Origin of the sequence: Hydrogenophaga sp. (assembly GCF_030373245.1) — a bacterium.
GTDB lineage: Bacteria > Pseudomonadota > Gammaproteobacteria > Burkholderiales > Burkholderiaceae_C > Hydrogenophaga.
In genome coordinates this window covers 54,689-168,494 of the sequence record NZ_JAUCZF010000002.1, presented here as the reverse complement: position 1 = coordinate 168,494, position 113,806 = coordinate 54,689, and the positions used below count along the sequence as shown (strand labels likewise).

The window sequence follows — 113,806 nt, the reverse complement described above, 5'->3', positions numbered from 1 at the left end:
AGAATGTCGTTGCGCTGCTGGTAAATCACTTTGCGCTGGTCGTTGGACACGTCGTCGTATTCCAGCAGTTGCTTGCGGATATCGAAATTGCGAGCCTCCACTTTGCGCTGCGCGCTTTCGATGCTGCGCGTCACGATGCCCGCTTCGATCGCCTCGCCCTCGGGCATCTTCAGCCTGTCCATGATGGCTCGCACCTTGTCGCCCGCGAAGATGCGCATCAGCGAATCGTCCAGGCTCAGGTAGAAGCGGGAAGACCCCGGATCGCCCTGGCGTCCTGAGCGGCCACGCAGCTGGTTGTCGATGCGCCGGCTTTCGTGACGCTCGGTCGCAATGATGCGCAGACCACCCAAGGCCTTGACCTTGTCGTGGTCCTGCTGCCACTGCTGGCGCAGCGTTTCGATGCGCGCAGCTTTGGCGGACTCGTCCAGTGACTCGTCAGCTTCAATGGCCGCGGTCATCTTTTCCAGGTTGCCGCCCAGCACGATATCGGTGCCGCGGCCCGCCATGTTGGTGGCGATGGTGATAGCACCCGGTCGGCCGGCCTGCACGATGATGTCTGCCTCGCGCGCATGCTGCTTGGCATTGAGCACCTCATGCGGCAGCTTCTCGGCTGCCAGCAGCTCGGCGATGATTTCGGAGTTTTCGATCGACGAGGTGCCCACCAGCACGGGCTGACCGCGCTGCTGGCATTCCCGGATGTCTTCGATGGCCGCGACGTATTTTTCCTTGGTGGTCTTGTAAACACGATCGAGCTGGTCGGTGCGCTTGCTCGGTCGGTTGGGCGGAATCACCACCGTTTGCAGACCGTAGATTTCCTGGAACTCATAAGCCTCGGTATCGGCCGTGCCGGTCATGCCGGAGAGCTTCTTGTAGAGGCGGAAATAGTTCTGGAACGTGATCGAAGCCAAGGTCTGGTTCTCGGGCTGGATCGCCACACCTTCCTTGGCTTCAACGGCCTGATGCAAGCCATCGCTCCAGCGGCGACCCGTCATCAGGCGCCCGGTGAATTCGTCCACGATCACGATCTCGCCACCCTGATTCACATAGTGCTGGTCGCGGTGGTAGAGGTGATGCGCCTTGAGTGAGGTCACGAGATGGTGCATCAGCGCGATGTTGGCCGGGTCGTAGAGCGATGCACCCTCGGGCAACAGACCGGCTTGTGCCAGCAGCGCCTCGGCCTTTTCATGACCTTGTTCGGTCATGTGGATGGTGTGCGACTTTTCATCCACCGTGAAGTCGCCGGGCTTGATCACACCCTCACCGGTACGCGGATCGGCCTCACCTTCCTGGCGCACCAGGCTGGGAATCAAGGCCTTGATCGCCATGTAGACCTGAGTCTGGTCTTCGGCCTGCCCGCTGATGATGAGCGGCGTGCGAGCCTCGTCGATCAGAATCGAGTCGACCTCGTCGACGATGGCGAAGTTGAGCCCGCGCTGCACGCGGTCGCCCGACTCGTACACCATGTTGTCGCGCAGGTAATCAAATCCGTATTCGTTGTTGGTGCCGTAGGTGATATCGGCTTGGTAGGCGGCTTGCTTTTCCTCGCGGGGTGCTTGCGGCAGATTGATGCCGACAGTGAGACCCAGAAAGTTGTAGAGCCGGCCCATCCATTGCGCGTCTCGACTGGCCAGGTAGTCGTTGACGGTCACCACGTGCACACCCTGACCCGTCAGCGCGTTGAGGTAGACCGGCAGCGTCGCGGTGAGCGTCTTGCCCTCGCCAGTTCGCATTTCGGCCACCTTGCCATTGTGCAAGGCCAGGCCACCGACCAGCTGAACGTCGAAGTGGCGCATCTTCATCACGCGCTTGCTGCCCTCGCGCACCACCGCAAAAGCCTCGGGCAGCACCGCGTCCAGCGTTTCGCCGCCGGCGATGCGGCGCTTGAACGCCTCCGTCTGGCCTCTTAGTTCATCGTCGCTGAGCTTCTCAAACTTGGCCTCGAGCGAATTGATGCGCTCGACGGTCTTGCGGTAGGTTTTAAGCAATCGATCGTTGCTGCTACCGAAAATCTTGGTGAGGAGGTTTGTGGCCATGCGGTCGGGCCTGCGCCGGGCGCATCAAGCGTCGGACAGGCAGATAGGGTGGAGTGCTCCAGCGCACGAAACAAGCCCGCCAGCAGGCGGTCAGCCGACACATGCGGACGTTTGCTCGGCATTCAAGCGCAAAAGCGGCATTTTACCTGCCGGGAAAAGTCCCGGCTCTGTCCGCACCCGCTCAGCGCTTGGGAGAGACCGCGGCGGCAGTCAGCGCTTCGCCCGCAGCCAGGAAGGGGCGCGGATCCTGTGGCACGCCGGAGACCAACACCTCGAAGTGCAGGTGAGGACCGGTGGATCGGCCAGTGGAGCCGACCTTGGCGATCTTCTGCCCCCGCTTCACGATATCGCCCGTCTTGACCAGAACCTCCGAGGCGTGGGCGTACCGGGTGATCAGCTCGTTGCCATGGTCCACCTCCACCAGATTCCCGTAAGCATGGTGGTACTCCTGAATCACCACGACGCCCCCTGCAGCGGCCAGGATGGGGGTACCGGTGTCTGCCGGAAAGTCCAGCCCGGTGTGCAAGGCCGAGCGGCCAGTGATGGGGTCGATGCGAAAGCCAAACGGCGAGCCAACACGACCTCCCTGCACCGGTTCCTCGGTCGGCACCAGGCTGCTGCGGATTTTCTGATCAAACAGCCTTGACTCCACCGCGGTGAGCCAGTCCACGCGGGAGTGGGTGCTCATGTCCAGCGAATCCATTTCCCCCTGCAACTCGGCCAAACTGAGGGTGCGATCGCCCACCAGCACGCCTCCGGACCCGGGCAACTTGGGCGGGGTCATCTGCTCCGGCTTCAAACCAGCCAGGCCACCGACTCGTTCACCAAGCGAGTCGATCTGCAGCATGCGCGCCTGTATTTCACCCAGCTTGCGAGCCATGGCATCGAGGTTCTCGCGCATGTAGACCTCTTTGGAGTCCACATCACCCTGCGTCACAATGCGCGCCACCGAGGTGAAGCCGGGCCAGCCCTGGCGCACCCCTTCGAGAAACACCCAGTGGTACGTCGCCACCGAGCCGAGCATCAGCAACACCGAGCTCAGCAAGCCAGCTCCGATCAGCTTCCACCCGTTGAGGTGCAACGCCTGGCTTCGTGCGAGCCAGGCATCCGTGATAATGATGTGCACGATTCACCTTTCCTTTTGGCCTGGCTTGTTGGCCGAGCACCGCATTCATGAGCAACGCACCCCGCCCTCCAGCCATGCTCAGCCTGGAGCAGGCGGTGGATGCGGCGCCGTCGCTGGCTGCCTTGCAGCAGCGCATTCGAGACTCCCAGCGCTACCTGGAACTGGTCAAGCACCAGATCCCTGCCTCGCTGCGCCCACACGTTCAAGCGGGGCCGGTTCAAGACGGCGAGTGGTGCCTGCTGGTCACCAGCGCAGCAGCGTCAAGCAAGCTGAGACAGATGATTCCTGCCTTGCAGCAGGTTCTTACCCAAAATGGTGCGCAGGTTAGCGCAATTCGGATCAAAGTCCAAGCCAGAGGGCGATGAACGGGCTCCTCAGAAGATGCCCGGAACCCGGCCAAGGAGTCTTCAACATCCCTTGGTGCCGCTTATCTGACTCGAACAGATGACCTATCGCTTACAAGGCGATTGCTCTACCAACTGAGCTAAAGCGGCGCGCTTACACCGAAATTTTACTTGACCCGCCTCAGCTGAGGCCTGCGACCACCGCGCGGCGGCGCGCCTGGAGGCGGCGGCTCATCCGGGTTGTGCTCAGGCGCTTCGGCCTTGGAGTCGCTGGGTACGACGTGCAGGCCACCACGCTCGGAGGCCTCGGCGGATGAAGCTTCGGAAGGCCTGGGTGCGGCATTCCCGACAGGCGCGGTTGCGCCGGCCACAGCGGGCGCCGGGAACGCCATGCCTTGCCCATTTTCCCGTGCGTAGATCGCGATCACGTGGTCGATCGGCACCACGATGTCGCGTGCCACACCGCCAAAACGGGCCTTGAATTCGATGAAGTCGTTGCCCAATCGCAGCGAGGTGGTGGCATCAAAACTCACGTTGAGCACGATTTCGCCGTTCTTGACGAACTCCATCGGCACCTGCACAGAGCCGTCCACCTGCACGGCGATGTAGGGCGAGAAGCCGTTGTCCGAGCACCATTCGTGCAGCGCCCTCACCAGGTAGGGGCGGGTGGACGGAGCTTCTTGAGCCGCTGGGGTCATGGTCGTGTGAGTTCGGCACAAGGGGCCAGGCAAGCAAAACCGAGACAGAACCTCACTTACGCATCACCTTTTCCGATGGCGTCAGTGCCTCGATGTAAGCAGGGCGCGAGAAGATTCGCTCGGCGTACTTGAGCAAAGGGGCGGCGTTCTTGCTCAATTCGATGCCGTAGAAGTCCAGACGCCAGAGAAGTGGGGCGATCGCCACGTCCAGCATGGAGAAGTTGTCACCTAGCATGAACTTGTTTTTCAGGAACACCGGCGCAAGCTGGGTCAGCCGATCACGGATGTGCGAGCGGGCCTTCTCCAGCGCTTTCTCATTGCCCTTGGTACTGCGTGCCTCCAGCAGAGAGACGTGGGCAAACAGTTCTTTTTCGAAGTTGAGAAGAAACAGCCGTACGCGGGCCCGATCCACTGGATCGCCAGGCATCAGCTGGGGATGCGGGAAACGCTCATCGATGTACTCATTGATGATGTTGGACTCATAAAGGATCAAGTCGCGCTCGACCAAGATCGGTACTTGACCGTACGGATTCATCACGCTGATGTCTTCGGGCTTGTTGTAGAGGTCCACATCGCGGATTTCGAAGTCCATGCCTTTTTCAAACAGCACGAAGCGGCAACGATGCGAATAAGGGCAAGTGGTACCCGAATACAAAACCATCATGAAAGGGTCTCCTTGAATGCAAAAAACAGTGGATAGCTGTCGCACCGGCTCGGTGCTGCCATCCACTGTGGAATCGATGACGCCCGACCGGGGGATGTAATCCCCGGAAGGCGCCGATCAGGTTACTTGATGTCTTTCCAGAACACTGCGTTCAGGCGCCAGGCGACCACGGTAAACGCGGCAAGAAAGAGCAGGACCCAGACGCCAATGCGCACCCGGCTGTTCTGCGCCGGCTCGCTCATCCACTGCATGAAGGCAACCAGGTCACCCACATTCTGGTCAAACTCCGCAGGCGTCATGGTACCCGGCTTGACCTGCTCCCAGCCCCGCAACACCTCGATCTCCTCGCCGTGACTGGTCACCTTGTTGTAGAGCGGGCGCTGCTCGCCCTGCAATTCCCATAGGGGATTGGGCATGGCCGTCAGCGGGAAGGCCTTGTTATTCCAGCCCGTGGGGGTCACGGGGTCACGGTAGTAGGTTCGCAGGAAGGTGTAGAGGTAGTCAGGCCCTGAATGACCGCCGATCGCGGCGCGAGAACGCGCGACCAGAGTGAGATCGGGCGGGTTCTTGCCGAAGAAGGCCTTCGCATCGGTCGGGCTCATGGCCACCTTCATCGTGTCGCCGATCTTGTCGGTGGTAAAGGTGAGGTTCTCGGCGATCTGCTTGTCGGTCAGGCCGATGTCGCGCAACCGGTTGAAGCGCATGAACGATGCCGAATGGCAGTTCAGACAGTAGTTCACGAACAGCTTGGCGCCGTTTTGCAATGCCGACATGTCGTTGGTGCGTTTCGGCGCCTTGTCCATGGGAATGCTGCCACCCGCTGCCCAGACCGTGCTCGCGAGGCCCAAGGCCAGCGCGAGGCCCAAAATCAGTTTTTTCATGTTGGTAAATCTTTCCGGATTGGCTCTGGCGCGCTCAGTGCGGCTGGAAGGTGACTCGTGTCGGCACCGTCTTGAACTCGCCCAGACGACTCCACCACGGCATCAGCATGAAAAATCCGAAATAGAACAGGGTACCGACTTGCGACACCCGCTCACCCAGCGGGAACGGTGGCAAAACACCGAGGTAACCCAAGACCAAGAAGTTGATCACGAACAGCGTGTAAAGCCATTTGTTCCATGACGGACGGTAGCGGATCGACTTCACTGGACTGTGGTCCAGCCAGGGCAGGAAGAACAGGATGATGACACCACCACCCATGGCCACCACCCCCCAGAATTTGGCATCAGAGCCAACCAGGAGCGGGTTGCTGATCTCCATGCCAAACCAGGAGCCGACCACCGCCGGCACGCCGAACCAGAAGAACAGGAAGGCAACGATGGCCCAGAAGGATAACTTCAACAGGCTGGGCACCTTGCTTCGGTTGACGATCATCAAGCCAAAAACCACCACGAACAGCCAAAGAAATGGCATGAAGGCGGATGTGACCGCACGCAGGATGGAATAAAACGGCGTGAAGTACCAGACCGGAGCGATGTGCAGTGGCGTCACCAACGGATCGGCCGGAATGAAGTTGTTGTACTCCAGGAAAAAGCCGCCGAACTCGGGCGCAAAAAACACGATGGCCGAGAACACCATCAGGAACACCGACACACCCAGGATGTCGTGCACGCTGTAGTAGGGGTGAAACGGAATGCCGTCGAGCGGAATGCCTTTTTCGTCCTTGAGGGCCTTGATTTCGATACCGTCGGGGTTGTTGGAGCCCACTTCATGCAGCGCGATGATGTGCGCCACCACCAGGCCCAGCAGCACCAGTGGCACGGCAATCACGTGGAACGCAAAAAAGCGGTTCAGCGTCGCATCGCCCACCACGAAATCGCCGCGGATCAGCAGCGCGAGGTCGGGACCGACGAAGGGAATGGCAGCGAACAGGTTAACGATCACCTGAGCACCCCAATAAGACATCTGTCCCCAGGGCAGCAGGTAGCCCATGAAGGCCTCGGCCATCAGCACCAGGAAAATGGCACAACCAAAGACCCAGACCAGCTCACGCGGCTTGCGGTAGGAGCCGTAAATCAGGCCTCGGAACATGTGCAGGTATACCACCACAAAAAACGCCGAGGCGCCGGTGGAGTGCATGTAGCGGATCAGCCAGCCCCAGGGCACGTCTCGCATGATGTACTCGACCGACGCGAACGCCACCGGCACGCCAGCAGCGTTGAGATTGGCGTCGGGCTTGTAGTGCATCGTCAGGAAGATGCCGGTGACAATCTGGATGACCAGCACCAGCAAGGCCAGCGAGCCGAAGAAATACCAGAAGTTGAAGTTTTTGGGCGCGTAGTACTCAGCCAGGTGCTCGTTGTAGAGCTTGGAGAGCGGGAACCGGTTGTCGATCCAGTTCAGCGCTTTCTCGGCCACTGGCGCATCGGGTGAGACTTCTTTGAATTCAGCCATGGGAGGGATGCCTCGGGTCGGGATGATCAGGCCTTGTCTTCGCCCACCAGCAAGGTGGTGTCGGACAGGTAAACGTGCGGAGGCACCTCAAGGTTGTCGGGTGCCGGCTTGTTCTTGAACACGCGGCCCGCCAGGTCAAATGTGGAGCCGTGGCAGGCGCAAAGGAAACCACCCTTCCAGTCATCCGGCAACGAGGGCTGTGCGCCAGGCGTGAAGCGGCTCGAAGGTGAGCACCCCAGGTGGGTGCAGATACCCACTGCCACCAGCACGTCGGGCTTGATGGACCGATGGGTGTTTTGCGCGTATTCCGGAGTCGGGTAGGCCGTGCGGGTCGACTTGGGATCGGCCAGCTCAGGATCAAGGCCCTCCAGGGCAGCGAGTTGTTCGGGTGTGCGACGCAGAATCCACACGGGTTTGCCGCGCCACTCCACGACCCGCATTTCACCAGGCTGCAAGGTGGAAATGTCCACCTCCACTGCAGCCCCGGCGGCCCTGGCTTTTTCGGAGGGCTGGAAACTGCTCACGAACGGCACGGCCACCGCAGCGGCGCCAACGCCGCCCATGGCGGCAGAGGTGATCAGCCAGGTGCGACGGCTGCTGTCGACCTTGCTATCGACGGTTGCTTCACTCATGGGGGAACTTTCAGAAACGGGTCATAACTTGGGGCAACCTTGAATTCTACCGGAGGGTGCGAGGCCTCTAGGCGCTTGACGGAGCAATCGACTGGGCTTTTGGGAGGAGCATGGGCACTCACGACACCTTGCGGACAGGCCGTATTTTCACCACGCCGTGTCAGGCTCGTGTAATACTTTAGAATTGTGTGAAAATCCCTGCGAGCGCTGGGGGAGTCCACATCGGACCATCACCATCAGCGCCGACTTACCCATCTCAAAACAACCGGAGGTCCCCATGGGCATGATGCAAGAGTTCAAGGAATTTGCCGTCAAAGGCAATGTGATCGACCTGGCGGTCGGTGTCATCATCGGTGGCGCCTTTGGCAAGATTGTCGGCTCTCTGGTCGATGACGTGATCATGCCCATCGTCGGCGCCATCTTCGGCAACCTGGATTTTTCCAGCCTGTACGTGACCCTTGGTAAAGTGCCTGAGGGCACGGCACCCACGCTCGCCGCATTGAAAGAGGCGGGCGTACCCACCCTCGCCTACGGCAACTTCATCACCGTGGCCATCAACTTCATCATCCTGGCCTTCATCATCTTCATGATGGTCAAGCAGGTGAATCGGCTCAAGCGCGAAACTCCTCCCGCCGCCCCCGCCGCGCCACCGGAAGACGTGGTGTTGCTGAGAGAGATTCGCGACAGCCTGCGCAAGTAATCCACGCGCCCGTCGGGCCAGACAGCCGCTGCACCGTCGCCGGGCAGCGGCTTTTTTCATGGCTTAGGGCTGAATTTGCGGTCAACCATCTGCATCGCCGCATCGATCGCAGCGAGCAGGCTCGCTTCGCTGGCCCGCCCAGTCCCGGCGAGATCGAAAGCGGTGCCGTGATCGGGGCTGGTTCGGACCAGCGGCAGGCCCAGCGTGGTGTTCACGCCGTGCTCCAGGCCCAGCAGCTTGACCGGGATCAGACCCTGGTCGTGGTACATCGCCACCACCACGTCAAACGCGCCTTGCCGCGCCCGCATGAACACCGTGTCGGGCGCGTGCGGACCGCTGGCCTCAATGCCCTCGCTCCGGGCCAGCGCAACAGCCGGTGCAATCGTCTCGATTTCTTCGCGTCCAAACAGCCCCCCCTCTCCCGCATGGGGATTGAGACCGGCCACGGCGATGCGGGCCTGCAACAGACCGCAGCGTTCGAAATGGCGCGCGGTGATGCGGATGGTGTCCAGCACTCGTTCGATGGTGACCGCCTCGATCGCATCGCGCAGGGCCACGTGGATGCTCACCAGCACCGTATTCAGCCCCGGTGCGCTGAGCATCATGCGCACCGGCAGGTCAGCCACCCGCAGGCCCTGAAACTCAGCGGCCAGCGCTTGCAGCATTTCGGTGTGACCCGGATGAGACACACCGGCTGCGGCCAGGGATTCCTTGTGAATGGGCGCGGTCACCAGGGCGGCCGCCTGCCCGGACAGCACCGCGTGGGCACCCCAGGCGATGCACTCGGCCGCCGCCTGCCCGGACAGCGCACTCACCTGGCCCATGGGCGCCGGCGTGGGCATATTGCCGCACGGCACCACGGCCACCGCAAGAGGCAATGCGTTGGCCAGCGCCTGTGCCAGGCTGCCCTCAGCGATTGGGGAGAGGAACGCAGGATCCAGTCCGACCCAGCCTGCCGCCCGCCTCAGTGTTGCCAGATCGCCCACCACCACCAGGCGCTTTCTCAGTTCCGGACGGCGCTGCAGGGCCTGCAGCACGATCTCCGGGCCGATCCCTGCTGGGTCACCCATGGTCACGATCAGCGGAGGCTGCACTTGCTCTGGCGGTGCTGGAGGCATATCGGACACCGTGACCTCAGGCCGGGTTGGGGATATCGATGAACTGGTGCTTCAGGCCCAACTGGCCCGCCACCGCTGCGCCAACAGCCGGTGCGCCATACCGCTCCGAGGCATGGTGACCGCAGGCGATGTAAGCCACGCCGCATTCGCGCGCGTAGTGGGCCTGTGGCTCTGAGATTTCGCCGGTGATGAACACGTCGGCCCCGGCGGCGATGGCGGCCTCAAAGTAGCTTTGTGCGCCCCCGGTGCACAGAGCAACGCGCTGCACCGACCGGCCCGGCTCGGCCACCAGGATGACGTCACGCCCCAACGCCACCTGCACCTGCTCGGCCAGCGCCTGTGCGGTGCACGCGGGATGGTGCCCGAGAAAACCGAGCGACTGGTCGCCAAACCGCCCTTGCTCGGGTGGCATCAACTCGATACCAAGCACTCGGGCCAGTTGGGCGTTGTTGCCCAGTGTCGGATGTGCATCCAGCGGCAGGTGGTAGGCAAACAGGTTGATCTCGTGCGCGAGCAGGCGCGACAGACGTTGCTTCATCCAGCCGGTCACGCGCCCATCCTGACCGCGCCAGAACAGACCGTGGTGCACCAGGATGGCGTCAGCGCCAGCTTCGATCGCCGCATCGATCAGCGCCAGGCTGGCGGTGACCCCGGTTACGAGCTTGTGAACCTCGGGACGTCCCTCCACCTGCAGACCATTGGGACCATAGTCCTTGAAAGCTGCAGGCTGCAGCAGGTCGTCCAGCACCCCCAGCAGTGCTTCGCGCGAAGCCATGGGTGCAAGCGACAAGGGCAAGGATTCGGGAGACGTCATGGCGGTGGCTCGAACTGGACCGGCTCCGCACACTGCAAAGCTCAGCCACTTGCCATTCTGACAGCGCGCAACCAGCAGGTGCGCACCATCGAACCTCCGCGACCTGCTTGAAGAGACTCAGCCCTGATTGCGCTGGGACTCGTCCATCTTGCGGGTGAAGAAGCGGTAGAACCAAACCGCCATGCCCAGCATGAAGGCGATCACGCCGATGCTGAACAAACCGTAATCGGTCGAAAAGAGATCCACCACGGCTTTCATGGCCTGCTCCATTGTTGTCTGCTTGTGAGGCTTTCATTGAATCGGAACCAAGGCCGGTGTGCCTTGACATGCGTCAAGCGCCTTGAACAGCAGCCCGTCGAGACCATATGCAGGACAATCGGACTTTGACGGGGCGCCAGCCCCGCCCGACACGACTCCAAACGAACATGAAACGACTCTGGCTGGTATTCGCACAAACCGTGACCGTGCTGCTCGCGGCCTTCTTCGTGGTCGCTACGCTCAAGCCCGAATGGCTCAACCGCAAGCCGATGGTGGCTTCGGTGGTGCCCGTTCTGGAATCCAGCGGACCCGCCGTACCGATCACCGGCAATGGACTGCAAAGCTTCAGCGCAGCCGCCAAACTGGCCTCGCCCGCCGTGGTCAGCATCAACACCAGCAAGGCGGTGGCCAACAACCCGGCAGCGGCAGATCCTTGGTTTCGGTTCTTTTTCGGCGAGCAAGGGCCATCGCAGCCCCAGGCTGGCCTGGGCTCGGGCGTGATCGTGAGTCCAGCGGGCTACATCCTGACCAACAACCACGTGATCGAAGAAGCCGATGAGATTGAGGTGATCTTGAACGATGGCCGCAAAAGCGTGGCCAAGGTGATCGGCACCGATCCGGAAACCGACCTTGCCATCCTGAAGGTGGAGCTGGATGGCCTGCCGGTGATCACCCTGGGTGATTCGGACAGCCTGGCCATCGGTGACCTGGTACTGGCCATAGGAAACCCGTTTGGCGTGGGACAGACCGTTACCAGCGGCATCGTGAGCGCGCTGGGTCGCACCCAGCTGGGCATCAACACCTTTGAGAACTTCATCCAGACCGACGCCGCCATCAACCCCGGCAACTCTGGCGGTGCCCTGGTGGACATCCAGGGTCGGCTGATGGGCATCAACACCGCGATTTACTCGCGCTCGGGTGGCTCCATGGGCATCGGCTTTGCCATCCCCACCTCAACCGCCAAAAACGTGCTCGAAGCCATCGTGCGCGACGGACAGGTCACCCGCGGCTGGATCGGCGTGGAGCCGCAGGACCTCACACCAGAACTGGCTGAAAGCTTCGGTATTTCCAACAGTCAGGGGGTGATCATCACCGGGGTGCTGCAAAACGGCCCGGCGGCTCGAGCAGGGATCCGTCCCGGCGACGTGATCACCGAGGTCGCGGGGCGACAAGTGGCCAATGTGGCCCAGTTGCTCTCTGCAGTAGCAGCCCTGAAACCCGGCGAGTCGGCCACCCTGGCCATCACTCGCCGCGATGGCACCACGACGCTGGATGTGACACCGGGTCGCCGGACACTGCCGAACCAGACGCGCGCCCGCTGATCGCCGCGGCCTGTTACTTCGGCGATTCGTCGGATTCGACGGGTTTTGAGGCGGTGTTTTTCACGAACCAGTGAGAACCCCAGATGCCCAGCTCATAGAGCAGGCACATCGGCAACGCAAGTGCGAGCTGGGAGATGACGTCAGGTGGCGTGACGATGGCCGCGATGACAAAAGCCACCACGATGAAGTAGCCCCGGAACTCCTTGAGCTGCTTGATCGACACCATGTTCATCTTCACCAGCAGCACCACCACAATGGGCACCTGGAACGCCAGGCCAAAGGCCAGGTACAGGGAGAGGATGGCTTCCACGTAAGAGGCGATGTCGGGCGTCGCCGCCACACTGGCCGGCGTGAACTGCTGGATGAAGCCAAACATCTTGTCGAGCACAAAAAACTGCACAAACGCGATACCCACGTAAGCCAGCAAGCTGCCCAGCGTGATCAGCGGAATGGCAAATTTTTTCTCGTGACTGTAGAGCCCCGGCGCCACGAACGCCCAGACCTGGTACATCCACCAAGGCAGCGAGAGCAGCAGCGCGGCCATGGCCAGTACCTTGATAGGCACAAAAAAGGGCGAAAAGACGCCCACCGCGATCAGCTTGGCATCCGGCGGCATGTGAGCGCGGATCGGCACGGCGATGAGGTCGATCAAACCGCTGGGGCCAGGCCAGACCGCCAGGGCTGCCATGCAGATCGCCAGGCCAATCACGCCGTAAAGCAGCCGGTTTCGCAGCTCCATCAGGTGCTGCACAAAAGGCTGCTCGCTACCGGCGAGTTCGTCGGTCGAATCTTTGGGGTCGGACATCAGCGGGGGGCGGAGGAGGAACGGGGCCGAAAGCGCGCCACACGGGCTGCTCCCGACTGAGTGCGGGTGCGCACGCCAGCACGCGCCTTGAACCACTGGGGCATGGCCTTTTGCTTGATGCGCCAGTTTTTCTTGGGGTGCTTGTAGACCGGGTGAGCATCGGCTCCGATGCTGTTCATAGCGTCGGAGCCGTAATCGTTACCTTCCAGACCAGCAGTGGCTTCGGACCACGACTTCTCGAAATCGCTGGCACTGCTCTGCACCGAGCCCTGCACGTCGCGTGCGGCGGACTCCACCGAGTCCTTCATTTTCTTCAGCTCTTCGAGCTCCATCGACCGATTCACCTCGGCCTTGACGTCCGATACGTACCGTTGGGCCTTGCCCAGCAACGCACCCACGGTGCGCGCCACCCGCGGCAGCTTCTCAGGACCGATGACGATCAGCGCTACCGCCCCGATAAGGGCGAGCTTGGAGATGCCCAGATCAATCATGTGGAGGCCATTCGGAAATCAGAAAGTGCAGGGAGGTGCCGAAGGCCACGCCCGGAGTGCGGGCGGGGTCCGGAGACCGGCTCACTGCTCAGCTTTTCTGTTTGGCCTCAACGTCGATGGTGTTCTTGTCGCCGCTGTTTTCATGCGCGACCTTGGCGGAGGCGCTGGGTGCTGGCGCTTCAGCACCTGACTCAGCCGATTGCCCGCCTTCCTTGATGCCGTCTTTGAAGCCCTTGACCGCACCGCCGAGGTCCGAGCCGATGTTCTTGAGCTTTTTGGTGCCAAAGACCATGACGACGATCAGCAGCACGACGAGCCAGTGCCAAATTGAGAAAGAGCCCATGATTTACTCCAGAGGTAGGTAAGAAGCGCGAGGCGCTTTGCATGGGATTCTAAGCCCGGAGCGGAGTTCACCGCCCCGGCCAAGGTCGGCAAAACCCGCACCGATCAAAGGGCGAGTCCGCGCGAGGCTCAGCAATTGGGTTGCTGCGGTTTCAGCCGCGTTGCCAGGGCCTCGCCCCACCCATGACGTGCACATGCAAATGGTGCACCTCCTGTCCGCCTTCCGTGCCGGTGTTGCACACCATGCGAAAGCCGCCATCAGGATACGGATTGCAGCCCGCCTCAGCGGCCAGTTGAGGCGCCAGCACCATCATGCGCCCCATGAGACCCACATCCTGCGGAGTGAGTTGTGCCATGGACGGGATATGGCGCTTGGGCACCAGGAGAAAGTGCACCGGCGCCCAAGGGTGGATGTCGTGGAAAGCGAACAGCTCGTCGTCCTCGTAGACCTTTCTCGAGGGAATCTGACCCGAGATGATTTTGCAGAACAGGCAGTTGGGATCGTGATCGCTCATGGGTCGAGAACGGGGGAGGTCAGGTCGGCAGCGACTGGCTCGCATTCATGCGCACCATGCCTTTGACAATGCGGTAGAGGAACCAGATGGAGATGATGGCCCAGGCGATCGCGCCGGGCAGGTAGAGAAGCAGAAACAGCGGGAAGGTGACCACATAAAAGAAACCTGCCCACAACACAGTGCGGATGCGCCAGGAAAAATGACTGGCCTGCCAGGTGCCCTCAGCATCGGACTTTTTCACCAGATCGATGATCAGCGCCACCACAAGCAGGCCAGCGCCGACTTGCGCGCCCGGGATCACCGCTGCCACCGCAACGATCAGGTGCAGCAGGTAGCTGATCCAGCCCACGGTCTTCAGAGACTGCGCTTTTTCGCTGTCGATTGAGGACACGTCAATGATGTCGTTCATGGTCTGTTCCTGTTGTTTGCCGGGGATCATCCACCTGATTCGCGCGCCAAGACCTTGCGCAACGCCTTCTCTTCGAGGCCACTCAGACCTTCGCGACGCACCAGTTCTGCCACCACGTCGGCTGGCTGCTTGTCGTAATGGGCCAGCGCGATCATGCAATGAAACCAGAGATCGGCCACTTCGTTGACCAGCTTTTGCGCATCGCCATCGCGGTCACAATCTTTGGCGGCCATGACCACCTCGGTGGCCTCTTCTCCGATTTTTTTGAGAAACGCGTCCGGTCCCTTGTGAAGCAGGCGCGCCACGTAACTCTTGTCCGGATCTCCACCCCGCGCTGGCTTGCGGCTTTCAATCACCTCGGCGAGGCGGGCCAGATCATCTTGGGAAAGTTGCGGCGCCGTCATTTGTAAATCGATTCGGGGTCTTTGAGCACCGGCTCCACAGCACGCCACTGCCCGTTGTCATGTTGTTGGTAAAAGCAGCTGTGTCGACCGGTGTGACAGGCGATGCCAGGTTCGTGGCCCTGCTGGGTGACTTTGATCAGCACCACATCATGGTCGCAATCCAGACGGATGTCGTGCACCGTCTGCACGTGGCCAGATTCTTCACCCTTGTACCAAAGCTTGCCGCGCGAGCGGCTGAAGTACACCGCGCGCCCGAGCTCGGCGGTTTTGCTCAGCGCCTCGCGATTCATCCAGGCGAACATGAGCACGTCGCCAGTGGACGCCTCCTGTGCAATCACGGGCACCAAACCCTGCGAATCCCATTTCACCGCGTCTAGCCAATTCATGCCGGGAATCTAACATGGCCTTTGATCAAGCCGGGGGGCAGCCTGCAAACGCGGTTAGCATGCCATCAAGCCGGGCGGTTTGTCATGAACCCGCGCCGACTGCACCGAGGAAAAACCATGAGTCTGCGTACCCTGATGCTGGTAGCCCTGATCTTACTGATGGCGGGCTTTGTTGCACTCAACTTCGAGGCCATCGTGCAACCCAACACCCTCAACCTGGGTTTCTCGGAAATCCAGGCGCCACTGGGCCTGGTGATGCTGGGCATGATTGTGGCTTTGCTGGTGGTGTTCCTGCTGGCCCTGGTTTACTTCCAGACCAGCCACCTCATGGAAGTGCGACGCATCACCCGCGAAGCCAGCGAGCAACGTCAACTGGCCGACAGGGCTGAGGCTTCGCGCTTCACCGAGTTGCGCGAACTCCTGCGCACCGAGATGCAGGCCGTCGCCGCGCGCGACGCCGAGTTATCGAACCAGTTGATGCAGAAAATGGATGCGGTGCGCGCGGGCCTGGCCGAGACCATTGAGCTCACAGGCAACGGGCTCGGCGCCAGCCTGGGCGAACTGGAAGACCGTTTCGTGCGCCAGTTCCCCCCAACCGACCGGAGCTGAGGCGCCGAAGGCAACCCTGCGCCCCTCCTCGCTGATTTCAGCGCCGCACCGGAATGCCGCGTTCAGCCATGCGCTGCTTGGCCTGCGCAATGGTGTACTCGCCGTAGTGGAAGATGCTGGCAGCCAGCACGGCGTCGGCATGCCCATGTTGCACCCCATCGGCGAGGTGGTCGAGGTTGCCCACTCCCCCTGAAGCGATCACCGGCACGTTCACCGCATCGGCCACGGTGCGGGTGAGGTCCAGATCAAAGCCTGCCTTGGTTCCGTCGCGGTCCATGCTGGTGAGCAAGATTTCACCGGCACCATGTTCGGCCATCTTCCGGGCCCAGGCCACCACGTCCAGGCCGGTATTCTGGCGGCCGCCATGGCTGTAGACATCCCAACCTTCACCACGATCCAACATGTCGTTGCCAAAGCGACGCTTGGCGTCGATGGCGACCACGATGCACTGCGAACCGTACTTATCGGACACCTCACGGATGACCTGGGGATTGGCGATGGCCGCCGAGTTGAAGCTGGTCTTGTCGGCGCCCGCATTGAGCAGGCGGCGCACATCGTCCACGGTGCGCACCCCGCCGCCCACGGTGAGCGGGATGAACACCTGGGACGCCACCGCCTCAATGATGTGCAGGATGAGATCGCGCCCGTCGCTGGTGGCGGTGATGTCGAGAAAGGTCAGCTCATCAGCGCCCTGCTCGTTGTAGCGCGCAGCGATCTCCACCGGGTCGCCCGCATCGCGCAGCTCGACGAAGTTGACGCCCTTGACGACACGGCCGCCGGTCACGTCAAGGCAGGGAATGATGCGTTTGGCGAGCAAATCGAGGACCTCAATGAAGATGAAAGTTCGGCCGAGATCGGTACTGAGTCCATGTCGGCGCGGATCTGGCTGCGCCAGTCTGCAGCCAACGCCCCATTGAGGGGGTGACGCCGAAGGCGGCGCGCAGGCGGGTCAATCGCTATCCGTTGAGTTCGTCAGCGAGCTGTTGCGCCGCCTCAAAATCAAGATCGCCGCTGTAGATAGATCGGCCGCAGATGACACCCTCCACGCCTTCTTCTTCCACCTCGCAGAGCTTGCGGATGTCATCCAAATTCGAAAGCCCTCCCGAGGCGATGACGGGAATGGTCAGTGCCTGGGCCAGCTTCACCGTGGCCTCGATGTTGATGCCACTCAACATGCCGTCTCGGCCGATATCGGTGTAGATGATGCCCTCAACACCGTAGTCTTCAAACTTTTTGCCCAGGTCGATCACTTCGTGGCCGGTCAGCTTGCTCCAGCCATCGGTGGCGACCTTGCCTTCTTTGGCGTCCAGACCGACGATGATGTGGCCGCCAAAGGCGGTGCAGGCGTCTTGCAGAAAGCCGGGGTTTTTCACCGCCGCCGTGCCGATGATCACGTAGCGAAGGCCAGCGTCCAAGTAGCGCTCGATGGTGTCCATGTCGCGGATGCCGCCGCCCAGCTGCACATCCACCTCGGCACCGATTTCCTTCAGGATGGCGCGGATCGCTTGCTCGTTCTTGGGCTTGCCAGCAAACGCGCCATTCAGATCCACCAGATGCACGCGTCGCGCACCCTTGTCGACCCAGCCGCGCGCCACGGCGGCCGGGTCTTCACCGAACACGGTGGATTGGTCCATGTCGCCCTGCTTGAGGCGCACGCACTGGCCGTCTTTGAGATCGATGGCGGGGATCAGCAGCATGATGGTGTGGTGGTTGAACGGAAGGCGTACAAAACGAGCCTTGGGGGCTCAGGGGTTCCAGGTCAGGAAGTTGCGGTACAGCGCCAAACCCTGGTCAGCGCTTTTTTCGGGGTGAAACTGGGTGGCGAAAATGTTATCGCGTGCGACGGCAGCTGCAAAGCGCCCACCATAGTCTGCTTCGCCCACGCTGTGCTGGGCGCTGACCGGCTGCGCATAGTAGCTGTGCACAAAATAGAAGTAGGCGCCGTCCTCAATGCCGTTCCAGAGGGCATGCGCTGGGCCACGACCGAGGTCGTAGAACACCTGGTTCCAGCCCATCTGGGGCACCTTGAACCGGCTGCCATCGGCCTGCAACCGCCCTTGCAGGCGAAACTGCCGCACCTCGCCCGGGATCAGGCCCAGACCAGGAGTGTCGCCCTCCTCGCTGTGGTCGAGCAGCATCTGCATGCCCACACAGACGCCGAACAGGGGCTTGTTGGCGGTGGCGTGCAAAACGGCGCCCAGCAGGCCAGATGTGGCCAGGCCACGGGTGCAATCGGCCATATGGCCCTGGCCTGGCAGCACGACGCGCTCGGCATCCAGCACCACCTGGGGGTCGGACGTGATGATCACTTCCAGTCCGCTTCCCGCGGCGACATGGGTCACGGCCTGCGACACGGAGCGCAGATTGCCGCTGCCGTAATCCACCACGGCCACTGTCTTGCGTGTCATGAGACGGCAGGGGTTACAAAGAACCTTTGGTGGAAGGGATCATCTGGCCCATGCGAGGGTCCCGCTCCAGCGCCATCCGCAGCGCGCGGGCAAAGGCCTTGAACACCGTTTCAGCCTGATGGTGGGCGTTTTCGCCGTGCAGGTTGTCGATGTGAAGGGTGACGCTGGCGTGGTTCACGAAACCCTGGAAGAACTCGAACGCGAGCTGGGTATCGAAGCCGCCCACCATGCCGCTCTTGAACGGCACGCGCATGTGCAGACCCGGGCGGCCTGAAAAGTCGATCACCACGCGCGACAGCGCCTCGTCCAGCGGCACATAGGCGTGGCCGTAGCGGCGAATGCCCTTCTTGTCGCCCACCGCCTGGGCGAAGGCCTGGCCGAGCGTGATACCCACGTCTTCCACCGTGTGGTGGCCATCGATGTGAAGGTCTCCCTGGGCCTGGATGTCCAGGTCGATCAGCCCGTGGCGGGCGATCTGGTCAAGCATGTGGTCAAAAAAGCCGATGCCGGTGGACAGCTTGGCTGCGCCGGTGCCATCGAGATTGATGCGCACACGGATCTGCGTTTCGCTGGTATCGCGCTGAACGTCAGCGATGCGGTCGGTGGCGACGGAAGTGGGGGTGGTCATAAACAGTCGGGCAAGGCGCGGATGAGCATGGCGTTTTCGGTCGGGGTGCCGACCGTCAGACGCAGACACTGGCCCAGCAATGGGTGCATTTTAGAAACATTCTTCACCAGCAGGCCACGCGCCTTCAGGCCATCGAAGCAGCGTTGCGCATCGGTTACACGCGCCAGCACCATGTTGGCATCGCTGGGGAACGGCGTCACGCCAGGCATGGATGCCAGCGCATGGATCAGCACGTCACGCTGTTGGCAGATCTGTCGCGCCTGGGCTGCGAAGACCTCAGCATGCTCCAGCGCAAACAGGGCGCACTCGGCATTGAGCACGCTCACGTTGTAAGGAGGTCGCAGCTTGTCCACCTCGTCGACCAGCGCCTTGGGGCCGAGCAGGTAGCCCAGACGAACGCCAGCGAGGCCCAATTTGGACAGTGTGCGCATCAGCAGCACGTTGGCGTTCGCCTCGGGCTGGGAGCGCATCTCGGTCAGCCAGCTGCGACTGGAAAAGGGCTGATAAGCCTCGTCCATCACCACCAGACCGCCGAACCGCGCGGCCTCGGCGATCAGGCGGCGGATCACGGCGGCATCCCACAGGTTGGCAGTGGGGTTGTTCGGGTAGGCCAGGTAGGTGATGGCTGGCTGATGCTGCCGGAGTGCCTCCACCATGGCGGTCTCATCCAACTCGAAGTCGGCGGTGAGGGGCACGCCGTGAAAGACCAGGCCTTGCAGCTGCGCGCCCATGGCGTACATCACAAAGCCAGGCAGCGGCGCCAGGATGGAGGCGCCCGGGGTGTCGCAGGCCATGGCGAGCAGCGAGATCAGCTCGTCGGACCCGTTGCCCAGCATCAGCGCATGGCCTGATGGCAAATCCACATGGGCACACAGGGCGCGCTTCAGATCGTCGACGCGGGCACCCGGGTAGCGGTTGATGGCCACCGCCCCCAGCCGCTCACCCAGTTGCTTTTGCAGCTCGGGCGACAAGGAGAACGGGTTTTCCATCGCATCGAGCTTGACCATGCCCGCCGCATTCTGGATGGCGTAGGCGTGCATGGACTGGATGTCCTGCCGGATGAAGCGCATGGGGCTGGGCGTGGTCAGGTGACTCATTCGGGCGTCCTCATGGGCGGCACGTCGGTCAACCGCAACTCGGCTGCGCGAGCGTGCGCGTGCAGCCCCTCGCCATAGGCCAGTTCGGCGGCGATGGCACCCAGCGTCTGGGCACCTGCGGCGCTGACCTCGATCAGACTGCTGCGTTTCTGAAAGTCGTAAACACCCAGCGGCGAAGAAAACCGCGCTGTGCCGCTGGTGGGCAGCACGTGGTTGGGGCCTGCGCAGTAGTCACCCAGGCTTTCGCTGGTGTAGGCGCCGAGGAAGATGGCGCCAGCGTGTTTGAGTAGTGGCTCCCAGCGGTGGGGTTCGGTGCTGGACACCTCCAGGTGCTCGGGTGCGATGCGGTTGCTGATGGCACAGGCCTCTTCCATGCTGCGGGTGTGGATCAGCGCGCCGCGGTCGTTCAAGCTCTTGGCGATGATGGCCGCGCGGGGCATGGTCGGCAGCAGGCGATCAATCTCCGCCTGCACCAGGTCGATGTAGTCAGCATCGGGGCAAAGCAGAATGCTTTGCGCCAATTCATCATGCTCTGCCTGGCTGAAGAGGTCCATAGCGACCCACTCGGCGGGGGTGCTGCCATCGGCCAGCACCAGGATTTCGCTGGGACCGGCGATCATGTCGATACCTACGGTACCAAACACGTGCTTCTTGGCACTGGCCACATAGGCATTGCCAGGGCCGGTGATCTTGTCGACCCTCGGCACGGTGGCGGTGCCGTAGGCCAGCGCGGCCACGGCCTGAGCGCCGCCGATGGTGAAGGCCCGCGTGACACCCGCCACGTAGGCCGCAGCCAGCACCAGTTCGTTTCGCTCACCCTGAGTGGCCGTGGCGCCACCTGAGCCGCCCGTGGCCAGGCTGCCACGCACCGGTGTGGGCACCATCATGATGATTTCCTGCACCCCGGCCACGTGGGCTGGAATGGCGTTCATCAGCACGCTAGAGGGGTAGGCTGCCTTGCCACCGGGCACGTAGATACCCACCCGGTCCAGCGGTGTGACCTTCTGACCCAACAAGCTGCCGTCTTCGTCTCGGTAGCTCCAGCTCTCGCCGCTGGCCTTCTTCTGGGCCACGTGGTATTGACGCACGCGGTGCGCGGCGGCTTCCAGCGCGGCTCGCTGGGCCTTGGGCAGGCGTTCGAAGGCGATCTTGAGCTCGGCCTGAGTCAGCTCCAGGTTCTGCACGCTGGAGCGTTCCAGACCGTCAAAGCGAGCGGTGTACTCCAGCACCGCCGCATCGCCACGCTGTTTCACATCGACCAGGATGTCGGCCACTCGCTGTTCAATGGCAACGTCGGTCTCGGCAGACCAGTGCAACCGCGCCGCAAACTCGGCTTCGAAGCCGGCGGCGGCAGTGGACAGGCGAAGTGGCTGGGCAGTGGATCTCATGTGGTCTGAGAAGCGGTTTTGGCGATGGCCTGCGAGAAGGCGTCAATGATGGGGCGGATGGTGGCCTGCTTGAGCTTGAGCGCGGCCTGGTTCACCACCAGCCGCGAGCTGATGTCCATGATGTGCTCCACCTCAACCAGCTGGTTGGCCTGCAAGGTTTTGCCGGTGGACACCAGGTCGACGATGGCGTCGGCCAGACCGGTGAGTGGCGCGAGTTCCATGCTGCCGTAGAGCTTGATCAGGTCCACGTGCACACCCTTGCCGGCGAAAAACTCACGCGCAATGGTCGTGTACTTGGTGGCCACGCGCAGGCGCGACCCCTGGCGCACCGCCGAGGCGTAGTCGAAATGCGCCGACACGGCCACGCTCATTCGGCATTGGGCGATCTTCAGGTCCAGCGGCTGGTAAAGACCCTGGCCACCGTGCTCGATCAGTGTGTCCTTGCCGGTGACCCCCAGGTCGGCGCCGCCGTACTCCACATAGGTCGGCACGTCGGACGCGCGCACCAGCACCACGCGCACATCGGCATGGCTGGTCGCCAGGATGAGTTTGCGAGAGGTATCAGGGTCTTCGAGCACCTGGATGCCGGCGGCCGCCAGCAGCGGCAGCGTCTCGTCGAAGATTCGGCCTTTGGAGAGAGCGAGAGTGATCATGAGCGTCTGTGCTTCACTTGAAACGGACGATGTCCGCGCCGATGCCACGCAACTTTTCTTCCATCTGGTCGTAGCCCCTATCCAGGTGGTAAATGCGGTCGACCACGGTCTGTCCTTCGGCCACCAGCCCCGCAATCACCAAGCTGGCCGACGCTCGAAGGTCGGTGGCCATCACGGTGGCACCCGACAGCCGATCAATCCCCTCGACCACCGCCACCTTGCCATCGGTCTGAATGCGTGCACCCAGTCGCACCAGCTCATTGACGTGCATGAAACGGTTTTCGAAGATGGTCTCGGTCACCTTGGCCGTGCCCTCGGCAATGCAGTTGAGCGCCATGAACTGCGCCTGCATGTCGGTGGGGAAACCCGGGTACTCGGTGGTGCGAAAACTTTGCGCCTTGAGCCGGCCAGTCGACCGGATGCGGATGAAGGCGCCCGCAGCCTCCGCGCCCGCTTCGATCTCGGCTCCTGCTTCCAGCAGTTTGTCGATGACCGCGTCCAGGTGGTGCGCGTTTGCGTGGCGCAGCACCACATCGCCGCCGGTGGCTGCCACCGCACAGAGGAAGGTGCCGGCCTCAATGCGGTCGGCCACCACCTGGTGGGTACAGCCGTGCAGTCGCTCCACACCCTGGATGTGGATGCGGCTGGTGCCGTGGCCTTCGATCTTGGCACCCATGGCGATGAGCATCTCGCACAGGTCAGGAATCTCAGGTTCCTGCGCCGCGTTTTCCAGCAGGGTCTCTCCCTCGGCGAGTGCGGCCGCCATGAGGAAGTTTTCGGTGCCGGTCACGGTCACCATGTCGGTGGCGATGCGCGCGCCGTGCAGTCGGCTGCGCCCCTGCGGCAGGCGCGCCACCATGTACCCGTGCTCAACCACGATCTCGGCACCCATGGCCTGCAGGCCCTTGATGTGCTGATCGACCGGGCGCGACCCGATCGCACACCCGCCGGGCAGAGACACCTTGGCATGGCCAAACCGAGCCAGCAGTGGCCCCAGCGCCAGAACCGAGGCGCGCATGGTCTTGACCAGTTCGTAAGGCGCCTCGGGCTGGATCGGGTCAGCCGCCTGAAACGACATGCCACCGCGCTCGCCGTGGGTCTCGGTCTTCACGCCCATGTTGTTGAGCAGGCGGCGCATGGTGGCCACATCGTGCAGTCGCGGCACATTGAGCAGGCGCACCGGTTCGTCCGTCAACAGCGCTGCGCACATCTCGGGTAGGGCCGCGTTCTTGGCGCCCGAGATGGTGACCTCGCCCTTCAGGGTACGGCCACCGGTGATTCGCAATTTGTCCATGTGATTGATTTCGGTTTTTGCTGGTCAGAAGACGACGGCCGAGGAGCGCGATGTCAAGATTGAGCACACACCGCAGAACCGGCTCCGCCAGACTGCCGGTGTGGCCCACCCGCAGGGGGAAGTCGTGCAGCGGCGCAGGACGGTCATTTCTGTTTCCACTCAGCCGGCGTGTGCGTCTTCATCGACAAGGCGTGCACCTCGTCGTTCTGGATGCGCGCACCCAGGGTGTCGTACACGCGCTTATGGCGCGCGATCAGGCGCAGGCCTTCGAAGGCAGGAGAGACGATCACAGCCGACCAGTGGCGGCCATCGCCCGATACCTCGATGTGCTCACACGGCAGGCCAGCGGTGATCAGTTGTTGCAATTGTTCTGCGGTCATAAGGCTTGGGTTCAGTGACGGATTTTGTAACCAGTGCGCAGCAGGTGCAGCGCCAGCGCGCTCACGCAGAGCAAGGCCCCGCCCACCAGCAGCAGGCTGAGCCAAGGTGAGGTGTCGCTGACGCCGAAAAAGCCATAGCGAAAACCGTCGATCATGTAGAAAAACGGGTTGAGGTGGCTCACCTGCCGCCAGAACTCGGGCAGGGAATGGATGGAGTAGAACACGCCCGACAAGAAGGTCATGGGCATGATGATGAAGTTCTGGAACACCGCCATCTGATCGAACTTATCGGCCCACAGACCGGCGATCAGGCCGAGTGCCCCGAGCAGCGCAGCACCCAGGATGGCAAATACCAGCACCCACAGCGGCGCCACCAGCGAGGGTTGTGCGAACCACCAGGTGGCCAGCAGCACACCGGCGCCCACCGCCAGGCCACGCACCACCGAGGAGCCCACATACGCGCAGAACCAGGCGCGGTGCGACAGCGGCGTGAGCATGAGAAACACGAGGTTGCCCATGACCTTGCTCTGGACCATCGAGGAGCTGCTGTTGGCAAACGCGTTTTGCAGCACGCTCATCATCACCAGACCGGGCAGCAGAAAGGCGGTGTAGCTCACCGAGTCGTACACCTGCACCCGATCTTCGAGCACATGACCGAATATCACCAGGTAGAGAATGGCTGTGATGACGGGCGCGGCCACGGTCTGGAAACCTACCTTCCAGAAGCGCAGGATCTCCTTGTAGAACAGAGCTTGCCAGCCCCTCACGCCAGCACCTCAGCGGGCTTGGCCGGGCGCGGCGTGGCGCTGGTGAGATCAAGGAACACGTCTTCCAGGTCGGCCTTGCGAATCTCGATGTCCTCCGGTGCCACGCCCGCCTCTCGCAAGCGCGCGAGGGTGCGCTCGACCGCGAGCGCGTCATTGGCTGGCAACTGCACCACGCGACCGGTCACACGAGCTTGCGCGGCCAGATCGGCGGGCAGCGCCGCATCGGTCTTGAAGCGCAGCACATTGGACGCGGCGCGTGCCAGCAGCGCCGAGGTTCTCTCCAGAGCCACCACCCTGCCCTGCTTGAGCATGGCGATGCGCCCGCACAGCGCCTCAGCCTCTTCCAGGTAGTGGGTGGTCAGCAGGACCGTGCTGCCCAGGCGCTTGTTGAGATCGGAAATGAAGTGCCACAGCGTCTGGCGCAGCTCCACATCCACGCCGGCGGTCGGTTCGTCAAGAACAATGACCGGTGGCTTGTGCACCAGCGCCTGCGCAATCAGCACGCGGCGTTTCATGCCGCCCGAGAGCTGGCGCATGTTGGCACCGGCTTTGTCGGCCAGTCCGAGCCCGTCGAGCAGCTCGTTGATCCAGGCGTCGTTGTGGCGGATGCCGAAGTAGCCCGACTGAAAACGAAGCGCCTCGCGCACATTGAAAAAGGGGTCGAACACCAGTTCCTGCGGAACCACGCCGAGCTGGCGCCTCGCCGCCTGGTAGTCGGCCTGCACATCATGGCCATGCACCCGGACTTGGCCACTGGTGGCGCGGGAAAGTCCAGCGAGGATGCTGATCAGCGTGGTCTTGCCCGCACCATTGGGCCCCAGCAGGCCAAAAAACTCGCCGGGCTCAATGTCGAACGACACATCCTGCAACGCATGCAGGTCGCCGTGGGGAGACGAATAGATCTTGGAGACGTGCTGAAAGGAAACGGCGGGCATGGCGACGGGGACAGGCCCCAGGAATGGCGACGGAGCGCGGGACATCCGCGCCCGTCAGGCCAGCCCGCCATTTTAAGCGCCGCGCCCATCGGGCGCTGGGAAGCGCTGCAATCACCGGCAGCGCTCAGGTCGGCAGCAGTTCGCTCACACCGTAGAGCGCCATCAAGTCGCGCAATCGCTGGGGTGGGTGGCTCAAAGCCAGGGAGCGGCCCTGCTGCTGCAGTTCGCGCCGCAACTCCAGCAGCACCGCCACCGCCGAACTGTCCAGGACCTGCAGGCCCTGAGCGTCGAGCGTTACCGCTGGCCCAGCCTGCTGAGCCAGGCTTTGCCGAAGCTGCAGCAACGCCCGGGCGGCCCCTTGCATGGTCAGCTCAGTGGGAAGGGCGAAACGAGCGGGGTCAGCAGCCATAGAAATCGTCATCGGTTGGACTCAACCCGCTTTGGTGCTGCTGTTGCTTTTGTTGCGCTGGCTCAGGCTTTCGATCAGACCATCCAGCCCTTTGGCACTGATTTCCTGCGCGAACTGGGTGCGGTAGGTCTCGACCAGCCAGATGCCCAACACGTTCAGGTCGTAGATTTTCCAGCCATCCGGCGTCTTCTCAAGGCGGTAGTCGAGCTGGATCGGCTCACCCCGGCCACGCACCTCAGAGCGCACCAATACCTCGGTGTCTTCGGCGCGGGAGCGGAAGGGTTTGAAGCTTACGGTCTGGTCCTTGACCTCACCCAGAGCACCCGAATAGGTACGCACCAGCAAGGTCTTGAACTCGTCCTGCAGCTGCTTTTTCTGCTCCGGTGTGGCCTGACGCCAGTAGCGCCCCACCGCGGACGAGGTCATGCGCGAAAAGTTCACGCTGGGCATGATCTTGCTGTCCACCAGCGCCACGATCCGGTTGATATCGCCGGCCTGAATGGCCGGGTCAGCCTTCACCGCGGCCATGACATCGTTCGAAATGCGCTTGATCAATGCGTCTGGCGCCTCGTCGGCGGCCTGTGCGAACCCTGCCCCCAGGCTCATTGCGCAGAGCGCGACAGCGCCCAGCCAATTGCGTCGATTCCAAAACATGCTTTTTCCTTTCCAGCTCGCTAGGAGCCCAGTTGCGGTGGACAAAACCACAGCGCGTTTGCTTGGAGGGTGGCTCAGCGCGCCAGTTCCCGTCTTCACCGCATCTTCACACGGCGCACTCACCCTCATTTGCTGGAATCTGTATCTTGCGTCACGGGCGGTAGACCCCAGCCTTCGTCAATGATGTCCATGATCTGGTTGTCGCGGCGCTGCAAATACAGATCTCGCACAAAGCTGTACTTGTCCAGCGCCGCGCCCTCGAGCAGGTTGGTGGCCCGCAGCAAGCCGGCGCGGGTGTCCACCACGCGCAGCGCCGTGAGCGAGTTGCGGGATGACACGTCACTGACTCGCCCCACCAGATCACCACTGTTGTCCACGACAAAGCCGCTGGCATCCCGGATCGAGGAAGGACCAAAAATCGGCATCACCAGATACGGTCCCGAGGGCACGCCCCAGCGGCCCAGGGTCTGGCCAAAGTCGACCCGCGTGCGCTCAATTCCCATTTCGGTGGCAATGTCGAGCAGGCCACCCAGACCAAATACCGTGTTCACCGACACGCGCATCAGGTTTTCCACCGCCACGCGCGGTCGCAGCTGCAGGCCTGCGTTGGCCGCCGACAGCACATCACCCAGATTGCCAAAGAAGTTGTTCACGCCAGTCTGTACCAGACTGGGTGTGACGTCTCGGTAAACGGTGGCCACGGGTTTGAGCACGGCGTTGTCCACCGCGTCGTTGAATCCCGAGACGCCTCGATTGAACGGCTCCAGCGGGTCACGCGGGTTGGCATTCGGCCCCGTGGCGCAGCCCGCCAGGACCGCGCCCAGCACAAGCGCGGTGCCCGTTTTGCAAATCATTGACCAAATGGACATGAAAACTCCCTGAAATGGCGGCACGCCCATTTTGACCGCGTTGCTCACCGACTGCCCGCACGGGCAGTAACAGACCCCTCAAACGAGGGGCAACTCATCACTGTTCGGTGGCCGATCCGCTGTCGGCGGCGCGGTTGAAGAGGAACTGGCCGATCAGGTTTTCCAGCACGACGGCGGATTGTGTCTGGGTGATCACGTCGCCAGCCGCCAGATTTTGCTCAGAGCCTCCGGGTTCCAGACCGATGTACTGGTCACCCAGGAGACCGGCGGTCAGGATCTTGGCCGAGGAGTCCTTGGGGAAGGCCACGTCCGAATTGAGCTCCATGCTGACCACGCCCTGGAAAGTGACACGATCCAGCGAGATGCCTGTGATACGACCTACGTTGACACCGGCCGAGCGCACCGGTGCGCGGGCCTTGAGGCCCCCGATGTTGTCGAAGCGGGCCTGGACCGTGTAGGTCTGACCGGTGCCGGTGAAGCTGGTGAGGTTGGCGGCCTTGAGGGCCAGGAACAGCAGGGCCAGCGCGCCCAGCGCAACAAACAGACCGACCAGAATTTCAATGCTTTTTTTGTTCATGTGCACTCCTACGGCAAATCAGGGGGTCGAGAACATCAGGGCGGTGAGGATGAAGTCCATCGCCAGCACGCCCAGCGATGCAGTAACCACCGTGCGGGTGGTGGCGTAGGCGACCCCTTCGGGCGTAGCCTCGGTCTCGTAGCCTTGGTAAAGCGCCACCGCGGTGCAGATGACGCCGAACACCATGCTCTTGACCACGCCGTTGCCGACATCGCGCCACACATCCACACCGCTTTGCTGGATCGACCAAAAATTGCCCGAATCGATGCCAATCAGCAGCACCGCCACCACATAGGCGCCCAGGATGCCGATGGCAGAAAACAGCGCGGCCAGAATCGGCATGGAAATGATGCCTGCCAAGAAGCGCGGCGCGAGCACTCGGGCACGCGGGTCAATCGCCATGAGCTCCATGGCGGCGATCTGTTCGCCCGCCTTCATAAGTCCGATTTCGGCTGTGAGCGAGGTGCCTGCGCGTCCGGCAAACAGCAGCGCCGCCACCACAGGACCGAGTTCGCGCACCAGGGCGAGGTTCACGATCAGTCCCAGCGATTCGGCTGCACCATAGGTGGTGAGCGCGTAATACATCTGCAGCGCCAGCACAAAGCCGACCGACAAGCCCGAGGCCAGGATGATCACCAGCGAGCGGTTGCCAATGGCGTGGATTTGCTGCACCACCAACCCAAAGCGGCGCAACGAGGCCGGCAGCGCCTGCAGCAGTTCCAGGAAGAAGATAGCGCCGTGCCCCCAGCGCTCGAGCAGCGACAGACTGATCTGGCCCAGGCGTTGCAGCGCTCTCATGCCGATGTCCCCACACCGAAGTCCTCGGCCACCGAGGGTGCGGGGTAGTGAAACTTGATCGGGCCGTCTGGCTCGCCACGCACAAACTGGCGCACCTCTGCGTCGGTGCTGTCCATCAGCTCTTTCGGCGTGCCCTGGGCGACCACTCGCCCACCGGTGGCCATGAGCACCACCCAGTCGCTGATGGCCATGCATTGGGGTACGTCGTGCGAGATCAGCAAGGCGGTGGCACCGGTGACGTCGGTCAGGGTGCGGATCAGCTTGGCGGCCACGCCCATGGACACCAGGTCAAGACCAGCGAAGGGCTCGTCGTACATGATGAGTTCGGGATCGAGGGCGATTGCCCGCGCCAGCGCAATGCGCCGCGCCATGCCTCCCGACACCTCGCTGATGCGCAAGCCAGCGGCGCCGCGCAGGCCCACCGCATTGAGTTTCATCAGCACGATGTCGCGGATCAGCACCTCGGGCAGATCGGTCATCTCGCGCAGCGGGAAGGCCACGTTGTCGAACACCGACAGGTCGGTGAACAGGGCGCCAAACTGGAACAGCATGCCCAGGCGACGGCGCAGCCGGAACAACTGCGCCTTGTTGCGCGTGTCCACCACCTCGCCATCGAACACCACACGCCCGCTGTTGGCCGAGTGCACGCCGCCGATCAATCGCAGCAGCGTGGTCTTGCCACAGCCCGAACCACCCAGCACGGCCGTGATCTTGCCGCGCTGGAAGCGAAGCGACAGGTCGTTCAGGATGGTCCGCCGGCTGTCGTAGCCGAACGTGACGCGGTCGATCTCGATGAAAGGGGTGTCGCTCATGGGGCCGGAAAAATGAGACGGCATTGTCGCATGAGGGTAAATCCCTAAGGCTTTGAGCCTATTGCACTCCAGCAATCGGCATCAGGCCGCTGCAGAGCGCGACGCTTCAGTCCTGAATGCGTTGGACCCGGCTCCGCCGGGCCAACGCCCCCCTTGAGGCAGTCGCGCGCAGCGCGGCGAGGGTGTTCAAGTTCTCACCGCGGCAGATCGGAGAAACCCATCAGAAATTCGTCGACCGAACGGGCGGCCTGACGGCCTTCGCGGATCGCCCAAACCACCAGGCTCTGGCCACGGCGCATGTCGCCAGCGGCAAACACCTTGGGTACATTGGTTGCGTAGCCTCCGGTGAAGTCGGTGGTGGCCTTGGCGTTGCCGCGGGCGTCCTTGTCCACGCCAAAGCTGTCGATCACGCTGGACACCGGGTTCACGAACCCCATCGCCAGCAACACCAGATCGGCCGGGTAGGTCTTCTCGGTGCCAGGAATCTCGACCAGCTTGCCATCCTTGAATTCGACGTGCACCGTCTGCAGGCCGGTGACCTGGCCCTTGTCGCCCAGAAAAGCCTTGGTCGAGATCGCGAACTCGCGCACGCAACCCTCTTCGTGGCTCGAGCTGGTGCGCAGCTTGAGTGGCCAGTAAGGCCACACCAAAGGCTTGTTCTCTTCTTCTGGGGGCTGCGGCATCACTTCAAATTGCGTCACGCTGGCCGCACCGTGTCGATTGCTGGTGCCCACACAGTCGCTGCCGGTGTCGCCGCCACCGATCACGATCACGTGCTTGCCCGTGGCCATGATCTGGCCTTTGAGCTTGTCGCCTGCGTTGACCTTGTTCTGCTGGGGCAGAAACTCCATGGCGAAGTGGATGCCTTTGAGTTCACGGCCTGGCACTGGCAAGTCGCGGCTTTGCTCCGAGCCACCGGTGAGCACCACGGCATCGAAATCCTTTTGCAGCTCGGCAGGCGAAATCGATGCCTTGGCCCAGTTGGTGACCTTGCTGTCCTTGGGCCAATCGCCCACCACCACCCCGGTGCGGAAGGTCACGCCCTCCGCCTCCATTTGCGCCACGCGGCGATCGATGTGGTTCTTCTCCATCTTGAAGTCGGGAATGCCATAACGCAGCAAGCCACCGATGCGGTCGTTCTTCTCGAACACGGTCACATCGTGACCCACGCGGGCGAGCTGCTGGGCGGCTGCCAGGCCGGCTGGGCCAGAGCCGACCACGGCAATCTTCTTGCCGGTCTTGTGCTGCGGCGCCTGCGGCTGAACCCAGCCTTCAGCCCAGGCCCGGTCGATGATGGCGTGCTCGATGCTCTTGATGCCTACCGCATCGTCGTTCACGTTCAGCGTGCAGGCGGCCTCACAAGGCGCGGGGCAGATGCGACCGGTGAACTCGGGGAAGTTGTTGGTGCTGTGCAGTACCGTGATGGCGTTGTGCCAGTCGCCCTGGAAGACCAGGTCGTTGAAGTCGGGAATGATGTTGTTGACCGGGCAGCCGCTGTTGCAGAACGGCGTGCCGCAATCCATGCAGCGGGCCGCCTGAACCTTGGCCTGTCCGTCATCGAGACCGATCACGAATTCCTTGTAGTTCTTCAATCGCTCGGGCACGGGCTTGTAGCCCTCTTCCAGACGCTCGAATTCCATGAAGCCGGTGACTTTTCCCATGATGCTTGCCTTGTTCGTGTTGCTTGGTGAGGAGTGGCGGAAGGCTTACTTGCCCGCGACCACCGCCTGCTTGGCCGAGTCCTTGGCCTTGTGCGTCGCTTCCACCGCGGACTTGCGCGCGTGTATCTCACCCAGCGCGCGCCGGTACTCGTTCGGGAACACTTTGACGAACTTGCTGCGCGATTCGCTCCAGTTGTCCAGCAATTCGCGAGCCCTGCGGCTGCCGGTCCAGCGGTGGTGATCTTCGAGCAGCTTGCGCAACTGCGCTTCGTCGCTCTGGCCGCGGTGCCAGATGGCCGGGTCCATGGTGGCGGTCTGCTCGGTGGCAGTCAGCACCTTGTCCAGGCTCACCATGGCGGTGTTGCAGCGCTGTGCAAACTGTCGGTCTTCGTCAAACACATAGGCCACGCCGCCGCTCATGCCGGCGGCGAAGTTGCGACCGGTCTTGCCCAGCACCGCCACCGTACCACCTGTCATGTACTCGCAGCCGTGGTCGCCCGTACCTTCCACCACTGCCGAGGCGCCCGACAGGCGCACGGCAAAGCGTTCACCGGCCACGCCGCAGAAGAAGGCTTCGCCAGTGGTCGCGCCATACATCACGGTGTTGCCCACAATGATGTTCTTGGTCGGATCGCCGCGGAAATCGATGCTGGGGCGCACGACAACGCGACCGCCCGAGAGTCCCTTGCCTGTGTAGTCGTTGGCATCGCCGATCAGGTACAGCGTGATGCCACTGGTGAGGAAGGCGCCGAATGACTGGCCGCCTGTGCCTTCAAGCTGGATGTGGATAGTGTCGTCGGGCAGGCCTTCCGGATGCACCTGCGTGACCGCGCCGGACAGCATCGCGCCCACCGAGCGGTTCACATTGCGCGCCGCTTCCATGAACTTGACGCGCTCGCCCTTGTCGATGGCCGCACGCGCCTTGGCGATCAGCACCTGGTCCAGGGCCTTTTCCAGGCCGTGCTCCTGACTTTCGGTATGCAGCCGAGGCACATCCGATGGCACCTCCGGCATGGCCAGCAGCCGGCTGAAGTCCAGGCCCTTGGCTTTCCAGTGGTCGATGCCCTTCTTCATGTCGAGCAGGTCGGCGCGACCGATCAGCTCATCAAACTTGCGAATGCCGAGCTGCGCCATGATCTGTCGCGCTTCTTCGGCAATGAAGAAGAAGTAGTTGACCACGTGCTCGGGCTTGCCCGAAAACTTCTTGCGCAGCATCGGGTCTTGTGTGGCCACGCCCACTGGGCAGGTGTTGAGGTGGCACTTGCGCATCATGATGCAGCCCTCGACCACCAGGGGCGCAGTGGCAAATCCGAATTCGTCAGCACCGAGCAGGCCAGCAATGACCACGTCGCGCCCCGTCTTCATCTGGCCATCAGCCTGCACGCGGATGCGGCTGCGCAAGCGGTTGAGCACCAGCGTCTGCTGTGTCTCGGCCAGGCCTATCTCCCAGGGGCTGCCCGCGTGCTTGATGGACGACCAGGGCGAAGCGCCTGTGCCGCCATCGTGGCCAGCGATCACCACGTGGTCGGCCTTGCACTTGGCCACCCCGGTGGCGATGGTGCCGACCCCGATTTCTGACACCAGCTTCACGCTGATGGAGCTGTGCGGCGCCACGTTTTTCAGGTCGTGGATCAGCTGTGCCAGGTCTTCGATGGAATAGATGTCGTGGTGCGGCGGCGGGCTGATGAGACCCACGCCAGGCACGCTGTGGCGCAGCTTGCCGATGTAATCCGACACCTTGCCGCCGGGCAGCTGACCGCCTTCGCCAGGCTTGGCACCCTGCGCCATCTTGATCTGGATCTGGTCGGCGCTGTTCAGGTATTCAGCAGTGACGCCGAAGCGGCCCGAGGCCACCTGCTTGATGCGCGAGCGCATCGAGTCGCCGTCTTGCAGCGTGTAGTCGACCTCGAACACGTCCTTTCCCAACAGGTCAGACATGGTCTGTCCCTGCTTGATCGGAATGCCCTTGAGTTCGTTGCGGTAGCGCAGTGCGTCTTCACCGCCCTCGCCGGTGTTGCTTTTTCCGCCGATGCGGTTCATGGCGACGGCCAGCGTGGCGTGAGCCTCGGTAGAGATCGAGCCCAGTGACATGGCGCCGGTGGCGAAACGTTTGACGATTTCGCTGGCGGGTTCCACCTCGTCCAGCGGGATGGCCTTGCTCGGGTCGAGCTTGAATTCGAACAGGCCGCGCAGCGTCATGTGGCGACGGCTCTGGTCGTTGATGATCTCGGCGTATTCCTTGTAGGTCGACCAGTTGTTGGCGCGCGTGCTGTGCTGCAGTTTGGCGATGGCATCGGGTGTCCACATGTGCTCTTCACCCCGCACGCGCCAGGCGTATTCGCCACCGGCGTCGAGCATGGTGGCGAGCACCGGGTCTGCGCTGAACGCATCTTTGTGCATGCGGATCGCCTCTTCGGCGATTTCGAACACGCCGATGCCGCCCACCCGGCTGCTGGTGCCGGTGAAGTACTTGTGCACCGTGTCGTTGTTCAGGCCAATGGCTTCAAACAACTGTGCACCGCAGTAACTCATGTAGGTGCTCACGCCCATCTTAGACATGATCTTGGACAGGCCCTTGCCGATTGCCTTCACGTAGTTGGCGATCGCCTTCTCGGCGCTCAGATCACCCGGCAGATCCTTGTGCATCTCGGCCAGCGCTTCCATGGCCAGGTAGGGATGCACGGCTTCTGCACCGTAGCCAGCGAGCACGGCGAAGTGATGCACCTCGCGCGCGGTGCCGGTTTCCACCACCAGGCCGGCGGTGGTGCGCAGTCCTTCGCGCACCAGGTGCTGGTGGATGGCGGAGAGCGCGAGCAGTGCGGGGATAGCGATCTGGGTGGCGCTCACCGCACGGTCGCTCACGATCAGGATGTTCTTGCCGCCCTTGATGGCATCCACCGCCTCGGCACACAGCGAGGCCAGCTTGGCTTCCACGCCTTCGTGGCCCCAGGCCGCCGGGTAGGTGATGTCGAGCGCGTGGCTGCGGAATTTGCCCTGGGTGAAGGCGTCGATGTGGCGCAGCTTGGCCATGTCGGCAAAGTCCAGCACGGGCTGGCTCACTTCGAGCCGCATCGGCGGGTTCACCTGGTTGATGTCGAGCAGGTTGGGCTTCGGGCCAATGAAGGACACCAGCGACATCACAATCGCTTCGCGGATCGGGTCGATCGGCGGGTTGGTCACCTGCGCAAACAGCTGCTTGAAGTAGTTGTAGAGCGGTTTGTTCTTGCTGGAGAGCACGGCCAACGGGCTGTCGTTGCCCATGGAGCCGATCGCCTCTTCCCCGGCGCTGGCCATGGGGGCGAGCAAGAATTTCACATCCTCCTGCGTGGTGCCGAAGGCCTGCTGGCGGTCGAGCAGCGACACGTCGCTGGGCAGCGGCTCGGCGGTGCTTGGCCCTTCCACGTCATCAAGCTTGATGCGCAGGTTCTCGATCCACTGCTTGTAGGGCTTGGTGTTGGCGAGGTTGGACTTGAGCTCCTCGTCGTCGATCATGCGACCCTGCTCCAGGTCGATCAGGAACATCTTGCCGGGCTGCAGGCGCCACTTGCGCACGATTTTGTTCTCGGGCACCGGCAGCACCCCGGACTCGGAGCCCATGATGACGAAGTCGTCGTCGGTGATGCAGTAACGCGAAGGGCGCAGGCCATTGCGGTCCAGCGTGGCGCCGATCTGGCGGCCGTCGGTGAACACGATGGAGGCCGGGCCGTCCCAGGGCTCCATCATGGCGGCGTGGTATTCGTAAAAGGCCTTGCGGCGCTCGTCCATGCTGGTGTGCTGCTCCCACGGCTCGGGGATCATCATCATCACCGCTTGCGCCAGCGGGTAGCCGGCCATGGTCATGAGTTCGAGCACGTTGTCGAAGGTGGCGGTGTCGGACTGACTGGGGAAGCTGATGGGGTAGAGCTTCTTCAGATCGTCACCGAGCACGGGCGATGACATCACGCCTTCGCGAGCCTTCATCCAGTTGTAGTTGCCCTTGACGGTGTTGATCTCGCCGTTGTGCGCCACATAGCGATAAGGGTGGGCCAGCGGCCACTCGGGGAAGGTGTTGGTGGAAAAGCGCTGGTGCACCAGACCCAGGGCCGAGACGCAGCGCGGGTCGCGCAGATCGTTGAAATAGGTGCCCACCTGGTCGGCCAGCAGCAGGCCTTTGTAGACCACGGTGCGACTGCTCATGCTCACCACGTAATACTCTTTGCTGTGCGTGAGCTTCAGGCGCTGGATGTTTCCGCTGCAGGTCTTGCGGATCACATAAAGCTTGCGCTCCAGCGCGTCCTGCACGATCACGTCATTGCCGCGGCCAATGAACACCTGGCGAATGATGGGCTCCTTGGCGCGCACGGTGGGCGACATGGGCATGTCGCGGTTCACCGGCACGTCGCGCCAGCCCAGCAGCACCTGGCCTTCGGCGGCAATGGCGCGCTCCATCTCCTGCTCGCAAGCCATGCGCGAAGCGTGTTCCTTCGGCAGGAACAGCATGCCCACGCCATACTCGCCAGGCGGCGGCAGCGTGACACCCTGGGCGGCGAACTCTTCGCGGTACAGCGCGTCGGGCAGCTGGATCAGCAGGCCCGCACCGTCACCCATGAGTTTGTCGGCACCGACCGCGCCCCGATGGTCCAGGTTCTCCAGAATCTTGAGCGCCTGGCCCACGATGGCGTGGCTCTTCGCGCCTCGGATGTGCGCCACAAAACCCACGCCGCAGGCGTCGTGCTCATTGGCCGGGTCGTACAGGCCGTGTTGCTGGAGGTGGAGTTGCTCGGCAGCCGTGGTCATGGCGCGTCCTTCAAGGTTCGGATGGTGGAAAACTGCAGGGGAACGAGCATAGTGCAATGCAACAAAAATGCCAATCACTTTAATTGGGGTCAGATTCCAATTAATTGAACCATGACTTCTGATGCATTTAATTAGGGACAGAGTAAAATGGAGACTTGGTCACCCGGCCCAGCGAGTCTACGGCTGCAGTTTGCTAGGAAGCGTGTCGCGTGACCACCGGGCGCCCAGGCTTCAGGGGTTCGGCCCGGCGATCAGTGCGCCGCTTCAGGTCGCCGAGGAAGTCAGCACTTCCTAGCGCCCAACCTTTTAATGTGGCATCGGTCAAGGCCTGCTGGTCGGCAGCGCTCAGGCCGCCCTGCACCAGCTCCGCATAGGCTGCTTCGCGAGCAAATGGCGTGTTGCCCAACGCCCAGACCAGAGCGTGGGGAGTGATCAGGCCGTCGTGCCGCAGCCCAATGTGGTGCGCATGGCTGGACCAAGGGTAATCAGCGGGTGCGGCCACCATGCCCGCGCGCACCGGATTGAGATCGATGTAGACCATGCAGGCCAGCAAGTAGCGCTCGGTCTCGATCAAGGTGGACCGGTACCGCCCTTCCCACAAGGTGCCGCTGCGGCCATGCGCGTCGTTGAAATGGCGCACATAGCGCCGCCCCACCGCCTGCATCATCAGCGGCAGGCCGCTCTCCGTGCTGGGGGTGACCAGCAGGTGGAAATGGTTGCTCATGAGCACATAGGCGTGCACCGCCACCTGGAACTTCTCTGCGTACTCAGCCCAGAGCGCGAGCAGCGCGCGCCGGTCGTCATCGCTGGCAAAAATGGCCTGCCGGTTGTTGCCCCGCTGAATCACATGGTGCGGGTAGCCGGGAACGGTGAGTCGAGGTAGGCGAGCCATGGCTGATGGGTGTGGGGAGTTCAGTCGAGTCGCACCATGATAATTGGAATCTGACCCCGATTACCCAGTGAAGGTGTAGCTCATGATCAATCCTCCTTGATGATGGAATCGGACAAATACTGTTGAAGGGCTTTGAGGGCGGGCACGATGTCGCGAAGGGCCTCGGTTCCCGTGCTGATGCGCGCGCCACCACCCTTGAAGTCAAAACTGCCGTATCCGACGTCACACGGGAGCGTGCGCTTGCCAAAGTCCAGTTGCTCCAGTTCTGCGATGGTCATCTTGTGAATCGGGAAGTCAACCTCGTGCGGAGAGCAGATGACAGTCCTGGGCGTGACCCCATCTCTTCGGGGCCAATCGGTCATAAAGAAGGTGACACCTGTGGGCCTCGGGTCTCGGACGGGCTGCAGCCGCATCTCCAACCCCGGATAAGCCTTGGGCCGAACGGTCAGGTTCTCCGGCCAGGTCGGCGGCGGCCCCGATGGCTTGCGGTTTGGGTCGGGGCATTTCTGCGGGTCGAACTGCTCTTTGCACTGGTTGCCCAGGCGCCGGTTACCCAGGCTGGCACCAACCCCCAACCGCCGCCACTCAGGCGGTATCTGGGTCGGGTGCAGACTGGTGAACTTGGGCGCGTTGGGCACGATCTTCTCGCCGGTCCAATAGAACTCCGCCTCAAAACCCACTGCGCCGCACTCGCCTTCATCGGTGACGTTCATGTGCGGCACGTTGAAGGCAAAGCGCGAGGTGTCGATTTCGCCGCCGCCCATGATGGGAATGCGAGTCTTGTTCTCCATCGAGTCCACGCAGGCTTGCAGGCGCGCCTGGTAGTCGGCCAGGCGTTTGTCTGTGTCTTGGCTGGCGGGTTTGCAACCGACGAGCACGACAGCACAAACAGATGCGAGGACAGAGAAGCGAGTGTGCATTCGAGTTCTGTACGTCATGAACATTCAACCTGAAGAAACTGATGGAGAAACGGGTTTGCCCTTTGCGGTGAGCATCCCACCGACTTGCAATGCATCTGAGATGGGCTCAGACACTGCCCTTGAAGTGTTCACGTCCAGCACACCCCAATACCCCGCCGTACCGAGCCGCTGTGCAAATCTCTTCTTGACCGATTCCACCGCCGCCCGCCGCATGGCCTGCAGGCCAGACGGATCGTTCAGGACCTTGCCCACTGCGTCCAACAGCCGCGCCCCATCAAAGAAGTCCACCAACAACCCGTTCTCCCCATGCTGGATCACTTCCCGCACCGGCGCAGTGTCTGAAGCCACCACCGCGCAACCGCTGGCCAGGGCTTCGAGCAGGGACCAGGAGAGCACGAAGGGATAGGTGAGGTACACATGCACCGCCGAGATCTGCAGCACACGACGGTAATGCGCATGGCTCAGCTTGCCCAGGAAGTGCACCCGCCCCGTCTCTCTGCTGGTGTCGATGTTCACTTCGCGCAGCAGGGCTTCGCGCCAGCTCTTGGCGTTCTTCGGTGGTCGGCCGTAGCTGACCTCGTCTCCGCCGACGATGAGCACCTGGCAATGGGGGTGGGCCGCCAGCAGGGCCGGCAGGCAACGCATGAAGACATGGAAACCCCGGTACGGCTCCAGGTTGCGGGCCACGTAGGTGACCACCGGGTCGCCCGCTGTGAGCACCTGGCCGTTGGGCAGGGTGAGCTGGGCTTGCGGGTCGGAGCCGAGCACGTCGGTGGCAATGCCTTCGTGCAGCACCTGGATCTTGGGCTGGTAGGTGGCGGGGAACTGGCTCTTTTGCCACTGGGTGGGGGCAATGGCCACGTCGCACTGTTCCAGGGCCAGCAGGTGGTGGGCGCGCCAGGTGCTCACGCGCAGCCGGTCGTCGAGCGCTGCGGGGAATTCCGGGTCAAAGCCCATGTCGGGGCCGTTGGCGTCGTAGAACCATTCGCACAGGTGGATGAGCTTTGTTTGCGGAAAGACTTCCCGCAGGTACAGGGTTTCGCCCCAGCCGGGGTGGGCCAGCACCACGTCGGGCACAAAGCCTTGGTCTTTTAGCTGCATGAGCAGGCGGCACACGGCCTGGCCGTGCAGCACGGCGTTTTCGAAGCTGCGGCAGTAGGGGTGGGTTTCTTTGGCTGCGCTGCGGTGGGTTTTGTAGCGCAGCCATTGCACACCGGGCATGCCGGGCGCGCCTTCGCGCCCGATGCCGATCACCTCTACGTCGGCCCGGCCCTGCAGGGCGGTGAGTACATGGCGGAACTGGCCAGGAAAGTTCTGGTGGATGACCAGGATGCGGCGTTTGCTCATTGCGTTCGGGCTTTGGGTCGCGTTCATGTCATCGCTCCCGCAAACTCTCGGACCCCGCCCGCTGCACCGGACTGAGCAGGAATTCGATGACTCTGCGCTGCCCGGTCTTGATCTCGGCGGTGATGTTCATGCCCGGGCTAATGGGCACGGTCTTGCCGTCCACATCCATGGTCTTGCGCGAGAGGGTGAGCAGCGTGGGGTAGTGGGACTGGCCTGTTTTGTCATCGGTCACGGCGTCGGCGGTGACGAGCTTGACCTGGGCGTCCACGGTGCCGTACCTGGTGTAGGGGAAGGTTTCCAGCTTCACGCTGGCGATCTGGCTGGGGTTGACGAAGCCGATGTCTTGATTGGCCACGCGCACTTCGGCGGTGAGTTCGGTGGCGTCGGGCACCACCACCATGAGCGGCTGGGCGCTGGTGACCACGCCGCCCACGGAGTGGATGGCGAGCTGCTGGATGACGCCGTCCACCGGGGCGGTGAGCTGGGTGAGGCGGCTGGTCAATCGCATGTGCGCGATTGTGGGCCGACTGCGCACGGACTGACCTTGTCACCCTGCTCGCAAATGCACCCACTCGCGCTGCAGCCGAAGCGCCACCCAAAGGCCCAGCAGTGAACAGCCGCCGGTGACCACCCAGGTCCATTCCCAGCCTCCCACGCGCAACGCCAGCCAGGCCACCAGCGGCGGGCCGATGAACTGGCCCAAAGCAGACAGTTGCTGCATCCAGCCCACGGTGGTGGAGACGGTGTCGGCATCGGGCGCGAGATGCACGGCCACGCCAAACAGGGTGCCGGGAATGAGGCCACCCACGGCGGAGAACAACAGCACGGCCGCGTATTGCAACCAGACTGGCCCCACGCCGCCGAAGGCCAGCGCAGCGCCGAGAGCCATGCTCACATAAGCCATTCGCAGCACCCTGCCCGGCTGGGCGCCATTGGCCAGCAGGCGGCCGGCGCCCACGTTACCCAGCAGGTTGACGCCGGCGGCCAGGGCGGTGAGCGCCCCCAGCGCGGTGCCGCTCACGCCGACCTGGTGGTAGAGCGTGGGCAGGAAGCCGATGACGGCGAGCCATTGGCCGGAATACAACAGAAAGGCGGTGCCCACCAGCCAGGGCCCGGGCGCGCTCAAGGTGCGGCGCAGGCGCGGGCCGAGCGCGGCCACGCCGCCGGGCACGGCCAGCGCGGCGGGCGGTGGCACGCGCCAGCTGAACACGACACAGGCCAGCAGAGCCAGCGCGCTGAGCACCAGCCAGGTACCGCGCCAACCCACCGCGCCAATGAGCGCGGCGCCGAGCAGGAGCGCGAGCGACGTGCCGACCGGCATGTAGGCACCCCACCAGCCGAGGGCGCGCGACAGAGTGGGCGGGTGCAGCACGCGCTGGCGCAGCAGCCCGGGCGCGGGCAACACGGTGAGCAGAAAGCCCAGGCCCTCCACCACGCGCGAGGCGAGCAAGCCCGTCACACTGGGCGCGAGCGCCCCCAGCGCGCTGCCCGCGGCCAGCAGCAGCAGGCCCACTTGCATGACGCGCCGAGGCCCCACGCGGTCGGCCAGCAGGCCGACAAACAGGCCCAGCGTCATGCCGGCGAGCTGCACCAGCGAAAGCAGAAAGCCGGCCTGAATCAGGCTCAGGCCCAGCGCGGCCTGCAGCGCCGGAATGGCCACCGGCAGTTTGCCGATGTGCAGCGCGGCGGTGATGCCCACGCCCAGCACGAGCCAGGCCAGTTGCTGCGCGGCGCGGGCGGAGGCGTCGGGCGGCGCGGGCGGGCTGGCAGACATGCGGCTCAGGGAAACAGCACCTGACCCAACAAACGCTCGTGTTCGCGGATGGCGAAGCGGTCGGTCATGCCGGCGATGTAGTCGGCCACGGCGCGGGCGCGCTGCTGCAGCGATCCCTCCGGGCGGGCGTGGGACTCGGGCAGCTGGGCCGGGTCTTCCAGGTAGCGGGTGAACAGCTCGCTCACCACGCGGCGCGCGCGTTCGGTGGTTTCCATCACCTGCGGGTGGCGGTAGAGGTTGCGCAACAAGAAGCTCTTGAGCACCTGGCTTTCGGCGCGCATGGCGGGCGAGAACGCCACCAGCGGCGGACGCTGACGCACGGCCTCGGGGCTGTCGAGCTCCGCGCTTTGGATGGCCTCTGCGGTGGTTCGGATGACGTCGTACACCTGCTCGCTGAGCATGAGGCGGATGGACTCGAACAGCAGGCGGCGGCCTTCGAGCGTGGGGTGCTCGGCCAGGGCCTGGCAGCGAAAGCGGTCGAACAGGGGCACCTCGGCCACCTGCTCCAGGCTGAGCAGGCCGGAGCGCACACCGTCGTCGATGTCGTGCGCGTTGTAGGCGATCTCGTCGGCCAGGTTGCAGAGTTGGGCTTCGAGCGAGGGCGAGCCGCCGGTGAGGAAGCGCGCTGCCACGCCACCGGGCTCAGCGGCTTCCAAGCGCTGGGCGTTGGCGCGCGAGCAGTGCTTCAGGATGCCTTCACGGGTTTCGAAGCAGAGGTTGAGGCCGTCAAAGGTGGGGTAGCGCTCTTCCAGATGGTCGACCACGCGCAGGCTTTGCAGGTTGTGTTCGAAGCCCCAGCCGGGTGCTTCCTGCTCAGCTTGGCTTGGTCCTGAGAGTGAGCGCAGACTCTCGTGTAAAGCATCTTGCCCGGCGTGTCCAAACGGTGTGTGCCCCAGGTCGTGAGCGAGCGCGATGGCTTCCACCAGGTCTTCATTGAGCTGCAGCGATCGGGCGATGCTGCGGCCGAGCTGCGCCACTTCCAGCGAGTGGGTGAGGCGGGTGCGAAACAGATCGCCTTCGTGGTTCAGGAACACCTGGGTTTTGTAGACCAGGCGGCGAAAGGCGGTGGAGTGGATGACGCGGTCGCGGTCGCGCTGATATGCGGTGCGTGTGGGGGCCTCGGGCTGGGGGAAGCGTCGGCCGCGGCTGCGGGCGGGGTCGCTGGCGTATGGGGCGAGGCCTGTCGAGCCGGCCTCAAGGGTGGCATTCATGCCGGGATGCAGCTGGCGTCGATCACCTTCGCCACCAAAGCATCGGGGGCGCTGCGCACCGTGGCCAGACCCGGACCGTCGATCAGCACAAACTTGATCTCGCCCGCCTCGGCTTTTTTGTCCACGCACATCAGGGAAAGGTAGCGAGCCGCGTTGTCGTGCGGGTCCAGCGACGGCGCCACCACCGGTAAACCAGCGCGGCGCACCAGCGACGTCAGCCGTTCGACAAAAGCCGCGTCGACAAGACCCAGTTCACAGGACAAGCGTGCAGCCATCACCAGACCGCAGCCCACGGCTTCGCCATGCAGCCACTGACCGTAGCCCAGGCCGGCTTCAATGGCGTGCCCAAAGGTATGTCCGAAGTTGAGAATGGCGCGCAAGCCGGACTCGCGTTCGTCCTGCCCGACCACCCAGGCCTTGATCTCGCAACTGCGCCGCACGGCGTAGGCCATGGCAGCCGGATCTTGTGCCAGCAGGTCATCGAGGTGCGATTCGATCCACTCGAAGAACGCCATATCGGCGATGGGACCGTACTTGATCACTTCGGCCAGGCCAGCGCTCAGTTCGCGCGATGGCAGCGTCTTGAGAGTGTCGAGATCGCAGATCACGCGCAGGGGCTGGTAGAACGCGCCGATCATGTTTTTGCCCAACGGGTGGTTGATGGCCGTCTTGCCACCTACCGAAGAATCCACCTGCGCCAGCAAGGTGGTGGGCACCTGCACAAACGGTACACCGCGCATGTAGCTGGCGGCCGCAAAGCCTGTCATGTCGCCGACAACACCGCCGCCAAGCGCAAACAGCACTGTCTTGCGGTCACAGGCGTGCGTGAGCAGTGTGTCAAAGATCTGGTTGAGGCTTTGCCATGTCTTGAAGGCCTCTCCATCCTGAAGCTCTGCGGTGTAGACGCGCGCATAGCGCGAGGCCAGCGCCGCGTGCAGGCGCTGCGCATACAGTGGAGCAACCGTGGAGTTGGTGACGATGAGGGCGGTGGTGGCGATGGGAAGGCCAGCGTAGCTGGTGTCGGCATCCAGCAGCCCAGTTCCGATGAGGATGGGATAGCTGCGGTCGGCCAGATCGATGTCGACCTGTTGCGGTCCGGCAGCCACTGCGGCGGGAATGGGTTGAGGCGTCATCCCTCCAAGTTTAGGGCAGCGCCATGCGATGGACTCTGCTGCCATTTGCTGCAGTGCGCGATCGCGCTTGCGGTGGCTCTGGCCAGGCATGCTCCAGCGAGACGCACCAAGCAGTCCCCCGATCCGGGCAGCATGGGTTCGACGGCGCGTCGAGCGCAATGCCCGAACGGGCAATCAGACTTTGGGCAATGCCGGTGGTTGAGAGGAGGAAACAACCCCGGCCAGTTCGAGCTGCATCACGATCATGTTGACCAAGGTGGCCACCGAAGGGCGACCTGTTTCAATCACAAAGTGCGCGGTTTCTCGGTACAGGGGATCGCGTTCCTCGAAAAGATCGCGCAGGCGCTGCAAGGGATCTTCTACCTGCAGCAGCGGGCGCTTTCGATCATGGCGCAAACGTCGGAACAGTTCTTCGGGAGTGGACCGAAGGTAAACCACCTGCCCCCGCTCGCGCAGTCGCTTCCTGTTTTCGGGCCGCAATACCGAACCCCCGCCTGTCGAGATCACCGCTGCATCAGCCTGGGTGATTTCATCCAGCACGCTAGACTCGATGTCACGAAAGCGCTCTTCCCCAGCATGCTCGAAATACTCACGGATCGAGCAGCCCAGGCGTTGCTCGATCACGTGGTCCGAATCCAGAAATGGAAGCCCCAGCCGTCGCGCTAACTGGCGCCCGACGGTAGATTTCCCGGATCCTGGAAGGCCGATGAGGCTGAGCGTCACTCAATTGAGCCGTTTGACACAACGGCGGCGTGGCGACTCTCCTTATTCAGCTGGTGCATCAACCTTTATATTAATGGTGACACTATTTGACCTGCTGTCCAAGACAACAACACCTACATCACTGCCACAAGCCAAATTGGCATTCACCGCAAAACTCGGATCCTGCCCGTCAACCAACATGAAGCCCTCCGAGTTGATCTGGGATGCCGTTGGCGGGACAAACACATTTCCATTCGCAAAGCCAACGGTCAATCCAGTAACTGTGGCCTTTACGCGAAACGGACCGAAACCGCCATTGATGATGTGGATAGAGAGGCCGTTGGTCACCCCACCGGCCGGGCATGTAGCTATCAAGTGAGTAAAGCCCGTGGGATTCACATTGAGTGCGATGGCATTGCCAATGTCCTCGTCGCCGCCACCACATGCCCCCAGCAAGGACAGCATCGACAAAGCAACCAGAGTTTTCTTGAAACGTTTCATGGCTTGATCAGAATTAGAGTCAACAGTGAAAGTTACCGTGAGATACCGCGATCGGTGATCACGCGGGGCGTGATGAAGATCAGCGTTTCTGACTTGTTGGACACTCGGTTGGTGTTTTTAAACAGATTACCCAAAAACGGGATATCTCCCAAGACGGGTACTTTGGCCACATCTTGTGACTCGATCAATTCAAAGATGCCACCGATGACCACTGTTCCTCCGTTTTCTACCAGCACTTGGGTCTGAACCTGCTTGGTATTGATGGCAATACCCTGGGCCGTGGTCTCACCTCTGCTGTCCTTGGTCACGTTCAGGTCCAGGATGATGTTGCCCTCGGGCGTGATCTGCGGCGTAACTTCCAGCTTCAGCGAGGCCTTGCGGAAGGCCACCGCTGTCGCGCCGCTGGAGGTTGCCTGCTGGAACGGAAACTCGGTACCTTGCTCAATGGAAGCCTTCACCTGATCGGCGGTGACCACTCGAGGGCTGGAAACGATCTTGCCTCGGCCATCGGCCTCCAGCGCGGAGAGCTCCAGGCTCAGAAAACGGTTGGTATTGGTCCTGTCAAACAAGGAAAGAGCAAAGGCTGCAGGCGCAAAACCGCCGGCGCCACTCGACGGCAGATTGAGCAGGCTACCGGAACCAAGGTTTCCTCCTGTAGCGCTGTAGGACGCACCATAACCGATTCGGCCGTCCCCGCCTCCGATGTTTCCATTGCCTCCGCCCAAGCGCACTCCGAGCGATCGGCCAAAGCGATCATCGGCTTCCACGATACGGGCTTCAATGAGCACCTGCCGGATCGGGATATCCAGCTTGGCGATCAGCTCCTGCACTTGCTCCAGCTTGGATGGAATGTCGGTGACAAACAGCTGGTTGGTGCGAGGCTCGGAGATTACGCTACCGCGGCTCGACAGGATGCGGGCATTGGCCCCACCCGAACCCGACCCTCCCGCACTCGAGGTCAACTGCGCCGCAATGTCAGCCGCCTTGGCGTAGTTCATCTGGAAGCCCTGCGTACGCACAGACTCCAGGCTCTCGATGGAGGCTTTGGACTCCAGCTCCTGCTTTTCGCGAGCCGAGATTTCATCGCGAGGCGCAATCCACAGCACGTTGCCGCTCTTGCGAACACCCAAGCCCTTGGCCTGCAAAATGATGTCCAGCGCTTGATCCCAGGGCACATCTTTCAGCCGAAGCGTGACAGCCCCCGTGACCGAGTCGGAGGTCACCACGTTGAAGTTGGTGAAGTCTGCAATCACCTGCAACAGCGAGCGCACTTCGATGTTCTGGAAGTTCAACGAAAGCTTCTCACCGGTGAAGCCTACGCCTTGCGACAGTTTGTTGGGATCGATCACGCGCTCGCGCACTTCCAGTACAAACTGGTTGTCGCTTTGGTAGGCGGAATGCTCCCAGTTGCCTTTGGGCGTGATCAACATGCGCACCCGATCTCCGCTTTGGGAGGTTTCGATCGTTTGCACGGGCGTGCCGAAATCGGTGACGTCCAGTCGGCGCCGCAGACCCTCGGGCAAAGAGGTCTTCAAGAATTCCACCACCAAGCCCTGACCCTGTTGGCGGATATCGACGCCCACCTGGTTGTTCGCCAGCTCCACCACCACACGACCGGTGTTGCCAGAGCCCATGCGGAAATCGATGTCGCGCAGCGCCGCGACGTCGCGGTTGCGGCTTTCAGCGAAGGCAGACGGTGTTGCCTGGGTTTGCGCAACGGCCTCGGTGCGGTCCAGTACCACGATCAAGACCTTGCCCTCGGTTCTGGCCTGGTACGACGCAGCTTGCTTGAGATTGATCACCACGCGGGTTCTATCCCCCGCTTGCACCACGTTGGCCGAACGGAGATTGCCTTGATTGATTTCGACGGCGTTGCGGCCAACGTTGTTCACCACACCAGGAAAATCGAGCGCAATGCGAGCCGGCGCCTGGATGGTGAAACCGGTGGGCACAGCAGGCAACGGTTCAGACGTTTCGATGCGAATGACTTCCACGCCACCCTGCAAACCTCCGGTCACGGACTGGATGGCATTCTGGGCCTGAGCCCAAGCCGACGCCAACAGCAGCCCCGATGCAAGCAATGATTGCCCGATGATGTGAAGCATGGAATTCGAGCCATTGGCCTTGTTATGTTTGATCATTTCGAAGCGTCCTCTTGTAGCTGCAGCGCAGCCGGCCTTTCGGTCCATTCTCCCGATGGGTCCTGCACGATTTCTCGCAAGGTGATGTCGGTCTCGGTGATGCGGTTCACCCGGCCGTAATTTTGTCCCAGGTAACTGCCGGAGCGCACCTGATACAGCAGGTTGTCCACCTTCACCAGTGCAACCAACTGACCCTCTCGCATCAGACTGCCTACCATTCGCATGGTGTCCAGCGGATAGGCTTCAAGAGGCTGCTTGCGACGATTGAGTTCAGGCTCAAGCAAGGCCGAATTGATGACGGTGGCGGCCAGACTGCCGCGCATGACACTGGCCAGTTTTTCGCTGCTGAAAGGCTCGGTGATCCGCTCGCTGAGGTAAGCCTGGGGTTCGAATTTGCTGGGCTCGGGAATGGGCGCAACCTGCGGCCTGATGCTGTTGCGCTCGGTCTGCATCCACTGCTGCAATTCGTCTTCGCCAGATGAGGTGCAGCCAGCCAATGTGGCGACTACCGTCAGAACCAGCCCGAGGACAAGATTTGGGAGCTGCTTCATGGCTTTGCTCCAGCCGGTTTCGTCTTTTGCTGGGCAGCCACTTCGTCCAGATCAAGGTATCGGAAAGTCTTGGCCGTGCCGTCCATGGTGAGCACACCTTCACGCCCTTGCACAGGCGTCAGAGAAAGGTTGTTCAAGGTGACGATTCGCGACAGATTGGCGATGTCGGCCGCGAACAAACCCATGTCGTGGTAGGTACCGGTAACCTTGATCGCTATCGGCAGCTCCGCGTAGTACTCCTTGACCAACACCTGCCCTGGCCGGAAGAGCTCAAACTGCAAACTGCGCCCAAGGCCAGCCTGGTTGATATCGGACAGCAGCGCATCCATTTCGGCTTTGCTGGGCAATTGCTTCTCCAGCTGAGACACGTATTGCTTGACCTGTTCCAGCTGCTTCTTCAGAGCGTCCAGGTTGACGGCCTGCACCAGCTTCTTGCGGTAGTCCTCGCGCAGCTGCACTTCCCTGGCTTTTTCGGCGATCAGCTCCTCGTCAGATGACTTCAGCCAGGCGAACCACAAACCTGCAATCACCGCCGCGCAGACCGCGAGGTACAGCAGGTTGCGTGGCAAGCCAGGCCACTGAGAAGGATCGTTGGGGTCCAGACCTGAAAACTGGCTCTGGAGCTTGGACTGGATTTGCTTGAAGTCCAGGTTGACGGCGGGCATGGTGGCCATGGTGAGACGTTACCTTGTCAGACTTTTCCGGGCACGGCCGCGGGGGCGACCGTTCCGGTACCGTCAGCAGCGGTGTTTGCTGCCGTCGGCCGCGTGAGCGTGGCACGGATGGTGAAATTCGAAACCCGACGCTGCTCTCGGTTGGACACCGAAACACTGGCAGAAACAATCTCGACCAGCTCAGGTCGCGTCAGCCAGGGGCTGTTGTTGGCCAGATTGCGCAGCAGTTCGGACACGCGCTCCTGAGATTGCGCTGTTCCTGTCAACAGAACGCTCTGATTCTCCTGCTTCATGGTGCGCAGATAGATGCCGTCGGGGAGTTGCTTCACGAGTTCGTCCAACATGTGGACGGGGCAGATTGCGATCCCCCTGAAGGTCCTCAACCGCCGTCTGACGGGCTCGCAACGAGGCAATTTCAGCCTGCAAGGAGTTGATGTCCTTGATTTCGTTTTCGAGCTTGGTGATTTCGCCCTGCAGAAAACTGTTGCGCGCCTGCTGGGAAGAGATCTGCCCCTGGTACCAGGTGAACACCGCGCCGCAGACAATGCCGCCCAGCAGCGCAGAAAGACCCAGCTGGGTGAAAAACTGTTCTTTTTGCTTCTTGCGCGCCGCCTCTCGGTGCGGCAAAAGGTTGATCAAAATCATTGGTGGAACCTCCGCAGCGCCAGGCCCGTTGACGTGAGATATGAAGGCGCTTCCCGCGCGATCTTTCTCGCGTGAACGGTCGATGCCATTTCCATCGCGTCAAACGGGTTGATCACCATGCAGGCAAACGAGGTTTGCTGTGTGACTGCGTCGGTCAGACCGGGCAATGCCGCACTGCCACCGGCCAGCAGGATATGGTCCACTTTGTTGAAAGGCGTGCTGGTGAAGAAGAACTGCAGCGCACGACCCACTTCCTGCGACATCGATTCAATGAACGGGTCGAGCACGGCTGTCTTGTAGTCGTCTGGAAGGTCGCCCGAGCGCTTTTTGGCCTCGGCTTCGTCGGCCGAAAAGCCATACTGCCGCACGATGAGCTGCGTGAGCTGGGCGCCACCGAAGGCTTGGTCCCGCTCATAAAGCACCTCGTCGTTGCGCATCACCTGAAGGCTGGTGGTGAGTGCGCCCACTTCGAACAAGGCCACCAAGGAATCAATGCCCTCGTTGGGCAAGGTTTCAATCACACGTCCAGCCGCCATGCGCGACGCGTAGGACTCAACGTCCATCACCACCGGCTTGAGGCCAGCCGCTTCAGCCAGACCCTGCCGATCAGACACTTTTTCCTTGCGCGAGGCGGCGATCAACACCTCCACATCGCCCACCGAGTTGGCGCTGGGTCCGACGACACAGAAGTCAAGACTCACTTCGTCCAGCGAAAATGGAATGTACTGGTTGGCTTCGGACTCCACCTGGGCTTCCAGCTCTTTGTCCGAAAGTCCGCCCGGCAGGATGATCTTCTTGGTGATCACCGCCGAGGTCGGCAGTGCCAAGGCGACGTTTTTGGTCTTGCTGCCGCTCTTGCGCACCACGCGGCGCACCGCCTCGGCCACCTCATCGAACTTTTCGATATTGCCGTCGGTGATCCAGCCCCGCTCCAGCGGCTCGATCGCGCAGCGCTGCAAAACGAGATCACCCGAGCTGTTGCGTCCCAATTCGACCAGCTTGACGCTGGAAGAACTGACGTCTATGCCCAACAACGGTGCCGGTTCACGGCTGAATAAGGACCCCAATGAGATCAAGGCAAGCCCCAGAAAATGATGGTGCCAGCGGGCACCAAACTTAAGAAATCACTTGAATGCTAGCAGTAAGCCCCTTGTGCAGCAAAGATTTTTTGCCTTTGCGACATCTCGAAACGTTGTCAAAAGCATACGCAATTTTTTCGGTCTGCAACGCATTCAGCGGCCCCGCACGACAAGAAATCCACAACTCGTGCAATTCAGCAAGCGACCACTGGCATCCGCGCAACAGCGGCGCTTTTTATAATCTGCGTTCTGCCCGACCATCACTCGCATGCCCAAAGAAAACGAACGAAAGCCCGACCCTCCCGCGAAAGCAGTATCTGCGGCCCGTTCCCTGGTGGTGTGGGTGGGTCGCCTTGCGGTCGGCCTGGTCGGACTGGCGGTGGCGGGCGTGGCGGGGATCCTGATCGCCGTAGGCATCGCACTGGCGGTTGCCTACCCCAACCTGCCCGACGTGGCCGACCTGGCCGACTACCGGCCCAAGCTCCCGCTGCGGGTGCTCACGGCCGACGGGCAACTCATGGGCGAATTTGGCGAAGAGCGTCGCAACCTGCTGACGATCGGTGAAATTCCGGACGTGATGAAAAACGCCGTGCTCGCCATCGAAGACGCCCGGTTCTTTGAGCACAGCGGGGTGGACTATCGCGGCATGATGCGTGCCGCGCTGGCCAATTTGGGGCGTGCCAAGAGCCAGGGCGCCTCGACCATCACCATGCAGGTGGCTCGCAACGTGTACCTTTCGGCGGAGAAGAGCTACACGCGCAAGATCTACGAGGTGCTGCTGACATTCAAGCTGGAACACTTGCTGACCAAGGAACAGATCCTGGAAATCTACATGAACCAGATCTTTCTGGGTCAGCGGGCTTACGGCTTTTCCACGGCATCACAAACCTATTTCGGCAAACCACTCAAAGACGTAACGATTGCCGAGGCGGCGATGCTGGCCGGCTTGCCCAAAGCACCATCGGCCTATAACCCGATCAGCAACCCGAAACGGGCTCGCATTCGCCAGCTGCACATCATCGACCGCATGGTGGAAAACGGCTTCATCACAGAGATCGAGGCAGAGCAGGCACGAGGTGAAAAGCTCAGCCTGCGCTCGGCTGGGTCGCAGATCCGGGTTCATGCCGAGTTTGCCGCCGAAATGGTGCGCCAGGCCATCGTGGCGCAGTACGGGGATGAGGCCTACACAAGGGGGCTGATCGTCACCACCAGCCTGCGATCGGAAGACCAGCGCGCCGCTTACCGAGCCCTGCGCAACGGCGTGCTGGACTTCGAACGCCGCCAGTTCTACCGCGGACCTGAGTTGTTTGTGACGCTGCCCACCGACCCGGCTGCCCGCGATGAAGCAATCGACGACGCGCTCAACGAACGACCTGACAACGACGATCTCATGTCGGCCGTGGTGCTGGAGGCCAGTGCTCGCAAGGTGGTCGCTGTGCGCCAGGATGGCGTGCCGTTCGAGATCATGGGTGAGGGTCTTCGTGCCGTGCAGTCGGGGCTCTCCGACAAGGCTGGACCCAATGTCAAGATCCGTCCCGGCGCGGTGATACGGGTCATCAAGGTGAGCGACAAGGACTGGCGTATCACCCAGCTACCGGAAGTCGAAGCTGCTTTCGTCGCCATGGACCCCAAATCGGGCGCAGTGCGCGCACTGGTGGGTGGCTTCGACTTCCAGAAAAACAAGTTCAACCACGTCACCCAGGCCTGGCGTCAGCCCGGCTCCAGTTTCAAGCCCTTCATCTACTCGGCGGCGCTGGAAAAGGGCTTGTCTCCGATGACGGTGGTCAACGATGCGCCGCTGTTTTACAGCGCGGGTGAAACCGGTGGCAAACCCTGGGAACCGAAGAACTACGACGGTAAATTTGATGGACCGATGTCGGTACGCCGCGCCTTGGCCAAATCCAAGAACATGGTGTCTATCCGGGTGCTTCAGCTGGTGGGGACCCAGAGCGCACAGGAGTGGGTGACCCGGTTTGGCTTTGACGCAGAGCGACACCCCCCCTACCTGACCATGGCCCTGGGTGCAGGGTCGGTCACACCGTTGCAGATGGCTGCAGGCTACGCAGTGTTCGCCAATGGCGGTTACAGAGTCAGTCCAACACTGATCACGAAGGTCACCGACAACAAGGGGCGCGTCATCTTTGCAGACGAATCGAGCGGCCCTAACGAAGACCAGCGGGTTATCGAGCCGCGCAATGCCTTCATCATGAACAGCCTGTTGCAGGAGATCACCCGCTCCGGAACAGCGGCGCGCGCGCAGGCCACGCTCAAACGTCCCGATCTGTATGGCAAAACCGGCACCACCAACGATTCGGTCGATGCCTGGTTTGTGGGCTACCAGCCCACGCTCGTCGCAGCGGCCTGGGTTGGCTATGACACGCCTCGCAACCTGGGCAGCCGGGAGACCGGTGGTGGGCTCAGCCTGCCAATCTGGATCGACTACATGAAACAGGCTTTGAATGGGGTGCCCGTCGCCCAGTACGAGCCGCCGGCAGCGGTGATCAACGTGGGCGGCGAATGGTACTACGAAGAGTACGGACCTGGCCGCGGCGTGCGGGGCCTCGGGCTTGACGACCCCTGGCCGGGCATGCCCGATGTCGGCGTGCCGGGCACCGAAGGCGACGAACCACTGCCGGTACCCATCCCCTCGGATGTGCGCCGCGGCATCCTCGACCTGTTCAGGAACTGAAGCGCAGCGTCAGGCCTGACTGTTCGCTGGCGCTTTGCGACAGCTGCTCAAAAAACTCGCCCAGTCCTTTGGTGTCCATCCACTGCTGGCCGTCGAAGCGGTAGTGGAATCCGCCGGCGCGCGCCGCCATCCAGACTTCCTGCAAAGGCTTTTGCAGGTTGATGATGATCTGACTTCCGCTGGCAAAGCTGAGCGTCACCATGCCGCCCGTGCGTTGATTGTCGATGTCCGCGTCGGTGGTGTCGTTGATGCGATCACAGCCGAGCTCCACCGCGCGCAGCAGCCGTTCGGCATGGTCAAGATACTCTAGGTCGGTCATTACAATCTGGGGATGTTCAGGCGATGTGCTTCACAAATTCTAGGCGCTGCTCGTCCTGCGACCCGATCGCCAGTGCGTGCCGCCCTGCTGGTGACCGGGTTGCTGCTCGCCGCATGCGGTCAGAAGGGCCCTTTGTTCCTGGCGCCCAGTTCGACTGCGCAGGCCGCCAAGCCCGCGCCACCACCTGCAGCCGTCGGGCCTGCTGACAGCTCCGTCCCCGTCAAACCCGCCCGCTGAATCGGCGGTCATCTCGGCCTGCAAAGTCGGCACTGCAGTCACCCTTTCTTCGTCCATGAAAACCGCGTCTTCCCACTCACTCCCTCCTCACATCCACTACCTGGATGGACAACTCGGCGTGGAGCAGCGTTCTTTGGAGGCGCTGGCACGCGAGCACGGCACACCCCTATTTGTGTACAGCCAAGCCGCGATGCTGGACGCCCTGGGCGGCTACCAACGTGCGCTCGCCGGGCGCGAACACCTGATCTGCTACGCCATGAAGGCCAACTCCACGCTGGGCATCCTGCAGAGCCTGGTGCGTGCCGGCTGTGGCCTGGACATCGTGTCGGGTGGGGAGCTGGAGAGGGCTTTGGCGGCAGGGGTCACCCCGGAGCGCATCATTTTTTCAGGTGTCGGCAAGACCCGCGCCGAGATGCGCCGGGCGCTGGCGGTGGGCATTGGATGTTTCAACGTCGAAAGCCGGGCCGAGCTTGATGTGCTGGACGCCGTGGCACAGGAGGTAGGCCAGCGCGCGCCGGTGAGCATTCGCGTGAATCCCAATGTGGACGCCAAGACCCATCCCTACATCTCCACCGGACTCAAGGGCAACAAATTCGGCATCGCCCACGAAGACGTGGTGGCCACCTACCAGCACGCAGCGACATGCCGCGGCTTGCGCGTGGTGGGCATCGATTGCCACATCGGCTCGCAAATCACGCAAACCGAGCCCTATCTGGACGCGATGGATCGCGTCCTTGACCTGGTGCAGGCCATCGAAACTTCGGGTGTGGCCATTGCCCATATCGATTTTGGCGGTGGTCTGGGCATTGACTACAACGCAGACGCGCCGCCCCCTGCCCAACAGCTGTGGACCCAGTTGCTTCACAAGCTTGATGCGCGCGGTTTTGGTGATCGCAAGATCCTGCTCGAACCCGGGCGCTCGCTGGTGGGCAACGCCGGTGTCTGCGTGACCGAAGTGCTGTACCTCAAGCCAGGTGAACAGAAGAATTTCCTGATCGTGGACGCGGCCATGAACGACCTGCCCCGCCCCGCCATGTATGAAGCGTTCCACCGCATCGTGCCGGTCGCGCCACGCCCAGGCGCGCCAACGACCTGGGATGTGGTCGGCCCAGTCTGCGAAAGCGGGGACTGGCTGGGTCGAGATCGGGCGCTGGCCGTGCAGGCCGGCGACCTGCTGGCCGTGTTGTCGGCCGGTGCCTACTGCATGAGCATGGCGAGCAACTACAACACGCGCGGCCGAGCGACCGAACTGCTGGTGCAAGGTGAACAGGTGACCGTGATCCGCCAGCGTGAAACCGCGGCCGATCAAATGCGTTTGGAAAGCCTGCTTCCCTGAATCTGGCGCCAGACCCGCCAGGCCAGCAAGCTGCCGAGCATGGCGGCGTAGACCGCGACCTCGGCATAGTCGTTTTTGCCGCTGCGCATCCAGAAAAAGTGCAGCACCGCCAGGCCGGCGATGAGGTACACCGCGCGGTGAATCAGCTGCCAGCGTCGGGCACCGATGGCCCGGATGGCGGCGTTGAACGAGGTACTGGCCAGCACCAGGAGCAAGCACCAGGCCAGCATGCCCACCAGGATGAACGGACGCTTGATCACATCGTCCACCACTGCAGCCAACTCCAGACCCTGGTCAAACCACGCGTAGGCCAGCAAGTGAAGACCCGCGTAGAAAAACACAAACAGCCCCAGCATGCGCCGCCAGCGCGCCAGCACGCTCAGGCCCGTGGTCACCCGCAGGGGGGTCACCGCCAGCACCACCACCAGGAACCTCAAGGTCCAGTCGCCCAGCGAACGGATCAGCGCTTCGGCCGGGTTGGCGCCGAGCTGGTCGTTCACCGCTGCCCAGAGCAGCCAGGCCGCAGGCAACAGGCACAACAGAAACAGCAACGGCTTGACCACCGAATGACCCAACCCGCGGTTCAAGGAGGCACGAGCCGAGGAAACGGCGACCTGTCCCGGGACTGTTGGCGAATTGCCCTGCGCCACGTCAGAAGAACTTGCTCAGGTCCATGCCCGCGTAGAGCTGGCCGACCTGCGGTTCGTAGCCATTGAACATCAAGGTCTTGCGTCGCTTGGCCAGCAGGCCACCCTCTTCACCGATACGCCGCTCGGTCGCCTGGCTCCAGCGGGGGTGCGCCACGCCCGGATTGACGTTGGAGTAAAAGCCATACTCTTGAGGCGCTGCCACGTTCCAGGCGGTGCGAGGCTCCTTGTCGGTGAACCGGATCTTGACCAGCGACTTGCCGCTCTTGAAACCGTACTTCCACGGCACCACCAATCGCAGAGGGGCGCCGTTCTGGTTCGGCAGAATCTCGCCATACATGCCAAACGCGAGCAGCGTGAGCGGATGCATGGCCTCGTCCAGACGCAGCCCCTCCACATAGGGCCAGTCGAGCACGTTGGATCGAAGCCCCGGCATGACCTTGGGGTCAGCCAAGGTCACAAACTCCACGTACTTTGCGCTGCCCAGCGGCTGCACCTGTTTGATCAGCGCTTCGAGCGAGAACCCGACCCAGGGGATCACCATCGACCAGCCCTCTACGCAACGTAGCCGGTAAATGCGCTCTTCCATGGCGCTCAGCTTGAGCAGTGCATCGATGTCGAAGCTGCGTGGCTTGCTCACCAGGCCTTCGACGGCCACCGTCCAGGGCCGTGTCGGCAATGATTTGGCGTTCACCGCCGGTGCGGCCTTGTCGGTCCCGAACTCATAAAAATTGTTGTAAGTGGAGGCGTGCTCGTAGCGCGTCAGGGCCTCGGGGGTCGATGCACCGGGTACGGTGGATCGCGCGCTGCTCAACGCCGCAAGCTTGCCTGGGCGAGCGGTGGCGGCCTGAGCCAGCGCATCGCGACCGGCCCAGGCGGCCAGCGTCGCCCCGCCTGCGCCCAAGGCCAAGCGTTGCATCCACTCGCGCCGGCTTTGGTAGGCGGATTGCGAGGTGATCTCGCTGGGCGTGGTGTGGATGAAGCCTTTGGAGGCGGTGCGAACAATCATGAGGCGCTCCTATCAGACCGGTGGGTCGTCAGAAGCGCTCCATTCTTACAAAGTTCCGATATCAGCAGGCCTCGCGGGCCATCGGATCACAGTTCACCGTAGCTGTGCAGCCCAGAGAGGAACATGTTCACGCCGAGGAAGGCAAAGGTCGTGATGGCCAGGCCCACCAGCGCCCACCAGGCAGCCACCGTGCCCCGCAGGCCTTTCATCAGGCGCATGTGCAGCCAGGCCGCGTAGTTCAGCCAGACGATCAAGGCCCAGGTTTCCTTCGGATCCCAGCTCCAGTAGCCACCCCAGGCATCAGCCGCCCACAAGGCGCCTAGCACGGTGGCGATGGTGAAGAAGGCAAAACCGACTGCAATCGCCTTGTACATCACGTCGTCCAGCACCTCGAAGCTGGGCAGACGTTCGGCGATCCGACGCCGACCGAACATGATGGAACCCACGATCAGCAACGAGACGCCAAAGTAGACAAACCAGTAACTGCCGCCCTTTTCGGCCGCTGCCTGGCGGAACACGATTGGCTCCAGACACAGCACCAGACCCAGGATCCACAAGGGCGCAAGCTTGTACCAGCGGGTCTCGGTGGCACTCTGTTTGATCAGGTAGGCAAAGGCCAACATTGCTGCGATGGCGAATGTGCCGTAACCCACGAAGTTCGCCGGCACATGAATCTTCATCCACCAGCTCTTCAGCGCGGGCACCAGTGGCTGGATCGCATGGGCTTCACGGACCACGGTGTACCAAAGCAGGAAACCCACCGCAGCGCTCACCACCAGCATGCTGAACGCGCCCATGGAGCGAGTCTTGTACTGGTCTTCGTAATACAGGTAAAAAGCGGTGGTCATCCAGCAAAACAGCACGAACACCTCATAAAGGTTGCTCACTGGGATGTGCCCGATATCGGGGCCGATCTGATGACTCTCGTACCAGCGCACCATGGTCCCCACCAGGGCCAGGGCCACCGCCACCCAGGCCAGCCGGGAGCCGAGCGCCTCGAAGGCATCGCCCGCGCGAGTCAGCATGCCCGCCCAGTAAAACACCGTGCTCATGAAGAACAGCACGCTCATCCACAGAATTGCCGACTGACTGGAGATGAAGTACTTCAGCAAAAATACCTGATCGGCACGCGCCAGATCGGCACCGCTCGCGGGCGTCTGGTAGAGCCAGATGGCCAGCAGCGACAAGGCCGCCACGACCACCGTCAACAGACGCAGCGGTCGCCAGAACCAGCCCAGCCAGATCAGGCTGGGCACCGTGCCAACCAAGATGGCTTCTTCGTAGAAGTCCATCGAGCTGCCGTACTGCACAAACGCCCAGACGGCACCCGCGATCAGCAGGACGGCAAACAGCCAGTCCCACACGTCCCGGCGGGCGAAGTAACCTGGCCTTTGCTCAGAGCCGTTGTTCTTGAGCTCGATCGTCTGGGTGGCGGAGGCTGTGTTCATGCTTGTACCTTCAGCAGTTGTCGCTTCAATGTCTCGAATTCTTCGTCGGCTTCCATCGTCTTGCGGTTGGACGACAGCGCCATGCTGGCCTGAGAGCTGCTCTCACCCACCGGTGCCAGCCAGACCCATACGCGGCGCTCACGCACGTAGAGCATCGCAAAAACCCCGATGATCAGCAAGAGACAGCCCAGGTAGACGATGTTCTGGCCTGGGGCACGCGCCACCTGGAACACACTGGCCTGCACATGCTCGAAGTCTTTCAGCTGGAAGGTCATGGGCGCAGGGTAATAAAAGGCGTCGCTGAGGCTGAGCACGGCATTGGTCATGTACGTCTGCGTGACTTCGTCTCGCGGCAAAGGCGCCAGGCCGGCCCGCTCGCGGCTGATTTGCATCAGCTCAAAGAGGCTGCCGTTCAGGATGCGCACCAGCACGTCGCTGGCTCGCTCGCGCTCCGCGGCTGGCACATTTGCCTCCAGGAACGCCGAGACGGCAGGCAGGCCACCCTTGGCGGTCTGAGGCGGCTGGTCGGCTCTGCCCGCGATCGCGATGCGCTCGGCGCCCGCAAACAAGGCCATGGCGCGGGCGGCCGAACCTTGCAAGGCTTCGGCCAGCTCGGCGCGCTCACCTTCCACAGCAGACACCGCATAGCGTTGCACCGCCAGCTCGCGCAGGGCCGGGTCGGCCAGCGCTGCTCGCAGCCGCACGAAGTCCTGCAGACTGTCTTCGCGATCGGCCGGCACACGCAAGTAACGGATCGGCTCGGCGGGCGTCTCGCGCAGGCCCAGCAGGTAGACGCGCGCACCGTCGATCTCCACCGGCAGCATGTAGTTGTGGTACTCCACCGCCTGACCCGCGCTGTCGCGCAGTTTGTAAGTGATGCTGGGACCGACGTTGCGCAGCACCTTTTCGGTCACGGTCTTATGGCCCGAGCCCAGACGGCTCTCGATGGCAGTGCGCAAGTCGACCTTGCGCACATCGGTGCCCGAACCCAGGTCGGTTCCAGAGAAATTCTCGACGTTGATCACCCGCAGGCCAGTGAACTCCAGTGTGAGCTGCTCGCTTCCGTTGCTCAGGGGAGCCGTGCTGCCGATGGTGCCGATGACCTCAAAGGGTTTGGTCGGGCTGTTCAGTGGCAGGGCCTGCAAGGTGACCTTGGATCCACCGTCATCAAAGCTCGACTGGTAGATGTTGATGCCGCGGTGACTGGCTGGATGGTTCACCTCGACCCGCGCTTCTTTCTTTTCACCAGTCTCGTGATCATGGATCACGATGTCGCTGGCGAACAGCTTAGGCATACCGGTCTCGTAATACTCGACAACGAATTTTTTGAGTTCGACCGAAAACGGCAGGTCCTGCAGCAGCACGCCTTCCGGCTGAGCCAGGATGGCTGTTCCTGCGGTCGTGCCCTCGGTCACCAGCAGGTTGCCGCGAAACGTCGGGTTGCTGGGGGAAAGCCGGTGCTGCGCCGGCACATCGGCAATCAGTCCACCGCCGGTGAACGGCGTCTTGCCGTTGAACCAGGTCTGCCCGCGCACCATGAGATCACCATCAAGCAGCCCCCCGATGCAGACCAACACGATGGCGCTGTGCGCAGCGAGGTAGCCGATTTTGTTGGCTGTGCCCTTTTTCGCAGCCACCATCCAGCCAGTGCCATCCGCAGATGCACGGGACTGCAACTTCACCTTCCAGCCCGCACCCAGCAAGGTCTGGCCGATTCGGTTGGCAGCAACTTCGGCGCTTTCACCGAGCAGCTGCTCGGCCCGATTGGGAAACGCCTTGAGGCTTTGCTCGCGGACGTTTTCCTTGAAGGTCTTGAAGTCGGCAAAGATTTTGGGTGTGTTGCGGGCGATGCACAAGCTGGTGCTGGTGACCAGAAACGCCAGGATCAGCAGAAACCACCAGGCGCTGTAGACCGAATACAGGTGAGCGCTGGCAAACACATCGGCCCAGAATGGGCCAAACTGGTTCACATAGTTGCCGAACGGTTCATGCTGCTTGATCACGGTGCCAATCACCGAGGCGATGCAGATCACCGTCAGCAGGGAAATTGCAAACCGCATGGACGACAGCAACTCGACCAGCGCGCTGAGCGCGCGCGAGCCGATGTTGACTTGCACGCCTTGGGTGGAAACGGTCATGAATGCGAAACGCTGATGGCTGCAATGAAAAAGGGCGACCCTGGAGACTCCAGAACTCGCCCTGATGGGATGGGGATCAGAGCCGGTGGTTCAAACTGCCCGCGCCGCCCCGATTGTGCCCTTAAATATTATCGTCGCCTTATATTATCTGGCTGCAACGACTTTTTCGCCTGCCGTCCTCCGTCTTCAACGCAAGCCAGCGATGAAGTCGGATACAGCGGCAATCTCTTTGTCGTTCATTTTGGACGCTACGCCGGTCATGGCCGCATTGTTGGCGCGCGCACCGCTGCGAAACGCCTGGAGCTGGGTGGCGGTGTATTCGGCGTGCTGACCAGACAGGCGCGGGTACTGCGCGGGCAGGCCGGCGCCGTTGGGGCTGTGGCAGGCGGCGCAGGCGGCGATCTGGCGGTCGGGAATGCCGCCGCGGTAGATGCGCTCGCCCAGACGCACGGTCTCCTTGTTCTGGGCAAACCCTGGCGTGCCCTTCTGGCTGGCGAGCCAGTAGGCGATGTTGGTCATGTCTTCATCCGACAGCGCCGAGGCAAAGCCCTTCATGATGGCGTTGTCGCGCTTGCCAGATTTGTACTCCTGCAGCTGCTTGACCAGGTACTCCGGATGCTGTTGCGCCAGCTTGGGGTTGACCGGCGCAGCGGAGTTGCCGTCTGCCCCGTGACAGGCGATGCAGACACCGCCGAACAGGGCCGCGCCTTTGTTCAGGTCGGGCTTGATCGTCTGCGCGTGAGCACTGAAGGACAGGGCTGCAAAGGCAGCGGCGCAAAAAAGCGAGGCGGACAATTTCATGACGGGCTGGCTTGGATCGTGGCGGAATCGGATTGCACAAAAATGCGGCACTCTTTGCCGCAGACATTCAATTTTACAATGGCAGACCCGGCTTTCCCGGGATAACCGACTATGACGCAAACCTCCGCCCCCGCCCGCCCTGCCCAGAAGCCGACCCGCGGGGGACCTGCGGCAAAGCCACTGGCGGTGAACCCCGAGGCCAAAATCGCGCACGGCTGGCTGCACACTGCCCGCTTCCTCACCACCGCACCGCAGCTGGAGCACTTGCCGGCCTTGGATCTGCCGGAGATCGCCTTCGTGGGCCGATCCAATGCGGGCAAATCCACCTGCATCAACACGCTCACCCAGCAAAAACGACTTGCTTTTGCGTCCAAAACGCCTGGCCGTACCCAGAGCATCAACCTGTTTTCGCTCGGCAAGCAGGGCGTACACGACGCCGTGCTGGCCGACCTGCCGGGCTACGGCTACGCTGCGGTTCCGCGTGAGGCCAAGCTGCGCTGGCAGCGGGTGATGGGCAATTACCTGATCACTCGCAAAAATCTCAAGGCGGTGGTGCTGCTGTGCGATCCGCGCCTGGGCCTGACCGAGCTCGACGAGATCCTTCTGGAGGTGATCCGCCCGCGGGTGGAGCAGGGGATGAAGTTCCTGATCCTGCTCACCAAGGCCGACAAGCTCACCCGCACAGAAGCCAACAAGGCTTTGTCGATTGCGCGGCTGCAATGCGGAGGCGGCGAGGCACGCCTTTTTTCGGCACTCAAGAAGCAGGGCCTGGACGAGGTGGCCACGCTGCTGTGGGGCTGGGCACATGAAGATGGCGTGAGCGAGGAAGAGGCCGAACCGCCAGCGTTGGACTAAGGCCTTTTCATCCTGTTTTTCTGATTTCGAACGCGGTGAAGTGAGCGCCCATCTGGGCGCTGGATGCCGGCCGTGACCAGGGCCGGTTCACACCAGTTTTCTGACTGCAAACGGGCCCGAAACCCGCCGGACTCAGTCCCGGCCGTACACCCCGGGCTCGCCCGGCGGACGGTTCTTGAACCTTTTGTGCACCCAGTAGTACTGCTCGGGCATGGTGGCGATGAAGGCCTCCAGCCGGCGGTTCATCTCGGCCGTGTCGGCGGTGGCGTCGCGCGTCGGGTAGTCCTGCCAAGGCGGCATGACCATGACCTCGTAGCCCGACGGGGTGAGTCGGGTGACGATCGGAACCACAAGTGCGTCGGCCAGCCTGGCGAAGCGCGAGAGTGAGGTGATGGTGGCGGCCGGCACACCAAAAAACGGCACGAACACCGAGTCGCGTGCTCCGTAGTCCATGTCGGGCAGCAGGTACAAGGGTTCTCCAGCCCGCAAGGCCGCCACCAGCGGCTTGAGGCCCTGGCGCCGGGCCACAATGTGCGGGTTGCCAAAGCGCTGACGGCCGTGGGCCATCCAGCGGTCCACATCGGGGTTGAGCTGAGCGGCGTAGATACCACAGCATCGGCGCTCCAGATGGGCTGTGAGTCCAGTCCAGCCAGCGTCCATGCCCACAAAATGCGGCGCGAACAACACCGTCGGCGTCTGCCCTGCCAGGGCTTGGACGTCACCACTCAGGGTGATGCGGCGCCGGACCCGCTCCGGCTCGCCCTCCCACAGCCAGCTGCGGTCCAGCCAGGCCTGGGCGAAATACACAAAGTGGCGCCGGACCGCCTGGCGGGTCTGGCGCTGGGTGGTGTGCGGAAAGCACAGTGCCCAGTTGGTGCGGGCGATGCGTCGCCGCCGCGCCGCCACCAGATGCAAGACCTGCCCCAGCAACCACCCCAGGCCACGCACCCAGGGCAGCGGCAAGTTGGCAAGCGCCCGCATGCAACCCAGCCCCAGGCGGTTGCTCCAGCGCGCGGGCTTGTTCGGTGAAGAGGGGGAGGAAGCGTCGGGCGTCAAGTCGGATGGGCGCTACAGATGGCAACTGGCAAGTGTCTCTCAGGTCCCGGGCAGCGCAGGTGGCGCTTTCGGTGCCTTGTAGCGGTCGTACGACCACAGGTACTGCCGCGGGCATTCTCGCACCAGCCGCTCCATGGCCTCGTTGATCTGGCGAGCCGCTGCCTGGGGGTCGGCCGATAGCGGGCGTTCGTGTGCCGCATCGAAGGTCCGCACGTGCACCAGGTAGCCACGCCCCCAGCTCAGACGCTCCCCCCAGATCAGCACCAGTTGCGCACCGGCCGTTTGGGCAAGTCGGGCCGACAGCGTCATGGTGTAGGCATCGCGGCCAAAAAAGGGCGCCCACACACCCTGCCCCTGCGGCGGCACCTGGTCAGGCAGCAGACCGACCGCCTGACCTGACTTCAGCGCCTTGATCAGCTGCTTCACGCCGGCCAGTGTGGTGGCCGCGGTGTGCAGGCCAGGTCGGTCGCGCGCAGTGACCATGAGCTCGCTCAGCCATGCCTGGCGCGCTGGCCGGTACAACACCGTGACCGGTTGCGCAGCGCCAAACCGCTGGGCGTAGGCCTGTGCGGTGATCTCAAAGCAGCCCAGGTGCGGCGTCAGAAACAGCACACCCGAGCCGTGCGCCTGAGCGGCCTCGATGCAGGCCGCACCCTCCCAGCCCACCCGCACAGGCCGGCCCAGCCACAACCGTGGCAATTCGGCCACCAGCTTGCCCGACTCTCCCACCGACGACAGCGCAACGCGGCGCGAAACGCCGGCCTGTGCTGCGTGGGCAAACAGTCGGCGCCGGTAGCGCGGCGACAACAAAAAACTGGCCCAGCCCAGGCACCAGCCCATGCCATGCAGCACCGGCAGGGGGAAGTGACTCACGGCAACAAACAGACTGCGCAACACGGTGTTCAGGAGACGTCCATCGAGAGGGGAGGTCACAGCGGATCGGCCAGGGGCGCAACCGGCCATGGACAAAGGTCGATTCAAATTGCTCTAAAATCGCCCTATCGCCGAGTTACTGAACTAATTGCGGGGCGATTCATAAATTCCGCTAAAGCGTTCGCCGAACTCCGACAGGCCGGCAACGCCGATCAACCTAACCGGAGTTTATCTACATGGCGAACGACTTTCTCTTCACGTCCGAATCCGTCTCTGAAGGCCATCCCGACAAGGTGGCCGATCAGATTTCCGATGCCATCCTGGACGCCATCTTCAAACAGGACCCGCGCAGCCGCGTGGCCGCCGAGACCCTGACCAACACCGGTCTGGTCGTGCTCGCGGGCGAGATCACCACCAACGCCCACGTCGACTACATCCAGGTCACGCGCGACACCATCCAGCGTATCGGCTACGACAACACCGAGTACGGCATCGACTACAAAGGCTGTGCGGTCATGGTCTGCTACGACAAGCAGAGCAACGACATCGCACAGGGCGTGGACCACGCGTCCGACGATCACCTCAACATCGGCGCTGGCGATCAGGGCCTGATGTTCGGCTACGCCTGCGACGAAACGCCCGAGCTCATGCCCGCGCCGATCTATTACGCGCACCGACTGGTGGAGCGCCAGGCCCAACTGCGCAAAGACGGCCGCCTGCCTTTCCTGCGCCCGGACGCCAAGAGCCAGGTCACCATGCGCTATGTGGACGGCAAGCCACACAGTATCGACACCGTGGTGCTGTCCACTCAACACAGCCCGGACCAGAGCGAAACCGCCACCAAGATGAAGGCCAGCTTCATCGAGGCGGTTATCGAAGAGATCATCAAGCCGGTGCTCCCCAACGAATGGCTGAAGGACACCAAGTACCTGATCAACCCGACCGGGCGCTTCGTGATTGGCGGTCCGCAGGGCGACTGCGGCCTGACCGGGCGCAAGATCATCGTGGACACCTACGGCGGTGCCTGCCCCCACGGCGGCGGTGCCTTCAGCGGCAAGGACCCGAGCAAGGTCGACCGCTCGGCCGCCTACGCGGCACGCTATGTGGCCAAAAACGTGGTCGCCGCCGGCCTGGCCCGCCAGTGTCAGGTGCAGGTGGCCTACGCCATCGGCGTCGCCCGTCCGATGAACATCACTGTCTACACCGAAGGCACCGGCGTGATCCCGGACGACAAGATCGCCGCCCTGGTCAACGAACACTTCGATCTGCGCCCCAAGGGCATTGTTCAGATGCTGGATCTGCTGCGCCCGATCTACGAGAAAACCGCCGCCTACGGCCACTTCGGCCGCGAAGAACCCGAATTCACCTGGGAAAGAACAGACAAAGCCTCTGTCTTGCGTGCGGCGGCCGGCCTGAAATGACATCCGCCCTCGCCGGGTAAGTCAAAGGCAATCACACCGAACAAGCCCCTGGTCTTCGCCAGGGGCTTTTTGTTGCCTGTGTCACACGCGAACCCGTTGCGGGGCAACAAATCCTGAATTTTTCCCCTGCGCTTCCGATAAGACCTGCACGACCTTGGTCCGCAGACCATCTACCGATCTGGAGCCCTGAACATGCCAACCAACGATTGCCTGGACCCGAGCGCATCGCCCACCAACGATGCAATGCCTTCGGCCGCCGAACGCATCCAGGCGCTGGAGCAAGCGCTGGCTCGCGCCGAGTCCCTGTACGAGCAGGCGCCCTGCGGCTACCTGTCCATCGACGCCGATCTGCGAGTGGTCAACATCAACCAGACCCTCAGGGGCTGGCTTGGATTCTCCAAGGTCGACCTTTCGGGTCAGCCGCAGGTGCTCAGTTTTGTTGATGCCGAGTGGCACCCTGCCATCCGCGCACGAATGGCAGAGCTCAGTGACCAAGGTCAGAGCACGGCACTGGAGCTGACCATTCGGCGGCGCGATGGCACTCCCCTGCACGCCCTGCTCAGCTCCACGCCGGTGTGGGACGCAGCCGGCAACTTTCTTTACTGCAACACCATGGTGCAAGACATCGGCGCGCGTCGCGCTGTGGAAGAGCGGCTGGCTGCACACGATGGATTCCTGCAGTCCATCACCGACCGCATTCCGGTGCAGCTTGCCTACTACGACAAAGACCTGATCTGCCAGTTTGCCAACACCGCCCATGCCATGAGCCAGGGCCGACTGGCCGGCGAGATGGTGGGTCTGCACCTGAGTCAGACGGTGGCAGCAGCCGAGCTGCCAGAGATCCTGCCTCATGTGGCCGAGGCGCTCAACGGTGTCTCCAAGAAATTTGAAGCCGAACACGTTGCCGCCGACGGTACCCGCAGCTTCCATGAAATCCACTACATCCCCGATGTGCAAAAGAACGTGGTCGAGGGCATTTTCATCGAGCTGCACGACATCACCGACCGCAAGCGCACCGAAGAGTTTGTGCTGGAGGCCAACCGCGATCTGGAGGAGCGCGTGCGCGAACGCAATGCCGAGCTGTTCCAGAGCGAGCAGCGATACCGCCTGATGGTCGACGCGATCCAGGACTACTGCATCTACTTCGTCGACGCCCAGGGCGTTGTCTCCGACTGGACCGAGAGTGCCCAGCGCCTGCATGGCCACAGCCGTTCGCAAATGCTGGGCAAGTCGTACACCGAGCTGCTGGCCACCGGCAACGGCGGCGAGGACGAGGTCGATGCGAGCCAGGTGATGCGCTTGGCCCAGGCTCATGGCCAGTGGGAAACGCGTGGCTGGCGACTGCGCGACGATGGCTCGCGCTTCTGGGCCCACACCGTGCTGACTGCTCTGCGCAACGAAGCCGGCGAGCTTCAAGGTCTGTCTGCGATCACCCGCGACATGACGGCGGCCAAAAGCCTGGAGGACGTGATGAACGACCTCAATCGCGAGCTTGAAAAGCGCGTGGCCGAACGCACGCAGCAACTGGTGGCCGCCAACAAAGACCTCGATGTGTTCTCGCACATGGTGTCGCACGACCTGCGCGCGCCGCTGCGCCACATCGCCAGCTTTGTGAGCCTGCTGATCGAACACATGGGCGACACCACCGACAAACTGGCGATGCAGTACCTCAGCAGCATCGCCAAGTCGAGCAAGCGCATGAGTCACATGATCGAAGGTTTGCTCGAATACGCGCGTCTGGGCCGGGTGGCGGTGGAAGCTCAGCCAGTGCCCCTGGCGCCGCTGCTCGAAAGCGTCATGGCTCATCTCAAGCAGGAAAACCCCGAGCGCTCCATCGAATGGGTGATTGAGGACGACCTGCCCGTGGTTCGCGGCGACGCGATGCTGCTCGCCCAGGCCTGGAGCAACCTGCTGGGCAATTCGGTGAAGTACACCCGACCGCGTGAACACGCGCGCATCGAGGTGGGCTGGAAAGTCAACCCGGTGGGCGGCCGAACCTTTTATGTGCGTGACAACGGCGTCGGCTTTGACCTGGCCAAGGCACACAACCTGTTCGTGATGTTTCAGCGACAGCACCACTCGATGGATTTTGAAGGCACCGGCACTGGCCTGGCCCTGGCCCAGCGCATCATCGAACGCCACAACGGCCGGATATGGGCCGAAACATCGATCGACGAAGGCTGCACCTTCTTCTTCACCCTGCCCTTCGAGGGCCTGGAACCTGAGCTGGACTTCCCTCGCTCCGCCATGGCCGAGCTATCGCTCTGAGCCTGGTCCTGGAAGCGGGCGGCCGCCTCGCGCGGCCATAATCCACGCGTGACCGCTGCCGCTCCCGACACCCCGTTCGACGCCCTTTTCTCCCTGCGCGGCCAGACAGCCCTGCTCACGGGGGCCAGCCGCGGGCTGGGTCTGGCCATGGCCTGCGGTCTGGCCGCTCATGGGGCCAAGGTGTGGATCAATGGCCGTGACCCGCAGTCGCTGCTCGGCGCGGTAGCCCGGGTGAACGCCGCCGGCCAGGCCGCAGGCGGGAGCGGGCACGCCTTGCCCTTTGATGTGACCGATGAAACCGCCGCACGCAGCGCCATAGACCGGGTGCTGGCGTCCGATGGTCGGCTCGATGTGCTGGTCAACAACGTCGGCCAGCGCCGTCGCCAGGCGCTGACCGAGCTGCCTGCGAAGGCCTTGCGGGACCTGCTGGAGAGCAACCTCGTGTCGGCCTGGCAGCTGAGCCGCGAGGTCGCAACCACCATGCGCGCACAGGGCAGCGGCCGCATCATCAACATCACCTCCATCGCCGGCCCGATTGCGCGCGCCGGTGATGCCGCATACACCACGGCCAAAGGTGGCCTGGAAGCCATGACCCGGGCGCTGGCCGCCGAGCTCGGCCCGCACGGCATCACCGTCAACGCCATTGCCCCCGGTTATTTCGCCACTGAGGCCAATGCCAGCTTGGTGCAAGACCCGCAGACGCTGGCCTGGCTACAACAGCGCAGCTCCCTGGGCCGCTGGGGGAAACCCGAAGAAGTGTCCGGTGCCGCTGTTTTCCTGGCCAGCCAGGCGGGCAGTTACATCACCGGGCAGGTGATCGTGGTAGACGGCGGCTACCTGGCGCATTTCTGACCCTGGCGCAGCCGCTTGGCGGCCTTTCCGCGGCCCGGGAGAAAGTCTGTTGCCGCAAAAAAGACCCTCCGGTCTTGAAAAGGCCCCATCCCGCCCTTATCATTAGCACTCGCTGGAGAGGAGTGCTAACACCACCCCTCCAAGTCGATCAACGGTCTCAGGCACCCCGTTCGGGTGCGGTGAACCGATGTGAGTCCATACCAACCGTTCTATTTCAGGAGATGCAATGAACCTTCGTCCTCTCGCCGATCGCGTGATCGTCAAGCGCATTGACAGCGAAACCAAAACCGCCTCTGGCATTGTCATTCCCGACGCGGCCGCTGAAAAGCCTGACCAGGGTGAAATCATGGCCGTTGGTCCCGGCAAGAAAAACGACAAAGGCGAGCTCGCCACCATGAACGTCAAGGTCGGCGACCGCGTTTTGTTCGGCAAGTACAGCGGTCAGACCGTCAAGGTCGACGGCAACGAACTGCTGGTCATGAAAGAAGACGACCTGTTTGCGGTCGTTGAGAAGTAAGCCGTCGCCCCGTCCATCCCCCATTTACTGAATCCGGAGAAATCAACATGGCAGCAAAAGACGTCATTTTCGGCGGCGAAGCCCGCGCACGCATGGTCGAGGGTGTGAACATCCTGGCCAACGCGGTCAAAGTCACCCTGGGCCCCAAGGGCCGCAATGTGGTGCTGGAGCGCTCGTTCGGCGCCCCCACCGTGACCAAGGACGGTGTGTCCGTGGCCAAGGAAATCGAGCTGAAAGACAAGCTTCAGAACATGGGTGCGCAGATGGTCAAGGAAGTCGCTTCCAAGACCTCTGACATCGCTGGCGACGGCACCACCACCGCCACCGTGCTGGCTCAGGCCATCGTGCGCGAAGGCATGAAGTACGTGGCCGCCGGCATGAACCCGATGGACCTCAAGCGCGGTATCGACAAGGCCGTGACGGCGCTGGTTGAGGAGCTGAAGAAGGCTTCCAAGGCCACCACCACCTCCAAGGAAATCGCGCAAGTCGGCTCCATCTCGGCCAACAGCGACGAGACCATCGGCAAGATCATCGCCGACGCCATGGACAAAGTGGGCAAAGAAGGCGTGATCACTGTGGAAGACGGCAAGTCGCTGGAGTCCGAGCTCGACGTGGTCGAGGGCATGCAGTTCGACCGTGGCTACCTCAGCCCGTACTTCATCAACAACCCCGAGAAGCAGGCCGCCCTGCTGGACAACCCATTCGTGCTGCTGTACGACAAAAAGGTCTCCAACATCCGTGACCTCCTGCCCGTGCTGGAGCAGGTGGCCAAGGCTGGCCGTCCGCTGCTGATCATTGCCGAAGACGTCGAAGGCGAAGCCCTGGCGACCCTGGTGGTCAACACCATCCGCGGCATCCTGAAAGTGGTGGCTGTGAAGGCCCCTGGCTTCGGCGACCGCCGCAAGGCCATGCTGGAAGACATCGCCATCCTGACGGGGGGCAAGGTCATCGCCGAAGAGGTGGGCCTGACGCTGGAAAAGGTGACCCTGGCCGACCTGGGCTCTGCCAAGAGCATCGAAGTGGGCAAGGAAAACACCACCATCATCGACGGTGCCGGTGCATCGGCCGACATCGAAGCCCGCGTGAAGCAAATCCGCGTGCAGATCGAAGAAGCCACCAGCGACTACGACCGTGAGAAGCTGCAAGAGCGCGTGGCTAAGCTGGCCGGCGGTGTGGCCGTGATCAAGGTCGGCGCTGCCACCGAAGTCGAGATGAAGGAGAAGAAAGCCCGCGTGGAAGACGCCCTGCACGCCACGCGCGCTGCGGTGGAAGAAGGCATTGTGGCCGGTGGTGGCGTGGCCCTGCTGCGCGCACGCCAAGCCGCTGGCACCATCAAGGGTGACAACGCCGATCAAGACGCCGGCATCAAGCTGGTGATGAAAGCGGTTGAAGCGCCCCTGCGCGAAATCGTGGCCAACGCCGGTGGCGAGCCGTCGGTGGTGGTCAACGCCATCCTGGCAGGCAAGGGCAACCACGGCTTCAACGCCGCCAACGACACCTATGGCGACATGATCGAGATGGGCATTCTGGACCCCACGAAAGTGACCCGCACCGCGCTGCAGAACGCTGCTTCGGTTTCCAGTCTGATGCTGACCACCGAGTGCATGGTCGCCGAGTCCCCGAAGGACGACGCACCTGCCGGTGGCATGGGTGGCGGCATGGGTGGCATGGGCGACATGGGCGGCATGGGCATGTAATTGCTAATTGCCTGAGACGCCATGCCGGCGTTGCAAGGGCTTGCCGTGGCGCTGCCACTGTCTACGCCCTCGCGCCTTGGCCTGGCGTCTCATGCTGCGTCGGAATGCATCACTGCTTGCCGACAAGACACCAAGAAAAAACCCCGCGAATCGCTTCGCGGGGTTTTTTCTTGGGAGCGCCGGAAAGCGCTCACTTCATCATGGCTTCCAGCTTGATCGTGTCGGCCACGAAGGCGCGGATGCCTTCGGCCAGCTTCTCGGTGGCCATCGCGTCTTCGTTCAGGGCGAAGCGGAACGCGGCTTCGTCGTACTGGACGAAAGGGATGTCCATGGCTTTGGTCGCATCGGCGCCGAGCGCCCGGGTCAGCGGGGCGTCGCTGGCGGCCAGCTGGGACAACAGGTCGGGGCTGATGGTGAGCAGGTCGCAGCCAGCCAGCGCCGTGATCTGGCCCAGATTGCGAAAGCTTGCGCCCATCACTTCGGTGGCGATACCGTGTTTTTTGTAGAAGTTGTAGATGGCGCGCACCGACTTCACACCCGGGTCATTGGCGCCCGCCATGGCGGCCTCGTCCCATGTGGCGCCAGCATTCTTTTTGTACCAGTCGTAAATACGGCCCACAAACGGCGAAATCAGTTGCACCTTGGCCTGCCCGCAGGCCACCGCCTGGGAAAAAGAGAAGAGCAAGGTGAGGTTGGTGTGGATGCCGTCGCGCTCCAGCCGCTCGGCCGCCTGGATGCCTTCCCAGGTGGAGGCGATCTTGATCAGCACACGGTCTACATGCACACCCTCGCCCTGGTAGAGATCAATGATGCGCCGCGCGCGGCTCACCGTGGCTTCGGTGTCAAAGCTCAACCGGGCATCCACCTCGGTCGAGACTCGACCCGGAATGATCTTGAGGATTTCGCCACCGAAGCGCACCAGCAGGCGGTTCATGGTCTCGTCCAGACCTTCGGCGCCGTGGCGCGCCACCACCTCGTGCAGCAAGTGAGCGTATTCGGGCTTCTGCACCGCTTTCAGGATGAGCGACGGGTTGGTGGTCGCGTCCTGCGGCGTGTAAGCAGCGATCTGGTTGAAGTCGCCGGTGTCGGCCACGACCGTGGTGAATTGTTTGAGGGCTTCAAGCTGGTTCATGCCTCGATTATCGGTGCCCCGGGTTTCACCGAATCGGGGAATGTCTGTAACCAAGTTACCATTTGCCATGCTCGACCGAATCAAAGCCTCCCTCCCGTCGCTAGCACCTGCTGAACAGCGTGTGGGCAAACTGGTGTTGCTCGACCCGCGCACTTTTGCCAGCCTGCCGGTGACCGAACTCGCGTTGCGCGCCCATGTGAGCAAGCCCACCGTGGTGCGCTTCTGCCGCAGCATGGGTTACGACGGTCTGTCCGACTTCAAACTCAAGCTGGCCGGCACGGTCAGCGAAGGTGTGCCCTTCATCCACCGCAGCGTCGACGCCGACGACAAGGTGGGCGACGTGCTGGTGAAGGTGATCGACAACACGGTGGCGGCCTTTCTGAAATACCGCAACGACGCCTCAGCGCACGCGGTGGAAAAGGCGGTCGACGCCCTGTACGCCACCTACAAAAACCGCGGGCGCATCGAGTTTTATGGAGCCGGCAACTCGGGCATCGTGGCGCAGGACGCACAGCACAAGTTTTTTCGCCTGGGCATCAACGCCATCGCCTACAGCGACGGTCACATGCAGGTGATGGGCGCTTCGCTGCTGAGCCCGGGTGACTGCCTGGTGATCGTGTCCAACTCGGGCCGCACCCGCGACCTGATGGACGCGGCCGACATCGCTCGCAAACACGGCGCCACAGTGATCTGCATCACGACCAGCGGCTCGCCCTTGGCACAGGCCGCCCACATCCACCTCGCCGCCGACCACCCCGAAGGCTACGACCGCTACAGCCCCATGACCTCGCGTCTGATGCACCTCATGGTGATCGACGTGGTGGCCACTTGCCTGGCGCTCCGCATCGGTGGCACAAAGCTGCAACCACTGCTCAAGGAGATGAAAAACAATCTCCGGAGCAAGAGGTACGCGTAGCCGTGCGCGCTCAGAGCCAGGCATTCCCCCTGCGCCGCTGACGCGGCTTCCCCCCGGATGGGGGACGATGCCTGTGGCCCGGCAAACCCGGTTCCACGGCCTCCTGGACTTTCGGACACGCGCGCCGAATCTGTTTTTTCACCTCGCACTCGAACGCACCTCAGGACAATGGGTGCTTCCCGCAGCGAAGCAAAGGAGGAAGCTCGCGCAGCAAGCCGGGGGACATTCGCGGAGGGAAGCCCCCATTTTGGGCACTAGCGCCCAACTCTCAGGGCGTCAGATGCGCCCTTCCTGCACCGCATGACATGCCACGCGAACACCGCCAAAGCTTTGCAGCACCGGCCGCTCGTTCCGGCAGCGGTCGTTGGCGTGTGGACAGCGCGGGTTGAAAGCGCAGCCTTCGGGCGGGTTGAGCGGATTGGGCACTTCGCCACTGACCGGCGTGCGAGCGCGGCCGGTATCGTGCATCTTGGGAATGGCATCGAGCAGCATGCGCGTGTAGGGGTGGCGCGGGCTGTCGAACAACGTGTGCTTGGGCGCCAGCTCCACCAGCCGACCAAGGTACATCACGCCCACCTGGTCACTCACGTGGCGCACCACCGCCAGGTTGTGGCTGATGAACAGGTAGGTCAGTCCGCGCTCGCGCTGCAGGTCCTTCATGATGTTGAGCACCTGCGCCTGAACGCTCACATCCAGCGCCGAGGTGGGCTCGTCGCACACCAGGAACTCGGGCTGGGTGGCCAGCGCGCGCGCGATGGAAATGCGCTGACGTTGCCCGCCGGAGAACTGGTGCGGGTACTTCACCCTGTCTTGCGGCGACAGGCCGACCGAACGCAGCAGATCATCCACCCGCTCATGCAGCGCCTCGGGATCAGTCTCGATCGCGTGCTCCCGCAACGGCTCGGCAATGATGTCTTCAACGATCCAGCGCGGGTTCAAGCTGGCATAAGGATCCTGGAAGATCATCTGGATGCGGCGGCGCAGCTGGCGGCCCTGGGGCGTCTTGAACGCGGCGTGCGCATCCTGCCCGTCGAACTCGAAGCCACCGCGCGTGGGCTCGTACAAACCCACCAGCAAACGCGCCACCGTGCTCTTGCCACAACCCGATTCTCCGACCAGCGCCAGCGTTTGCCCACGCGCAATGTCGAACGACACGCCATCGACCGCTCGCAGCAGCTGTCTCGGCTGGCGCTCCAGCACGCGGTTGAGCCAGGGCGCTGACACGTCAAAGGTCTTGGCGAGGTCGGTGGCGCGCACCAGGGGCGCTGCCTCGAAATCAGACACCACCGAAGGCGCCGAATCGGTTGCCTGCAGGTCGCTGGCTGCACCCTCTTCCGGCGCTGATTCGGACCGTTCTTCGGCCACAACGCCGCTGGACTCACCATCGGCCAGCCGACTTTGGCCAGCATGGCGTTCCATGGCTTTCTGGATCGACTTCATGGAGCCACCTCCTGCACCACGGCTGTCTGATCCGCATGCAGCCAGCAGGCGGCGCGCGTCGCGCCGGCGTCCAGCAGGTCGGGCCGTTCACGGTGACAGCGGTCAATCACGCGATCGCAGCGCGGGTTGTAGGCACATCCGGTCGGAATCGCGTTCAGCCGCGGCATGGCGCCATCGATCTGATGCAAGCGCTCTCGGTCCACAGTCATGTCGGGAATACAGGCCATGAGCCCGGCGGTATAAGGGTGCGCCGGGTGGTTGATCACCTCGTGCACCGGGCCGACTTCCGCAATGCGCCCGGCGTACATCACCGCCACCCGATCGCAGGTTTCGGCGATCACGCCCATGTCGTGCGTGATCAGCATCACCGCCGCTCCACGCTCCTTGCAGATGGTCTTGAGCAACGTGATGATCTGCGCCTGAATGGACACGTCGAGCGCAGTGGTCGGCTCGTCGGCCACGATGAGCTGCGGCTCTGCGGCAAGGGCCAGCGCGATCACCACACGCTGGCGCATGCCACCAGAGAACTGATGCGGATAGTGGTCGATCCGTTGCTCGGCCGCCGGAATGCCCGTGTCTCTGAGCAACTGGATCGCCCGCTGGCGTGCCTCAGCCTGGTTCACCGGCAAGTGCGTGGTGATGGTTTCGATCAGCTGCCGACCGACCGAGTAGAGAGGATTCAGCGAGGTCAGAGGGTCCTGAAAAATGGCGCCGATCTTGCGACCACGCACCTTGCGCATCTCTTCATAAGGCAGGTTGTCGATGCGCTCGCCGTGCAGCAGGATCTGGCCAGAGGCTACGCGGCCGGGTGGCTCCAGCAGACCGATGATGGACGCACCAGTGAGGGATTTTCCAGCACCCGATTCGCCAACCACACCCAGAATTTCACCGGGCGCGATCGCGAACGAAATATCGTCCAGTGCACGCAGCGTGCCCCGCCGGTGCGGGAACTCGACGACGAGGTTGTTGACTTCAAGCAGGCTCATGTGCAATTCACGGTGTACCCGTGCGGAGAACGTGCCTTGGTCAGCACGCAACGAGGAACCCGCTTCGCCCGACCACAGGTGCAGTCTCCTTGAAGGGAAGACGCGAAGCGGCGCAGTGGGGTCATCGAAGCCTTGGATTCAGTGCGTCGCGCAGCCAGTCGCCCAGCAGATTGACCGACAGCGCAATCAGCACCAGCATCAGGCCAGGGAAGATGGTGATCCACCACTCGCCGGAAAACAGGTAGTCGTTGCCCACACGGATCAGCGTGCCCAGTGAGGGCGAGGTGGGTGGCGCGCCTACGCCCAGAAACGACAAGGTGGCTTCGGTGATGATGGCGGTGGCCACCTGGATGGTCGCCAGCACCAGCACCGGACCCATCACATTGGGCAGCACATGGCCGCGCATGATGCGCAGCGGCGCCACACCGGTCACGCGCGCGGCCTGCACGTATTCTTTGTTGCGCTCCACCAGCGTGGAGCCGCGCACGGTGCGCGCGTACTGCACCCAGCCGGTGAGCGTGATAGAGACGATCAGCACACCAAAGGCCAGCGCCTCATGCGCGTTCGGGAACAAGGCGCGACCCACGCCGGCAATCAGCAGCGCCACCAGAATGGCGGGAAAAGACAGCATCACGTCGCACAGGCGCATCAGCACACTGTCGACCCAGCCACCCAGGAAACCGGCGGCCAATCCAAAACCCACACCGATCACGACCGACAGCACCACTGAAGCGATGCCTACCGCCAGCGAGATCCGTGCGCCGTACATCAGCGCCGACAAAATATCTCGCCCCTGGTCATCAGTACCCAGCAAGAAGGCGCGGCTGCCGCCTTCGCTCCAGGCGGGAGGCAGTCGCGCGTTCGACAACTCCAGCGTGGCGAGGTCAAACGGGTTGTGCGGTGCCACCCAGGGCGCGAACACCGCGCAGAAGATGCACACAAACGCGATCAGAGCCGCGACGATGGCGGTGGGCGAATTGCGAAAGCTGTGCCCGATGTCACCATCGAGCCAGCGGCGGGTAGCAGCGATCAAATCAATGCCTCAAAAAACCGAAAAGAAACCATCAGCCGCTCGACCCGCGAGCAGCGCGACGTATTGCCGCCCAGGATGCCGCAGAACCGCCTGCGCCGAGCCTCCGGCATTGCCCCCTGGGGGTCGATGCCGAAGGCAGCGCAGGGGATTCATTTCACCGACATGAACCGGAACGGCATCACGTTGTCGGCGAGCTGCACCAGTTGCACGTTGTTCGCCACGCCCCATGCCAGCGCCTGCTGGTGCAGCGGCAGATGCCCGATGTCGTCGGCATGGATCGTGAACGCTTGCTTGATCATCGCGTTGCGCTTGGCCTTGTCGGTCTCCGACTGGATCTGCAGCGTGAGTTCATCGACCTTGGGATTGCAGTAAGCGCCCAGGTTGAACTGGCCAGCGCCCTTGTCGTCCACGCAGCGCATGAGCGCGTTGAGCGGGTTGTGCGAGTCGTAGGTGCTCGGGGTCCAGCCCAGCAGGTAGAAGCTGGTGTCGCGCTTCAGAATCTTGGGGAAGTAGGTGCCCTTGGTCTCGGCTTGCAGGTTGATCTTCACACCGACACGCGCCAGATTCGCAGCCACCGCCTGGCAGATGTTGCTGTCGTTGACATAGCGGTCGTTCGGGCAGTTCATGCTGACTTCGAAGCCGTTGGGGTAGCCCGCGTCGGCCAGCAGCTTCTTGGCTGCATCCGGGTCGTAGGGCAGGCGCTTGTCCATGGTCTCGTCAAAACCGTTGATGCCCGGGCCCACCATGAGGGCGGTGGGACGAGAGGCACCTCGCATCACCGTCTTCTGGATGCCTACGATGTCGATCGCCTGGTAGAAGGCCTGGCGAACTCGCTTGTCCTTGAACGGGTTCTTGCCCTTGACGTTGGAGTACAGCAGCTCGTCGCGCTTCTGGTCCATGCCCAGGAAGATGGTGCGCAGCTCGGGGCCTTGCAGCACGCGCGCCTTGCCGCTGGCGGTGATGCGTGCGACGTCCTGCAGCGGCACCGGTTCGATCACGTCCACCTGGCCCGAGAGCAGCGCGGCCACGCGGGTGGCGTCGTTGCCGATCGGCGTGTACTCGACGTTGATCACATTGCCTTCGATCTTGCCCCAGTAGGCGCCATTGCGCACAAAGGTGGTCTTGACGTTGGGCTGGCGCTCGCGCAGGCGGAAGGGACCGGTGCCATTGGCCTTGAACGAAGCGGTGTTTTCAACGCCTTTGCGGCGATCGACCGGCCTGGTCGCGCCGTTTTTCTCAGACCAGTCCTTGCTCATGATGTAGAAGAAGGAGAACACGTCGGGCAAGATGGGAAACGGCGCTTTGGTCTCGAAGTCCACCGTGTGGCTGTCGACTTTGCGCACTTCCTTGATGTCGTTGGTGTAGCTGCGCATATCAGACCCCTCGCCCGAGCCGCGCGCAAAGCTGAACACCACGTCATCGGCAGTGAAGGGGGTGCCGTCGTGGAATTTCACGCCTTTGCGAAGCTCAAAACGCCACACGTTCGGCGACACCTGTTTCCAGGCCGTGGCCAGCGCCGGCGTCAGCGCCAGATTCTTGTCTCGTCCTACCAGCGGTTCGTAGACGTTGCCGGTCACGCTGAGCTGCGTGGTCTCGTTGAGCGAATGCGGATCCATCGACAAGGCGTCGCCCTGATTGCCGATGCGCACGGTTTGCGCAAGCGCCGCGCCCGACATCGTGGCGAGCACCAATGAGGTGGTCAATGCATGTTGAAATTTCATGGTTCGCTCCTGATAGAAATGGGCGTTGCTGGAATGGGACCGGCCAATGAGCGCCGACCTAGGGAGACTGGTGCAAGGGCATGCCATGCTCGATGATGCTCGCATGCAGCGCAGCGCCGAGCGGCAGTACGTCGTCATTGAAATCGTATCGCGTGTTGTGCAAGAAGCAGCTTCCTTCGCCACCCTGACCCAGGCGCAGGTAGGCGCCAGGCTTGACCTGCAGCATGAAGGAAAAATCTTCGGCCCCCATGCTGGGGTCCATCTGGCGGTCGACATGCTCATGACCGACGAGCTTTTGCGCCACTTCGGCGGCAAAACGTGCTTCGGTGGGTGTGTTGATGGTGGCGGGATAGATGCGTTCGTAGTGCACATGGACCGAAGCCCCCAGACCCAAGGCGACGCCCGAACAGACTTCGTGCAGCCGCTTCTCCACCAGGTCTTGCACCTCAGGGCTGAAGCTGCGCACTGTGCCGACCAGCGTGGCCTTGCCTGGCACGACGCTGAAGGCACCCATGTCTCCCGCCTGCATGGCACACAGGCTGACCACGGCGCTGTCGACGGCACGCACATTGCGCGAAACGATGCTTTGAACCGCAGTGATGATATGGGCTGAAACGAGTACCGGATCCACCGCGAGATAGGGGTGGGCGCCGTGCCCGCCCTTGCCGGTGATTTCGATCGTGATGCGGTCGGCCGCGGCCATCATCGGTCCGGGGTTCACGCCGATGGTGCCCGGCTTCATTTGCGGCCAGTTGTGCATGCCGTACACCGAGCTGACTGGAAAGCGGTCAAACAGACCGTCTTCGATCATGGCCTTGGCACCGGCAAAACCTTCTTCGCCCGGCTGGAAGATCAGCACCGCCGTGCCATCAAAATGCCGCGTTTCGGCCAGGTAGCGCGCGGCGCCCACCAGCATGGCGGTGTGGCCGTCGTGACCACAGCCGTGCATCATGCCCGGCCGGGTGGACTTCCAGGCGAAGTCGTTGTGCTCGGTAATGGGCAGCGCATCCATGTCGGCTCGCAAGCCGATCATCTGGCCACTGTTGCGTTGAAGGCCGTGGATCAGCGCGACCACGCCGGTCTTGCCGATGCCGGTGTGAATCTCGTCCACACCGCAGACCTTGAGCGCTTCCACCACGCGTTGCACGGTGTAGTGCTCCTCGAACCCGATCTCCGGGTGCGCATGCAGATCCCGGCGCAACGCGGTGAGCTCCGGGTGAAACGCCGCAATATGCGAAAACGCGCGGCCGTGTGCCTTGATTCGGGGTGCGAGCATCTTCAGTGCCCCCCTGCCTTTTCGACGCGCAACCTCGGATCCACCGCGAAATACAGCAGGTCCACGATCAGGTTGATGATGACGAAGATCAGCGCAATCAGGCACAAGTAGGCCGCCATCACCGGAATGTCGGCAAAGGTGACGGCCTGGATGAACAGCAGGCCCATGCCCGGCCACTGGAACACCGTCTCGGTGATGATGGCAAAGGCGATCAGTCCACCAAGCTGCAGGCCGGTGATCGTCATCACCGGCACCAGCGTGTTCTTGAGCGCATGGCCAAAGTGCACCGCGCGGTTGGTCAGGCCCCGGGCGCGGGCGAACTTGATGTAATCGGTGCGCAGCACCTCCAGCATCTCGGCGCGCACCAGTCGCATGATGAGGGTGAGCTGGAAAATCGCCAGCGTGATGGCGGGCAGCGTGATGTGCAGCCAGCCCTTGGCCGTGAGCAGCCCGGTGGTCCACCAGCCGACCTGCACCACATCACCGCGCCCAAAGCTCGGGAACCAGCCCAGTTGCACCGCAAACACCAGGATCAGCAGGATGCCGATCAGAAAAGTGGGCAGGGACACACCCAGCAGCGAGATCGTCATGAACAGCTGGCTCACGAAGGTGCCACGCTTGAGGGCAGCGTACACCCCCATCGGAATGCCGACCACCAGCGCCAGCACACCGGCCACCAGCGCCAGCTCCAGCGTGGCCGGCAGGCGCTCGCCGATCAGGCGCGACACGCTGGCCCCCTGGCGCAGGCTGATACCAAATTCACCCTGCACCGCATTGGCAAGAAAGTGCCAGAACTGCACCACAAAGGGCTTGTCAAGCCCCAGATCGGCGCGCAGCTCACGCACCTGCTCGGGGGTGGCGTCTTGTCCGAGCAGGAACACCACTGGGTCGCCCACATACTGAAACAGCATGAACGCGATCAGCGCGACACTGACCATGACGACCACGGCCTGAGCGAGCCGGCGAAGAATGAAAGCGAACATGTATTACGGCAGAAGAAGGGGGCCTGCCCACGCGGTGAGCGGCCCCCTGGGATACTGACTCGAAATCAGTTTACCTTGATCAGACGCCAGTCCAGCCGGTTGTCGGCGCGGTGCACCACATCGATGTTTTTCTTCATCGCCCAGGGGATCACCTGATTGTGAAGCGGGATGTGCGCAACATCCTGGTTCTGCAGAATCAACGCTCTGTTGAGCAGTTCGGTGCGCAGCTTGAGATTGGTCTCTTTCTTGGCGCGCTCGATCAGACCATCCATCTGCGGGTTGCTGTAGCGACCCACGTTGTAGTTGCCGTCACCCTGGGCGCCGACGGTGCGCACCAGCGACTGCAACGAGTACATCGCATCAAAGGTCGGCACGCCCCAGCCGAGCATGTAGATGCTGGCCTCGTAGCGCTGGATCATGGGGAAATAGGTCACCAGCGGCAGGGTGCGCAGCTTGGCCTTGACGCCGATCCTGGCCCACATGGCAGTGACAGCCTGGCAGATGGCTTCGTCATTGATGTACCGGTTGTTCGGGCAGGCAAAGTCGACCTCAAAGCCGTTCGGGTAACCCGCATCGGCCAGCAGCTTCTGCGCCGCGGCCACGTTGAACGGGTAGCGCTTGTGCACCGCCTCGTTCCATCCATTGACCTGCGGTGCCACCAGCGCACCGGTGGGCTGACCCAGGCCGCGCAGCGTCACACGCGCGATGGTGTTGATGTCGATCGCCTGGTACAGCGCCTTGCGCACACGCTGGTCCTTGAGCGGGTTCTTGCCCTTGACGTCGCTGCCAGGCAGCTCGTCGCGGAATTGGTCCATGCCGAAGAAGATCGTGCGGTTCTCGATGCCGTCGACCACCTTCAGGTCAGGAGAGGCGCGCACGCGACCCAGGTCTTGTGGGCTGGGGTCGAGCACAAAGTCGACCTCACCCGAGAGCAGCGCCGCCATGCGCGTTGACACGTTTCTCACCGGGGTGTAAATCACCTCGGTCACGTTGCCTTCGGCCTTGCCCCACCACGCGGGGTTGCGGGTGAGCACCAGTTTCTGGTCAGGCTGCCACTCCTTGAGCGTGAACGGGCCGGTGCCCATGGCGTTGCGGTGGGCGAAGTTTTCGTCTTTGGTCTTGATGTCCTTGGGCGCGACGGAGTTGTTCTTCTCCGCCCAGGCCTTGTTCATCATGCGCAGCTCGGTGAGCTGGTTCAGCAGCACCGGGTTGGGGTCCTTGGTGAAGATGTCGATGGTGTTGGCATCCACTTTCACCACCTTGTCGATACCGGCCGTGTAGACCGCGAAGTTCGACGTTTTGGCCATGGCGCGCTCGATCGAGAAAACGGCGTCATCGGCAGAGAAGGTGCTGCCATCGTGGAATTTCACGCCTGTACGCAGGGTCAGGCGCAACTGGGTCGGCGTCATCTGCTTCCAGCCGGTGGCCAGCACGGGCTCGGCCTTGAAGGTGCGGCTGTTGTAGTACACCAGCGACTCATAGACCGAAGCGTGCACGCCGTTTGCCAGCGCGTTGTTCTGGGAATGGATGTCCCAGGTCGGGATGTCGCTGGCACTGGTCCACTTGAACGTTTTGGCTTGCACGCCAGCGGTGCCCAGAGCCAGGGCCGCACTCAGAAACGCCACGGAGTATTTCATTGGTTCACACCTCAAATAAATGACAGATGCCGGACTATGCAACATCCGTTCCCGTTCCAGAACGGGGCTAACCCGGATGACCCGTGTTGGGTGAGGAAATTTTGCCAGCAGGCGATGGCATGGCCGGCACAGCGGGCGCGTCCGCCGCAGCGTTTGAGGCTGGCCGCAGGTGCAGCGCACCGTACCAGGCCTGCAACGCGCTTTCGGTGTTGTCGGTGTCGGTCATGAGCGCGATCGCCAGCAGCGGGCCCGGTTCTTCACCAAAAGCGCGCACAAAATCGGCGCGCACGTCCCGTCTGTAGTCGAGCCACTGCCCGAGTTGGGTCGGCCCTGAGGCCACCACCAGCTTGCGGATGCGGTCGGTGCGCGGGTTGAGGATCACCGTCTCCAGCGGCTCGTGCGCACTCCACACGTAGGACAGCGTGGCAAACGGCAACTCTTCCCCGGTGATCAGGCGGCTGAGTTCAGACAGGCGGTGGGCCCGAGGCGAGAGGCGCGAACGGTCACCCCCAAAGGCCAGCACCACCCGCACCGGCGAGTCTTCGGTCTGAGCGTCGCGCATGTCTGCCCCGATGGGCAGGCTGTCGATCTTCCAGGAAAAATCCAGCTGGCCGACGTTCACCGCAGGGTTGGCGAAACGCTGGCGCAGGATGCTCACCGACCGGTCCGCCCGCACACGCAATGCAGGACGGCCCATGACCGTTGACGCTTCAAACGGCGCGCTGCGTTTGCCAGGCAGCGCAAACACTTCCCAGGCCGGCTCTGAAGCGGGCGTGCTGAGCAAGCGCAATGCAAATGGTTGCAGGTCCGCCTCTGGCGAGCGCCCCGCAGTGGAGTCACCACTCAGATTCGCGCATCCCGTGAGCACGGCGCAAGCCAGCGGCAGCACCACCCAATGCATGCGCTTAGCAGCCGCTGGAAGCCGTGAGAAGAGAACAAAGACCCATCGCATCAAGCACATCCCACAGTGGGTGGACGCACCCCTTGTTTTCACCTTTCCGGGGGAAGCGCAAGCCCCGATTGTGCCCCTACATTTCACCTCGCTGGCATCCCTGTCCAGCGCCTGTCCTCGGCTCTGTACCGAGGACAGGTCCAACATGAACCCCGTCAAAACCGCAAGGAGGACTCCATGAAAGTCATTCACCGTTTGTTCGCTGCCCTGCTCGCCTTGACCGCCGCCGCCTTCGCTGCCGTGGACGTCAACAATGCCAGCGTCGCCGACCTCGACAGCATCAAAGGCATCGGCCCCGGCACCTCGGCCAAGATCCTGGACGCCCGAAAGAGCGCCAAGTTCAAGGACTGGGGCGACCTCATCGAGCGCGTGCCCGGCATTGGCGACAAGCGGGCGGCCAAGCTGTCGGAGCAAGGGCTGACGGTGAATGGCGACGCGTTCAAACCATCGGCGTCGAAAACGGCATCCAGGCCGCAAAAGGTGCCCGAAAAAGCCGTTGCTGGGACCAAGGTTGTGAAAGACGACGGGAAACAATGACAGGTTGGGGAGGCGGTGCCAATCACGCCCATGAAAAAAGCCGCTGGGCAACCAGCGGCTTTTTCTGTCCTGAGACGAAGCGGCCAAGGCCGCGACCATCAGAAGGAGTGGCGCACGCCCACAGCCGCCAGATCCTCTTCGGTCCGGCCTTCCTTGCGATCCTGGACACGGTAACCAGCGTACACCACGGTGCGCTTCGACAGGCTATAGGTTGCTGCAATGCTGTAGCCGTTGTCCGCTTCACCACCTTTGAACTTGGAACTGGCGTAGCCCACCGACAGCATCAGGGCGCTGCTCAGGGGTACATCAGCGCCCACCTGGAAGGAATTGGCCTTCAAACCAGCTGTGCCACCGGTGTTGTCGGTGGTGTAGTAGCTGCCCAAGAGCTTGGCCATGCCCAGGTCGTACGAACCGTTGATGATCGTGCCTTCCTGGTCACCGTTGGCTTCGTCTTTTTCGTAGCCCAGGTTCACGGCGATTGGGCCATTGGCGTACGACAGGCTGAAGGCGCTCAGCTTGCCACCAGCGGCGTTGCCCTTGAGCTGGGTGCTGGCGGCTGCAGTGAAGCCAGCGAACTCAGGAGAAGCGTAGTACAGCTGGGCATCGGCGGCGCCGTTGTAGCTGTTCAGCCAGACGCTGTTGGCCGACAAAGCCGAGTCGAAACCGCTGTTGGACAGACCAAACACATCGTCCATCGGGTTCCAGCCACGGCCCAGCTTGATGGTGCCGAAACCGCCGCTGAGGCCCACATTGGCCTGACGGTCAAACGTCTTGGCGTTGGTAGCGCCGTCGGTCAGCTGAAGCTTCTGCTCGAAGGTGAAGTTGGCGGTGAGGCCACCACCCAGGTCCTCGGAGCCTTTGAAGCCGAGACGGCTGGTGGACAGGCCACCGTTGCCCATCTTCACGCCGACGCCGTCGTTCTTCTGGTTGCCCACCCACAGATCGGCGATGCCGTACAGAGTGAGGCTGGACTGCGCCATGGCGGCGCCGGAAGCGGCCAGTACGGCCAAGGCAACAAGTGATTTTTTCATGATGGTTTCCCGGTAAAAACAAAACTGCCCGACCCATTGAGCCGGACCCTAAGCAAACGCACACCTTTATCTTAGCGAGCCCAAGCTTGAGCAAAGGGTTTCCCCTCGCTTATTTCCCTTGATGGGCATCGGCTGTGGCAAATTGCAGACAAATCTAAGCAAGAGGCAGGCCAGTCGCAAGCACCTGGTTCTTCGCCACCTTCGCGCTACACAAGAAAAACCCCGCGGGTGCAAGCACCCGCGGGGTTGTGTTCTGCTTTCGCGCTGGTCAAGCCAGCGAGCGATCAGAAGTTGTGGCGAATGCCAACGCTGAAGTTGTTCACGTCGTCAATAGCCTTTCCCTTGCCATCACGCAGGAACGCGACGTAGGTGAAGGTGCGCTTGCTCAGCGGGTACTTGACTTCCACCAGCAGGTTGGTGTCCTTGAAGCCGGTGTCGCGAGCGATGTCCAGCGTCAGAGCAACAGGGCCGAGCGTCGTCGATGCGCCGATTGCGAAACCCTTGCTGTCCACGGCGGTGGTATCGGCTGGGTCAATGTAGGCACCAGCGACCTTGAAACCACCGAAGTCGTAGTTTGCGCCGATGTGAACGTTGTCGTCAGAACCGCTGACCTTGTTGTAGCCCAGAGCAACGGCTAGAGGGCCGCCACGGTAGATCACGTTCAGGTCGGTCTTGGCATTGCCGCCGTTGTTGCCCTTCAGGATGTAACCCAGGGTCGCGCTCACGCCACCGAAGCTGGGGGTGGTGTAGGCGATCTGGTTGCTATTACGCGTACCGCCCAACACCGTGCTAACGCCGGAATTGAACTGGCTGCCAACCACCGAATAGTTGGCGGTGCTGGTCAGCTCCCAAGCAGCAAGAGCAAAGAACGAAGGGTTCAGGCTGCGACCCAATCGAACTTCACCGAAGCCGCCCATCAAATTCATGTACGCTGCGCGCGAGAAGTAGTTACCACCGCTCTGGTTCACAGAACCATCGGCCAAACTGAGGGATGCCTCGAAGTTGAAGCCAGCCTTGAGGCCGCCACCGAGGTCTTCGGTGCCACGCACGCCCCAGCGGCTGTTGCCGTTGTTCATGCCGCCGGAGCTGGAGAAGGCGGCGTCGACACCGGTGGTCTTGACGATAGCTGCGTCGGCCACGCCGTACAGGGTGACGGAAGATTGGGCAAATGCGGCGCTGGTGGCTGCAACTGCGGCCAGGGCAATCAGGGTCTTTTTCATTGAGAAGTTCTCCAGGGTTGAAAAAAGAGGCTGCGGGTCTGTTGCCCTCAAGCCAACCTCCGTTGTTGGAAGCTGAGGTGATTGCACCAGAAGGGCTCGTGGGATGCAAAGCTTTCGAGGGAAACGCGGTGAATTTGTGGCAACAGGACAACAGTGCACCAGAGCGGTGCGGACGCAGCTCATCCGTTTCTCGAGGCCGTCAACAAGGTCAATGCAGCCTGCGCAACAATCAAAACCGCTGTCACCAAGCCAGACCGCCGCCACCTGCACCCCATTGGAGAGCCCATGGACGCCTTGCTCAACGCCGCCGATTCCGCCTTGCGCGCCCTGTTTGTGGCGCCGCCCGCCTCGCGACCTTGCCCCACCGTGCCTGAAGAGGGCACCACCGCCCTGAGCGACTCGGAGCGGGCGCTGTCGGGCGCTCTGATGCGGGTGAACCACGTGGGCGAGGTGTGTGCGCAGGCGTTGTACGCCTCGCAAGCGCTGGCAGCGCGCCGCCCTGGCTCGCAACACAACGAGCCCCTGGCGCGGCAGCTCGAAGCCTCGGGCCGGGAGGAAACCGACCACCTGGCCTGGACACAGGCCCGGCTGGACGAGCTGGGTGCTCGTCCCTCGCTGCTGAACCCCCTGTGGTACGCCGGGGCCTTCGGTCTGGGCCTGCTGGCGGGCCGGCTGGGCACGGGCGTGAGCCTGGGCTTCGTGGTGGAGACAGAGCGCCAGGTGGAAGCCCACCTGGCCAGCCACATGGACCGGCTGCCCGCTGGCGACCACGCCTCGCGCGCCATCGTGGCGCAAATGAAGGACGACGAAGCTCGCCACGCCCGCGAGGCCCAGCACGCGGGCGCCGTGGAGCTGCCCCTTCCCGTCAAGGGCTTGATGCGCTTGGCAGCCAGGGTGATGACCACGGTCGCTCACCGGATCTAGAAGGCCGCGCGCTGCGCTGCGCTGCAGCGCCGGGTTCTACCGAAAACCTTCAGGCCTCTGCCAGCTCGAAGCTCGTGGTGATGGCAGCGGTCTTGGCCAGCATGATGCTGGCCGAGCAGTACTTTTCGTGGCTCATGGCGATGGCCCGCTCCACTGCTGCGGCAGGCATGCCGCGACCGGTCACCTTGAAATGCATGTGGATCTGGGTAAAGACCTTGGGATCGGTCGATGCGCGTTCGGTGGTGAGCTTGACGCTGCAGCCGCGCACGTCGTGACGGCCCCGCTTGAGGATGAGCACCACATCGTAGGCGGTGCAGCCACCGGTGCCAGCCAGCACGGTCTCCATCGGACGTGCGGCGAGGTTGGATCCGCCGTTTTCCGGCTTGGCTTCGTCGGGCGCACCGTCCATGGTGAGCACGTGGCCGCTGCCTGTCTCGGCCACAAAGCCCATGTGAGAGCGGGTGCCGGCGGCGCCGGTCCAGGTGACGGTGCATTCCATGTTGGATCCAGGTGTGAAAAATCTGACGAAGCTGGGGGCAGCTCTCTAAACGCTAGCAAAAACGCCACACCGCATGTTGCGTTGCAGCATTGGATCGCTATACTTCGCTTATTGTATTTTCACGGTTGTCTCCTCTACCCTCCTCGGGTGGATTTCAAGCCCGGATAGGTTCTGCCCATCCGGGCTTTTTTTCGCCCCGGACAGGCTGGCTATGATGGCCGCCAAGGAAATCACCCATGCCAACCCGCCAGTCGCCCCCCGCCGCCAAGACCCGCTCTGTCCGCTCGCCAGCGACGCCAACCGCCCCTGTGCAACTCGGGCCGGCCGAGTACCTGAAAAAGATCCTGACCGCCAGGGTGTACGACGTGGCCCAGGAAACGGCGCTGGAGCCCGCCCGCAACCTGAGCCGGCGCCTGCACAACCGAGTGCTGCTCAAGCGCGAAGATCAGCAACCAGTGCACAGCTTCAAGCTGCGAGGGGCCTACAACAAGATGGCGCAACTGAGCGCCGAACAACTCGCCAAGGGCGTGATCTGCGCGTCCGCGGGCAACCATGCACAGGGCGTGGCCCTGGGAGGCCACAAGCTGGGCACGCGCGCCGTGATCGTGATGCCCACCACGACGCCGCAGATGAAGATCGATGCGGTGCGCGCACTGGGTGGCGAGGTGATCCTGCACGGTGAAAGCTATTCGGACGCCCATGGACACGCGCTGACCCTGCAAAAGCAGCAGGGGCTGACGTTTGTGCACCCGTTTGACGACCCGGACGTGATCGCGGGCCAGGGCACGATTGCCATGGAGATCCTGCGGCAGGTGCAGGGCCTGGGTTCGGACCACCTGGACGCTGTGTTCGTGGCCATCGGCGGCGGTGGCCTCATTTCAGGCGTGGCCAACTACATCAAGGCAGTGCGGCCCGAGATCAAGGTGATCGGCGTGCAGATGAGCGACTCGGACGCGATGATGCAGTCGGTGCGCGCGGGGGAGCGCGTCACGCTGGCCGATGTGGGCCTGTTTTCGGATGGCACGGCGGTCAAGCTGGTGGGCGAAGAAACCTTTCGCATCGCCAGCGGTCTGGTGGACGAGTTCATGACAGTGGACACCGACGCGGTATGTGCTGCGATCAAAGACGTGTTTGTGGACACGCGCAGCATCGTCGAGCCCGCTGGTGCGCTGGCGGTGGCGGCGATCAAGCAGTACGTGGCGCAACACAAGACCAAAGGTCAGACCTACGCCGCCATTCTTTGTGGCGCCAACATGAACTTCGACCGTCTGCGCTTTGTCGCCGAGCGCGCCGAGGTGGGCGAGGAGCGCGAGGCGCTGTTTGCGGTGACCATCCCCGAAGAGCGGGGCAGCTTCAGGCGCTTCTGTGAGTTGATCGGCGACCTGCCCGGTGGGCCTCGCAACGTGACCGAGTTCAATTACCGCATTCACGATGGCAGCAAGGCCCATGTGTTCGTCGGGCTGACCACCCAAGGCAGGGGTGAGTCGACCAAAATCGCCGCCAACCTGAACAAGCAGGGTTTCAAGACGCTGGACCTGACCCACGACGAGCTGGCCAAAGAGCACATCCGCCACATGGTGGGGGGGCATTCACCGCTGGCGCAAGACGAGCGTCTGCTGCGTTTTGTGTTTCCGGAGCGTCCGGGCGCGCTGCTCAAATTCCTGAGCCTGATGCGACCGGGCTGGAACATCAGCCTTTTCCACTACCGAAACCAGGGCGCCGACTACGGGCGAATCCTGGTCGGCCTGCAGGTACCGCCGAAAGATCACAAGGCATTCGTCCGCTTTCTGGATACGCTCGGCTACCCGTATGTCGAGGAGACCCAGAATCCGGTGTACCGTCTGTTCCTCCAGAGTTGAACAGGTTGACATCCATGCTGATCCGGCACCATCCGGCCGAAACCGTTGCTCCGACCGAAGGCGGAGCAACGGCGCTGAAGCTGCCAGCCATTGAGGCCACGACCGACACGGTACTGGACGCCGCGCTGAACAGCCGCATCCAGCCCGAAGGTTATTCGCAGCACGTGCTGGGCCGGCTGGAAGACCTGGTGCGGCAGCTGGCCCGCGTGCAGAGCGCCGGTCCTTTGCCGCTGGACCAGCTGGTGTTCGACTCACCTCAGGTGCTGGTGTTTGCTGCCGACCATGGCATTGCTGACGAAGGTGTGTCTGCGGTCCCGCAGGAGGCCACCCGGGAGCGGGTGCAGCAGATCCTGCAGGGACGCGCACCGATCAACACCCTGGCCAAGACCATGGGTTTTGAGCTCACGGTGGTGGACGCGGGGGTGGCCAGCCATGTGGTGGAGACTGGCGCCGCGGCCTCCACGGTGCCCTTGCTGGTGCGCAAGATCGGCTACGGCACACGCAACATGGTCCTCGGCCCCGCCATGTCACTGGCCCAGGCGATATCGGCCTTGCAGGCCGGGATGGATGTGGTGCGCCACCTGCCCGGCAATGTGCTGGCCTTGGGTGATGTGGGCGTGGGCAACACATCGTGTGCGGCGCTGCTGCTGTCGCGCCTGTGCGGCGTGCCACTGGCCGACGCCTGCGGCAGAGACCACCCCATTCCGGGCGGACTCGACAGCACCCAGCTGCAGAACAAACTGGAAAAGCTGTTCGCAGCCGCCAGCCGCCACCGCAAGGCGGTCAAGCCGCTGGACGCCTTGGCCGCGCTCGGTGGCTTCGAGATCGCCATGATGGCCGGAGCCATGCTGCAGGCAGCGAGCGAGCGCAGGGTGGTGCTGGTGGACGGCTTTGTGGCGGGTGCGGCGGCGCTGGTGGCGCGGGGACTGAGCCCGGCCGTGGCTGACTACCTGGTGTTTGCGCACCGGGCCATCGATCCCGGCCACCGACTCATGCTCATCCACCTGCAGGTGCAGCCGCTGATGGACCTGGAACTGAGCGTCGGGCAAGGCGTGGGTGCGCTCATGGCCTGGCCGATGTTGCAGACGGCGCAAGCGCTGCTGAAACCCTGACCTTCCGGCACCCGGCTGAACTCTCCGCGGCCCGTTGGTGCCACTGTCCCGCAAACAGTGACCGGCAACAAAACCGATGGACTCGCGCCCAGGAGAAGGCGCAAACAGCCGCAAAAGCTGGCGCTATCGTGAAAACTGGCAACGCCATCAAGGGCGTGAAGACTCGGCTTCATGGGCGAGTGATCTGTGGGACAGGACACTGCCGCCACAGGGACGATCTGTCAGGGCTTTGACTCTGGCAAGACCGGCATCGCCAGCGTGATCGAGGCCGGTCCCTCCATCGAAGGTCCGAGCCGGACTTCCTTGGCGGTCACAGCCTGCAGGAAAACCCCCGCTTCGACCTCGGCACCAACCCGGAATGGGCGGGAAGGCTGGGCATCCACAACGATGAGCGCCGCACCTCGGTCAGTACCCACCGCCACCACACCCTGCAACGCATAGCGGCTGGCCGCGAGCACGGGCACAGCGGCTTGGGGCATGGCGGCAGGCAAGGCGCCCAGCGCCCGGGCCACTTGTGCAGTCTCCACCACGGGCGCCCCGCTGCTGATCGCGGGCACGGGCGTGACCGGCGAGCGCCCCAAGGCCTGCAACACCCAATAACCGGCACTCAGTCCAGCCGCCAGCCACAACAGACCCGCGACCACCACCGGCCAGGGCTTTCGTCCAGGCGCGTGCGTGGCCACGGTTTCACCGGGGTAGGCAGAGTGAGCGAAGGAGTGCGCCTTGTTCATCGCCGCATTATGATGGACCGAAGCGACAGAGAGGTGCACCTGCACCGAGCGTTCGTCGCCATTTGCAACCCCTTGTCAGCGGGAGTCCCTGCGTTGAGCCACTCACCCCTTTCTGCCCAGCCGCCTCGCGGCGTTTTCGTTCGCGCGCTGCAACGCGGCTTCACCCTGATCGAACTGATGGTCGTGCTCGTGATCATCGGCGTGCTTGCGGCCCTGATCGTGCCCAACGTGCTGGACCGCGCAGACGACGCGCGGGTGACCGCAGCGAAGACAGATGTCAATAACCTGATGCAGGCGCTCAAGCTCTACCGGCTGGACAACCAGCGCTACCCCACTGGCGAGCAGGGCCTCAACGCACTGATCGCCAAGCCATCGGCCAGCCCGGTGCCGCCCAACTGGCGGCCTTATCTGGAGAAGCTGCCAGCCGACCCGTGGAGCCGCCCCTACCAGTACCTCAACCCCGGCGTGCACGGCGAAGTGGACGTGCTCTCGCTCGGCGCCGACGGTCAGCCGGGCGGCGAGGGCAAGGACGCGGACGTGGGCAGCTGGCAGTAGAGATGAAGGCCCCCACGCTCCGCCGCTGCGCGGGTCGCTGCCCCCCGAGGGGGCTGGGCCTGCCTTGGTGCCCGGCGGCCGGCCGTTTGTCTCCGTGTTCCAGCGTTGCGCAGGTCGCTGCGAGGGGCATCGACTCGACAACCAAGACGCTGCTGTTGGTTTGAGGCGTTAAGAGCTGCTTGTTTGTGAAAACCATGTCGCGCGGCTTCACCTTGCTGGAACTTCTGGTGGTGCTGGCCATCGTGGCGCTGGCCACGGCGGGTGCCACTCTGGCCTTGCGAGACAGCAGCACCACCCGACTCGAACGCGAGGCCTTGCGCCTCTCTGCCATGCTTGAGTCCGCCCGCGCGCAGTCGCGCACCAGCGGTATCCCAGTGGTCTGGCGCGTCCTGCCGCAGGGTTTTGAATTCCTGGGCCTGAGACCCCGTGACGAAGACCCGGACTCGCTGGCTGGTCCTCGCGACTGGCTGGACCCGCAAACGCAGGCCCAGATCGTTCGCCCTGCCAATGCGCAGACCCTGGTGCTCGGACCTGAGCCGCTGATCGCCTCTCAGCGGCTGACCCTGTTGCTGGGTGAACGCCAGCTCACTCTGGCCACCGATGGCCTGGCACCCTTCGCAGTGGTGCCCCCATGAACGTCCCCGCAACGATGCGCCGCCACTCGCGCTGGCGCCCAGTCCGGGGGTTCACGCTGATCGAGGTGCTGGTTGCCCTGGCCGTGGTCGCCATCACCCTGTCTGCCGGTCTGCAGGCCACCGGCGCCCTCACCCGGGCCGCGACGCGGCAGACGGACCAATGGCTGGCTCAGCTGTGCGCCGAGAACGAACTCACCCGCTTGCGGCTGGCTCGCCAGCTGCCCGGCGTGGGCGACAGCACCGTGGCTTGCGAACAGGCGGGTCGCAGCCTGCAGGTCGGACTGTCGGTGTTGCCCACCCCAAACCCCAACTTCCGGCGCATTGATGCTACCGTGCTCGGCCAGGTGGACGGCAACGAGGTCCGCCTGCTCACCTTGTCCACGGTGCTGGGGCGGTATTGATGGTGCCCCCACGCTCCCCCGCTGCGCGCGGTCCGCTGCCCCCCGAGGGGGTCGATTTCGCTTGGGACGGCCCGGCGCAAAATCCGGCGCCACCGCGCTCCCCCGCCGCTCGTGCCAGCCAAATGCGCGCAGCAGGCTTCACGCTGATCGAGTTGCTGGTCGCGATCACGATCATGTCCATGCTGGCCTTGCTCAGCTGGCGCTCGCTGGATGGCATGACGCGCACCCAGGCCCAGACCCAGCAGCGAGGCGATGATTTGTTGCGTTTTCAGGCAGCGCTGGGCCAGTGGACGGCCGATCTTGACGCCATCGTCGACACGCGCGAAGTCACGCCGCTGGCGTTTGACGGTCGGCTGGTGCGTCTGACCCGGCGCGATGCGGCCGAAGCCGGGCTGGACAGCGCAGGAGTGCGGGTGGTGGCGTGGACACGTCGCGCCGGTGTTTTGCCCACCGACGAGGGCACGTCCCTTCCTGGCGCTCTGGAGGGCTCGGGCCAGTGGGTGCGCTGGCAGTCGCCGCCCCTGCTTCGACGCGACGAGCTGGCACGCGCCTGGCAGCGAGCGGCCGACTGGAGCAGAGAAGCCCAGCCCATCGGGGGTGAGGCGCCGGGCTCGGACAGCGCCATCGCGCTGATCGGCTTGGAAAACTGGCAGCTTTTTTATCACCGTGGCGACACCTGGGGCAACCCCTTGTCGTCCGTCGGCACCTCGGCCGAAGGCGGCACCGGGGGAGCGCCAGGTGGCGACGAAGGCGCAGTGCCAAACGGGGTCCGTGTGGTGCTCAGCCTGCCGGGTGGGCCGACCCTGGGCGGCGATGTGGTGCGCGACTGGGTGCGCCCCACGCTGCAGGCGGGGCGGCCATGAAGGACAAAGGTGCCTTTGTGCAGCGGGGAAGCGTGGGGGATCGACACCTGCAGCGGGGCGCGGCCCTGCTGCTGGCCATGCTGGTGGTGACGCTGGTGGCCACGCTGGCATCGGCTGCGCTGTGGCAGCAGTGGCGCGCCACACAAATCGAGTCGGCCGAACGACAGCGCGCGCAGGCCGGCTGGATCCTCACCGGCGCGCTGGACTGGGCGCGCCTCATCCTGCGCGAAGACGCGCGCGGCAACCGCAACAGCGGCAACGCCGATCACTTGGGCGAGCCGTGGGCCACACCGCTGGAGGAGGCCCGTCTGTCCAGCTTTCTGGCCGCCGACAAGGACAACAACACCGACAACACCCTGGATGCCTTCCTCTCCGGCGAGGTGATTGACCTGCAATCTCGCATCAACTTCATGAACGTTGTGCGCCTGAGCGGTCAGGGCGCCCAGGCCAAAGCCGAGGTGTCCGAGCCCGATCAGGACGCCCTGGTCAAGCTGTACCAGGAGCTGGGCCTGCCGCCGAGTGAGCTCACGGTTGCCATCAACGAGCTGGTCAACACCACCAATCTCGCGACCACCGATCCCCTGCCCTCGGCCACCGCGCTCACGCCGGTCAAGTTCGCCCAGCTGAGCTGGCTGGGCATCAGCGCGGCCAGCCTTGCGGCTCTGGAGCCCCATCTGACCGTGCTGCCCCTGCGCACCACGCTCAACCTCAACACCGCCAGCCCCGAGGCGCTGGTGTCCGCCATTCCCGGCCTGGACAAGGCGCAGGCGCAGCGACTGGTGACCGAGCGCGAGCGCAATCCGTTCAAGACCCTGGCCGAGCCGGCCCGGTTGCTCAACAACAGCGGCCTGCAACTGTCGGATTTGCACCACGGCACGCGCAGCCAGTTTTTCGAGGTGCGCGGACGCTTGCGGCTGGACAACGCGGTGATTGAAGAGCGCTCCCTGGTCGAGCGGCAAGACCTCAACGTGAGCGTGCGCTGGCGCGAGCGGCTGGCCGCGCGCTGAGCCCGCCGCGCGCAAGCCGGCGGCTGGCCACGACCGCCTGTGCATCCGTTTTCGCCCACGGTGCGGCCAGCTCTCTAGAATGGCCGTTCGCGACCTGCGCCTGAAACCTCACCTCACCTTGCTCGTCCTCACGCCCTCCGACTTCTCGATCGCGCCTGCCGCCGGGTCCACCGCGCAGCTCGACTGGGCCACCTCGACCACCGGCCAGTCGGTGCTTGACCACGGTCAGAGCGCGGCATCCCTGTTGCCGCGCGACGACGACGTGGTGCTGGTGCTGCCACCCCGTGCTGTGTCCTGGCACCGGCTGGCTCTGCCCAAAGTCGGCAGCACGAGGCTGCGCGCGGTGCTCGACGGTCTGCTGGAAGACCGGCTGCTGACCGACACCACGGAAATGCACTTTGCGCTGGAGCCCGGTGGGCGCGCCGGCCAGACGGTGTGGGTGGCGGCCTGCGAGCGCGTATGGCTGCGCAGCTGGCTGCAAGCGCTGGAGGAAGCCGGCCGCCCGGTATCGCGCATCGTGCCCGCGATCTGGCCGCTGGCGCCGCTGGGCGGGCCCGCCACGCCAGGCAACGACCTCACGCCCGCGCCCACTCTGCACTGGGCACATGACGAAGGCAACCAGGTCTGGCTGTCGAGTGCCAGCCCGCTGGGCGTGCGCTCCACGCCTCTGCCCGATGGCGGTACCAGCGCATTTGGCGACTCTGCTTTCAGCGGTCTGTCGACCACAGCCGGCAGCGTCTCCAACGAGCTGCTCAATGCCGACCCCGACACCACCCGCCTGCTGGCCGACCCGGCCGTGGCGTCGCGCGCCGAGCGCGCCTTCAACCAGCGGTTTGAGCTGGTGCCACGGCCTTCCTGGCTGTTGCAGTGCGCGCAGTCCGACTGGAACCTGGCACAGTTCGACCTCAGCCTGTCGGCGGGCGCCAGGCGCGGTCAGCGACTGCGCCAGACCGTTCGCCGGCTGCGCAGCGCGCCAGTCTGGAAACCGGCGCGCTGGGGCTTCGGTGCGCTGGTGGCGGTGCAGCTGCTGGGCTTGAACATGGCTGCGTGGTCTGAACGCAACAGCCTGAGTGCCAAGCAGCAAGCAGTGACCCAGACTCTGCAACAAACGTTTCCCAACGTGACGCTGGTGCTGGATGCACCCGCACAAATGCAGCGCGAACTCTCGCGCCTGCAACAGGCCAGCGGCCAGCTCGCTGGCGGCGACCTGGAAACCATGCTCGGCGCGGTGTCACAGGCCTTGCCGGGCGACGGTCTGGCCGCCGCAGCCGTCGCCTACACCCCAGGCGAAGCCCGCCTGGGCCAATGGCCAGGCGGCGAAGACACCCTGCGTTCGGTGCAGGACACCCTGGAACGCAACGGCTGGCGGGTGCGCAGCGATGGCGCCGAGCTCACCCTTCAGCCCGGGAGTCGGCCATGAATGCCGCCGGACCGCTCACAAGGTGTTCTCACCTCAGCACGCCGGGCTTAGGTGGCTCTGTATGCGCCGCCGGGCCGCTCCCCATGCGTGATCGCTTCACCCTTTCCAGTGGGGGTCCGGCATGAGCCGCATCAGCAAGAAGCCCATGCCCGCCTTGTCGGGCGCTCTGGCCCCTCTGCAAAAAGCGCTGGCCGGCTTGCAGCCGCGCGAGCGCCGTGCCGTCACACTGGCGGTGTGGGTGGTGGGACTGGGGCTGCTGTGGTGGCTGGCGATTGCGCCGGCCCTGACCACCTTGGGCCAAGCGCCGGAGCGGCATGCCAGTCTGGATGCCCAGATCAGCCAGATGCGCGGCATGGCGGCCACGGCCCAGGCCTTGCGCGCACAGACCACGGCGCAGCCCCCCGCGCGCGACGACGTCTTGCGCGCGCTGGAACAGGCCACCGCGGTGCTGGGTGCTGCGGCCCAGTTGGCGGTGCAGGGCGAGCGCGCCACGCTCACCCTGAACAACGCCGCACCCGAAGCCCTGGCCCAGTGGTTGACGCAGGTCCGCATCAATGCCCGCGTGGTGCCGGTGGAAGCCAAACTGACCCGACCCGCCAATCCGCCCGGTTGGACCGGCACCCTGGTGGTCGGTGGCCCGGGTCTGGCGGCCGGACAGTGACGGTGAGCGGACCCTGGGCCCGTCGCATGGCCTGGCTGGGTGCCGGCCTCGGCCTGCTGGTGGCCTTGCTGGTCTTTGCACCAGCGCGCTGGCTGGCCGATGGCATCGGCTCGGCCACCAACGGCCAGCTGCAATTCGTCAATGCCCGCGGCACGGTGTGGCAAGGCCGGGCCGACGTGCTGTTCACCGGCGGCGAAGGCAGCCGTACCCTGACCGGCCTGCCCCAGGGCGTGGCGTGGCGGCTGCGGCCCACCCTTGCCGGGGCCATGCCCGCCATGAACGTGGCGCTGAGTGCGCCCTGCTGCACACCCGCCCCGCTCGACTTCACCGTGGTGCCTCGCTGGGGCGGGATGGCGCTGTCGTTGGCCTCGTTCACCAGCCGCTGGCCGGCCGAGCTGCTCAGCGGCCTGGGCACGCCCTGGAATACGCTGCGCATGGAAGGCCAGCTGGCTCTGCAAAGCAGCGGCCTCACGCTGCGCGTGGACCGCGGCCGGGCCAACCTGCAAGGTGTGCTGACGGTGGACGCGCTCGACATCGCTTCGCGCCTGTCGACGCTGCGCCCCCTGGGCAGCTACCGCATGGAACTCCGCGCCGCGCCAGATGGTCACACTGCCACCCTCAACCTCAACACCTTGAGTGGCGACCTGCTGCTGCAGGGTTCGGGTCAATGGGTGGGTGGGCGGCTGAGGTTCCGCGGCGAGGCCGAGGCCGCGCCTGGGCGCGAGGTGGCGCTGACCAACCTGCTCAACATCATGGGCAAACGCCAGGGCACGCGCTCGGTATTCAGCATCGGATGACCGCCATTTCTGCCGATTAACCACCCCCGCGACCTGCCAGCATGCCCTCACGAATCAAAAGACCCGCTCCGCGCGCTTCGCGATAGGATCGGCGGTGACAGGAAACCCTATGAAATCGACCCCACACCGCAGCGCGTCTGCCGTCCCGGCTTCCGGACGGCGTGGCCTGTCTGCCCTGAGCGCGCTGGGCCTTTGCCTGGCGCTCATCACCGTCGCACCCCTGTATGCCCAGAACCGCGCCAGTGAGCCGGTGGTGCTCAACTTCGTGGGCGCCGAGATCGAAGCGGTTGCCCGCACCATGGCCAACATCACCGGGCGCAACGTGGTGGTGGACCCGCGCGTCAGAGGCCTGATCAACCTCTCGACCGAACGACCGGTCACGCCAGCCGCCGCGCTCAACCAGTTCGCCGCCGTGTTGCGCCTGCAAGGCTTTTCGCTGGTCGACACCGGCGGGCTCTACAAGATCGTGCCCGAGGCCGACGCCAAGCTGCAAGGCAACGTGGTCAATGCCGGGCCGGCCTCGCGCCTGCCGGCCTCCAACACCGTGGTGACACAGATCTTTCGCCTCAACCACGAGTCGGCCAACAACCTGGTGCCAGTGCTTCGCCCGCTGATCGGTCCCAACAACACCATCAACGTGAACCCCGGCAACAACTCGCTGGTGATCACCGACTACGCTGACAACCTGCAGCGCATCGGTCGCATCATCGCGGCGCTGGATGTCTCGGGCGCCACCGATGTCGACATCATTCCGCTGCAGCACGCGCTGGCGATCGATCTGGTGCCCCTGGTGTCGCGCCTCATCGACGGCGGCAGCGGCGGTGGTGCACCGCAGGGTCAGGCCGACACTTCGTTCAGAACCACGCTGGTGGCCGAGCCGCGCAGCAACAGTCTGATCCTGCGCGCGGCCAACCCGGCGCGGGTTGCCTTGGTGCGCTCCATCGTGGCCCGGCTCGACCAGCCCAGCTCGCAAGTCGCCAGCGGCAACATCTACGTCGTCTACCTGAAAAACGCCAACGCAGTGGCCCTGGCCACCACCTTGCGCGCGGCCCTGGCGGGCGAAGCAAGCGGCGGCAGCGCTGGGTCGAGCAGCGGCGGCACTGCTGCCCGCCCCGTCTCCGTCGCGGCAGGCGGCAGTGCCGCCAACACGCCGGTCTCGGCGCAGGCGTCCCCGTCCACTGGCGGGCAGATTCAGGCCGATCCGGCCACGAACGCCCTCATCATCACGGCCCCCGAGCCGCAGTACCGGCAATTGCGTGCCGTGATCGACCAGCTCGACTCGCGCCGTGCGCAGGTCTACGTGGAAAGCCTGATCGCCGAAGTCAATGCCGATAAGGCGGCCGAATTCGGCATCCAGTGGCAAGGACCCCTCGGCAATTCCGGCAGCAGCCTGATCGGCCTGCTGGGCACCAACTTCGGTGCCGGCGGCAACAACATTTTCAACCTCGCATCTGCCACTCCAGGCAGCGTGGCGCCCGGTGCGGGCCTGAACCTGGGCGTGGCCGCGCAGAAAAACGGCGTGTACTTTCTTGGCTTCCTGGCCCGCTTCCTGCAGTCGACGGGCGAGGGCAATGTGCTGTCAACGCCCAACTTGCTGACGCTGGACAACGAAGAGGCCAAGATCGTGATCGGCCAGAACGTGCCCTTCGTGACCGGCCAGTTCACCAACACCGGCAGCAACGAGGGCTCGGTCAATCCGTTTCAGACCATCGAACGCAAGGACGTGGGCATCACGCTGCGGGTCAAGCCGCAGATCAGCGAAAACGGAACCATCAAGATGACCATCTTCCAGGAGGTCAGCAGCGTGCAGGCCTCGTCGGTCAATTCCACCTCCGGCCTCATCACCAACAAACGCACCATCGAGTCCACCGTGCTGGTGGACGACGGCGCCATCGTGGTGCTCGGCGGTCTGCTGCAGGACGAGTATTCGGGCAACGAAGACAAGGTGCCTGGCCTGGGCGACGTGCCCTTGTTCGGCAACCTCTTCAAGAGCCAGAGTCGCAGCCGCAAGAAGACCAATCTGATGGTCTTCCTGCGCCCGGTGGTCATGCGCGACGGGCGCGAAACCAGCAACCTGGCGCTCGACCGCTACGAGCTCATGCGTGCCATCCAGAAAGACAACCAGCCCAAGCCCAGCAGCGTATTGGGCGTGAACGAGGCCCCGGTGATGCCTCCTGAGCGCGCGCCAGGCGCCTTCTTGCCGCCACTGGGTGCGCCAGGCGTTGCCCCCGCCACCGCACCGGGCCAGTGAACATCGCGCCATGAAGTACCCGCTGCCTTACGGTTTCGCACGCGAGCACCTCTGGCTGCTGGAGGACGAGGGCGATAGCCTGACCCTGCTGGGCAGCAGCACGCCCGCGGCCGATGGCACGCAGCAGGCCCGGCGCCTCTCGGCGCTGTCCGAAATCCTGCGCCGCCACGACGTGCGCCACATGGTCTGGGAGCCGGGCGAATCAGTGACCCAGCGCATCAGCGCCGCCTACGCTCAAGGCGAGTCGAGTGCGGCGGCCGTGGTCAGTGAGGTGCAGAGCGATGTGGACCTGAGCCGCATGATGCAGGACTTGCCAGCGATCGAAGACTTGCTGGAAGCGGCGGATGACGCCCCCATCATCCGCATGCTCAACGCCTTGCTCACACAGGCCGCGCGCGACGGCGCCAGTGACATCCACATCGAGCCCTACGAGCGGCACTCCAGCGTGCGCTTCCGGGTCGATGGCTCGCTGCGCGAGGTGGTGCAGCCCAACCGCGCGCTGCACGCGGCGCTGATCTCGCGGCTGAAGATCATGGCCGAGCTCGACATTTCTGAGAAGCGCCTGCCGCAGGACGGCCGCATCAGCTTGCGCATCGGCACCCGCGCGGTGGATGTGCGCGTGTCCACCCTGCCCAGCGCGCACGGCGAACGCGCGGTGCTGCGCCTGCTCGACAAAAGCGAAAGCAAGCTCACGCTCGAAGCGGTGGGTATGCAAGGCGAAGTGCTGGATCGTTTCAAGCGGCTGATCGAACAACCCCACGGCATCATCCTCGTGACCGGCCCCACCGGATCGGGCAAGACCACCACGCTGTACTCTGCGCTGCAAAAGCTCGACGCCAGCACGCTGAACATCATGACGGTGGAAGACCCGATCGAGTACGAGCTGCCAGGTGTGGGCCAGACACAAGTCAACGCCAAGATCGATCTGGACTTTGCCAAGGCCTTGCGCGCCATCCTGCGGCAAGACCCCGACGTGATCATGATCGGCGAGATCCGCGATTTTGAAACCGCCCAGATTGCCATCCAGGCCAGCCTGACCGGCCACCTAGTGCTCGCGACACTGCACACCAACGATGCACCCAGCGCCGTCACCCGCCTGACCGACATGGGCATCGAGCCGTTTCTGCTCAGCTCCTCGCTGCTCGGCGTGCTGGCGCAGCGGCTGGTGCGAAAGCTGTGTGTGCACTGCCGTCAGCAGGACGACAAGGGCCGCTGGCAGCCGGTGGGATGCAGCCATTGCAACCAGACCGGTTACAAAGGCCGAACCGGCGTCTACGAGCTGATGGTGGCCGACGACAAGGTGCGCTCGCTGATCCACAACCGCGCGGCCGAAAGCCAGCTCTTCGTGGCCGCCGAAGCCGCTGGCCTGCGATCGATGCGCGAAGATGGTCAGCGCCTGATTGATGCGGGTGTGACCTCGATGGCCGAGGTGATGTCGGTCACGAGGGATTGATGCACCCCCGCCGCGCCTCGCGCGCCCGCCTGAAGGGGGCAACACCGGCGGCCTGGCGAAGCCGGTTCCGCAGCATTTCTGATTCCAGTCCCCTCGCCTCGCTGCGATTGAGCCTTGAGCCGACCCACTGATGCCCGCCTACACATTTGAAGCCCTGGACGCGCAGGGCGCCACCCAGAAGGGGCTGATCGATGCCGACACGGCGCGCGCCGCACGCGGCATGTTGCGCTCGCGTGCTCTGGTGCCGATCCTGGTCGAGCCGGCCAGCGGCAGCGGTTCGTCGTCGGCGGGGAGTGGTCTCAACATCACGCTGTGGGGCGGTCACGTGTTCAACGCCACCACGCTGGCCGTGTGGACGCGTCAGCTCGCAGGCTTGGTGTCGGCGGGCTTGCCGCTGGAGCGTGCGCTGTCGGCCCTGACCGAGGAGGCCGAGGAAGACAAGCAGCGCAACCTGATGGCCTCGCTGCGCTCCGAGGTCAACGGCGGCTCGCCCTTTGCCCGCGCGCTGTCGCAGCACCCCAAAGAGTTTTCACCCATCTACACCGGCGTCATCGCGGCCGGTGAACAGAGCGGCCAGCTTGGCACGGTGCTGGAGCGGCTGGCCGACGATCTTGAAACCCGAGAGGCGCTCAAGAACAAGCTGATTGCCGCCTCGCTCTACCCGGCCATCGTGACCCTGGTGGCCATCGTCATCGTGGTATTCCTGGTGTCCTATGTGGTGCCGCAGGTGGCGGGCGTGTTTGCCGGCAGCAAGCGCTCGCTGCCCTTTCTCACCGTGGCCATGCTGGCCTTGAGCGACTTCGTGCGCAGCTACGGCTGGTTCATGCTGGCGCTCACCGTGCTGGGTGGCATCGGGCTGGTGATGGCTCGGCGGGTCGAGGCCTTGCGGCTGACCATGGACGCGGCCTGGCTGCGGCTGCCGCTGGTGGGCAAGCTGGCGCGCGGCTACAACGCAGCGCGATTCGCCGGTACGCTGGCCATGCTGGCGGGCGCCGGCGTGCCCATCTTGCGCGCGCTTCAGACCGCCGCCGAAACGCTCAACAACCAGGCCATGCGGGCCGATGCGCTCGATGCGCTGGTGCTGGTGCGCGAGGGTGCGCCGCTCGCCTCCGCACTCGCCAGCAAGAAACGCTTTCCTCCGCTGGTGAGCATGTTCACCCGGCTGGGTGAGCAAACTGGCAAGCTGCCAGCCATGCTGGCCCGCGCAGCGGAACAGCTGAGCGCCGAGGTGACCCGCCGCGCCATGCACCTGGCCACCATCCTGGAGCCGCTGCTGATTGTGGGCATGGGCCTGGTGGTGATGCTGATCGTGCTGGCGGTGCTGATGCCGATCATTCAGCTCAATCAACTGGTCACCTAGACTCCCCCCGCGCCGCACTGCGTGCGTCACCCCCCTCAGGGGGGCGGCACTGGCCGACTGGCAAAGCCAGATCGGCCAGTGCCCTGGTTGAACTTCACCTCGCTCGGGCTGTGCCGGCAATCTCGGTATAGAGTTCGCGCCATGCCAGTCACACTTGATGGGCAACTTGTTGTTGCCATTTCTTCCCGCGCCCTGTTCGACTTCGAAGAGGAGAACCGGGTGTTTGAAACCGGGGACGACCGCGCCTACATGAAGCTGCAGCTGGACCGCCTGGACCAGCCGGCCAAGCCGGGGGTGGCGTTTTCGCTGGTCAAGAAACTGCTGGCTTTCAACGACACCCAGGCGCAGCGGGTGGAGGTGGTGATTCTCTCGCGCAACGACCCGGTGTCGGGCATGAGGGTGTTCCGCTCCGCGCAGCATTACGGCCTGCCGATCCAGCGCGGCAGCTTCACGCGCGGGCAGCCCCCCTGGCGATACCTGCGGCCATTGCGAGCCAACCTGTTTCTCTCTACCCACCTGGCCGACGTGCGTGCCGCGCTGGGCGCCGCGGTACCAGCCGCGCAGGTCTACCCCTTGTCGGTGCACGCCAGCGACGCCCATCCGCACGAGGTGCGCATCGCGTTCGACGGCGACGCCGTGCTGTTTTCGGACGAAGCCGAGCAGGTGTTCCAGGCGCAAGGCCTGTCGGCATTCCAGGCGCACGAGGCCAGCAAGGCAGCACTGCCGCTGGCTGGTGGACCCTTCAAGCCGCTGCTCGAAGCGCTGCACCGCCTGCAGGCCGAAGGCACTTCGCAGATGCGCATCCGCACGGCTCTGGTCACGGCACGCAGCGCGCCGGCACACGAACGCGCGATCCGAACCCTGATGAACTGGAACATCGAAGTCGACGAAGCCATGTTCCTCGGCGGCCTGCCCAAGGGCGAATTCCTGCGCGAATTTGAACCTGACTTCTTCTTTGACGATCAGACCGGTCACATCGAACACGCCGCACTGCACGTGCCCTCGGGTCATGTGGTCAGCGGCATATCGAATTGACCCCCCGCGCCGTCTGCGGCGTCACCCCCCAGGGGGCGATGCCTGTGGCCTGGCTAAGCCAGTTCCACGGCATCCTGGGTTGGACTGCCCTTCTGACTGCCAACTTGCCACGATGCGAACCATCTAGAAAACAGCTCCTGCCATGACCACACCGATGACCAAATTCCAGAGCTTCAAGGTTTTCTCGAAGAAAGTCTGGCGCCTGGCCGCGCCCTACTTCATGAGTTCTGACCAGAAGTGGCAGGCGCGCGGCCTGCTGCTGGCCATCGTGTTGCTCAACCTGGGCGCGGTCTACATGCTGGTGCAGATCAACGAGTGGAACCGGTTTTTCTACGACGCTCTGCAGAACAAGGACCAGCCCGCCTTCTGGACCCAGCTGGGTCGTTTCACCTACCTGGCGTTCGGCTTCATCATCATCGCCGTCTACCGCTTCTACCTCACCCAGCTGCTTCAGATGCGCTGGCGCGGCTGGATGACTGGACAGTACATGGACCGCTGGCTGGCCAACAAGGCGTTTTACCAGCTGGAGATTTCGCGCTTCGCCAAGGGCAGCGATGCGCCGCCGGACAACCCCGACCAGCGGATCGCCGAAGACATGAACCTCTTCACCAGCTACACGGTGAGCCTGTCCATGGGCCTGCTCAACGCCGTAGTCACGCTGGTGAGCTTCGTCGGCATCCTGTGGGTGCTCTCGGGCAGTTTCGGCTTCAGCTTCAACGGCAGCGACTACACCATCCCCGGCTTCATGGTCTGGATGGCGGTGGTGTATTGCGTGGTCGGCAGCGTGCTCACCCACTACATCGGCCGCCCGCTGATCGGACTGAACTTTCGTCAGCAGCGATTCGAGGCCGATTACCGGCACCACCTGATCCGGGTGCGCGAGTACAGCGAGTCGATTGCACTGGACCGCGGTGAGCCAGTGGAGCGCCAGCGCCTGGGCGGGCGTTTCGGTCAGGTGCTGGCCAACTACCTCGACCTGATCCGCGCGCAGAAGCGGCTGACCTGGTTCACCGTGGGCTTTGGTCAGGCTGCCGTGGTGTTCCCCTTCATCGTGGCTGCGCCGCGTTTCTTCAGCGGTGCGATCCAGCTCGGCGAGCTGATGCAGATTTCATCGGCCTTCGGCCGGGTGCAGGACTCGCTCTCGTGGTTCGTCGACAACTACGACAGCCTGGCCGCCTGGCGCGCCACCACCGACCGCATCACCAGTTTCGAAGAAAGTTTCGCCGCCCTGCAAAATGCAGACTTGGTGCGCGAGCGCAATCTGGCCAGCGACGACCAGATCGCGGTTGACGGCCTGGATCTGGCCTTGCCCGGCGGCGTGGCGCTGCTGGGCGCCTCAAGCCTTTCGCTGAAGTCGGGTGACTCGCTGCTGCTCAAGGGGCCATCGGGCAGCGGCAAGTCCACGCTGTTCCGGGCGCTGGCCGGCATCTGGCCGTGGGCCAGGGGGCGACTGCGGTTGCCGGCCGACTTCGACGCCCGGGTCATGTTCCTGCCGCAGCGCCCCTACTTCCCCAACGACAGCCTGCGCACCGCGCTGGCCTATCCCGAGCCGGCCGACCGCTACACCGATGCCGCCCTACAAAAGGCGCTGCGCGATGCGCTGCTGCCCGACTTGGTCGATCGGCTCGACGAGCAGGACAGCTGGGGACAAAAGCTCTCGGGCGGAGAACAGCAGCGGCTGGCGATCGCCCGCGCTTTCCTGAAGCAGCCGCGCTGGCTGTTTGTGGACGAGGCCACCAGTGCGCTCGACGAGCAGGCCGAGGCCGTGCTCTATGAGCGCTTGCATGCGATGGTGAAGGCGTCCGACGGCGCCATGGTGTCGATCGCCCACCGATCCACCGTAGCCGGATTTCACGAAAGGCAGTGGGCGCTGGCGGTTGACGCGAGCGGCAGCCACCGCTGGCAGATCGCGCCGGGTTGAACCGGCTGGGGTGACCCCGGGCACGCGAAGTCGCAGAATGGTTTTCATCCGAGCTGCGGCCCGCCCACCGGGAACGACCATGACACACACGCCCCACGCCCTCACCACCCGCACAGAACACGACAGCTTTGGCGCCATTGCCGTGCCGGGCGATCGGCTCTGGGGCGCACAGACACAGCGCTCGCTGCAGTACTTCGACATCTCCGGCGAGCGCATGCCGCCCGAGCTGATTCGGGCGCTTGCGCAGGTCAAGCGCGCGGCGGCGGTGGTGAACCAGCGGCTCGGTCTGCTGGACGAGCACAAGGCGCACGCCATCGTGGCCGCCGCCGACGAGGTGATCGCCGGCCAGCATGCGGGAGACTTTCCGCTCGTTGTCTGGCAGACCGGCTCGGGCACCCAGACCCACATGAACCTCAACGAGGTACTGGCCAACCGCGCCAGCGAGCTGCTGGGTGGCGCGCGCGGCGAGGCTCGCCTAGTGCACGCGAACGACGACGTGAATCGCAGCCAGTCGAGCAACGATGTCTTCCCCACGGCCATGCACCTGGCAGCGGTGGCCGCCATCGAGCACCAGCTGTTGCCAGCACTGGACGCACTGCGCAACACACTGGCCGCCAAGGCGAGCGACTTCGACGGCATCGTGAAGATCGGCCGCACCCATTTGCAGGACGCCACGCCGCTCACGCTGGGCCAGGAGTTTTCTGGCTACGTGGCGCAACTCACGCATGGGGAGGCGCACCTGCGCGCGGCGCTGCCGCATCTGTGCGAACTCGCGCTGGGCGGTACCGCGGTCGGCACCGGCCTGAACGCACCGACCGGCTTTGCCGAACAGACTGCGGTCGATCTGGCACAGCTGACCGGGCTGCCGCTGACGAGCGCACCCAACAAGTTCGAGGCGCTGGCCAGTTGCGACGCACTGGTGCACGCCCACGGGTCGCTCAAGGCGCTGGCCACCAGCCTGATGAAGATCGCCAATGACGTGCGATGGCTCGCCAGTGGCCCGCGCAGCGGCCTGGGCGAACTGCTGATTCCGGAGAACGAGCCCGGTTCATCGATCATGCCGGGCAAGGTCAACCCAACGCAGTGCGAGGCGCTCACCATGCTGTGCGCGCAGGTGATGGGCAACGACGTGGCCATCGGCATCGGTGGCGCCTCGGGCAACTTCGAACTCAACGTGTTCCGCCCACTGGTGGCTCACAACTTTTTGCAGAGTGTTCGCCTGCTGGCCGACGGCATGCGCAGCTTCGACCACCACTGCGCCCAGGGCATTGAGCCCAACCGTCCGCGCATCCAGGCGCTGCTGAACCAGTCGCTGATGCTGGTGACCGCTCTGAATCCGCACATCGGCTACGACAAGGCGGCTGAAATTGCCAAACGCGCGCACGCCCAAGGACTGAGCCTGCGCGAGGCGGCAATTGCCACGGGCCACGTCACGGTCGAGCAGTTTGACCGCTGGGTGGTACCCGCTGAGATGGTGGGCCGTTGATGGCAGGTCGCCGCCTTCACGCCGGCTAGCCTGCGCAGCCATCAGCGCATGGTTCGGCCTTGCCAAGCTCCTCAGGTCAAGGCTGGACGGCTTGGGTGCGCGATGCTGAAAACCCGGCCCAGCCCCTGGCCCGCAGCTCGCAGGCCGGGCATTCGCCACACCCGTAGCCCCACGCGTGGCGGTCCGTGCGGTCGCCGAGGTAGCAGGTGTGGGTGTGCTCGACGATCAGGTCCACCAGCTGCTGGCCTCCCTGCGCCACACCCGAGGCTTCGCCGATCTCTTGGGCCAGTTGCCAGGTCTCGGCCTTGTCGATCCACATCAGCGGCGTATCGATGAGAAAGCGGTGGTCCATGCCCAGCGAGAGTGCGACCTGCAGCGCTTTCATGGTGTCATCACGGCAGTCGGGGTAGCCAGAAAAGTCGGTTTCGCAGACGCCGGTGACGATCACGTCGATACCGCGACGGTAGGCCAACGCGGCGGCAAAGGTGAGAAACAGCAGATTGCGCCCGGGCACAAAGGTATTGGGCAGACCACTGGCTTCCATGTGAAACGCGGTCTCTCGCGTGAGCGAAGTGTCACTGACCTGACCGAGCACGCCGAGGTCAAGCAGGTGGTCTTCGCCGAGTCGTTCGCGCCAGGCGGGGAAACGTTCGCGCAGCTGTTCCAGCACCGTGATGCGCGCCTGTAGCTCCACATGATGCCGCTGGCCATAGTCGAAACCCAGCGTTTCCACACGCGGGTAGCGCGCGAGCGCCTGGGCCAGGCAGGTGGTGGAATCCTGACCGCCGGAGAACAGCACCAGGGCGCTGGTGTGGCGGGGTGCGGACAGAGAAGGCTGCGGAGGAACGTGCATGGGCGCGATGGTAGCGCGCGATACCGAACAGGGGTCAGGCGGACGCCACGGGACGCGCGTGGTCGCGGCTGCTGGCGAGCATGCGCAGCAGGCTGCGGTTGGCATGCTCCAGGCTCATCTCGTGGCGCTCGCAGACGGCGGGCAGCTGGCGCAGGATGTCGGGATCGCCCTGCACCCGGGCCACATCGAGCAACGGGTGATAGGGACCGGTGCCGCGCAGCACGGCGTCGAACAGTCGCTCGGAGAGCGGCAGCTTGTTGATCAGCGTGCCCAGCGGCTGGTGCAGCAGACGGTCGAGCTCGGCGAGAAGCGCGGTGGTGTAGACCTCGGCGCGCAAATCGTCCTCGGAGCCGGATTCGAGCAGGTGCTGGGCCAGGCGCGAGCGCATGACCATGGCGTAGCGCACCGGGTGCAGTTCGGGGTCGCTGTCGGCGCCAGCGAGCTGCTCGCTCAGCCAGCGACCCAGCGAATCAAAGCCCAGCAACATGATGGCGTGGCGCAGCGACTGGATCTCTCGCCGCAGGCCGAACGCAGCGGAATTCACCAGCGCCAGCAGGCGAAATACCAGCACCGGGTCTTGCCGGATCAAGCGTTCGAGCTGATCCAGTGAACACTCATCGCTCATGGCCTGGAGAATTTGCTGGATCACGCTCTCCGAACAGGCCAGGGGCTGGTGGCGGTGGGCGTGCAGCACGTCTTCCTCAGGCCAGCCCAGCAATCCCCAGGCACCGGCGTCGTCCAGACACAGGGCCGCCAGGTGGCGATCGGCCACGCCGGCGCAGATCTGGCCCGGCATCAGCCAACCGGCTTCGAGCGGCGCGCCGGGACGGCTGCGGCGAAGGGCCTCCAGCGCGTCTTCGGGACTCAGGCGCAGCAGGCTGCGCGCGTCAAGCGGGGTGATGAGCTCGCCGCGCACGTCGGCCAGGTCGACCTGCCGCAGCAGCACGTGGCCCGCTCGGCGGGCCTGGCTCAGCTGGGCCAGCAGATCGGGCACCTCGAACCAGGCACCTGGCACCTCCAGCCAGGTGTTGCGCACTGCCGGACACTGCAGCGCCTGCTGCAGCAGATCGGTCGAATCGCACGAGACGATAAGCACCGGCGCCGCCGCCGGCCAGTCGATGCCCAGCACCCGCAGCAGGTGCTCGGCGTCGACCGCTTCGGCATGCGTCACGTGCACCCGCAGGCGCACCGCCGCGAGCTGGCGCGCGCGGTTCCACACCGGCTGGTAGCCCAGTGCGACGCTGTCAAGAACGGTGTGGCTCATGCGCATGCAGGAATTGGCTGGTTTCAACTCAACGGACAAACTCGAACAGAGACAGACGCTGCACCTGTGCGTAAGACTTGAGGGCCGCTTCCAGGCCCAGCTGCTGGTTCTGGAAATCGGAAATCCCTTTGATCAGGTCGAGGTCTTCCAGCTGCGACTTTTCGGTCTCGTAGGCAACGGCGCGGGTGGTAAGCATGGCGCCGAGTGAGTCGGCGCGGTTGAGCCACTCACCCGCTTGACCGCGCGCGAGCAGCACGCGGTCAAGGCCGGCATCCAGCTCGGTGAGCGTGCGGTTCAGTTCGTGGGTCCGGCGCGCATCGCTGCTGGAGCCAACGTAGCGAAGTGCGTCCACCGTATCTTGAACAACCTTGAAGATGTCGGTTGGACCAGATGCCGGTCGCAGCTCAATGCGATCTCCTGCCGTGGCAGGGTTCTGCATGTCGAAGGACAGACCGTCAAAGCTGATGGTGGCGCCGGGCTGGTAAGGCTGATTGGTTGGCAAGCCGGTAGCGGTGGGGTTGTCGAGGTTGGTCACGGTGAACTGCATCACGCCACCCACGTCAGCGAACGTGATGTCATAGCGCTGGCCAGTGAGTGCGGCGGGGTTGGTCACCTGCCCAAGGCCTGCACGGATCGAGCCACTGTTGGTATCGGGCAAAGCCAGCGTGAAGCTGCCGTTGCCCTGAGGGATGCGCATCCAGATCGCATCCCCATCAAAAGACTGCGGCAACGAGGTATTGCCCGCCGCCTGCTGCCCGCGCTGGCCCTGAAACTGCACCGCACCGCCGCTCGGCCCGTAAAGATCCACAAACGGGGTGGTCGAACCTCCCAGACCACCGAACAGGGTGCGCCCGGCGTTGTCCTGGCGGTTGGCCAGACCAATCATCTGCTCTCGCAGACCCGAGAGTTGGCGAGCGATGTCTTCGCGTTCGTTCGGACCGAACGTCCCGTTGCCTGCGGACAGCATCAGGTCCCGCGCCTTCTGGATCAGATCGCCAAACTCGGCCAGACCACTCTCGGCCTGCGCCAGGCTGGTGCGCGAGGACTCCAGAGACCGCTGATCGCCCTGCACGCGGGAAAGCCTGTTCTGCGCGGCCTCGGCCAGTGTGGCGGCCACCGGGTCATCGCTGGCTCGAAGTACGCGCTTGCCGGTAGACAAGCGCTCTTGCTGGGCAGACAGATCGGCCTGCCGCCGCGAGAGGGTGCTGACGGTGGTGTCGTAGCTGTTGGCTGTAGAGACTCGCATGGTGTGCCCTCGCTATCGACCGACCGTCTGGAGCAGCGTGTCAAACGTGCTCTGGGCGATCTGCAGAAACTTTGCTGCGGCTTGATACGACTGCTGGAACTGCAACAGCCGGGCGGCCTCCTCGTCCAGGTTCACGCCAGACACGCCGGCGCGAGCGCTCTCGGCGCTCGTTGCTACCTGGGCGGTGAAGTCGGCCGCGAATCGGGCCGACTGGACTTTGGTCCCCAGCGAAGAAAACAGGCTGGTGTAGCCATCGGCCAGCGGCACTCCTTCGAAGGTAGGCTGCTCGCGCAACGCCAAGATGGCGCCTGCATTGCCTGCGTTCTGACGGGTGGAGCCGGCCGGTGCACCCGCGACCTCAAAACTGTCGCCCGCGGTCGGACTGCCTCGAAGGGTAAGACTCCAGCCGTTGACATTGATCGGCTGACCCGCTGTGTAGGCATTGCCGCTTGAACTGGTGCCTGCCACCGGGTCCACAACGGTGTAAGTGCCGTCGGCCTGAAAGCTGATGGTGACGGGATTGGTGAGACTCGCGGAGGGACTGACCGCCGAGAGCCTCTCCACGCTCATGCCGCTGGCGTTGCCCAATCCGGGTGTGACCAGCACCGGACTGGCTGCCGCCAACTGGTCAGGCGCAGCGAGCGACAGGCTGATGTTGCGGGCCGCGCTCGCATAGGGCTGGAACACGAAACGATCGCCCGGTGCAACAGCTCCGCTGGGCAGCTCGAAGGTAAGACCGTCCAGCGTGACCGGCAGGGGACCCATGGAAGTGCTCAGGCCGTCGCTCAGACGGATCACGTCGACGCCAGTGGCATTGACGCGCAGCTCGTAATCGGAGGCGCGCAGCGCGGCCGGATCGTTGACCCTCACCTGCGCCGTGGCGCTGCCCGTGTTGGTTGGCGCCGGCAGGCCGGTGGCGGCCGAGGGCGGCACAAAAAAATCGGTACCGGCCACGCCGTTGAGGTCCACACCCAGACGGTGCTGCTGGTTCACCGTGGTGGCCAGCGCCAGCGCCATGCGACCCAGCTGGTTCTGCATGTCAGGCAGATCCTGGTTCAAGAAAGTCATCAACCCGGCGAGCTCACCGCCGCCAAGGGTGTTGTCGCTCAGCGGCGTGGTCACGCCACTTTGCACAAAGGACAAGCCTTTGCGGGCCGGATCGATGGGATCACTGGTCACGGCGAGCTGATTGGCATTGCGCCCCAGAACCAGGGGCTGACTGCCACCGACAAACACACTCACTGTGCCATCCTGACCAGGCACATTGGAGGTCTGGATGTACTTGTTGAGTTCACTCAGCAGCTGATCGCGCTGATCAAACAGGTCGTTGGGGGTGTTCGCAGAGCCTTGGGTTTCGATGATGCGCTGGTTGACGGAGGCCAGGTCTTGTGCCAGCCGGTTCACCGTGGTCACCGTGCCTTCCGCTTGCAGCACAGCACCTTGCTTCTGCTGATCCAGTTGCGAAGCGGTATTGCGCAGGCGCGCCGCCAATTCATCGGCTCTTGCCAGCACGACCACACGAGCAGTGAGGTTGCTGGGCGCAGCGGCCACGTCAGCCCATGCGTTGAGCATGCTGTTCATGGCCGAACCGAGACCGGCTTCTCCGGTCGGAAACAGGTCTTCCATCTGCCTGAGCTTGCTCAGGCGCAAGCCATCGGCCGAGGCCACCGACTGGGACAGAATGGCCTCGCGCGTCAGGTAGGCGCTGTGCGATCGGGTGACGGTGGCGATTTCCACACCCTTGCCAAAGAAGCCATTGCCAAACTCCTGATAGCCCGAAGACTGCAGCAGCACGTTCTGGCGCGAATAGCCATCGGTATTGACGTTGGCAATGTTGTTGCCAATGACCTGCAGGGCTGCCAGGTTGGTATTGAGTGCCCGGGTGGCGATGTTGAGTGCGCCCGACATGTCAGACCGTCCCGTTGCTCGACGAGGCGATGCCGCGCTGCAGGCTCAGCGTGGCGTTGATCGCGCGGCTGAGCTTGGCAGCGTACTGCGGGTCGGTGGCGTAGCCGGCCTGTTGCAGACCGCTGGCAAAACCCTGCACCGAATGCAGCTGTTCCATCACCGGCTCGTAGCGTGGGCTCTGGCTGATCATCCGGGCGTAGTCGCGGAACGAGTCGGCGTAGGAGTCGTAGGCTCGAAAACGCGCGGTGACCTTGCGTGGCTCGCCGTCGATGTATTCGGTGGTCGTGATCTCGGCGACCTTGCCCTTCCATCCACCGGTGGCCTTGATGCCAAACAGGTTGTGGGAGTTGGAGCCATCGGCGTGGCGGATCTCGCTGCGACCCCAGCCGGTTTCGTGTCCGGCCTGGCCGATCATGAAGCTGGCCGGAATGCCCGACTCGCGCGACACCATGGCCGCAGCTTCGCCGTGCTGATTGACAAAGCCAGACTGGCGCGGTCCTGCACCGAGGCGGCCCACGGTACTGAGGTCGCTGCTACGCGGCAGTGGGCTGTTGTCTGTGCCGGAAGTTGATCCAGACACGATCTGGCGCCCGAGCTGGCGCTGGATTGCGTCGGACAGGCCGCCCGGCAGACCCGAGAGCTGAACGGCAAACTGCTGGTCCAGCAAATCGGTGCCCAGGCTGGTGCCCTCACCATCCATCAAGCCCGACTTCTCAGTGGCCTCGCGCATGCTCTTGATGAGTTCGCGCATGAACAGCGACTCAAACTGCTTGGCCGCCTCTTTGAGCGCTGCCTTTTCGTCCTTGCCCGAGCCTGCGCTGTAGCGCAAGGCATTGAGCGCACCCGGATCGGCCGCCAGGCCCTGGAAAGACAGGGGCGAACTGGTCATGACCACCTCCAGGCCAGCATCTCCTGCCGGCGACTGGCCATGACCTCGACGCGCAACATGCCCGTCGTGTCGGCGAGGTGGCGAGGAAACATCCGGCGCGAAATGAACTGCCTCAGAACACCGCGGGACTGGCTTTGCCAGACCGCAGGTGTTGCCCCCTTGAGGGGGTGACGCGAAGCGGCGCGGGGGTGGTTCATATCACCTCCAGCTCCGCATTGAGCGCACCCGAGGCCTTGATCGCCTGCAGGATGGCGAGCAGGTCTTGCGGCGTGGCGCCCAGCGCGTTGAGCGCGCGCACCACGTCAGAAAGCTTGGCGGCGGCGGGCACTTCGATCAGCGAGCCGCTGTCCTGGCTGATCTGGATGTTGGCTTTTTCGGTCACCACCGTCTGCGCGCCGGGCGACAGCGGGTTGGGCTGGCTGATCACCGGCGTGGAGCTGATGCTGACCGAGAGGTTGCCGTGCGACACGGCACAAGCCGCCAGCGTCACGGCCTGGTTCATCACGATGGAGCCGGTGCGCGAATTGATGATGACCTTGGCCACCGGCACCGGCGCTTCCAGCCGCACCTCTTCCACCGCGGCGAGAAAACCGACACGGGCATTGGGATCGGCTGGGGCGCGCAGGCGGATCACGCGGCCGTCCACCGCATTGGCGGTACCGCTGCCCAGCTTTTTGTTGATGGCGTCGGTGACGCGCAGCGCCGTCTGGAAGTCGCTGGCATCCAGGCCCAGGTCGATGGTGTCGCCGAGCGCAAATGGCGTGGCCACCGCACGCTCGATCTGGGCGCCACCCGGAATGCGGCCAGCGCTCAGGTGGTTGATCTGCACCTTGCTGCCACCGGCCGATGCACCCGCACCCCCCACCAGCAGGTTGCCCTGGGCCAGCGCGTAGATCTGGCCATCGGCGCCTTTGAGCGGCGTGGTGATCAGCGTGCCGCCGCGCAGCGATTTGGCGTTGCCGATGGACGATACCGTCACGTCCATCATCTGGCCGGGCTGGGCAAACGCCGGCAGCTGGCCGGTGACCATGACCGCGGCCACATTCTTCAGCTGCAGGCTCGCGCCCGGAGGCAGCGACAGGCCGAGCTGCTGCAACTGGTTTTGCAGGCTTTGCGCGGTGTAAGGCATTTGCGTGGTCTGGTCGCCTGTGCCGTCCAGGCCCACCACCAGGCCATAGCCGGTCAGCTGGTTGCTGCGCACACCTTGCACAGAGGCAATTTCCTTGACCCGGATGCCCTGCGCTGCCGCCGGCTCAGCCCACCACAGGGTGAGTGCGATCAGCCCCACGGTCGCGAGCAGCAGCCCCCAGGCTCGCGCGCTGGTCGGCGCGGCAGGAAACAGGCGGCAGTTGAGCGGGGCGGTCATCGGCACAAACTGGGATTTCATGAGCCCTATTCTGGGCAAGCTCAGAACGGGATAACGCTCAAAAAGAACCGCGCCAACCAGCCAATTGAGAGCGCTTCGCCTTGAGCGCCGCGACCACGCGATTCGATGCGCGCGTTGGCCACCTGCGCGGAGGGCACGATGTTGCCTGGCTGGATCTGGCGCGGATCGACCGTGCCCGAGAAGCGCAGCACGTCCACGTTCTGGTTCACGCCGATCTGCTTTTCACCCGCCACCACCAGGTGGCCGTTGGGCAAGACCTCCAGCACGGTGGCGGTGATCGAGCCCGAGAAGTTGTTGGCGCTCTCGGTGCCGCCCGTGCCGGCGAAGCTGTTCGACGACTCGGCCCCGGTCTGGAACTTGTCGAGCAACGGCGCCTTCAAGAACGGGAACGCCGACACGCTGGCCGACAACTCACCCGAGCGGTCGATCGAGGCCGACGATTTCTGGCTCGCGTTGATGCGCTCGGTGATCTGGATCGTGAGGCTGTCGCCCGGCAAGCGCGCACGCGGGTCCTCAAACGCT

General features: G+C 63.5%; 109 protein-coding genes, 1 tRNA gene and 1 pseudogene (2 of these 111 cut by a window edge). 32 read left to right on the top strand and 79 right to left on the bottom strand.

Going from position 1 to position 113,806, the window contains the following annotated elements:
* Window positions 1-2,033 carry the 5' portion of a preprotein translocase subunit SecA gene (secA, locus tag QUV25_RS06210; RefSeq protein WP_300862407.1) on the bottom strand. The gene continues 712 nt to the left of window position 1, outside the view, so 2,033 of the gene's 2,745 nt are visible here — the first part of the coding sequence; the start codon lies at window positions 2,031-2,033; the stop codon falls past the left edge of the window.
* Window positions 2,034-2,214: 181 nt separating this feature from the next.
* Window positions 2,215-3,159 (bottom strand): M23 family metallopeptidase, encoded by a 945-nt coding sequence (locus QUV25_RS06205; RefSeq protein ID WP_300862404.1) that lies wholly within the window; start codon window positions 3,157-3,159, stop codon window positions 2,215-2,217.
* Between the two features lie 74 nt (window positions 3,160-3,233).
* Here QUV25_RS06205 and QUV25_RS06200 point away from each other — a divergent pair, with 74 nt between their 5' ends.
* Window positions 3,234-3,524 carry a DciA family protein gene (locus tag QUV25_RS06200; RefSeq protein ID WP_300862401.1) on the top strand — a complete coding sequence of 97 codons (291 nt, stop codon included), beginning with the start codon at window positions 3,234-3,236 and terminating at the stop codon, window positions 3,522-3,524.
* 53 nt (window positions 3,525-3,577) lie between these two features.
* Here the strand turns inward: QUV25_RS06200 and QUV25_RS06195 are convergent.
* The 6 genes from QUV25_RS06195 to petA all read right to left on the bottom strand — a co-directional run bounded on the left by QUV25_RS06195 (window position 3,578) and on the right by petA (window position 7,891).
* Window positions 3,578-3,653 (bottom strand) — tRNA-Thr (locus QUV25_RS06195).
* 17 nt (window positions 3,654-3,670) lie between these two features.
* Window positions 3,671-4,201 (bottom strand): ClpXP protease specificity-enhancing factor, encoded by a 531-nt coding sequence (locus tag QUV25_RS06190; protein WP_300862399.1) that lies wholly within the window; start codon window positions 4,199-4,201, stop codon window positions 3,671-3,673.
* Between the two features lie 52 nt (window positions 4,202-4,253).
* Window positions 4,254-4,865, bottom strand: a complete 612-nt coding sequence (locus QUV25_RS06185; RefSeq protein WP_300862397.1) for a glutathione S-transferase N-terminal domain-containing protein — start codon at window positions 4,863-4,865, stop codon at window positions 4,254-4,256.
* Between the two features lie 122 nt (window positions 4,866-4,987).
* Window positions 4,988-5,746 carry a cytochrome c1 gene (locus tag QUV25_RS06180; RefSeq protein WP_300862395.1) on the bottom strand — a complete coding sequence of 253 codons (759 nt, stop codon included), beginning with the start codon at window positions 5,744-5,746 and terminating at the stop codon, window positions 4,988-4,990.
* 34 nt (window positions 5,747-5,780) lie between these two features.
* Window positions 5,781-7,259: a cytochrome b gene (locus QUV25_RS06175; RefSeq protein WP_300862393.1), complete on the bottom strand. Its 1,479-nt coding sequence runs from the start codon at window positions 7,257-7,259 to the stop codon at window positions 5,781-5,783.
* A 26-nt stretch (window positions 7,260-7,285) separates the two neighbouring features.
* Window positions 7,286-7,891: a ubiquinol-cytochrome c reductase iron-sulfur subunit gene (gene petA / locus QUV25_RS06170; RefSeq protein ID WP_300862391.1), complete on the bottom strand. Its 606-nt coding sequence runs from the start codon at window positions 7,889-7,891 to the stop codon at window positions 7,286-7,288.
* 277 nt (window positions 7,892-8,168) lie between these two features.
* Between petA and mscL the strand changes: the two genes are divergently transcribed.
* A complete protein-coding gene (gene mscL / locus QUV25_RS06165; RefSeq protein ID WP_300862389.1) occupies window positions 8,169-8,591 on the top strand; it encodes a large conductance mechanosensitive channel protein MscL in 423 nt (140 codons plus the stop codon).
* A gap of 56 nt (window positions 8,592-8,647) precedes the next feature.
* On the opposite strand, the gene pdxA is transcribed toward mscL, so the two are convergent.
* The 3 genes from pdxA to QUV25_RS06150 all read right to left on the bottom strand — a co-directional run bounded on the left by pdxA (window position 8,648) and on the right by QUV25_RS06150 (window position 10,781).
* On the bottom strand, window positions 8,648-9,709 hold the full coding sequence (gene pdxA, locus QUV25_RS06160) for a 4-hydroxythreonine-4-phosphate dehydrogenase PdxA (protein WP_300862387.1): 1,062 nt from the start codon (window positions 9,707-9,709) through the stop codon (window positions 8,648-8,650).
* 16 nt (window positions 9,710-9,725) lie between these two features.
* Window positions 9,726-10,484 (bottom strand): Nif3-like dinuclear metal center hexameric protein, encoded by a 759-nt coding sequence (locus QUV25_RS06155; protein WP_300863064.1) that lies wholly within the window; start codon window positions 10,482-10,484, stop codon window positions 9,726-9,728.
* A gap of 156 nt (window positions 10,485-10,640) precedes the next feature.
* On the bottom strand, window positions 10,641-10,781 hold the full coding sequence (locus tag QUV25_RS06150; protein WP_300862384.1) for a DUF3149 domain-containing protein: 141 nt from the start codon (window positions 10,779-10,781) through the stop codon (window positions 10,641-10,643).
* A gap of 167 nt (window positions 10,782-10,948) precedes the next feature.
* Between QUV25_RS06150 and QUV25_RS06145 the strand changes: the two genes are divergently transcribed.
* Complete coding sequence (locus QUV25_RS06145) at window positions 10,949-12,103, top strand: Do family serine endopeptidase (RefSeq protein WP_300862383.1); 1,155 nt, start codon at window positions 10,949-10,951, stop codon at window positions 12,101-12,103.
* Window positions 12,104-12,116: 13 nt separating this feature from the next.
* Here QUV25_RS06145 and tatC read toward each other — a convergent pair whose 3' ends face one another.
* From tatC to hisI, 7 genes are all read right to left on the bottom strand, one after another.
* Entirely contained in the window at window positions 12,117-12,908 is a 792-nt protein-coding gene (tatC, locus tag QUV25_RS06140; protein ID WP_300862382.1) for a twin-arginine translocase subunit TatC, read from the bottom strand.
* Window positions 12,908-13,399, bottom strand: a complete 492-nt coding sequence (tatB, locus tag QUV25_RS06135; RefSeq protein WP_300862381.1) for a Sec-independent protein translocase protein TatB — start codon at window positions 13,397-13,399, stop codon at window positions 12,908-12,910. The genes tatC and tatB overlap by 1 nt, the downstream gene beginning before the upstream one ends.
* An 88-nt stretch (window positions 13,400-13,487) precedes the next feature.
* On the bottom strand, window positions 13,488-13,742 hold the full coding sequence (tatA, locus tag QUV25_RS06130; protein ID WP_300862379.1) for a Sec-independent protein translocase subunit TatA: 255 nt from the start codon (window positions 13,740-13,742) through the stop codon (window positions 13,488-13,490).
* A 151-nt stretch (window positions 13,743-13,893) separates the two neighbouring features.
* Complete coding sequence (locus tag QUV25_RS06125) at window positions 13,894-14,256, bottom strand: histidine triad nucleotide-binding protein (RefSeq protein ID WP_300862376.1); 363 nt, start codon at window positions 14,254-14,256, stop codon at window positions 13,894-13,896.
* Between the two features lie 19 nt (window positions 14,257-14,275).
* Window positions 14,276-14,665, bottom strand: coding sequence for a hypothetical protein (locus tag QUV25_RS06120; protein ID WP_300862374.1), 390 nt, complete (start codon window positions 14,663-14,665; stop codon window positions 14,276-14,278).
* 26 nt (window positions 14,666-14,691) lie between these two features.
* Window positions 14,692-15,069, bottom strand: coding sequence for a phosphoribosyl-ATP diphosphatase (locus QUV25_RS06115; RefSeq protein WP_300862373.1), 378 nt, complete (start codon window positions 15,067-15,069; stop codon window positions 14,692-14,694).
* Window positions 15,066-15,464 (bottom strand): phosphoribosyl-AMP cyclohydrolase, encoded by a 399-nt coding sequence (hisI, locus tag QUV25_RS06110; protein WP_300863063.1) that lies wholly within the window; start codon window positions 15,462-15,464, stop codon window positions 15,066-15,068. The genes QUV25_RS06115 and hisI overlap by 4 nt, the downstream gene beginning before the upstream one ends.
* Before the next feature lie 108 nt (window positions 15,465-15,572).
* Between hisI and QUV25_RS06105 the strand changes: the two genes are divergently transcribed.
* On the top strand, window positions 15,573-16,064 hold the full coding sequence (locus QUV25_RS06105) for a LapA family protein (RefSeq protein WP_300862371.1): 492 nt from the start codon (window positions 15,573-15,575) through the stop codon (window positions 16,062-16,064).
* 37 nt (window positions 16,065-16,101) lie between these two features.
* On the opposite strand, the gene hisF is transcribed toward QUV25_RS06105, so the two are convergent.
* The 33 genes and pseudogenes from hisF to QUV25_RS05940 all read right to left on the bottom strand — a co-directional run bounded on the left by hisF (window position 16,102) and on the right by QUV25_RS05940 (window position 49,737).
* On the bottom strand, window positions 16,102-16,881 hold the full coding sequence (gene hisF, locus QUV25_RS06100; protein ID WP_300862370.1) for an imidazole glycerol phosphate synthase subunit HisF: 780 nt from the start codon (window positions 16,879-16,881) through the stop codon (window positions 16,102-16,104).
* A 139-nt stretch (window positions 16,882-17,020) separates the two neighbouring features.
* Window positions 17,021-17,761, bottom strand: coding sequence for a 1-(5-phosphoribosyl)-5-[(5-phosphoribosylamino)methylideneamino]imidazole-4-carboxamide isomerase (hisA, locus tag QUV25_RS06095; RefSeq protein WP_300862369.1), 741 nt, complete (start codon window positions 17,759-17,761; stop codon window positions 17,021-17,023).
* A 48-nt stretch (window positions 17,762-17,809) separates the two neighbouring features.
* A complete protein-coding gene (gene hisH, locus QUV25_RS06090) occupies window positions 17,810-18,472 on the bottom strand; it encodes an imidazole glycerol phosphate synthase subunit HisH (RefSeq protein ID WP_300862367.1) in 663 nt (220 codons plus the stop codon).
* Window positions 18,473-18,485: 13 nt separating this feature from the next.
* Window positions 18,486-19,100, bottom strand: coding sequence for an imidazoleglycerol-phosphate dehydratase HisB (gene hisB, locus QUV25_RS06085; RefSeq protein WP_300862366.1), 615 nt, complete (start codon window positions 19,098-19,100; stop codon window positions 18,486-18,488).
* Entirely contained in the window at window positions 19,097-20,197 is a 1,101-nt protein-coding gene (gene hisC, locus QUV25_RS06080; protein WP_300862365.1) for a histidinol-phosphate transaminase, read from the bottom strand. The genes hisB and hisC overlap by 4 nt, the downstream gene beginning before the upstream one ends.
* Window positions 20,194-21,585, bottom strand: a complete 1,392-nt coding sequence (gene hisD, locus QUV25_RS06075) for a histidinol dehydrogenase (RefSeq protein WP_300862362.1) — start codon at window positions 21,583-21,585, stop codon at window positions 20,194-20,196. Before hisD ends, hisC begins: the two co-directional genes overlap by 4 nt.
* The gene (gene hisG, locus QUV25_RS06070) at window positions 21,582-22,238 is read right to left on the bottom strand and encodes an ATP phosphoribosyltransferase (RefSeq protein WP_300862360.1); all 657 of its coding nucleotides are present in this window, start codon (window positions 22,236-22,238) and stop codon (window positions 21,582-21,584) included. Before hisG ends, hisD begins: the two co-directional genes overlap by 4 nt.
* A 13-nt stretch (window positions 22,239-22,251) precedes the next feature.
* A complete protein-coding gene (gene murA / locus QUV25_RS06065) occupies window positions 22,252-23,532 on the bottom strand; it encodes a UDP-N-acetylglucosamine 1-carboxyvinyltransferase (protein ID WP_300862359.1) in 1,281 nt (426 codons plus the stop codon).
* 143 nt (window positions 23,533-23,675) lie between these two features.
* Window positions 23,676-23,912 carry a BolA family protein gene (locus QUV25_RS06060; protein ID WP_300862358.1) on the bottom strand — a complete coding sequence of 79 codons (237 nt, stop codon included), beginning with the start codon at window positions 23,910-23,912 and terminating at the stop codon, window positions 23,676-23,678.
* An 11-nt stretch (window positions 23,913-23,923) separates the two neighbouring features.
* Window positions 23,924-24,679, bottom strand: a complete 756-nt coding sequence (locus QUV25_RS06055) for an ABC transporter permease (RefSeq protein WP_300862356.1) — start codon at window positions 24,677-24,679, stop codon at window positions 23,924-23,926.
* Complete coding sequence (locus QUV25_RS06050) at window positions 24,676-25,614, bottom strand: ABC transporter ATP-binding protein (protein ID WP_300862354.1); 939 nt, start codon at window positions 25,612-25,614, stop codon at window positions 24,676-24,678. Before QUV25_RS06050 ends, QUV25_RS06055 begins: the two co-directional genes overlap by 4 nt.
* 124 nt (window positions 25,615-25,738) lie before the next feature.
* On the bottom strand, window positions 25,739-26,035 hold the full coding sequence (locus QUV25_RS06045) for an STAS domain-containing protein (protein WP_300862352.1): 297 nt from the start codon (window positions 26,033-26,035) through the stop codon (window positions 25,739-25,741).
* A 9-nt stretch (window positions 26,036-26,044) separates the two neighbouring features.
* Complete coding sequence (locus QUV25_RS06040; protein ID WP_300863062.1) at window positions 26,045-26,629, bottom strand: phospholipid-binding protein MlaC; 585 nt, start codon at window positions 26,627-26,629, stop codon at window positions 26,045-26,047.
* A 173-nt stretch (window positions 26,630-26,802) separates the two neighbouring features.
* Window positions 26,803-27,531 (bottom strand): VacJ family lipoprotein, encoded by a 729-nt coding sequence (locus tag QUV25_RS06035; RefSeq protein WP_300862351.1) that lies wholly within the window; start codon window positions 27,529-27,531, stop codon window positions 26,803-26,805.
* A 112-nt stretch (window positions 27,532-27,643) separates the two neighbouring features.
* A complete protein-coding gene (gene mlaD, locus QUV25_RS06030) occupies window positions 27,644-28,123 on the bottom strand; it encodes an outer membrane lipid asymmetry maintenance protein MlaD (RefSeq protein WP_300862349.1) in 480 nt (159 codons plus the stop codon).
* Between the two features lie 18 nt (window positions 28,124-28,141).
* The gene (gene mlaE, locus QUV25_RS06025; RefSeq protein ID WP_300862348.1) at window positions 28,142-28,921 is read right to left on the bottom strand and encodes a lipid asymmetry maintenance ABC transporter permease subunit MlaE; all 780 of its coding nucleotides are present in this window, start codon (window positions 28,919-28,921) and stop codon (window positions 28,142-28,144) included.
* Entirely contained in the window at window positions 28,918-29,733 is an 816-nt protein-coding gene (locus tag QUV25_RS06020; RefSeq protein ID WP_300862346.1) for an ATP-binding cassette domain-containing protein, read from the bottom strand. The genes mlaE and QUV25_RS06020 overlap by 4 nt, the downstream gene beginning before the upstream one ends.
* Window positions 29,734-29,927: 194 nt before the next feature.
* Entirely contained in the window at window positions 29,928-31,394 is a 1,467-nt protein-coding gene (locus QUV25_RS06015; protein ID WP_300862344.1) for a glutamate synthase subunit beta, read from the bottom strand.
* Between the two features lie 45 nt (window positions 31,395-31,439).
* Window positions 31,440-36,170, bottom strand: a complete 4,731-nt coding sequence (locus QUV25_RS06010) for a glutamate synthase-related protein (RefSeq protein ID WP_300862343.1) — start codon at window positions 36,168-36,170, stop codon at window positions 31,440-31,442.
* Between the two features lie 193 nt (window positions 36,171-36,363).
* Window positions 36,364-37,062 (bottom strand): transposase, encoded by a 699-nt coding sequence (locus tag QUV25_RS06005; RefSeq protein WP_300862341.1) that lies wholly within the window; start codon window positions 37,060-37,062, stop codon window positions 36,364-36,366.
* Window positions 37,063-37,148: 86 nt separating this feature from the next.
* The gene (locus tag QUV25_RS06000; RefSeq protein ID WP_300862338.1) at window positions 37,149-38,006 is read right to left on the bottom strand and encodes a hypothetical protein; all 858 of its coding nucleotides are present in this window, start codon (window positions 38,004-38,006) and stop codon (window positions 37,149-37,151) included.
* Entirely contained in the window at window positions 38,007-39,356 is a 1,350-nt protein-coding gene (locus QUV25_RS05995) for a glycosyltransferase family 4 protein (RefSeq protein WP_300862336.1), read from the bottom strand.
* A 1-nt stretch (window position 39,357) separates the two neighbouring features.
* Window positions 39,358-39,837, bottom strand: coding sequence for an HlyD family efflux transporter periplasmic adaptor subunit (locus tag QUV25_RS05990; protein ID WP_300862334.1), 480 nt, complete (start codon window positions 39,835-39,837; stop codon window positions 39,358-39,360).
* A gap of 39 nt (window positions 39,838-39,876) precedes the next feature.
* Window positions 39,877-41,103 carry a CynX/NimT family MFS transporter gene (locus QUV25_RS05985; protein ID WP_300862333.1) on the bottom strand — a complete coding sequence of 409 codons (1,227 nt, stop codon included), beginning with the start codon at window positions 41,101-41,103 and terminating at the stop codon, window positions 39,877-39,879.
* 5 nt (window positions 41,104-41,108) lie between these two features.
* Window positions 41,109-42,314: a deoxyguanosinetriphosphate triphosphohydrolase gene (locus QUV25_RS05980; RefSeq protein WP_300862331.1), complete on the bottom strand. Its 1,206-nt coding sequence runs from the start codon at window positions 42,312-42,314 to the stop codon at window positions 41,109-41,111.
* Window positions 42,311-43,447 (bottom strand): 3-dehydroquinate synthase, encoded by a 1,137-nt coding sequence (gene aroB, locus QUV25_RS05975; RefSeq protein WP_300862329.1) that lies wholly within the window; start codon window positions 43,445-43,447, stop codon window positions 42,311-42,313. Before aroB ends, QUV25_RS05980 begins: the two co-directional genes overlap by 4 nt.
* A 174-nt stretch (window positions 43,448-43,621) precedes the next feature.
* Window positions 43,622-44,170, bottom strand: coding sequence for a shikimate kinase (locus QUV25_RS05970; protein ID WP_300862327.1), 549 nt, complete (start codon window positions 44,168-44,170; stop codon window positions 43,622-43,624).
* Window positions 44,171-44,212: 42 nt separating this feature from the next.
* A complete protein-coding gene (locus tag QUV25_RS05965) occupies window positions 44,213-44,650 on the bottom strand; it encodes a hypothetical protein (protein WP_300862324.1) in 438 nt (145 codons plus the stop codon).
* A gap of 32 nt (window positions 44,651-44,682) precedes the next feature.
* On the bottom strand, window positions 44,683-46,791 hold the full coding sequence (gene pilQ, locus QUV25_RS05960) for a type IV pilus secretin family protein (protein ID WP_300862322.1): 2,109 nt from the start codon (window positions 46,789-46,791) through the stop codon (window positions 44,683-44,685).
* Window positions 46,788-47,342, bottom strand: a complete 555-nt coding sequence (locus tag QUV25_RS05955; protein ID WP_300862320.1) for a pilus assembly protein PilP — start codon at window positions 47,340-47,342, stop codon at window positions 46,788-46,790. The genes pilQ and QUV25_RS05955 overlap by 4 nt, the downstream gene beginning before the upstream one ends.
* The gene (locus QUV25_RS05950; RefSeq protein WP_300862318.1) at window positions 47,339-48,016 is read right to left on the bottom strand and encodes a type 4a pilus biogenesis protein PilO; all 678 of its coding nucleotides are present in this window, start codon (window positions 48,014-48,016) and stop codon (window positions 47,339-47,341) included. Before QUV25_RS05950 ends, QUV25_RS05955 begins: the two co-directional genes overlap by 4 nt.
* A 17-nt stretch (window positions 48,017-48,033) precedes the next feature.
* A pseudogene (locus QUV25_RS05945) lies at window positions 48,034-48,661 on the bottom strand (PilN domain-containing protein).
* A complete protein-coding gene (locus tag QUV25_RS05940; protein ID WP_300862316.1) occupies window positions 48,658-49,737 on the bottom strand; it encodes a pilus assembly protein PilM in 1,080 nt (359 codons plus the stop codon). Before QUV25_RS05940 ends, QUV25_RS05945 begins: the two are co-directional and overlap by 4 nt.
* A 271-nt stretch (window positions 49,738-50,008) precedes the next feature.
* Between QUV25_RS05940 and QUV25_RS05935 the strand changes: the two genes are divergently transcribed.
* Window positions 50,009-52,429 carry a penicillin-binding protein 1A gene (locus QUV25_RS05935; RefSeq protein ID WP_300862314.1) on the top strand — a complete coding sequence of 807 codons (2,421 nt, stop codon included), beginning with the start codon at window positions 50,009-50,011 and terminating at the stop codon, window positions 52,427-52,429.
* Here the strand turns inward: QUV25_RS05935 and cyaY are convergent.
* Entirely contained in the window at window positions 52,419-52,748 is a 330-nt protein-coding gene (gene cyaY, locus QUV25_RS05930; RefSeq protein WP_300862312.1) for an iron donor protein CyaY, read from the bottom strand. The two genes, QUV25_RS05935 and cyaY, sit on opposite strands and share 11 nt — an antisense overlap.
* A 12-nt stretch (window positions 52,749-52,760) precedes the next feature.
* Between cyaY and QUV25_RS18250 the strand changes: the two genes are divergently transcribed.
* Both QUV25_RS18250 and lysA read left to right on the top strand, forming a co-directional pair.
* Window positions 52,761-52,985: a lipoprotein gene (locus QUV25_RS18250; protein ID WP_366945640.1), complete on the top strand. Its 225-nt coding sequence runs from the start codon at window positions 52,761-52,763 to the stop codon at window positions 52,983-52,985.
* Between the two features lie 55 nt (window positions 52,986-53,040).
* The gene (lysA, locus tag QUV25_RS05925; RefSeq protein WP_300862310.1) at window positions 53,041-54,321 is read left to right on the top strand and encodes a diaminopimelate decarboxylase; all 1,281 of its coding nucleotides are present in this window, start codon (window positions 53,041-53,043) and stop codon (window positions 54,319-54,321) included.
* Here the strand turns inward: lysA and QUV25_RS05920 are convergent.
* The 5 genes from QUV25_RS05920 to QUV25_RS05900 form a co-directional block, all read right to left on the bottom strand.
* Window positions 54,291-54,908 (bottom strand): sulfite oxidase heme-binding subunit YedZ, encoded by a 618-nt coding sequence (locus QUV25_RS05920; RefSeq protein ID WP_300862308.1) that lies wholly within the window; start codon window positions 54,906-54,908, stop codon window positions 54,291-54,293. The two genes, lysA and QUV25_RS05920, sit on opposite strands and share 31 nt — an antisense overlap.
* A gap of 64 nt (window positions 54,909-54,972) precedes the next feature.
* Entirely contained in the window at window positions 54,973-55,977 is a 1,005-nt protein-coding gene (gene msrP / locus QUV25_RS05915) for a protein-methionine-sulfoxide reductase catalytic subunit MsrP (protein WP_300862305.1), read from the bottom strand.
* Window positions 55,978-56,063: 86 nt separating this feature from the next.
* Window positions 56,064-57,425, bottom strand: a complete 1,362-nt coding sequence (gene ccsB, locus QUV25_RS05910) for a c-type cytochrome biogenesis protein CcsB (protein WP_300862303.1) — start codon at window positions 57,423-57,425, stop codon at window positions 56,064-56,066.
* Window positions 57,422-59,563: a cytochrome c biogenesis protein ResB gene (locus QUV25_RS05905; RefSeq protein WP_300862302.1), complete on the bottom strand. Its 2,142-nt coding sequence runs from the start codon at window positions 59,561-59,563 to the stop codon at window positions 57,422-57,424. The genes ccsB and QUV25_RS05905 overlap by 4 nt, the downstream gene beginning before the upstream one ends.
* 186 nt (window positions 59,564-59,749) lie before the next feature.
* Window positions 59,750-60,364 carry a c-type cytochrome gene (locus QUV25_RS05900; protein ID WP_300862300.1) on the bottom strand — a complete coding sequence of 205 codons (615 nt, stop codon included), beginning with the start codon at window positions 60,362-60,364 and terminating at the stop codon, window positions 59,750-59,752.
* A 111-nt stretch (window positions 60,365-60,475) separates the two neighbouring features.
* Between QUV25_RS05900 and yihA the strand changes: the two genes are divergently transcribed.
* Window positions 60,476-61,219, top strand: a complete 744-nt coding sequence (yihA, locus tag QUV25_RS05895) for a ribosome biogenesis GTP-binding protein YihA/YsxC (protein ID WP_300862297.1) — start codon at window positions 60,476-60,478, stop codon at window positions 61,217-61,219.
* Between the two features lie 132 nt (window positions 61,220-61,351).
* On the opposite strand, the gene QUV25_RS05890 is transcribed toward yihA, so the two are convergent.
* Both QUV25_RS05890 and QUV25_RS05885 read right to left on the bottom strand, forming a co-directional pair.
* The gene (locus tag QUV25_RS05890; RefSeq protein ID WP_300862295.1) at window positions 61,352-62,275 is read right to left on the bottom strand and encodes a lipid A biosynthesis acyltransferase; all 924 of its coding nucleotides are present in this window, start codon (window positions 62,273-62,275) and stop codon (window positions 61,352-61,354) included.
* A gap of 39 nt (window positions 62,276-62,314) precedes the next feature.
* Complete coding sequence (locus QUV25_RS05885) at window positions 62,315-63,169, bottom strand: lysophospholipid acyltransferase family protein (protein ID WP_300863061.1); 855 nt, start codon at window positions 63,167-63,169, stop codon at window positions 62,315-62,317.
* Window positions 63,170-63,384: 215 nt separating this feature from the next.
* On the opposite strand from QUV25_RS05885, the gene metK reads away from it, so the two are divergent.
* The 5 genes from metK to groL all read left to right on the top strand — a co-directional run bounded on the left by metK (window position 63,385) and on the right by groL (window position 69,903).
* The gene (gene metK / locus QUV25_RS05880; RefSeq protein ID WP_300862293.1) at window positions 63,385-64,569 is read left to right on the top strand and encodes a methionine adenosyltransferase; all 1,185 of its coding nucleotides are present in this window, start codon (window positions 63,385-63,387) and stop codon (window positions 64,567-64,569) included.
* 192 nt (window positions 64,570-64,761) lie between these two features.
* Window positions 64,762-66,837, top strand: coding sequence for a PAS domain S-box protein (locus QUV25_RS05875; protein WP_300862292.1), 2,076 nt, complete (start codon window positions 64,762-64,764; stop codon window positions 66,835-66,837).
* Between the two features lie 48 nt (window positions 66,838-66,885).
* A complete protein-coding gene (locus tag QUV25_RS05870; RefSeq protein WP_300862291.1) occupies window positions 66,886-67,689 on the top strand; it encodes an SDR family oxidoreductase in 804 nt (267 codons plus the stop codon).
* A gap of 226 nt (window positions 67,690-67,915) precedes the next feature.
* Complete coding sequence (locus QUV25_RS05865) at window positions 67,916-68,206, top strand: co-chaperone GroES (RefSeq protein WP_300862290.1); 291 nt, start codon at window positions 67,916-67,918, stop codon at window positions 68,204-68,206.
* 47 nt (window positions 68,207-68,253) lie between these two features.
* Complete coding sequence (groL, locus tag QUV25_RS05860; RefSeq protein ID WP_300862289.1) at window positions 68,254-69,903, top strand: chaperonin GroEL; 1,650 nt, start codon at window positions 68,254-68,256, stop codon at window positions 69,901-69,903.
* 190 nt (window positions 69,904-70,093) lie between these two features.
* Here groL and tal read toward each other — a convergent pair whose 3' ends face one another.
* Window positions 70,094-71,035, bottom strand: coding sequence for a transaldolase (tal, locus tag QUV25_RS05855; RefSeq protein ID WP_300862288.1), 942 nt, complete (start codon window positions 71,033-71,035; stop codon window positions 70,094-70,096).
* Window positions 71,036-71,102: 67 nt separating this feature from the next.
* Here tal and QUV25_RS05850 point away from each other — a divergent pair, with 67 nt between their 5' ends.
* Window positions 71,103-71,951, top strand: coding sequence for an SIS domain-containing protein (locus tag QUV25_RS05850; RefSeq protein WP_300862287.1), 849 nt, complete (start codon window positions 71,103-71,105; stop codon window positions 71,949-71,951).
* Window positions 71,952-72,227: 276 nt separating this feature from the next.
* On the opposite strand, the gene QUV25_RS05845 is transcribed toward QUV25_RS05850, so the two are convergent.
* The 8 genes from QUV25_RS05845 to QUV25_RS05810 form a co-directional block, all read right to left on the bottom strand.
* Window positions 72,228-73,391, bottom strand: coding sequence for a dipeptide ABC transporter ATP-binding protein (locus QUV25_RS05845; RefSeq protein WP_300862286.1), 1,164 nt, complete (start codon window positions 73,389-73,391; stop codon window positions 72,228-72,230).
* Window positions 73,388-74,377, bottom strand: a complete 990-nt coding sequence (locus QUV25_RS05840) for an ABC transporter ATP-binding protein (RefSeq protein WP_300862285.1) — start codon at window positions 74,375-74,377, stop codon at window positions 73,388-73,390. Before QUV25_RS05840 ends, QUV25_RS05845 begins: the two co-directional genes overlap by 4 nt.
* 121 nt (window positions 74,378-74,498) lie before the next feature.
* Window positions 74,499-75,407, bottom strand: a complete 909-nt coding sequence (locus QUV25_RS05835; protein WP_300863059.1) for an ABC transporter permease — start codon at window positions 75,405-75,407, stop codon at window positions 74,499-74,501.
* A gap of 152 nt (window positions 75,408-75,559) precedes the next feature.
* Window positions 75,560-77,131, bottom strand: a complete 1,572-nt coding sequence (locus QUV25_RS05830) for an ABC transporter substrate-binding protein (protein ID WP_300862284.1) — start codon at window positions 77,129-77,131, stop codon at window positions 75,560-75,562.
* 58 nt (window positions 77,132-77,189) lie between these two features.
* Window positions 77,190-78,407 (bottom strand): M20 aminoacylase family protein, encoded by a 1,218-nt coding sequence (locus QUV25_RS05825; RefSeq protein WP_300862283.1) that lies wholly within the window; start codon window positions 78,405-78,407, stop codon window positions 77,190-77,192.
* A 2-nt stretch (window positions 78,408-78,409) separates the two neighbouring features.
* The gene (locus QUV25_RS05820) at window positions 78,410-79,390 is read right to left on the bottom strand and encodes an ABC transporter permease (protein ID WP_300862282.1); all 981 of its coding nucleotides are present in this window, start codon (window positions 79,388-79,390) and stop codon (window positions 78,410-78,412) included.
* A gap of 65 nt (window positions 79,391-79,455) precedes the next feature.
* Entirely contained in the window at window positions 79,456-81,027 is a 1,572-nt protein-coding gene (locus QUV25_RS05815) for an ABC transporter substrate-binding protein (RefSeq protein WP_300862281.1), read from the bottom strand.
* Window positions 81,028-81,094: 67 nt separating this feature from the next.
* Window positions 81,095-81,928: a DUF3047 domain-containing protein gene (locus QUV25_RS05810; protein WP_300862280.1), complete on the bottom strand. Its 834-nt coding sequence runs from the start codon at window positions 81,926-81,928 to the stop codon at window positions 81,095-81,097.
* Between the two features lie 246 nt (window positions 81,929-82,174).
* Here QUV25_RS05810 and QUV25_RS05805 point away from each other — a divergent pair, with 246 nt between their 5' ends.
* The gene (locus QUV25_RS05805) at window positions 82,175-82,516 is read left to right on the top strand and encodes a helix-hairpin-helix domain-containing protein (protein WP_300862279.1); all 342 of its coding nucleotides are present in this window, start codon (window positions 82,175-82,177) and stop codon (window positions 82,514-82,516) included.
* 98 nt (window positions 82,517-82,614) lie between these two features.
* On the opposite strand, the gene QUV25_RS05800 is transcribed toward QUV25_RS05805, so the two are convergent.
* The gene (locus QUV25_RS05800; RefSeq protein ID WP_300862278.1) at window positions 82,615-83,547 is read right to left on the bottom strand and encodes a porin; all 933 of its coding nucleotides are present in this window, start codon (window positions 83,545-83,547) and stop codon (window positions 82,615-82,617) included.
* Window positions 83,548-83,831: 284 nt separating this feature from the next.
* Complete coding sequence (locus tag QUV25_RS05795; RefSeq protein ID WP_300862277.1) at window positions 83,832-84,854, bottom strand: porin; 1,023 nt, start codon at window positions 84,852-84,854, stop codon at window positions 83,832-83,834.
* Window positions 84,855-85,040: 186 nt separating this feature from the next.
* On the opposite strand from QUV25_RS05795, the gene coq7 reads away from it, so the two are divergent.
* Window positions 85,041-85,691, top strand: a complete 651-nt coding sequence (coq7, locus tag QUV25_RS05790; RefSeq protein ID WP_300863057.1) for a 2-polyprenyl-3-methyl-6-methoxy-1,4-benzoquinone monooxygenase — start codon at window positions 85,041-85,043, stop codon at window positions 85,689-85,691.
* Window positions 85,692-85,740: 49 nt separating this feature from the next.
* Here coq7 and QUV25_RS05785 read toward each other — a convergent pair whose 3' ends face one another.
* Complete coding sequence (locus tag QUV25_RS05785; protein ID WP_300862275.1) at window positions 85,741-86,190, bottom strand: OsmC family protein; 450 nt, start codon at window positions 86,188-86,190, stop codon at window positions 85,741-85,743.
* A gap of 236 nt (window positions 86,191-86,426) precedes the next feature.
* Here QUV25_RS05785 and ilvA point away from each other — a divergent pair, with 236 nt between their 5' ends.
* Together ilvA and QUV25_RS05775 are read left to right on the top strand one after the other, a co-directional pair.
* A complete protein-coding gene (gene ilvA, locus QUV25_RS05780) occupies window positions 86,427-88,049 on the top strand; it encodes a threonine ammonia-lyase, biosynthetic (RefSeq protein ID WP_300862273.1) in 1,623 nt (540 codons plus the stop codon).
* 14 nt (window positions 88,050-88,063) lie between these two features.
* Window positions 88,064-89,161: a nicotinate-nucleotide--dimethylbenzimidazole phosphoribosyltransferase gene (locus QUV25_RS05775; protein ID WP_300862272.1), complete on the top strand. Its 1,098-nt coding sequence runs from the start codon at window positions 88,064-88,066 to the stop codon at window positions 89,159-89,161.
* A gap of 221 nt (window positions 89,162-89,382) precedes the next feature.
* Here the strand turns inward: QUV25_RS05775 and QUV25_RS05770 are convergent, their stop codons facing one another.
* A complete protein-coding gene (locus QUV25_RS05770; RefSeq protein WP_300862270.1) occupies window positions 89,383-89,892 on the bottom strand; it encodes a general secretion pathway protein C in 510 nt (169 codons plus the stop codon).
* 93 nt (window positions 89,893-89,985) lie between these two features.
* Between QUV25_RS05770 and gspG the strand changes: the two genes are divergently transcribed.
* The 14 genes from gspG (at window position 89,986) to fumC (ending at window position 105,737) form a co-directional block, all read left to right on the top strand.
* Window positions 89,986-90,447, top strand: a complete 462-nt coding sequence (gene gspG, locus QUV25_RS05765) for a type II secretion system major pseudopilin GspG (RefSeq protein ID WP_300862268.1) — start codon at window positions 89,986-89,988, stop codon at window positions 90,445-90,447.
* Between the two features lie 194 nt (window positions 90,448-90,641).
* The gene (locus QUV25_RS05760) at window positions 90,642-91,082 is read left to right on the top strand and encodes a prepilin-type N-terminal cleavage/methylation domain-containing protein (RefSeq protein ID WP_300863055.1); all 441 of its coding nucleotides are present in this window, start codon (window positions 90,642-90,644) and stop codon (window positions 91,080-91,082) included.
* A complete protein-coding gene (gspI, locus tag QUV25_RS05755) occupies window positions 91,079-91,483 on the top strand; it encodes a type II secretion system minor pseudopilin GspI (protein ID WP_300862266.1) in 405 nt (134 codons plus the stop codon). Before QUV25_RS05760 ends, gspI begins: the two co-directional genes overlap by 4 nt.
* Before the next feature lie 122 nt (window positions 91,484-91,605).
* On the top strand, window positions 91,606-92,346 hold the full coding sequence (locus tag QUV25_RS05750; RefSeq protein WP_300862264.1) for a type II secretion system protein J: 741 nt from the start codon (window positions 91,606-91,608) through the stop codon (window positions 92,344-92,346).
* Complete coding sequence (gspK, locus tag QUV25_RS05745; RefSeq protein WP_300862262.1) at window positions 92,343-93,353, top strand: type II secretion system minor pseudopilin GspK; 1,011 nt, start codon at window positions 92,343-92,345, stop codon at window positions 93,351-93,353. The genes QUV25_RS05750 and gspK overlap by 4 nt, the downstream gene beginning before the upstream one ends.
* A 79-nt stretch (window positions 93,354-93,432) precedes the next feature.
* Complete coding sequence (gene gspL, locus QUV25_RS05740) at window positions 93,433-94,773, top strand: type II secretion system protein GspL (RefSeq protein WP_300862259.1); 1,341 nt, start codon at window positions 93,433-93,435, stop codon at window positions 94,771-94,773.
* 121 nt (window positions 94,774-94,894) lie between these two features.
* Window positions 94,895-95,434: a type II secretion system protein GspM gene (gspM, locus tag QUV25_RS05735; protein WP_300862257.1), complete on the top strand. Its 540-nt coding sequence runs from the start codon at window positions 94,895-94,897 to the stop codon at window positions 95,432-95,434.
* Between the two features lie 2 nt (window positions 95,435-95,436).
* Entirely contained in the window at window positions 95,437-96,231 is a 795-nt protein-coding gene (gene gspN, locus QUV25_RS05730; protein ID WP_300862256.1) for a type II secretion system protein N, read from the top strand.
* A 109-nt stretch (window positions 96,232-96,340) separates the two neighbouring features.
* The gene (gspD, locus tag QUV25_RS05725) at window positions 96,341-98,482 is read left to right on the top strand and encodes a type II secretion system secretin GspD (RefSeq protein WP_300862254.1); all 2,142 of its coding nucleotides are present in this window, start codon (window positions 96,341-96,343) and stop codon (window positions 98,480-98,482) included.
* A 10-nt stretch (window positions 98,483-98,492) separates the two neighbouring features.
* On the top strand, window positions 98,493-99,935 hold the full coding sequence (gene gspE, locus QUV25_RS05720) for a type II secretion system ATPase GspE (RefSeq protein ID WP_300862251.1): 1,443 nt from the start codon (window positions 98,493-98,495) through the stop codon (window positions 99,933-99,935).
* Window positions 99,936-100,065: 130 nt separating this feature from the next.
* Window positions 100,066-101,295: a type II secretion system inner membrane protein GspF gene (gspF, locus tag QUV25_RS05715; protein WP_300862250.1), complete on the top strand. Its 1,230-nt coding sequence runs from the start codon at window positions 100,066-100,068 to the stop codon at window positions 101,293-101,295.
* A gap of 141 nt (window positions 101,296-101,436) precedes the next feature.
* A complete protein-coding gene (locus tag QUV25_RS05710) occupies window positions 101,437-102,330 on the top strand; it encodes a 5'-nucleotidase (RefSeq protein WP_300862248.1) in 894 nt (297 codons plus the stop codon).
* A 142-nt stretch (window positions 102,331-102,472) separates the two neighbouring features.
* Window positions 102,473-104,251: an ABC transporter ATP-binding protein/permease gene (locus QUV25_RS05705; RefSeq protein ID WP_300862246.1), complete on the top strand. Its 1,779-nt coding sequence runs from the start codon at window positions 102,473-102,475 to the stop codon at window positions 104,249-104,251.
* Window positions 104,252-104,330: 79 nt separating this feature from the next.
* Complete coding sequence (gene fumC / locus QUV25_RS05700; RefSeq protein ID WP_300862244.1) at window positions 104,331-105,737, top strand: class II fumarate hydratase; 1,407 nt, start codon at window positions 104,331-104,333, stop codon at window positions 105,735-105,737.
* 76 nt (window positions 105,738-105,813) lie between these two features.
* On the opposite strand, the gene queC is transcribed toward fumC, so the two are convergent.
* From queC to QUV25_RS05665, 7 genes are all read right to left on the bottom strand, one after another.
* Window positions 105,814-106,590 (bottom strand): 7-cyano-7-deazaguanine synthase QueC, encoded by a 777-nt coding sequence (gene queC / locus QUV25_RS05695; RefSeq protein ID WP_300862243.1) that lies wholly within the window; start codon window positions 106,588-106,590, stop codon window positions 105,814-105,816.
* Between the two features lie 34 nt (window positions 106,591-106,624).
* On the bottom strand, window positions 106,625-107,854 hold the full coding sequence (locus QUV25_RS05690) for an HDOD domain-containing protein (protein ID WP_300862240.1): 1,230 nt from the start codon (window positions 107,852-107,854) through the stop codon (window positions 106,625-106,627).
* A 28-nt stretch (window positions 107,855-107,882) separates the two neighbouring features.
* Window positions 107,883-109,100 (bottom strand): flagellar hook-associated protein FlgL, encoded by a 1,218-nt coding sequence (gene flgL / locus QUV25_RS05685; protein WP_300862237.1) that lies wholly within the window; start codon window positions 109,098-109,100, stop codon window positions 107,883-107,885.
* Between the two features lie 12 nt (window positions 109,101-109,112).
* Window positions 109,113-111,008 (bottom strand): flagellar hook-associated protein FlgK, encoded by a 1,896-nt coding sequence (gene flgK, locus QUV25_RS05680; RefSeq protein WP_300862234.1) that lies wholly within the window; start codon window positions 111,006-111,008, stop codon window positions 109,113-109,115.
* A 1-nt stretch (window position 111,009) separates the two neighbouring features.
* A complete protein-coding gene (gene flgJ / locus QUV25_RS05675; RefSeq protein ID WP_300862231.1) occupies window positions 111,010-111,897 on the bottom strand; it encodes a flagellar assembly peptidoglycan hydrolase FlgJ in 888 nt (295 codons plus the stop codon).
* Window positions 111,898-112,090: 193 nt separating this feature from the next.
* Window positions 112,091-113,284, bottom strand: a complete 1,194-nt coding sequence (locus tag QUV25_RS05670) for a flagellar basal body P-ring protein FlgI (RefSeq protein ID WP_300862228.1) — start codon at window positions 113,282-113,284, stop codon at window positions 112,091-112,093.
* A gap of 20 nt (window positions 113,285-113,304) precedes the next feature.
* Window positions 113,305-113,806, bottom strand: the 3' portion of a protein-coding gene (locus QUV25_RS05665; protein ID WP_300862225.1) for a flagellar basal body L-ring protein FlgH. The gene runs 182 nt beyond the window's last position; 502 of the gene's 684 nt are visible here — the last part of the coding sequence; its start codon lies off the right edge, out of view; its stop codon occupies window positions 113,305-113,307.

Bases quoted from the DNA above. Each gene is read 5' to 3' on its own strand.
- QUV25_RS06200 (WP_300862401.1), top strand. From the start codon at position 3,234: ATGCTCAGCCTGGAGCAGGCGGTGGATGCGGCGCCGTCGCTGGCTGCC.
- QUV25_RS06190 (WP_300862399.1), bottom strand. From the start codon at position 4,201: ATGACCCCAGCGGCTCAAGAAGCTCCGTCCACCCGCCCCTACCTGGTG.
- QUV25_RS06185 (WP_300862397.1), bottom strand. From the start codon at position 4,865: ATGATGGTTTTGTATTCGGGTACCACTTGCCCTTATTCGCATCGTTGC.
- QUV25_RS06180 (WP_300862395.1), bottom strand. From the start codon at position 5,746: ATGAAAAAACTGATTTTGGGCCTCGCGCTGGCCTTGGGCCTCGCGAGC.
- QUV25_RS06175 (WP_300862393.1), bottom strand. From the start codon at position 7,259: ATGGCTGAATTCAAAGAAGTCTCACCCGATGCGCCAGTGGCCGAGAAA.
- petA (WP_300862391.1), bottom strand. From the start codon at position 7,891: ATGAGTGAAGCAACCGTCGATAGCAAGGTCGACAGCAGCCGTCGCACC.
- mscL (WP_300862389.1), top strand. From the start codon at position 8,169: ATGGGCATGATGCAAGAGTTCAAGGAATTTGCCGTCAAAGGCAATGTG.
- pdxA (WP_300862387.1), bottom strand. From the start codon at position 9,709: ATGCCTCCAGCACCGCCAGAGCAAGTGCAGCCTCCGCTGATCGTGACC.
- QUV25_RS06155 (WP_300863064.1), bottom strand. From the start codon at position 10,484: ATGGCTTCGCGCGAAGCACTGCTGGGGGTGCTGGACGACCTGCTGCAG.
- QUV25_RS06150 (WP_300862384.1), bottom strand. From the start codon at position 10,781: ATGAAAGCCGTGGTGGATCTCTTTTCGACCGATTACGGTTTGTTCAGC.
- QUV25_RS06145 (WP_300862383.1), top strand. From the start codon at position 10,949: ATGAAACGACTCTGGCTGGTATTCGCACAAACCGTGACCGTGCTGCTC.
- tatC (WP_300862382.1), bottom strand. From the start codon at position 12,908: ATGTCCGACCCCAAAGATTCGACCGACGAACTCGCCGGTAGCGAGCAG.
- tatB (WP_300862381.1), bottom strand. From the start codon at position 13,399: ATGATTGATCTGGGCATCTCCAAGCTCGCCCTTATCGGGGCGGTAGCG.
- tatA (WP_300862379.1), bottom strand. From the start codon at position 13,742: ATGGGCTCTTTCTCAATTTGGCACTGGCTCGTCGTGCTGCTGATCGTC.
- QUV25_RS06125 (WP_300862376.1), bottom strand. From the start codon at position 14,256: ATGAGCGATCACGATCCCAACTGCCTGTTCTGCAAAATCATCTCGGGT.
- QUV25_RS06120 (WP_300862374.1), bottom strand. From the start codon at position 14,665: ATGAACGACATCATTGACGTGTCCTCAATCGACAGCGAAAAAGCGCAG.
- QUV25_RS06115 (WP_300862373.1), bottom strand. From the start codon at position 15,069: ATGACGGCGCCGCAACTTTCCCAAGATGATCTGGCCCGCCTCGCCGAG.
- QUV25_RS06105 (WP_300862371.1), top strand. From the start codon at position 15,573: ATGAGTCTGCGTACCCTGATGCTGGTAGCCCTGATCTTACTGATGGCG.
- hisA (WP_300862369.1), bottom strand. From the start codon at position 17,761: ATGCTGCTGATCCCCGCCATCGATCTCAAAGACGGCCAGTGCGTGCGC.
- hisH (WP_300862367.1), bottom strand. From the start codon at position 18,472: ATGACACGCAAGACAGTGGCCGTGGTGGATTACGGCAGCGGCAATCTG.
- hisB (WP_300862366.1), bottom strand. From the start codon at position 19,100: ATGACCACCCCCACTTCCGTCGCCACCGACCGCATCGCTGACGTTCAG.
- hisC (WP_300862365.1), bottom strand. From the start codon at position 20,197: ATGAGTCACCTGACCACGCCCAGCCCCATGCGCTTCATCCGGCAGGAC.
- hisD (WP_300862362.1), bottom strand. From the start codon at position 21,585: ATGAGATCCACTGCCCAGCCACTTCGCCTGTCCACTGCCGCCGCCGGC.
- hisG (WP_300862360.1), bottom strand. From the start codon at position 22,238: ATGATCACTCTCGCTCTCTCCAAAGGCCGAATCTTCGACGAGACGCTG.
- murA (WP_300862359.1), bottom strand. From the start codon at position 23,532: ATGGACAAATTGCGAATCACCGGTGGCCGTACCCTGAAGGGCGAGGTC.
- QUV25_RS06060 (WP_300862358.1), bottom strand. From the start codon at position 23,912: ATGACCGCAGAACAATTGCAACAACTGATCACCGCTGGCCTGCCGTGT.
- QUV25_RS06050 (WP_300862354.1), bottom strand. From the start codon at position 25,614: ATGCCCGCCGTTTCCTTTCAGCACGTCTCCAAGATCTATTCGTCTCCC.
- QUV25_RS06045 (WP_300862352.1), bottom strand. From the start codon at position 26,035: ATGACGATTTCTATGGCTGCTGACCCCGCTCGTTTCGCCCTTCCCACT.
- QUV25_RS06040 (WP_300863062.1), bottom strand. From the start codon at position 26,629: ATGAGCCTGGGGGCAGGGTTCGCACAGGCCGCCGACGAGGCGCCAGAC.
- QUV25_RS06035 (WP_300862351.1), bottom strand. From the start codon at position 27,531: ATGATTTGCAAAACGGGCACCGCGCTTGTGCTGGGCGCGGTCCTGGCG.
- mlaD (WP_300862349.1), bottom strand. From the start codon at position 28,123: ATGAACAAAAAAAGCATTGAAATTCTGGTCGGTCTGTTTGTTGCGCTG.
- mlaE (WP_300862348.1), bottom strand. From the start codon at position 28,921: ATGAGAGCGCTGCAACGCCTGGGCCAGATCAGTCTGTCGCTGCTCGAG.
- QUV25_RS06020 (WP_300862346.1), bottom strand. From the start codon at position 29,733: ATGAGCGACACCCCTTTCATCGAGATCGACCGCGTCACGTTCGGCTAC.
- QUV25_RS06015 (WP_300862344.1), bottom strand. From the start codon at position 31,394: ATGGGAAAAGTCACCGGCTTCATGGAATTCGAGCGTCTGGAAGAGGGC.
- QUV25_RS06010 (WP_300862343.1), bottom strand. From the start codon at position 36,170: ATGACCACGGCTGCCGAGCAACTCCACCTCCAGCAACACGGCCTGTAC.
- QUV25_RS06005 (WP_300862341.1), bottom strand. From the start codon at position 37,062: ATGGCTCGCCTACCTCGACTCACCGTTCCCGGCTACCCGCACCATGTG.
- QUV25_RS06000 (WP_300862338.1), bottom strand. From the start codon at position 38,006: ATGTTCATGACGTACAGAACTCGAATGCACACTCGCTTCTCTGTCCTC.
- QUV25_RS05995 (WP_300862336.1), bottom strand. From the start codon at position 39,356: ATGAACGCGACCCAAAGCCCGAACGCAATGAGCAAACGCCGCATCCTG.
- QUV25_RS05990 (WP_300862334.1), bottom strand. From the start codon at position 39,837: ATGCGATTGACCAGCCGCCTCACCCAGCTCACCGCCCCGGTGGACGGC.
- QUV25_RS05985 (WP_300862333.1), bottom strand. From the start codon at position 41,103: ATGTCTGCCAGCCCGCCCGCGCCGCCCGACGCCTCCGCCCGCGCCGCG.
- QUV25_RS05980 (WP_300862331.1), bottom strand. From the start codon at position 42,314: ATGAATGCCACCCTTGAGGCCGGCTCGACAGGCCTCGCCCCATACGCC.
- aroB (WP_300862329.1), bottom strand. From the start codon at position 43,447: ATGACGCCTCAACCCATTCCCGCCGCAGTGGCTGCCGGACCGCAACAG.
- QUV25_RS05965 (WP_300862324.1), bottom strand. From the start codon at position 44,650: ATGAAACGTTTCAAGAAAACTCTGGTTGCTTTGTCGATGCTGTCCTTG.
- pilQ (WP_300862322.1), bottom strand. From the start codon at position 46,791: ATGATCAAACATAACAAGGCCAATGGCTCGAATTCCATGCTTCACATC.
- QUV25_RS05955 (WP_300862320.1), bottom strand. From the start codon at position 47,342: ATGAAGCAGCTCCCAAATCTTGTCCTCGGGCTGGTTCTGACGGTAGTC.
- QUV25_RS05950 (WP_300862318.1), bottom strand. From the start codon at position 48,016: ATGGCCACCATGCCCGCCGTCAACCTGGACTTCAAGCAAATCCAGTCC.
- QUV25_RS05935 (WP_300862314.1), top strand. From the start codon at position 50,009: ATGCCCAAAGAAAACGAACGAAAGCCCGACCCTCCCGCGAAAGCAGTA.
- cyaY (WP_300862312.1), bottom strand. From the start codon at position 52,748: ATGACCGACCTAGAGTATCTTGACCATGCCGAACGGCTGCTGCGCGCG.
- QUV25_RS18250 (WP_366945640.1), top strand. From the start codon at position 52,761: ATGTTCAGGCGATGTGCTTCACAAATTCTAGGCGCTGCTCGTCCTGCG.
- lysA (WP_300862310.1), top strand. From the start codon at position 53,041: ATGAAAACCGCGTCTTCCCACTCACTCCCTCCTCACATCCACTACCTG.
- msrP (WP_300862305.1), bottom strand. From the start codon at position 55,977: ATGATTGTTCGCACCGCCTCCAAAGGCTTCATCCACACCACGCCCAGC.
- ccsB (WP_300862303.1), bottom strand. From the start codon at position 57,425: ATGAACACAGCCTCCGCCACCCAGACGATCGAGCTCAAGAACAACGGC.
- QUV25_RS05905 (WP_300862302.1), bottom strand. From the start codon at position 59,563: ATGACCGTTTCCACCCAAGGCGTGCAAGTCAACATCGGCTCGCGCGCG.
- QUV25_RS05900 (WP_300862300.1), bottom strand. From the start codon at position 60,364: ATGAAATTGTCCGCCTCGCTTTTTTGCGCCGCTGCCTTTGCAGCCCTG.
- yihA (WP_300862297.1), top strand. From the start codon at position 60,476: ATGACGCAAACCTCCGCCCCCGCCCGCCCTGCCCAGAAGCCGACCCGC.
- metK (WP_300862293.1), top strand. From the start codon at position 63,385: ATGGCGAACGACTTTCTCTTCACGTCCGAATCCGTCTCTGAAGGCCAT.
- QUV25_RS05875 (WP_300862292.1), top strand. From the start codon at position 64,762: ATGCCAACCAACGATTGCCTGGACCCGAGCGCATCGCCCACCAACGAT.
- QUV25_RS05865 (WP_300862290.1), top strand. From the start codon at position 67,916: ATGAACCTTCGTCCTCTCGCCGATCGCGTGATCGTCAAGCGCATTGAC.
- groL (WP_300862289.1), top strand. From the start codon at position 68,254: ATGGCAGCAAAAGACGTCATTTTCGGCGGCGAAGCCCGCGCACGCATG.
- tal (WP_300862288.1), bottom strand. From the start codon at position 71,035: ATGAACCAGCTTGAAGCCCTCAAACAATTCACCACGGTCGTGGCCGAC.
- QUV25_RS05850 (WP_300862287.1), top strand. From the start codon at position 71,103: ATGCTCGACCGAATCAAAGCCTCCCTCCCGTCGCTAGCACCTGCTGAA.
- QUV25_RS05845 (WP_300862286.1), bottom strand. From the start codon at position 73,391: ATGAAGTCGATCCAGAAAGCCATGGAACGCCATGCTGGCCAAAGTCGG.
- QUV25_RS05840 (WP_300862285.1), bottom strand. From the start codon at position 74,377: ATGAGCCTGCTTGAAGTCAACAACCTCGTCGTCGAGTTCCCGCACCGG.
- QUV25_RS05830 (WP_300862284.1), bottom strand. From the start codon at position 77,131: ATGAAATTTCAACATGCATTGACCACCTCATTGGTGCTCGCCACGATG.
- QUV25_RS05825 (WP_300862283.1), bottom strand. From the start codon at position 78,407: ATGCTCGCACCCCGAATCAAGGCACACGGCCGCGCGTTTTCGCATATT.
- QUV25_RS05820 (WP_300862282.1), bottom strand. From the start codon at position 79,390: ATGTTCGCTTTCATTCTTCGCCGGCTCGCTCAGGCCGTGGTCGTCATG.
- QUV25_RS05815 (WP_300862281.1), bottom strand. From the start codon at position 81,027: ATGAAATACTCCGTGGCGTTTCTGAGTGCGGCCCTGGCTCTGGGCACC.
- QUV25_RS05810 (WP_300862280.1), bottom strand. From the start codon at position 81,928: ATGCATTGGGTGGTGCTGCCGCTGGCTTGCGCCGTGCTCACGGGATGC.
- QUV25_RS05800 (WP_300862278.1), bottom strand. From the start codon at position 83,547: ATGAAAAAATCACTTGTTGCCTTGGCCGTACTGGCCGCTTCCGGCGCC.
- QUV25_RS05785 (WP_300862275.1), bottom strand. From the start codon at position 86,190: ATGGAATGCACCGTCACCTGGACCGGCGCCGCCGGCACCCGCTCTCAC.
- ilvA (WP_300862273.1), top strand. From the start codon at position 86,427: ATGCCAACCCGCCAGTCGCCCCCCGCCGCCAAGACCCGCTCTGTCCGC.
- QUV25_RS05775 (WP_300862272.1), top strand. From the start codon at position 88,064: ATGCTGATCCGGCACCATCCGGCCGAAACCGTTGCTCCGACCGAAGGC.
- QUV25_RS05770 (WP_300862270.1), bottom strand. From the start codon at position 89,892: ATGAACAAGGCGCACTCCTTCGCTCACTCTGCCTACCCCGGTGAAACC.
- QUV25_RS05760 (WP_300863055.1), top strand. From the start codon at position 90,642: ATGTCGCGCGGCTTCACCTTGCTGGAACTTCTGGTGGTGCTGGCCATC.
- gspI (WP_300862266.1), top strand. From the start codon at position 91,079: ATGAACGTCCCCGCAACGATGCGCCGCCACTCGCGCTGGCGCCCAGTC.
- QUV25_RS05750 (WP_300862264.1), top strand. From the start codon at position 91,606: ATGCGCGCAGCAGGCTTCACGCTGATCGAGTTGCTGGTCGCGATCACG.
- gspK (WP_300862262.1), top strand. From the start codon at position 92,343: ATGAAGGACAAAGGTGCCTTTGTGCAGCGGGGAAGCGTGGGGGATCGA.
- gspL (WP_300862259.1), top strand. From the start codon at position 93,433: ATGGCCGTTCGCGACCTGCGCCTGAAACCTCACCTCACCTTGCTCGTC.
- gspM (WP_300862257.1), top strand. From the start codon at position 94,895: ATGAGCCGCATCAGCAAGAAGCCCATGCCCGCCTTGTCGGGCGCTCTG.
- gspD (WP_300862254.1), top strand. From the start codon at position 96,341: ATGAAATCGACCCCACACCGCAGCGCGTCTGCCGTCCCGGCTTCCGGA.
- gspE (WP_300862251.1), top strand. From the start codon at position 98,493: ATGAAGTACCCGCTGCCTTACGGTTTCGCACGCGAGCACCTCTGGCTG.
- gspF (WP_300862250.1), top strand. From the start codon at position 100,066: ATGCCCGCCTACACATTTGAAGCCCTGGACGCGCAGGGCGCCACCCAG.
- QUV25_RS05710 (WP_300862248.1), top strand. From the start codon at position 101,437: ATGCCAGTCACACTTGATGGGCAACTTGTTGTTGCCATTTCTTCCCGC.
- QUV25_RS05705 (WP_300862246.1), top strand. From the start codon at position 102,473: ATGACCACACCGATGACCAAATTCCAGAGCTTCAAGGTTTTCTCGAAG.
- fumC (WP_300862244.1), top strand. From the start codon at position 104,331: ATGACACACACGCCCCACGCCCTCACCACCCGCACAGAACACGACAGC.
- queC (WP_300862243.1), bottom strand. From the start codon at position 106,590: ATGCACGTTCCTCCGCAGCCTTCTCTGTCCGCACCCCGCCACACCAGC.
- QUV25_RS05690 (WP_300862240.1), bottom strand. From the start codon at position 107,854: ATGAGCCACACCGTTCTTGACAGCGTCGCACTGGGCTACCAGCCGGTG.
- flgL (WP_300862237.1), bottom strand. From the start codon at position 109,100: ATGCGAGTCTCTACAGCCAACAGCTACGACACCACCGTCAGCACCCTC.
- flgK (WP_300862234.1), bottom strand. From the start codon at position 111,008: ATGTCGGGCGCACTCAACATCGCCACCCGGGCACTCAATACCAACCTG.
- flgJ (WP_300862231.1), bottom strand. From the start codon at position 111,897: ATGACCAGTTCGCCCCTGTCTTTCCAGGGCCTGGCGGCCGATCCGGGT.
- QUV25_RS05670 (WP_300862228.1), bottom strand. From the start codon at position 113,284: ATGAAATCCCAGTTTGTGCCGATGACCGCCCCGCTCAACTGCCGCCTG.